The following is a 115,343-nucleotide window of genomic DNA, read 5'->3' on the forward strand; positions in this document are numbered from 1 at the left end:
GAGGGGCATCCGGGATGACCTTTTGCATCACGCGTTTTACTTTCGTGAGCTCATTCATAAGGTTCACCTTATTGTGCAAGCGACCAGCGGTATCGATAAGCACTACGTCGGCATCTTGTTTTACTGCGCTTTGCACAGTATCGAAGGCTACAGAAGCAGGATCGCTTCCCATTTTTTGTTTGATAATAGGAACATCAGTGCGATCGGCCCAGATCTGTAACTGGTCTATGGCTGCAGCCCGAAAAGTATCGGCAGCTCCAAGAACCACCTTTTTTCCAGCGCTTTTAAACTGATGTGCCAGTTTCCCGATGGTGGTCGTTTTTCCTACCCCGTTTACCCCTACCACCATAATCACATAAGGTTTAACATCGGGCAGTTGAATATTAGCAGCTTCTCCTGATTCGGATTCAGCCATAAGCGCGGCGATTTCTTCGCGGAGAATTCGATTGAGTTCCTCGGTTCCCAGGTATTTATCCCGGGCGACCCTTTCTTCTATGCGGTTAATTATTTTTATGGTAGTGGCCACACCCACATCACTGCTTACCAGCACGTCCTCCAGATCATCTAAGACCTCATCATCAACTTTGGATTTACCGGCTACCGCCTTGCTCATTTTATCAAAGAAGCTGGTTTTGGTTTTTTCCAGACCTTTGTCAAGGTTTTCTTTCTTATCCTTTGAAAATATTTTTTTGAATAAGCTCATTTTTGGTTTGGTTTAAAAAGGGAATTTCTGGGAAGGAAATTCAATAATAATAAGTGTAAATATACATAAATGGGATGGCATACCACAGCCCGGGCTTATAGAAAATAAGAACGCTCTGCCGGCACGGATTTGCTCCCACTAAGGCTTTAAATTAAGAAAGCCGCCCGGAGTTTATCCAGACGGCTTTTTATAATGTCTTGTACCTAAAGTACTAAATTACTTTTTCTTCAAAAAGTCGTTCACGTCTTCCGGAGCCATAATTGCTTCTACAAAGGTATAGGCACCGGTTTTTGGAGATTTAACCATTTTAATCGCTTTGGTCAATCTTTTAGACCCTGTTTGTATAGATGCTACTGATTTCTTTGCCATGACTCAAATTATTTTATCTCTTTGTGAACCGTCATTTTCTTAAGAATAGGATTGAATTTCTTCAACTCCATTCTATCCGGTGTATTCTTTTTATTCTTGGTAGTGATGTATCTTGAAGTTCCTGGTTGCCCAGACTCCTTATGCTCTGTACACTCTAAAATTACCTGTACTCTGTTGCCTTTCTTTGCCATTATTCTATGTTTTTATGCCCGGGATTATTTCTTAAAAAAGCCTTTTTCCCTTGCCTCTTTCATTACAGCAGAGATGCCTTTTTTATTAATATCTTTAAGTGCAGAAGTAGAAACCTTTAAAGTTACCCATCTGTCCTCTTCAGGAATGAAAAAACGTTTTTTAACCAGATTGGCGTTAAATTTACGCTTGGTTTTATTCATCGCGTGAGAAACATTGTTTCCTACCATCGCCTTTTTTCCCGTAAGTTCACAAACTCTTGACATTGTTCTATTCTTTAACTTGTTATTTCAAAACAGGCTGCAAATTAACGATTTTTTTACCTAATCGCCAACTCATTTTTTAAAAATATTTTATGTGTTTTATTTTTTATTTCACCGGAGCTTTTGCCTGCTCCGTCCCTTTGTTTTTAAGTCATCGATCGAAATGCTACCTGCTTAATTTACAAGATCTAAGCGCTTGGCTAACCAGGAGACCATAGTCTTTTTACTTCCAAAAGGGCTAATTACCAGGTAAAAGGGGAAATAAAAATTATGTATTTGCAAATTTAAGAATTTCATTTAGAATAAGCTCCAGGCTTTTATGCACGGTTTTCCCTATTACCTTTTCCCGGTGATTTCCAAAGATAAATTTTTTGGAATACACCCGCTCGGGCGTCGCAATTCCTATATACACTGTCCCGATTTCAGCATTGCTGTCTCCTTTCCCCGGACCTGCATTACCGGTGGTAGAAATCGCAAAATCCGTCTTTAAAATGGATCGGACATTCCTGGCCATAGCCTCGGCTACCTCGGCAGAAACCACGCTATGCTTCTCTATTAATTCTGACGGAATCTCCAAAAGCTCTTCCTTGATTTGGGTAGCATAACTCACTACACTCCCTTTGAAATAGACTGAAGCTCCAGGCGGGGTAGCCAGCAAATTGGCGATGCGGCCGCCGGTACAGCTTTCTGCAGTGGCTATGCTTTGTTTTGCAGTGGAAAGCAAGCGGCCTATTTGAATCTCCACCGGCTCATCATCTTCATAACCCACTATAATATCCCCGATCAACTGATGCAGGTCCGTAAGCAGGCCGGCTATAGAGTTCTGAAGCTGCTGTTCATTATCCCCGATGGCGGTAAGCCTTATTCTAACCTTTCCAAAATTAGGAAGGTAGGCACATTTAATGTTTTGTGGTAACTGATCTTCCCAATCTGCTATCTTTTCGGCAATAGCGCTTTCGCCAAGACCATAAGTAATTGCAGTTTTATGCAGTATGATAGGACGTTTAAATTCTTGCTGTAGCCTTGGCAATACTTCATTTTTCACCAGTTCCTTCATCTCAAAGGGTACCCCTGGTAAAGAAATATACATCACCCCATCCTTCCGGAATAACATCCCCGGTGCGGTACCGTATTTATTAAAAAGTACTTCGGCCTTTGAAGGCACCAGGGCCTGTCTGCGGTTCAGCTCAGAAATTGGCGTCTCTATGTATTTTTCAAAGAGCTGCTCAATATGCTGCAACACCTCTTTATTTTCAGTAAGCTCGTCTTCAAAATAAGCGCAAAGGCTGGATTTGGTCACATCATCCCTGGTGGGTCCAAGCCCTCCTGTAATGAGCACTATTTCCGCTCTTTGGGAAGCTTCCTTTAAGGCGGTAAGAATATGAGAACGCTCATCTTCGATACTGGAGATCTGATGTACAGAAATTCCAATCTTATTTAAGGCTGAGGCAAGAAAAGCTGAATTGGTATCTATAATCTGGCCTATTAAAATCTCGTCACCAATAGTGATTATCTCCGCTTTCATTCGAGTTCAAAATCTCTTTTAAGGGCGATCCCTGCCACATTGACTTTTCTGGTAATCTTGGCTGCCGCCTGCGGCACTTCATCCTTTTTCTTCCCGGCTTTAGCCCAGCTCTCTATAACCTTAACTTCATTTAAAAGCTCAAGGCCGAATAATTGCAGGTTGGGTTTCATCTTGTGAGCATACTGGTATGCCAGGGTAGGATTATTATTGGAAATAGCTTCATTCATCGCCTCTACATCAGGAGGGATTTCCTCCAAAAAAGTCTGCACCACAACTTTCATGAATTCCTTATCTCCTCCAGCCATTTCTTCTACACCTTCTAAATTATAACTGCTCATATCCCTATTTAATATTGATTGAAAACATTTTTTCCTTTTCCAGAAATCCGGTCAACCTGTCGTTGGGTTGCACCTTACCTACTCCCGCAGGAGTACCGGTAAAGATCACATCCCCGATCTTAAGGGTAAAAAACTCCGATACATAGGCTATCAGCTCATCGATCTTCCATAACATATGAGCGGTGTTGCCCTGCTGAACGCTTTCTTCATTCTTCCAAAGACTAAAGTTAATATTATTTATATCGGAAAACGATTTTTTGGATATCCATTTTTCCCCTATTACCGCTGCCCCATCAAAGGCCTTGGCTTTTTCCCAGGGCAAACCTTTCTCTTTCAGTTTTTTCTGAAGATCCCGGGCGGTAAAATCTATTCCAAGTCCTATTTCATCATAATATTTATGGGCGAATTTTGGCTGAATATATTTCCCTACCCTTTTGATTTTCACCAGGACCTCCACTTCGTAGTGCACATCTTTTGAAAAATCAGGAATGAAAAAAGGCTGTTTTTTAAGTAAAATAGCCGTATCGGGTTTCAAGAAGATTACAGGCTCCTGAGGTTTTTCATTTTCAAGCTCAGCGATATGCTGGGTATAATTTCTACCAATACAAATTATTTTCATAACAATAAAGCACTACTTTATTTTGGTGTTGAGTTTTCTGAGTTTAATGGCCGTTAGCACTCGTTTGGTGTAGAGCGGAAAATCAGCATTCTGAATCCAGCCAAAATATCCGGGCTCTTTTTCAAAAACCTCGGAAACATTCTTTCCTTTAAACTTACCAAAACCAAAAACCTCGTCCCCTTTTTTGTCGTAAACCACAAAGCCCGCAAAATCAGCAAAGCGTTTCCTGGCAGAAAAATCAGCAAGGAATTTTATGTCGTTTTCAAGGTCTTCATAACGTTCCAGCTGAGATTTCAAAACTTCGTAGGTGGCATTGGTATCCGCCTCTGCCGTATGGGCATTCTCGAGGTTTTTCCCGCAATAAAACTGATAAGCGGCAGAAAGGGTTCTTTGTTCTTTTTTATGAAAAATAGTCTGTACATCTACTGCAACCACATTTTTCATATCGAAGTCTATTCCTGCGCGAAGCAGCTCTTCCACCAGAAGCGGGATATCAAAACGGTTGGAATTATACCCGGCCAGGTCACAGCCTTTTATCATTTCATAAACCTTAGGGGACAATTCCTTAAATGTCGGTTCATCAGCTACTTTTTCATTGGTGATACCATGGATAGCTATCACTTCCTCAGGAATGGTCATCTCAGGGTTTACCAGCCAGGTTTTACTCTCTTTATTTCCGTTGGGGTAAATTTTTAATATGGCTATTTCAACGATACGATCCTTTGCCAGATTCGTTCCGGTGGCTTCGAGATCAAAAAAACAAATAGGTTTGGTTAAATTTAATTCCATGGGAAAGCTTCTTTTGGGCAAATATACCATAATTTAGTCGGTTGCTTTAGCCCAAAATAAAGAGAAGAATGAGCTTTGCCCAGGAAATGATTATCCACAAGGATTTTATATCTTTGAATAGATCTGAAACTTTTTATAGTGTTAAAGTACCTCTCATACGTTAGTCAGCAATCCCATTCGCTGACCGATTCCGCACTGAAAGAAATGCTTACAAAGGCCAGAATTAGCAATGAAGCCTTAGGAATTACGGGAATGCTCATCCTCTATGAAGGCCTGTTCATTCAGTTTTTAGAAGGAGAAGAAAAAGATATCACCAATTTATTTGAAAAAATCTCCAGGGACCACAGGCATAAGGATATTTTAATTCTGGATTACGGTTATTCTCAAAACAGAAGTTTTGCCGACTGGTCGATGGCCTTTGAAAGGATAAATCCTGAAGAAGCCGGGGAAATAACCGGCTATAAACACCTGAACCGACAGGTGCTTTTTTCACAGGCAAAGGATAAGAATCATCCCGCCTTGCAACTGCTCAAGGCCTATATTAAAAACCTATAAAAAAGCCGCAATTTTCATTGCGGCTTTTATCTCTACTATTTTCAGATAGCCCTATCGCTATCAAAACTTTCCAGGTATTGGGCTACCCGCTGAACGAACTGCCCTCCCAGGGCGCCGTTGACCACACGGTGATCATAGCTATGGGATAAGAACATTTTATGCCTTATGCCTATAAAATCGCCCTCCGGGGTTTCTATCACCGCAGGTACTTTCCTAATAGCGCCTAAGGCGAGGATTCCAACTTGCGGCTGATTGATTATAGGGGTTCCCATCACACTTCCGAAGGTACCCACATTGGTCACGGTATAGGTGCCACCCTGAATTTCATCGGGTTTTAATTTGTTCTCACGGGCGCGGTTAGCCAGGTCATTAACTGCCTTAGCCATTCCCACTAGATTAAGCCTGTCGGCATTTTTTATAACCGGCACGATCAGATTTCCATCGGGAAGGGCGGCTGCCATTCCAAGGTTGATATTTTTCTTCTTGATGATCTTATCGCCATCTACAGAAATATTGATCATCGGAAAATCACGTATAGCTTTTGCCACGGCTTCCATAAAGATTGGAGTAAAGGTCAATTTTTCTCCTTCCCGCTTTGCAAACGCTCCTTTATGTTTATTTCTCCAGTTCCAGATTTTGGTGACATCGACTTCAATAAAAGACTGCACATGCGCTGAAGTCTGGGCACTTTGAACCATATGATGGGCAATCATCTTACCCATGCGGTTCATTTCGATAATCTCATCTTCTCCGGATCGCATGGTGGTTTCTTTTCCGCCCATGGCGCCTTCAAGCTTACCGGTATCTACAGACTGTGCTTTTGACCGGGCCGGCTCGGTCTGGGCAGGCTGCTCCTTGCGGGTTTTCACATACTCCAATATATCATCCTTGGTTACCCGGCCATCTTTACCACTTCCTTCGAGCGCCTCAAGCTCCTCAAGGCTGATATCTTCCTCTTTGGCTATATTTTTCACTAAAGGAGAATAAAAACGATCAGATTCTGAGAAATCCTGACTTCCTGCTGTGGCCCTGGCGGCTTCCACGCTGGCTTCCACCTCCTCGACCTCTGAGGCGAGTTCCTGGTCGAGGTCCATTTCCAGCTCGTCCTCACTGGCTGAAACTTCAGATTCGGTTTCGATTATAGCTATAGTCTGTCCCACCTGTACCACATCATCAACATCGAAGAGCTTTTCTACTAATTTGCCTTCCACTTCACTTGGAACCTCACTATCCACTTTATCAGTTGCTATTTCCAGAACAGGTTCATCGGCATCAATGGGATCACCCACTTCCTTTAACCAACTAGTAATAGTTGCCTCGGCAACACTTTCCCCCATCTGGGGCAGCTTAAGTTCGAATTTTGCCATATCTATATTAGAACGCTAATTTTTTGATTCGTATTTGCGAATTTACCAAAATCACTCCATTTAAATATTAAAAAATCAATAAAACTTGGTTTTAATGATGATTATTTGAAGTTAATGATAAAAACAGGTTTGGGTAAATTTACAATTTCAAAGCCTCAAACTAAATTTTTATCTAAAAAAAATCCCAGGTCAAACTTCCCTTAGCCCTTCAGGGAACTTTCAAAGGGTACCCGATTGGCGATACTCCTGCCAAGGGTCACCTCATCTGCATACTCCAGTTCGTCACCCACAGAAATACCACGGGCAATAGTAGAGGTTTTTATCTTGGTGCCTTCCAGTTGCTTGAAAATGTAAAAATTTGTCGTGTCTCCTTCCAGGGTACTGCTGAGTGCAAAAATGATCTCTTCCACGGCTCCGGCCTTTATTTTTTCGACAAGAGGCTGAATGTTAAGTTGTGAAGGCCCTACCCCATCCATAGGACTGATTTTACCACCCAGTACATGATAATGCCCCCGGTATTGGCCAGTGTTTTCTATAGCCATCACATCACGGATGTCCTCTACCACGCACACCAGGGTTTTATCCCGGGCGGGATTGGCACAAATATCACATAGTTCGGTATCGCTGATATTAAAACAGTTCTTACAGCGTTTGATCTCACTGCGCAGTTTTGATAAGGAGGAGGCCAGATTCTGAGTTTGCGCCTCGGGTTGCTTGAGAAGATGCATGACCAATCTCAGGGCGGTTCGCTTTCCTATGCCGGGTAATTGCGACATTTCCTCTACAGCTTGCTCCAGTAATTTTGATGAAAAATCCATAGCGCTAAGTTAATATTTTTCCCGGACGATTTTCTTCTGAAAACCCCCAAGTTTAACCTGAATTTGTAAATTCGCCTTTCAGAAAAATATTCTATGCAACCATATCAGATCCTGCTTTTGATTGCCGCTTATTTCGGTGTCTTGTTTTTAATCTCCTTTTTTTCCAGTCGTGCTGGCACCAATGCTGAATTCTTCAGGGCAAACCGTCAATCGCCCTGGTATATTGTAGCCTTTGGGATGATAGGGGCCTCCCTGAGCGGAGTGACCTTTATTTCGCTTCCAGGAACGGTGACTACCGATAGCTTTAGTTATTTTCAGGTAGTTTTAGGCTATACCGTGGGTTATGCCGTGATAGGGTTGGTGCTCCTCCCGCTTTATTACCGCCTTAATCTCACCTCGATCTATACCTACCTGGATTCGCGTTTTGGAAAATATTCCTACAAGACCGGGGCCTCCTTCTTTCTGCTCTCCCGTATCGTCGGATCGAGTTTCAGGCTATTTTTGGTGGCCAATGTCCTGCAGCTTATTTTGTTTGATGGCCTGGGGATTCCCTATTATGTCACCGTAACGGTAACTATTTTCCTTATCTGGCTCTATACCTTCAGAAGCGGTATTAAGACCGTGGTATGGACAGACACCCTGCAAACCCTGTTTATGCTCCTGGCCCTGGGGCTGACCCTGATTGTATTATCGGATGAATTAGGCGTATCGGGCGCTGGAATGATCAATTATCTTTCCGATACCGGACTAACCCAGATCTTCTTTTTTGATGACTGGAAAAGCAGCCATCATTTTATAAAGCAATTTATCAGTGGAGCCTTTATTGCCATAGTGATGACCGGGCTTGACCAGGATATGATGCAGAAAAACCTTACCTGCAGAAACCTCGGAGATGCCCAAAAGAACATGTTCACTTTTACCATAGTACTCACCATAGTAAATATGCTGTTTCTAATCCTGGGGGTTCTTCTCACCCAGTACGCCGATCTTAACGGGATAGAGGCCATAAAAGATGATCTTTTTCCCGCCATTGCCACCAGTGGAGAACTGGGAATAGGCGTGGCCATACTCTTTGTGTTAGGGCTGATCGCCGCAGCTTATTCCAGTGCCGATGGTACCTTAACGGCCCTTACCACCTCATTTAGTATAGATATTCTTGAAATCGAAAAATATTACAACCAGGAAAAACAAATAAGGATTAGAAAACGGATCCATATTGTCATTTCCATTTTAATGATTGTTGTGATGCTGATCTTTAAATATGCGATCGCTGACAAAAGTGTGATCAACAAACTTTTTGAATTTGCCGGTTACACTTACGGTCCATTACTGGGGCTTTATACCCTTGGACTCTTCACAAGCTGGAAGATAAAAGACAAACTGGTGCCCCTGGTAGCAATCCTTGCCCCTGTACTGTCTTATTTAATAAGCGTCAACAGCCTGAACTGGTTCGGGTTTGAATTTGGATTCTTTATCCTGATATTAAACGGCGCGTTAACCTTTTTAGGGCTAGTACTGATTCGTAGAAAGCATCACTAAAGTACAGGCCGGTTCTACCTCAATATGATTTTTTTTCAGAATTTCATAGAATTCAGGGTTCTCTGTACCGGGATTAAAGATCACTCGTGCGGGATTTAAAGAAAGAATGTAATCGTAATATTCCGGTTGCCGTGGCGCACTCAGGTATAGGGTCACGGTATCTATATCTTGAAAGGAAGGCTTATCTTTTTCTATTTTAACACCTTCAACCTCTCCTTCTCGCAAACCAATGGCAACGGTAGGCTGACCATGTTGTACCAGGCGCTTTATAGCAATGTTCGAATATCGAGAGGGTTTCAGTGAAGCGCCAATAACCAAAGTTTTCTTTTTCATATAACAAAAGTATATTTTCTAATGAAGTGTAACAAGTAAATTAAGGAATTGTCTTTTTAAGTAAGAGGCTTCCCCGGAATCCCGGTTTAATGTGATGGTTAGTGTTGGGATCCGGGAAGTTTTTCTTAACCCATACCAGAATTCTGGTATGGGTTCATTTTTTTTTCAGAAAAAGTGTAACATTTTAAAATTGCCTGCGTCTTTTAGAGTGAAGGCTTTTCAAATTTTGAGAATTTCTTCGGCTTTTTATTATGCATAACAAAGTACTTTGCTATGCATTTTATATAAGCATACAAAGAAAATCAGGGAAGAACCGGGCTGTATGACAAGGCTTTTCAGAAAAAAAATTTAAAATCATTATGCATAACAAGGTATCATCTAATAAATACTAATCATCAAAATCAATCAAAAAATGAAACAGTTATTTTTAATTTTCGCTCTTTTTTCTTCTGCCATATCCCTGGCGGATAACGAACCTTTTGGAAATATTAGCGGCCAGGTAATCGATGAAGAATTAAAAGAACCCATCCCCTATGCTACGGTTGTGATCAATGATATGGATGGGAACCTCATCTCGGGAAACACCTCAGCTGGTGATGGAAGCTTCTCTATTGACAAAGTTCCTGCAGGAAAATATGTTTTCCAGGTCCAGTTTATCGGGTATAAAACATTCCAGCAGGAAGTAGAGTTCAACAGCAGGAATTCCAGCCTCAACCTTGGGAAAATTTACCTTGAACCTGATGTAGCTTTACTCGATGGGGTTACCATTGTGGCTGAAAGAACCACCATAGAACAACGCGTGGACCGAAAGGTCATTAATGTCGGGAAAGACTTGACTACCACTGGTGCCAGTGCCTCAGAGATTATGAACAATATCCCCTCAGTAAGTGTAGACCAAAATGGAAATATCGCCCTTCGAGGTAATTCCAATGTAAAAATCTTGATTGACGGGCGGCCCACCAATATGGATGCAGCGCAGCTGCTTCGACAGATACCCTCTACCTCTATTAAAAGCATTGAACTGATCACCAACCCATCGGCCAAATACAATCCTGAAGGCATGAGCGGGATCATCAATATCGTTTTGCACAAGAATGCCAATGACGGATTTAACGGCAATTTAAATGCCGGGGTAACTATTGGGGAGAATGCCCGTTATAACAGCGCTCTTGATCTGAATTACCGAAAAGGTAAATTCAACTTCTTTGGAAATTTTGGTGCCCAGTGGGGAGATCGGTCTAATTTTGGGCGTATTTTCCTTACTGAGGATAATTACCGTCAAAATTTTGATTTAGTAAACAACAGACGTTCATTATTACTTAAACTTGGCGTTGACTTTTATCTCGATCAGAGCAACACCTTTTCCTTTTATACCAATCAAAATCCTTATAAAGGAGGTCCGGTAGGTGCCCTGAGCATTATCTATCCGGACAATCCAGAGAACAATCTGACCCAGAATCTGGACCTGAACTTTGAAAACCAGAATTCCACCTATAATTTTGTTTTCGATCATAAATTTAATGACCAGGGACACAAGATCCTTTTAGAGAGTAATTACAATTATTTTGATGAGGATGAGAATTCCAGTTTTACCTTTGAGGGTAACACCGGGAATTTTGAGCCCTATAGCGACCATGTAAAGGAAAAAAGAGAGAACCTTACCTTAAACCTGGATTATGAGAACCCACTCAATGAACAAAGCAAGCTGGAGATGGGTGCTGAGGCTAGAATTCTCAATACCGATAATGCTTTTACGACCTCCAACACGCAAATGGACGATGCCACCTACCAGTATAAAAGAGATATTTTCAGCTTTTATACCACCTATGGGCAAAATTTTGAAAAATGGTCTTACCAACTTGGAGCACGCCTGGAAAGCTTTAAAGTCAATGCGATCTACAACCAGGAAGAGGTATTTTCCGATGATTACCTGAACCTATACCCTTCCGGGTTTATCACCTATACTCCGCAGGAAAAAAGCACTTATCAGCTAAGTTACAGCCGCAGGATAGACCGGCCGGGATTCTTCCAGGTAACCCCCATACGGGATGTCAGCACACCAAGGTTAACCGTATCTGGTAACCCGGATTTAAAGCCGCAGTTCACCAATTCCCTTGAATTTAATTACACCCGCAAATTCGAAGAAAAAGGTAGTATCAGCGCGGGAATATTCTTCAGGAATCTTACCGATGAGATCAGCCAGGTCTTCCTGGAGGACCCACAAGAGCCCGGATCGATCTTATTGCAATTCGCCAACTTTGAGGATAACAACTCCTATGGCCTGGAACTCTCTACCAACTATAAGTTCACCAAATGGTGGAGTACCAACACCAGCTTTGAACTTTACAGTCAAAAACTGAAAGGCCAGGTAGGCACGCAGTATTTGGAAACCGACAATACCGCATTTACCTTTAGAAGCAGCCATAATTTTAAGGCTTCGGAAAGCTTGAGCTTCCAGTTCTTCGGATTGTATCGTGGAGAAAATAAGAACCTGCAAATGGATATGGAGCCCATGTACTTTATCAATGCGGGAGGCCGGTATTCCTTTTGGGATGATAAGGCCAGTTTGAGCCTGAATTTCAATGATATTTTTAACACCCAGGAATTCCGTTTTATCAACGGCAGGCCTATGCCGCAAGAGGGCCGGTTCAAAGGTGAAACCCAAACGGTATATCTCGGTTTTTCCTATCGTTTTGGAGGTGGCAAAAACAAAGCCTTACAAAGAAAACAACGGGATGATAACCAGGCCGAAGGTGGCGGAGTTTTCTAAGATCTTAATTTGTAGTTTAGTGGTTAGCTTGAAAAGGTCGCGGGGTAAAAGCCGTGGCCTTTTTCTTTTACTGGGATCAAGCTTTCAATAGTTATCAGCCCAGGCCGGAAGTAGCCACAGTAAAAATTTCGTGTCTTTAATACACCGGAATTTTGCCTTTTGTGATCAAGGTCACATTCTTAACACCTTAAATAGCCTTATATTTGCGGCGAAATGGAAAAAAGAAGTACACTAATTGTTCTGCTTTTTATAGCGGTTATGCTCTTTAATAGCATAAAAAGTGGCTTCATGATCAGTTTTTACCTGGTGGACAATTCGAGCTTCACAGAACTATTTTGTGTTAATAAGGATAAGCCGGAAATGGAATGTAACGGCAAGTGTGAGCTGGCCAAATTAAATGAGGATTCCACAGCTGATCAAAAACCCTCCCATCTCGATTTTCTCCAGCGGCAGGTGGCCCTTTTTTTGAACCCAATCAAAAACCTGGCAATATTTCATTTTTCAGAAGGCCCTGCTCTTGTTATGACTTATTTAAATAACTACAAGTTTCAATTCTTACCAAGGATAACCCATCCCCCTTCTTTCTTAGCTTAATTTTTTTCAGATCATTTTCAAATCCATCGGTAACAATCGATGGACCCAAACAACGTATATCAATTTTTAATCAGAATTAAATGAAAATTATAAGCATATTCATTTTTCTTTTCTCAAGCCTCCTGCTCCAGGCGCAGTCCAAATTAAGCCTTATTGATCAGCTTAGTATGGCTCCTATAGCCAATGCGACCATCCAGATTAAAGGCACTCAGAAAGCGGCAGTGAGTAATGAAAAGGGAGAGGTTTTTATGGATTTCTCAAAAGAGGACAGCCTGGTGATCAGTCACTTGAAGTACAGGAAAAGGACTTTAACCAATCTAGAACCTGGGACAGTGGTCTACCTGGAGAGGTTGACCTTTAGGATTAGTGAAATCCTGCTTCGAGGAAACCCGGAAATAGATCCCGCCCAGAGCATCGTGAAAAACAATTATAGGGAGAAAGTGGTTCAGCCAAAAAATGTCGGTGAACTCTTTGGTGACATCAATGGATTCTCCCTGATCAAAAGGGGTAGTTACGCCATGGACCCCAGTATGCGCGCCAGTCAGTATGAACAGCTTAACATACAGTTCGATGGGGGCACAAAGGCCATGCATGCCTGCCCTAGCCGAATGGATCCGATCACCACCCTGGTAAACCCCGAGGAGGTCAGCCGAATAGAGATTATTAAAGGTCCCTTCAGTGTACGGTACGGAAATACCTCCGGGGGGATCATCAATATGGTCACCGAAAACCAGGTGGCAAGCCCAGACAAATTTTCGGGCAGTGTTTCCTCAGGCTACGAGAGCAACGGAAATTCCATAGTGAACATGGTTCAGCTTCAGGGAAATTTTAAGAAGCTTGATCTCTCGGGAAATTTCAGCCACCGGGATTATGGTGATTATGAAGATGGAGAAGGAAGAAGTATTCCTTCCTCCTTTCGGAGCCTTGGCTATAACCTGGAGGCCGGGTACACCTTTAATGAGAGCAATCGGTTAAAGGCCGGTTTCAGACAATCTTTTGGTCGTGATGTCAAACACGCGGGATTAATGATGGATACCGATGAGGATAACAGCAGCATTTTGAGCCTGGACTATAATTACCGGCCCGAGCAGGGAAAATTAAGAGGATTGACCGCCAAGGTGTATTATTCTTTTGTAGACCATATTATGGATAACTACCACCGCCCCTCTTTTAACCGAACTGCAGCAATTTCCCGGGTGGATGCGACCACCTATGGCGGGAAACTGGAAGCTGAATGGAAATTCAACAACCAATGGCGTCTCTTTACTGGTGTGGATGTGACCAATCTTAAACGCGACGGTCAACGAACGCGCCTGGTTAAGGTAAATATGGCCGGAGAACCTTTGGAAACGCCAATGGAATTTCAGGATAAAGTCTGGCAGGATAGCTACGTGAACGATTATGGAATATTTAGTGAAGCCAAATTCACCTTAAGCGAAAAGGATATATTCAATTTTGGAGTCCGGTTGGACCATGTGGTAGCGGAAAGCAAGGATCCGGATGCGGGATTCGCGGAATTATACCCAGATACAGGCAAAACCGATGAACAACTCTTTAGCGGTACACTGGCCTATAAACGCCTATTAAAAGACAACTATTCCCTTGAATTTTCCTATGGAAGAGGAGTAAGGCCTGCAAACATGGAAGAGCGTTATATCGCTTTTTTCAATATTGGGCGGGATCCCTACGAATATGTGGGAAATCCCAACCTGGAGGCAGAGGTCAATAACCAATTTGAAATAGGTCTGAAAGCTTCGGAAGTACTTACTGGAAAACTGAGGCGTTTGGACTTTTCAGCAAGTGCATTCTATTCTATTTACGAAAATTATATCGTGGGTTTGGTAGATGAAAGCCTGACCAGGAGAAATATGCCAAATCAACCCCCGGTGCACCCTAAAGTTTTCAGAAACCTGCGGGATGCCTATAAAACCGGGTTTGAACTCTCGGGAGCGCTGGCATTTACTTCAGGAATTAAACTGGGAACGGACCTGGCTTACACTTACACCCAAAACAAGGACCTGGGAGAATCCCTGCCACTCTCACCCCCACTGGTAAGCCGCTCTTATGTGGAATACGAGACCGGGATGTTCTGGGCCGGGCTATATTACACCATCACAGCAGACCAGGAAAATATTGCTCCGTCTTTTGGCGAGACCAGGACCCCGGGATATAGCCTGATGGATCTAAAAGCGGGTACTAGCGTGATTAAAAACCTGAATATCGGCTTTGGATTACTCAATGTCTTTGATAAATATTATCATAGCCATTTAAATTTCGCCTTTAATAATCAGGCCGATTTCACCCGGCAGCCCATTACCGAACCGGGAAGAAATTTTACGGTTTTTGTCAACTATAATTTTTAAGCCTTCCGATAACATATAAAAAGACCCCGCTGGCAGGCAGCGGGGTCTTCTATTTGAATATCTATCCTTGAAATTATGCCTTTACCGCATACATCTTTTCCCGTTGTTCTTTAATCTTCTTATCACTCATGTATTCCTCAAAGGTGGTATAACGATCAATAGCCCCACCTGGAGTTAATTCGATAACGCGATTGGCCACGGTTTGGGCAAATTCGTGATCGTGAGTGGTAAACAATACGGTACCTTTGAAATTCTTAAGAGAATTATTGAAGGCCGTAATCGATTCCAGGTCCAGGTGATTGGTAGGTTCATCGAGCATCAGTACATTGGCTCTGATCATCATCATTCGACTGAGCATACACCGCACTTTTTCACCTCCGGATAACACCCTGGAGGTCTTCAGGGCTTCTTCCCCGCTAAAAAGCATTTTTCCTAAAAATCCACGGATATAGACCTCTTCCCTTTCTTCTTCTGTCTTAGCATATTGACGCAGCCAGTCTACCAGGGTGAGATCATTGTCAAAATAGGCCGTATTATCAAGGGGAAGATAGGATTGTGAAGTGGTTACCCCCCAGGAATATTTTCCGGAAACCGCTTCCTGTTTGCCGTTGATTATTTCATAAAAAGCCGTGGTCGCTCTTGAATCTTTGGAATATACCACCACTTTATCCCCTTTGGCCAGGTTGATGTTTACATCCTTGAACAAGGTTTCCCCATCCTGACTGGCTTCCAACTTCTCAATATTAAGGATCTGATCTCCGGCCTCTCGTTCACGTTCAAAAATTATAGCAGGATATCTTCGGCTAGAAGGCCTGATGTCTTCAATATTAAGCCTGTCTATCATCTTCTTACGGGAAGTAGCCTGTTTAGATTTAGCCACGTTAGCACTGAAGCGTTGAATGAATTCCTGAAGTTCTTTTTTCTTGTCTTCCGCTTTTTTATTTTGCTGGGCACGCTGGCGGGCAGCTAGCTGAGAAGACTCATACCAGAAGGTATAATTACCGCTAAAGTGATTTATTTTTCCAAAATCAATATCGGAAATATGTGTACAGACTGCATCTAAAAAGTGCCGGTCGTGAGAAACTACGATGACGGTATTGTCATAGTTAGCCAGGAAATTTTCCAGCCAGGTAATCGTTTCATAATCCAGATCGTTGGTAGGCTCATCCATAATAAGCACATCGGGATTTCCAAATAGTGCCTGGGCAAGGAGTACCCTTACTTTTTGTTTCCCATCGAGATCCTTCATAAGGGTATAATGGTTCTCAGCTTTGATCCCCAGGTTTGATAAAAGAGAAGCGGCATCACTCTCGGCATTCCAACCATTCATTTCCTCAAATTCTACCTGCAGTACCCCGACTCTTTCTCCATCAGCATCACTAAAATCTTCCTTGGCATAGATCTCATCCATCTCTTTTTTGATGGCAAACAGCGGTTTGTTCCCTTTCATGACCGTTTCCAACACAGGATATTCATCATAAAGCGAGTGATCCTGTTCTAATACAGACATCCTTTTTCCGGGTTCCAGATGCACATGACCAGAAGTAGGTTCAGATTTTCCCGAGAGAATTTTTAAAAATGTGGATTTACCGGCCCCGTTGGCACCGATAATTCCATAACAATTTCCCTGGGTAAAGGTCGTATTCACCTCGTCAAACAGAACGCGTTTTCCAAATTGAACCGAAAGATTTGATACTGAAAGCATAAAATAGTATTTGTGTAAATTTTTTGCAAAAGTAGCCATTTAACCCCAATTATTTAAAGATTAACGATTTAAATATTCTTTTAACGACCAATTAACATTCATCGTTTTTGGCACCCATTATATTTGCCCTTGAACTACTATAATAGCTAGAAATCCGCCTTAATAATTGCATGCCCCCGATGAAATCTAAATTATTTTTAATTTTCCTGGTTAGCCTTGGCATAGTTGGGTGTGATTCTGAAGAGGGCAAAGACCAATCTACTTTTATTGGCGGGGAAATTGTTAATCCCCAATCAGAATTTTTCATCCTCTCTAAAGGCCACACTCCTATAGATACCCTGTACCTCAATCAAAACAATCGTTTCGGAAAGTCCCTGGAAGGACTGGAGGAAGGAATATACCGATTTAACCATCCACCGGAAAATCAGATTTTATACCTGGAACCAGGAGATAGCATTTTAATCTGGCTTAATACCCTGGCATTCGATGAGTCTATTAATTTTAGCGGGCCAGGTGCCAAGAAAAGTGATTTTCTACTCGATCTTTACCTGGCTAATCAGGAGGAAAGCGAAATGATACTTTCCTATTACAAATATCATCCTGATGAATTTTCCAATAAAATAGATTCGATCTACCAGGCAAAAACCCGGCAACTCGATAAGCTTATTGAGGAAAAGGATTTTTCAGAGGATTTCATCGAGATCGCAAAAGCCGGGATAGATTATCAATATTATCATTTTAAGGAACGCTATGCTTTTTTAACTCGAAAATACTTCAAAGATTTAGCCGAGGAGATTCCGGAGGACTTTCACAGTTACCGGGACGATATTAATTTTGAAAGTGAAAACCTCAACACCTATTACGTATACACCAATTTTATTGATGATTACTTCAGGAGCAAGGCTATTGAACGTTGTGACCCGCAACTTCCGCCCAGTGCGGATTGTTTCGACCTGAATTCCATTACCAATATCGGTTATAAAATCATCCTTGCTGATTCCCTTATTGAAAGTCCGGAAATAAAAAACAGCTATTACGATCGCCTGGGATCACAAGGAGTTACTTTTTCCCGGGAAGCCGAAACTATTGACTCGATCATCAACCTACTGGAAAAAACCGACTACGATAGGGAAAATCTCGACAAACTAAAGCAGATGGCCATGGTTCAGAAGAGCCTTTTACCCGGCAATAATATCGGTGACCTTTCCTTAAGCAATGTTGCTGGAGATACCATCAAGCTCAGAGAGATCTCTGATGGCCCCATGATCACTTATCACTGGTCTTTGTCCTCAAAAAACCACTTTCGCTGGCAACAGAACACTATCGAAACCTTAAGAAAAAAATACCCGGAAATAGATTTTGTGGGTATTAATATCGACAATAACACCTACGATGCCTGGGCAGAGATCGTAAAAACCCAGACCGCCAATCCGGACAGGGAGTTTCATTTAACCTTTACCCGGATTGACCGCGAATTGCTCAAGGCTTATTTAAACAAGACCTTCTTTTTAAATAATCAGGGAGAGATCATCAGGGGTAGTTCGCAAATAAATTCCAACACATTTGAACGGGAGATCCTTGAATTTCTCAACAGGTACAATTAAAGCTCTTCCATAAAAAAAGCCACTCGGGAGTGGCTTTTTGATACTCTTGTTATGAGTTAACTATTTATTCCCTTTTTTATAATCGGCAAGGAACTTTTCCAGACCAATATCGGTAAGGGGATGCTTGAGCAAGCCTTCAATGGAAGAAAGAGGACCTGTCATGACATCTGCTCCTAATTTGGCACATTCGATCACGTGCATTGTATGACGCACAGAAGCGGCAAGAATTTCGGTCTCGAAGCCGTAGTTATCATAGATCAGTCTTATTTCGGCGATCAGGTTCAATCCATCGGTAGAGATATCATCAAGCCTGCCGATAAACGGAGAAACGTAACTGGCTCCCGCTTTGGCAGCTAAAAGTGCCTGTCCTGGAGAGAAAACCAAGGTGCAGTTGGTTCTAATTCCATTGTCACTGAAGTATTTGATTGCCTTCACTCCTTCCTTGATCATAGGTACTTTAACCACGATCTGCTCGTGAAGTTCAGCAAGTTCTTCCCCCTCTTTTATCATTCCCTGGAAATCGGTAGCGATAACCTCAGCGCTCACATCCCCCTCAATCAGATCACAGATTTGCTTATAATGCTTTAAAATATTGTCCTTCCCGGTAATGCCCTCTTTGGCCATAAGGGAAGGATTGGTGGTCACGCCATCCAGAACCCCCAGGTCTCTGGCCTCCTTAATCTGATCCAGGTTCGCGGTATCAATAAAAAATTTCATAGTGGTGTTTTTAAAAGTTCAATTTCTCCGGCCTACCGGATTCTGGTTCACAAAATTACAATTTATAATGTTTCAACAACATTCTCTCATATACTTTATCAGGCAGGATACGTTTGAGACCGATGGAAAATTTTTGGAGTAACTCACCTACCTTGTAATGTCCCTTTGGTTTAGGGGTATTGATAATCTCGAAAATCGCTTTAGCCATCATTTGCGGATCTTTTCCTGAGTCCACATGCGCATTCATCAGCTTAAGGGTATTTCCGTAAGCTTCTTTATAGGGTGAATTTTCCTTCACCGGGGCGTGGTAACGTCCAGCAGCGATATTAGTGGCAAAATCCCCGGGAGCCACATTGGTCATTTCGATATTGAAGGCTTTCAATTCCATTCTGAAGGCCTCGGTAGTAAGTTCCAAAGCTCCTTTGGAAGCTGAATAAATTCCGCGATAAGGCAAGCCCATATAGCCGGCAATAGAGGTGATATTTATAATGAGACCTGAACCTTGTTTGCGCATAAAGGGCAAAACAGCTTTGATGACCTTTATAGGGCCAAAATAATTGGTTTCAAAAGCTTTCCTTATCTCCTGGTCGGGTGTTTCTTCGATAGGTCCGGTGATCCCTACTCCGGCATTATTGACAAGCACATCCAGTCTTCCTTCACTCTGGATCAATTCATCTATTGCTGAGTTAATCGTTTCGTCCCTGGTAACATCAAGGGCGAGCAATGGAAATTTACTATCGTTAATTTTTTCGGGGTTCCTGCTGGTACCATACACCTTGAAACCTTTTTCCAGTAGAAATTCGCCAATGGATTTTCCAATACCGGAAGAGGCCCCGGTTATCAATACTGTTTTTTGGGAAGAAGTATCTGTTTTCATACCCCGCAAAGATGCGATAAAATTAGGAGAATTCCAGATACAAAAAATGGCAAGCTCCCCACATCACACCGCTACGACCGCCTACCCTTGCTGCGTTCCCGCCCTGGGGGATTCAGCAGGAGCTGGTTGTGTGGGACTTGCCGGTGCAAATATACAATCTTTCCTGCTTCTGGCAAGTAATTTTTAATACGAAATAGTTAATTTAGCCAGAGAAAATTCAGCTTGGAATGATGAACAAATTTAAGTCTCTGTATCTGTTATTATTAGGTATTTCTCTTTTTTCCTGCGGGAGCAATTCCGGAAAAAAATCTTCTGATTTTAACCTAAAAATCGAGGAAAATAAAAAGGAATTTCAGCTTGGAGAAACCCTAAATCTTAGTATTGAAAACAAGAAAAAGCGAGAAATAGACTCTGTACTTTACTATTTCCAGCACCAAAAGATTAAACCAACTACCAACACAGAATTATCCTTCAGATTTGAGCATGTCAAACTAGGAAAGCATATTGTTGAGGCCGTGGTATTCTATGAAGGCAAAACAGATACGATAACCTCAGAGGTTAAGGTCTATAGTGATAAAGCCCCGGTTTCCTATACCTATGAAATCGTGAATGAATTCCCGCATGATAAGCAGGCCTACACCCAGGGACTGGAGTTTTTCAACGACACCTTGTATGAAAGTACGGGCCAGTACGGCTCTTCCAGCTTGCGAAAAACCAATTTTAAGACCGGGGAAATCCTGCAGAAAAAGCCCCTCTCAGATAAGTATTTCGGAGAAGGCCTTTCTATCCTTGAAGAGAAGATCTACCAGCTTACCTGGAATGAAGGCGAAGGCTTTATCTATAACCTGGAGAATTTTGAGCAAACGGGTAGTTTTAGTTATAATCAGAGTAAAGAAGGCTGGGGACTCTGCAATGATGGATCGCAATTCTATAAAAGCGATGGCACCGAAAAGATCTGGATCCTGGACGGGAAAACCCTGGCGGAAAAAGACTTCATCCAGGTGGTCACTCATAAAAGCATTGTCTCTCGGATGAATGAGCTCGAATGGGTCGAAGGAAAGATTTATGCCAACACTTATCAAAAAGATGGTGTGGCCATTATCAACCCAGAAAACGGGGCTATTGAAGGCCTGATCGACTTTCGGGGATTAAGGGATAAGGTCACCCAGCACGAGGAACTCGACGTGCTAAATGGCATAGCCTACAATCCAAATTCCGGCAAGCTATACGTTACGGGAAAGAACTGGGATAAACTATTTGAAGTGGAAATAAAAGAGAAATAATGGCCGCAAACCCTGAAATATTCGAGCAGAAAATAAAGGTGGAGCAATCGCATCTCGACCAACAGCAACATGTAAACAATGTGCAGTTCGTCCAATGGGTTCAGGATGTGGCTAAAGCGCACTGGGAAAGCCGTGCTCCCCAGGAATTTCAGCAGCAATACTTCTGGGTGGTGATTCGCCACGAGATCGACTACAAACAGCAGGCTTTTCTAAATGAGGAAATCCTATTACAAACCTATGTGGCTGAAACTTCCCATGTAAAATCCATTCGCCAGGTAATCATTAAAAATTCAAAGACCGGAAAGGTGCTTGTGGAGGCAAAAACCACCTGGGCCTTGATGGATAGAAATTCTGGAAAACCAGCCAAAATAGCGGAAGCCCTCAAAAAGATCTTTGAACAGTAAAGCTGCCTTAAAGAAGCAAAAAAAAGCTTTTCAAAAAATCCGGCGGCCTGCAAAGACCGGGAAATTTCAAAAAGCTTTTATAAGGCTTATGGCTATCTTAGTCCCATTTGAAAAGCGGACGACCTTTCATAAGTTCAAAAACTTCATTTTTAACTTTTTCAATACTCGCCTGGTCATTGATATTTGAGATCACGCGATCGATAAGATCTACGACCTTGGGCATATCTGCTTCGGTGAGCCCACGTGTGGTGACTGCAGCAGTACCCACTCTTATTCCGGAGGTGACAAAAGGTGATTTATCATCAAAGGGAACCATATTCTTATTCACAGTGATCTCAGCCTTTCCAAGGGCCTCTTCGGCTTCTTTTCCACTGACTCCTTTATTTCGCATATCGATAAGCATCATATGATTATCCGTCCCATCGGAAATTACCTTATAACCTTTTTCAACGAAAGCTGCGGCCATGCTAGCGGCGTTCTTTTTAACCTGGACCATATAATGCAAGAATTCATCGGTAAGCGCCTCTCCAAATGCTACTGCCTTAGCGGCGATGATATGTTCAAGCGGACCACCCTGGTTCCCGGGGAAGATGGCACTATTTAGAATGGCGGACATCTTTTTGGGTTTTCCATTTTTAAGGGTTTCTCCAAAAGGATTGTCAAAATCCTGGCCCATAAGAATAATACCTCCACGCGGGCCGCGAAGGGTTTTATGCGTAGTAGAGGTTACCACATGACAGTGAGGTAGCGGATCGCTTATAAGACCTTTGGCGATCAAACCAGCAGGGTGTGCGATATCGGCAAAAAGAATAGCCCCGACGCTGTCAGCGATCTCGCGAAAGCGCTTATAATCAATTTCCCTGGAATAGGCTGAGGCCCCAGCGATGATCATTTTTGGTTTTTCCTTTTTAGCGATGGCTTCCACCTGGTCGTAATCGATTTTCCCTGTTTCCTTATCGACACCATAAAAAACAGGCTGGTATAACTTTCCTGAAAAATTCACAGGGGAGCCATGGGTAAGATGTCCTCCGTGGGAAAGATCAAAACCAAGAAATTTATCGCCCGGCTTAAGACAGGAATGATACACTGCAGTATTGGCCTGGGATCCTGAATGAGGTTGTACATTGGCATAGGCTGCGCCAAAGAGTTCCTTCACCCGGTCTATAGCCAGTTGCTCTACCTTATCTACTACCTCACAACCGCCGTAATATCGTTTTCCAGGGTAACCTTCAGCATATTTATTGGTAAGTACAGAGCCGGCAGCTTCCATCACCTGCTCGCTTACAAAATTCTCACTGGCAATTAACTCCAACCCATTTAACTGACGCTCTTTTTCTTCTGCTATTAAATCAAAAAGTTCTGTGTCTCGTTGCATTTCAAATGTTTACGTTAAATATTCCTCAAAAGTAAGAAATACATTCGGTTAATAACAGGAAAATAATATATTTGGATGCATTAGATTTTAACAAAAAAACAAGAAATATATGCCTATTACTGCTAACGATCCTAAAAGAAAAACCTGGCTGGATACCCCTGCAGACACCGATTTTCCGATTCAAAACATCCCCTTCGGAGTATTTTTAACCCGGGATGATGTCATTACCATTGGAACCCGAATTGGCGATTACGCCATAGATCTGGGAGCACTGCACCAACTTGGTTATTTTGAAGGGATTCCGTTAACCGATGATATATTCCTCCAGGACACCTTAAACGATTTTATTTCAGATGGAAAAAAGACCTGGCGGCTTGTTCGAAACCGAATCGCAGAAATCTTTGATGCAGAAAATTCAAAATTAAGAGACCATAAAGAGCACCGCCAAACCGTACTCTTTACCCTGGATGAGATCGAAATGCAGATGCCGGTTCAGGTAGGGGATTATACCGATTTTTATTCCAGCAAAGAGCACGCAACCAATGTGGGGACCATGTTTCGTGATCCCGATAATGCTTTATTACCAAACTGGCTGCATATTCCCGTGGGTTACCACGGAAGAAGCTCATCGATCATTCCCAGTGGTATACCGGTGCACCGGCCACAAGGGCAAACCAAACCAAAGGATTCAGACAAACCGGTTTTTGGACCTTCCCAAAGGGTGGACTTCGAACTGGAAATGGCCTTTATCACCACCGATGCCAACGTACTTGGTGAACCCATTCCAATTGAAGAAGCAGAAGATTACATCTTTGGAATGGTGATTTTTAATGACTGGAGCGCAAGGGATATGCAAACCTGGGAATATGTTCCCCTTGGACCTTTTCTGGCCAAGAATTTCGCCTCCTCCATCTCGCCATGGATCGTCACTTTAGATGCATTGGATCCATTTAGAACAGAAAGTCCTGAACCGGAAATAGAGCCCCTTCCCTATTTAAAAAGCCAGGGAAAGAAAAGTTTTGACATTCACCTGGAAGTTTCCCTTCAGCCGGAAAACGGCCAGGAGAACCTTCTGGCACAATCCAATTTCAAGTATATGTACTGGAATATGAGCCAACAGCTGGCTCACCATACCGTGAACGGGTGCCCGGTAAATTCCGGTGATATGATGGCTTCCGGGACCATCTCAGGCCCTACTCCCGATTCCTATGGCTCCATGCTTGAACTAAGCTGGAAAGGGGAAAAACCAGTAAAATTAAATGATGGGAGCCAACGAAAATTCATTGAAGATAATGACACGGTTATTATGCGAGGATTCTGCAAAGGTCAGGATCGCCGCATCGGGTTTGGAGAAGTAAGAACCAAACTCCTGCCGGTCTTTCAGCCCAAAAAGAAATGATCAGATAAATAAAACGCTAAAAAAGCCCGGTTATCCCGGGCTTTTTTGTGTCCAATACTTTATTTTTTACCCTTATCCTTTTTCTGTTGTTTGAGATCCATAAACTCCTCTTTCTGCCGATCCTGGTCGGCTGCAATCTCATCAGCAGATTTTCGGGAGGCTTTCTTGTGCTTTTTATCTTTTTCCTTCTGAGAGAGGTCTCGGAATTCCTCCTTTTCCCTTTCCTTATCTTCCTTTTTTAACTGTTTCCAGTTTTCTTCCATTTTCCTGATATCTTCTTTCTTAGCCATTTCCTTAGATTTTTATAAAAAGATACAAAGCCACACGGGAATCCCAGAACAATTAATTCATTTTTAACAACATAAGCTTTTTTTAAAGGTATTCTGGAAGCTTTGCACCATCTATATCCTGGTGGGAACTATGATGACGGACCTCAGCTTCTTTGAGCAGGATCAGTTGAGGGCTTTCATGACGGACATTAAATCTATCTGCTATCTGGTTGGATAAAGGTCGATACTTTATCAGGTCCATAAAATAGAACTCCACATCCAGGCCTTCAGGCAAATCATTCTCAAATTTACGCAAGCTTACCCGACTTATTCCACAACGGGTGGAATATTTAAAAATCACCACAGGCCTATCAAATGAAGCCCTTTCCAACTCTTCAATATCCTGCGCTTCAGTGATATGCTTCCACGGGATTTTTTGGATTTCTTCCTTGACAATATCCCTTTCACTCTTAAACATTTTTTCAAATAATCCCATTGTTTTTCTTTTTTCTAATGCAATTTCTTAATAACTTTAATATCCCGCCAAATCTCAAAAATTTTTCCATAAAATTAAATTAAAATGACTTTTTGTCTGTATATTTCTAGTAATATCAGTCATTTTGTCTTAATTTTTCAGTGGTACAAGTATTGCTTTAATCCAGAAAAAAATCTTGACTATGAATTTCGATAAATTTACCATAAAATCGCAGGAGGCCATCCAGCAGGCTCAGCAGCTGGCCCAGGAAATGGGACATCAGCAAATTGAAAACGAACATTTATTTAAGGCCATCACCATGGTGGACGAAAATGTTACGCCTTTCTTACTGAAAAAACTGAATATCAATGTCAACCTTTTCAGTGATATTCTCCAAAAAACCCTGGATAGCTTTCCCAAAGTTAGCGGCGGTGATATCATGTTATCCCGAGAAGCAGGAAAAACGATCAATGAGGCTCCCATCATTGCCAAAAAAATGAATGATGAATATGTTTCCATTGAACACCTTATCCTCGCCATATTTAAATCTTCCAGCAAGGTAGCCCAGATTCTCAAAGACCAGGGGGCCACCGAGAAAAGTTTAAAAGCAGCCATTGAGGAATTGCGAAAAGGAGATCGGGTGACCTCTCAAAGCGCAGAGGAAACCTATAACGCCCTGAATAAATATGCGAAAAACCTCAATCAGATGGCCGAGGAAGGGAAACTGGACCCGGTAATCGGTCGTGACGAGGAAATACGCCGGATACTTCAAATCCTCTCCCGTCGTACCAAGAACAACCCCATGCTGGTTGGGGAGCCAGGTACTGGTAAAACTGCCATCGCTGAGGGGCTGGCCCACCGGATCATTGCGGGGGATGTCCCAGATAACCTTAAGGAAAAAGTGATCTACAACCTGGATATGGGTGCCCTTATCGCCGGGGCAAAATATAAAGGAGAATTTGAAGAAAGATTAAAGGCGGTAATAAAAGAAGTGACTTCCAGCGATGGGAATATTGTGCTGTTCATAGACGAGATTCACACCCTAGTAGGCGCGGGTGGTGGCCAGGGTGCCATGGATGCGGCAAATATATTAAAGCCGGCCCTTGCCCGTGGTGAATTAAGAGCTATAGGCGCTACTACCCTGGATGAGTACCAGAAGTACTTTGAAAAGGACAAAGCCCTGGAACGTCGTTTTCAGAAGGTCACTGTAGACGAACCCGATACCGAGAGTGCGGTTTCCATTTTGCGTGGTATAAAGGAAAAATATGAGACCCATCATAAAGTAAGGATTATGGATGAAGCCATAATTGCCGCTGTGGAGTTATCCCAGCGCTATATCACCAACCGGTTCTTGCCGGACAAGGCCATCGACCTTATGGATGAAGCAGCCTCCAAACTCCGCATGGAAATTAATTCCAAACCGGAAGAATTGGATGTACTGGATCGCAGGATCATGCAGCTTGAAATTGAAATTGAAGCGATTAAACGCGAAAAGGACGAAAATAAACTCAAGCTCCTGCGGGCTGAACTAGCTGAATTAAAAGAACAGCGCAATGAACTCAATGCGCGCTGGCAAAATGAAAAATCGGTCGTCGATAATATTCAGAATTTAAAATCGGATATTGAAGATTTCAAGCTGGAAGCCGAAAGAGCCGAACGAGACGGGGATTACGGAAAAGTAGCCGAAATACGTTATGGCAAAATCAAGGAAGCCCAGGAAAAACTGGAGAAACTTCAGCATGAAGTCGCTGAAAAACAAGAAGGCAAATCCCTGATCCAGGAGGAAGTAACCCAGGAAGATATTGCCGAGGTTGTCGCTAAATGGACGGGCATTCCGGTCACAAAAATGTTACAAAGCGATCGCGAAAAACTCCTTAAACTGGAAGAACACCTTCACAAGAGAGTGGTTGGCCAGGAGGAGGCCATCATCGCGGTAAGTGATGCCGTACGAAGAAGCCGCGCCGGGCTCCAGGATCAGAAAAGACCCATTGGCTCATTCCTATTTTTGGGAACAACCGGGGTTGGTAAAACCGAGCTTGCCAAAGCCCTGGCTGAATATCTTTTCGATGATGAAGCCTCGATGACCCGGATCGATATGAGTGAATACCAGGAGAGGCATGCGGTAAGTCGTCTTGTCGGAGCCCCTCCGGGATATGTCGGCTATGATGAAGGCGGTCAATTGACAGAGGCCGTACGCCGCAAACCTTATTCAGTAGTGCTTTTAGATGAGATCGAAAAAGCGCATCCGGATACTTTCAATATCTTACTACAGGTCCTCGATGAAGGTAGGTTAACCGATAACAAAGGCCGGCTGGCGGATTTCAAGAATACCATTATCATCATGACCTCCAATATGGGAAGTCATATCATCCAGGAGAAATTCGATACCATAAAGGATATGGATACTGCCATGGAGATGTCTAAGAATGAAGTTTTAGCACTTTTGAAACAAAGTATCCGGCCTGAGTTCTTGAACAGGATTGATGATATTGTAATGTTCAGCCCTCTTACTCAGAAGGACATCAACCAGATTGTTGCCCTTCAACTAAAAGGAGTCAGGAAAATGCTTTCTCAGCAGAACATAACCCTGGATGCCACCCCGGAGGCCATTAGTTATCTGGCCAATCGCGGATTCGATCCCCAATATGGTGCAAGACCGGTAAAACGGGTGATCCAAAGGGAAGTTTTAAATAAACTTTCAAAGGAAATTCTGGCGGGCAACATTCATACAGACAGTATTATTTTACTCGATGAATTTAATGACGAGATGGTTTTCAGGAACCAGGAAAATCTCGCAGAAAACAAACAATAATAAAAAGGGCCGCAAAAACGCGGCCCTTTCTTCTAAATAATCATCCAACTTTTATACAAAAATTACCATCGGTCAATCTCTTTTTTGAGCTCTTCTTTGTTTTTACCGGTTTTCTCCTGCATTCTTCCCAGCATTTCATCAAATTTACCTTCAGAATAAGTGGTATCATCATCGGTAAGATTCCCGTATTTCTGTTTGAATTCTCCACGAATCTGTTTCCACTTTCCTTCTAACTGATCATTATTCATAATATCTCGGTTTTAGTTATTAATACTAGGATAAATCTAAAGATTTCCTCGCCTTAAGTCTCTCAAAAAAGTCCTATTCTTATCTTAAGGATTTGTTATTTTTGGCCTTTGAAGAAGTTTCCATGAAAAAATTAAGCCTTGTCGCCCTATTGGGCATCCTCTTCTCCGGGTGTGCCACTACCAAAGACATCCAGGATAAAAATCTGAAAGTTTCCTACCTGGATGATTTTGTCCTTGCCCCAGGCCTGAAGGTGGATGGTTCCAGAGTTGGAGGCCTTTCCGGGGTGGATTTCTATGAAGGTGCGTATTATTTTGTGGCAGACCAAGCTTCAAACCCACGAATCTACAAGGTGGAGATTCCGCTGGTAAACCGAAGTATTGATACGGTGATGATCACCGAGCTAATCCAGCTCGACAAACAGGCCGGCTTTTTCAAAAAAAGCACTCCCGATCTGGAAGGGCTTCGAATTGATGAAGAAACTTCAGAAATAGTCATCAGTTCCGAGGGAGCTATACAAAACGGTAAAGACCCGGCACTGTTTCATATTTCCCTGCAAGGTGATTACTTGTTCCATTATGATTTACCGGAATATTTTAAGGCTTCTGGAAATCAAAAACCCAGAAACAATGGGGTTTTTGAAGGCTTGACAGAAAGTATTGACCAAAGCGGATACTGGGTAGCCATGGAGCTTCCTCTTGTAAAGGATGGTCCCAAACCCAAGATTTACCCCACAGAGTCCCCTGTACGAATCACCAAATTCAATAAAGCTTCCAAAAGTGCTGAAAGACAATTTGCCTATATGTTGGACGGAATCTCAAAATTCCCAATAAACTGGTTTGCTGTAAACGGGGTCACCGAAATATTAGCATATGACGAGGATAAATTCCTGGTCATGGAACGGTCCTATTCTGCCGGTTACGGAACGGGAGGGAACAGCATTAAAATCTTTGATGTTGATGCTTCCAAAGCCACTAACACCCTGCAGATGGAAGACCTTAGTAAAGACCAGTATATACCTGCCGAAAAAAATCTCGTTTTCGATTTCAAATCGATAAAGGGGTTCCTGGAGCAAGAGATCATCGATAATATTGAAGGCATGAGCTTCGGCCCGGTACTCCCTAACGGGAAGCAGTCACTACTACTGGTTTCCGACGATAATTTTAGCAGTTTTGGACCTCAGATTACTCAGATCATCCTTTTAGAAATAGAGTTTAAAAGGTAACCACTTCACCCCCAAGGCTTTTTTTGACAAATCTGTATGGCCTCAACTTTATCTCCTTCAATCACCAGAAAGTATTTCCAGGATAACCTTTGACCTTACCACCATTTTCAGGCCATTACACCTTAAGTCCACAGTTTAAAATTCTCACGGGAAAACACCCTTTATCGAAGAAAAAACCTAAGCATGAAAGAATTACAAGAAAACTACCTCATAGTTATCTTAAAAAAAATTTTATATTGGTCATCTTATTCTAAATAATTTAGAAAAAGTTACAGAACATCATAAATAATTTTCTTTATTCTTTTATTAATGCCTGTCCACATGTTTAAAATTTTCTTCCCTTTTTTATTCCTTTCCCTTATGCTGTCCAGTGCTAGTCTCTTTGCGCAAAAAGTAAATAGCGCATATCGGCTCCACATAAAAGAAACCACATCTGAGGTAAAAGTTGACGGAATAATGGATGACAAGGCCTGGTCCAAGGCAGATGTCGCTACTGATTTTTATATGATTCTGCCCACCGATACCAGTTATGCCGAGGTTCATACCGATGTAAGGATGGCCTATGACAGGGAAAATCTTTATCTTTTTGTGACTAATCATCACGGTGTTCCAGGTCCTTATATGGTGGAATCCCTAAGAAGAGATTTCTCCTTTACCAAAAACGATAACTTTCTCTTATTTATGGACCCCTTTGATGACCAAACCAATGGTTTTTCCTTTGGCGCAAATGCTGCCGGAGCGCAATGGGATGGCCTTATGTATGACGGTGGATCTGTGGACCTGAGCTGGGACAACAAATGGATCTCCGCTGTGAAAAATTATGAGGACAAATGGACCTTTGAAGCCGCTATACCCTTTAAAAGCATCCGATATAAAAAAGGAATTAAAGAGTGGGGCATTAATTTCGGCCGGAATGACCTGAAGACCACTGAAAAATCAAGCTGGGCTCCCGTGCCACGCCAGTTTCCCTCAGCCTCCCTGGCCTATACAGGTACCCTGGTCTGGGATAAGGCCCCACCTTCCACGGGATCCAATATTTCATTGATCCCTTATGTCCTGGCAGGAGGAAGTAAGGATTTTAATAGCCAGGATGGGCTAAACAAACGAAGTGAAGTTGGTTTGGATGCCAAAATCGGGCTGGGCTCCTCCTTAAACCTGGATCTGACGATAAATCCGGATTTTTCCCAGGTAGAGGTAGATCGGCAGGTCACCAACCTGGATCGATTTGAGCTATTCTTTCCCGAACGCAGACAGTTTTTCCTGGAAAATGCAGATATAGTGGCTGGTTTCGGTTATGAAAATATCAGGCCCTTCTTCTCACGGCGTATAGGCCTTAACGCACCGATTGATTTTGGGGCCCGCCTTAGCGGGAACATCGGCGAGGACTGGAGAATTAATGCCATGAGCATGCAAACTGGAAAGGTAAATGATATCGGGCTTCCAGCCCAGAACTTCAGCGTTATAGGTGTTCAAAAACGCGTGTTCTCCCGTTCCAATATCAGGGCCATTTTTGTAAATAAAGAATTGTTAAACTATACCCCCGATCCCTCATCAGATCAGCCGCCCTACAACCAATACAACAGAAACCTGGGACTGGAATACAATCTTGCTTCCGCCAATAATGTCTGGACCGGGAAAGCCATGGTCTTAAAGTCCTTTAGCCCGGATGAATCGCAACAAAATTTCATTCATGCCGCCAATTTGCAGTATAAAAGCGGGAACCTGAATTTTAACTGGCGACATGAGTATATTTCGGAAAATTACCAGGCTGAAGTAGGTTATATTCCCCGCACTGGGTATTACAAGCTCAATCCTAGTATTGGATACCTATTTTTTGAAAAGAACAAATATATCCTAAACCATGGTCCACAGTTAAGTACTTCCATATTCTTTGATAAGGACTGGGAGAAAACCGAAAACCTGACCTTGTTGGAGTATATCCTTCGTTTTCATAGCCAAAGCGTCTTACGCTTTTGGGCAGGCCACGATTATGTGGAGCTGCAGCAGCCCTTTGATCCTACTAATTTTAGTGGCATCGAACTGGCCGCTGGCACCCAGCATCAATGGTATCGTTGGGGCGCTGAATTTAATTCCAAACCTCAGAGCCTTTTCACCTATGCCTTATCCTACAGTTCAGGAGGGTATTATGCCGATGGCGCGATGACCAATTATGCTGCGGAAATGGGATATAGGTTTCAGCCCTATGTGGGCATTTCTCTTAACGCGACCTATAACGATCTGGAACTTCCGGAGCAATGGGGAGATACTAAATTTTGGTTGGTAGGACCGCGCCTGGATGTTACTCTGACCAATAAGGTATTTTTTACAGCCTTTGCCCAATATAATGAGCAAATGGACAATCTTAATTTAAATGGTCGTTTTCAATGGCGCTTCAGCCCTGCATCAGATCTATTCCTGGTGTATACCGATAATTATATCCCTTATCCGGTTCAGGTACAAAACAGGGCGCTGTTACTAAAACTCACCTATTGGTGGAATTTATAACCATACCGGGGCATCGGCGAGCCAATCTTTTTCTATGAAGAATTTTCTTGTAGGAAAAATAATTGATAATATTGATGGGAGGAAATAGGTGCTGAATTTAAAATCATGCTAATGAAACACATCCTCCTGCTTTTACTGTTACTACTATCGGGATGCCAATTTAAAAAGGAAGATGCTTCCCAGCAGAGAAAAGCCTCCCAGGTGACTACTTATTATTTTATACGTCACGCTGAAAAAGATACGCTCAATCCCCAAAATGATGACCCCGAGTTAACCCAGGCCGGAAGAGCGAGAGCCAGGCAGTGGGCCGAGGTTTTTAAAGCAGTCGATTTTGATCTTATCTTCAGTTCCAACTACCAGCGTACCCTGAACACCGCCAGACCCATAGCAGAATCTCAGGATAAAAAAATTGAATTTTTTAATACCGAGAAACTCAACGATAAGGATTTTCAGCAGAAAACCAAAGGAAAAACTGTGCTGGTGGTTGGCCACAGCAATCTGAATCCTGAATTTGTAAATTACATCATCGGACAGAACAAATATGAGGACATCGACGAGATGGAGTACGGGAGTCTTTTCATCGTGGTGATTCACCCCGAGGGAACGCGCACTTCAGAAGTGCTTTATTTCAATTAAAGCTTGACCTCTATATTTTCATTCTCTATAATGGAGAGCAATTCCAGTTCACGGGCTTCATACTTATCATCCAGCTCTTCAAGAGGAATGTCCAGGTCGTCTGCCTTGTAATTCTCGTAATCCACGAACCTGATCCCACCAACGGTTTGTGGGTTATAGGCTTTACGAAACCGAACGCCACCATCATTAATCTTAAAACTGTAAGCCATATAGTCAATAGTGAACTCATCAGTATCAATCCAGTACAGGTATACATCTTCATGGTCGGTTACTCCTTCTGCATCTTCAAAGGTCACTTGTAACTCGTAATACTCATTATCCATTATACTGTCTTTCCCGAGGAGTTTTTTATTTACGGCAGCATCGTTTAGCCCATAGGGTAGCTGCACGAAATAATGCACGGAATTCACCGAATTGCTATAGACGGTTTTCATGGAATCGCTCAGGCTTATCGCAGAATCCTTATGATACCTGGTAAAACCCTCGTTATTGATCACATCATGATATGTTGTGCCGGTAGAATCAGTGATAAAGCGTTCCAACTGGAATTTCCCATTCTTGCGGGTGCTTTTATATTCGGTTTCTCTGAATTTAAAGCTTATCTCAGCATTATTATATTTATCTCCCCCGGCTTTTTCGATGGTTTTATCGATAATTTGCTGGGCCGTTAAGTCTTTATTCTGATCACAAGAGAAGATCAGGGCGCTCACCGCCATTAAAAGGATGATTTTTTTCATGGTAAACGATATATGAGTCAAAGGTAATTAATGTCCCTTGATTTTTAATATAAAAAAATCTTTGAGAAATGGTAGCAGGTATAATTTACAATTCCCTTATACTGAATTCTAAAATAAGCTTCCTATTTTTGCTTAAGTATGAAGAAGAAGACCAACACGATCAATATAAAGAACCGAAAGGCGAAATTCGAATATGATTTCCTCGATAAATACGTGGCCGGAATTAAACTGGCCGGTACCGAGATAAAAGCAATTCGCCAGGGGAAAGCCTCTATCGCAGAAAGTTTTTGTGAATTTCAGAACCATGAACTTTTTGTGATCAATATGCATGTCGAAGAATATTCGCACGCTACCTATTTCAACCATAATCCCAAGAGCGAACGAAAGCTTTTACTGCAACGCAGGGAGCTACGGAAACTGGAAAAGGAAGTGAAAAATACGGGACTGACCATCATTCCTTTAAGGCTTTTCATCAATGACCGGGGCCTGGCCAAGATAGAGATTGCCCTGGCTAAAGGGAAAAAACTATATGATAAGCGGGAAACTATAAAAGATCGGGAAAACAAACGAAAACTAGCCAGAATCAAAAAGGAATATTCCTAATTCCAAAAAAGCTGAAAATTAAATTTTCAGCTTTTTTTTGATCTATTGAAGGCCGGAAGCTTTATTCCTCTTCGCTTTTGTCGGAGGCTTCCTCAGCATCGACAAATTCTGTATATCCATTTTTGATAAGCAGGTTATACCATTGATAAATCTTTTTCATATCACTGGCATACACACGATCTACATCATAGTCAGGGAGGATTTCAGCGAAATATTTTTCCATTTCCGCTTTAGAGGATTTAGGGCTAATGGTCTCTGCACCATCCTCTTTTTCTTTGATTTTTTCCAAAATTTCCGCCAGTGGTACCTCTTCGGTATAGGTATAAATGGCAATTTCACTTAACAAGCTCACATTATGTCGAATATTTACCGCCATCTTTTTTCCTTCAGGAATACTCTTTACAATAAAACCACCACGACTTTGGGCCGTAAGTTCATATAATCCTGGTTTTCCTGAAATCGCTAATATTTTCTCTAATCCCATAGTATGTTTTTCGAATTTGGCTGGCAAATATCACCTGCCTAATTATATTATCAAAGTCTTTACCTCCCTTTTTTCATTTCGGGAAACCGCATCTTATAATCAATTTTGATCTTACCTTTGGAGATATTGGCAAGTTTACCTTTTAAAAGCCGCTTCTTTAGGCTGGAGAGCTTATCGGTAAAAAGGATTCCTTCAATATGATCATATTCATGCTGGATCACCCTGGCAGCCAACCCAGAATAGGTTTCACGGTGGCTGTTGAAGTGTTCATCCTGGTACGCTATAGTGATCACCGGTTTTCTAAATACATCTTCCCGAATTTCAGGAATACTTAGACATCCTTCGTTAAAAGCCCACTGATCCCCTTCTTCCTCTTCAATTTTGGGATTGATAAAAACCTTTTTAAGGTTCTTGAGCTCTTCCCGCTCTTGCTCCGGCAAATCCTGGTCTTCAGCAAAAGGACTCGGATCGATCATAAAAAGTCGTATGGGCACTCCGACCTGTGGAGCGGCAAGACCTACCCCATAAGCATTATACATGGTTTCCCACATATTATCTATCAACTCCTTTAGCTTGGGATAATCTTCAGATATCGCTTTGCATTTTTTTCTTAAAACCGGATCTCCGTAGGCAACTATTGGTAAAATCATGCTATTTATTGAATAATTTAATTTTTAATTATGGATGGACTTCTAAAGAAAAACGATCAATTATATAAATAAGTTTGCAAAATAATCGTAGCACTAATTTCATCGATCATCGCCTTATCTCTGCGCTTCTTTTTCTTAAGTCCGCTATCTATCATGGTCTGGAAAGCCATCTTTGAGGTAAAAGCCTCATCAACCCTTTTCACCGGCATTGAAGGAAACTTTTCAGAAAACTTTTTTAAAAATTCCTGAATATAGGTTTCGCTCTCAGAAGCCGAACCGTCCTTTTGTTTTGGCTCTCCAACAAGGACCAGCTCTACATTCTCCTCCCTGAAATATTGTTCCAAAAAGGGCATTAGTTCCTTGGTTGAGACAGTGGTAAGCCCCGATGCGATGATCTGGAGCTCATCGGTTATCGCTATCCCAGTGCGTTTGGTTCCATAATCTATAGCCAAAATACGTGCCATTCCTCAATTTTGCGCAAAGGTAATGTTTATAATCCATTGCTGCCAAAATTTAGTCTGAAGCCCTTATATTTGCTTAAAATTTAAAGAATATGGAACAATTACAAGCGAAGATAAACGCAGCCTGGGAAAATCGAGAGCTGCTTAAAGATAAGGACACCACCGATGCGATAAGGGAAGTGATAAACCTCCTGGATGAAGGAAAACTTCGAACTGCAGAACCTACAGACAAGGGCTGGCAGGTAAATGAATGGGTTAAAAAAGCGGTGGTACTCTATTTCCCGATTCAAAAAATGGAAACCCTGGAAGCCGGGATTTTTGAATATCACGACAAAATGCCACTAAAGAGAGGTTATAAGGAAAAAGGAATCCGCGTAGTACCTAATGCAGTGGCACGTCACGGTGCATACATTTCTCAAGGGGTGATCATGATGCCTAGCTATGTCAATATCGGGGCATACGTGGATCAGGGCACCATGGTAGATACCTGGGCCACGGTAGGAAGCTGTGCTCAGATTGGGAAGAATGTTCACCTTAGCGGTGGTGTGGGCATCGGGGGTGTACTCGAGCCACTCCAGGCTTCGCCTGTAATTATTGAAGATAATGCATTTCTGGGCTCCAGGAGCATTGTGGTAGAAGGGGTTAAAGTCGAAAAGGAAGCAGTACTCGGTGCCAATGTGGTTCTAACGGCCTCTACCAAGATCATCGATGTCACCGGGGAAGAACCCAGGGAGATGAAAGGAATAGTTCCTGCACGATCTGTGGTGATACCAGGAAGTTATACCAAGGAGTTCCCGGCAGGACAATACAATGTGCCCTGCGCCCTGATTATCGGTAAACGCAAGGAAAGCACCAACAAAAAAACCTCTCTCAATGATGCGCTCAGGGAGTATGATGTAGCGGTTTAAGCAACAAATGAAAATACTGATAATACAGCAAAAAATGATTGGGGATGTCCTTACATCCTCAATCTTATTTGAGGCACTCCGGAAAAAATATCCAAAAGCCCAGCTGCATTATTTGGTATATCCGCATACCATAAAGGTTATAGAAAACAACCCGTTTATTGACCGCATCATCACCTATTCCCCGGAGGAAGATGGAAAGCCATTAGCCTTTCTGAATTTTTTAAGGCGTATCAGAAGGGAAAAATACGATATCGTGATCGATGTCTATTCCAAGATTGGTTCCGGGCTCATAAGCAAAGCATCGGGAGCTCCAAAACGTATTTCCTATCACAAATGGTATACGGCTCATTTTTACTCTTCCACTGTAAACCAGGGTAATGCCCCACAAACCAGGGCCGGGCTGGCTGTAGAGAACAGAATGCGGCTCCTCCAGGCACTAGACAAGGATTTTCCGGCACAAATCAAACCCAAGATCTACCTAAGGGAAGCGGAAAAAACCAGGGCTAAGGACCGGCTTTTAAAAGCGGGAATAACACCAGAGAAAACTCTGGTAATGGTAGGGATTCTTGGCAGTTCAGAAGAGAAAACCTACCCTCCACAATATATGGCCAAACTCCTCGATGAACTTGTCAAAAATACCAATGCTGAAATTCTTTTCAATTATATCCCCCGGCAGAAGGAGCAGGTAGAAACTTTATTTAAATTATGCAACCCGCGTACACAAAACAGAATTCATCTTGAAGTTTTCGGAAATAATCTTAGAGAATTCCTGGCCCTTACCGCACACTGTGACGCTTTGATAGGTAATGAAGGAGGCGCAATCAATATGGCAAAAGCTCTTGATATCCCAAGCTTTGCAATTTACTCCCCACAAATTAACAAAGAAGCCTGGGCCATTTACGAGGATAAAAGCAACCAAAGCGTTCATTTAAAATCCTTTAAACCGGAACTTTTTTCAGATAAAAAAGCAAGTCCGGCGCTTTACCAGGATTTCACTCCTGATCTTATTTCCCCCGTGCTCCTACACTATTTAAAAGGCATAAAACTTGCTTAGAAACAGGCTACAGATCAGCCATAAAACAATTCAATGAATCCATTTCGGAAATTCACCCTCGGTATACTTAAGAAATTTAAATTTCTGCCAGCACCAAGCTTCATGAAGTTTTACTATGAATATTATACCGGCAACAAATTAAACCTGGATAACCCCCGGGATTTCAATGAAAAGATTCAGTGGCTCAAGGTCTACTACCACCCACCTATTCTCAGTACATTAGTAGACAAGTATGCCGTAAGGGAATACGTAGAGGAAAAACTGGGCCCGGGTTACCTCAATGAACTCTATGGGGTTTATAACAGCGAAAAGGAAGTGGATTTTGATAAACTCCCCAATCGGTTTGTGCTCAAGGCTGCTCACGGTTATAATTTCAATTTGATCGTGAGAAGCAAAAAGGCACTCAATGTTTTTAAAACCCGGTTAACACTTAAAAAATGGATGAGTAGGAACCAGTATTATCGCGGGGGTAAGGAATGGGCTTATAAACATGCACCAGCCCGGATTATTGCTGAAAGATACCTCGAGGAGATCGACCAGCAGACAGCAAGTGATTATAAGTTCTTTTGCTTTAATGGTCAACCAAAATATGTGGCGGTCATGGCAGAAATCAAAGGAGTGGTTTACCGGTGCAATTATGATCTTAACTGGAACAAACTACCTTTCTACAGGGATAAGGTTCCTTATTTTAAAGGGGAAATAAAACGACCTGAAAATTTCGATCAAATGATAGAGGTAGCCACAAAACTAGCTGATAAATTTCCTTTTGTTCGCGTGGATCTCTATGACATTAATGGAAAGATCCTCTTTGGGGAACTCACCTTCTATCCCGCTGACGGGAGATGGCCCTATCTGCCAGCGCACTACAATAAAATCATAGGGGATTACATGAAACTTCCCGATATCCCAGAAGGTCAAAATGAGATCACCAAAATTTAAGCCTCGGGCTGTTTTTCAATTCCAAACGGGGTAAAGGCCTTTTCCTGCTCCCGGGTTTCTTTTCTTATCTGTTTATTAAAAGCTATGGATTCGGGGGTTTTGTAACCCCTGGGATGATCCAAATGCACACAAACTGCCGAGTAGCGAATCTGCTTGGACTTAATCCCATGATTGCTTAGACGTTCTCCCAGTTCCCTGTCCTGTCCGCCATATTGCATTCTCTCATCAAAACCATTTACTGCAAGTATATCTTTTTTCCAGCCGCTAGCATTATGCCCGTTCCAGGTGGCTGAAGTAGGGGTTAAATTATTTAATACAAATGCGCTTTTGCGCCCAGCAGAGAGTTTCATGTTTTTGATCGACGATTTTAACCCGTATTGTTTCAGGCAGGCTTTATCAAAACATTTCTGAGAAATTATATCTTCTGTAGAGATCCTTTTGGAAATATCCATAGGCAGTTTAAAATAGCCTCCCGACAGAAAGAAACCCTCTTCTCTGTATTTTAAATGAGTACTTACAAAATCCTTTCGAGGAATACAGTCCCCATCACTCATCAGGATATAGTCAGCATTGCTGGCCACAATGGCCTTATTGAGAATCTTTGATTTTTGAAAACCATTATCCTCATGCCATACATGGATGACCGCAACGGGGCTTTCTTTCTGAAATTCCTCCAGAAAATGCCTGGTTTCCTGCGAGGAGCCATCATCGGCAATTACAAGTTCAAATTCAGCAGTATCCTGGATGCGATAGCCCGTCAGGGTTTTCCTGAGCCATTCAACAGCATTATACGTACTTATTATTACAGAGATTTTTGGTTTTTTCATAAGGGGATCACTTTAGAACTATAAGCCCAATTTTTTTTTAAGGGCTTTCTTCCTTCTGAATCTATGCTGAAACTGATTGGTAAAGAACCACATTTTCTCAAAAACCTCATTCTCAGTTTTATCGATCAGTAAGGCATATTCATTAGCCATTATACGAATCATCTCCTTATTAGGGGTAAGACGAGAGAAATTCATCATTCGGCGGGTAAAATTCATTTTTCCGAAATTCATTCGGTTTAGATCAACAAGATAGAATTGGTAATCGTCCTCCTTCAATTTTATGAGGGTATTTCCTGGCGAATGGTCCAGAAACTCCACCTCATTTTCGTGTAGTCGAAAAGTAAAACGGGTAAAGGCCCTTAATATTTTTTCATGCCCTTCTAAATTGAGGTCGATTTCCCTGAAAGTAAGGTCTGCATCCAAGTGCTCGCTAATATAATAGCTATGTAGAAACTGGAAGGCCGTTGTTTCTTCGGCATAAGCTATAGGCTTTGGAGTTCCAATACCTTTTTCCAGAAGATAGTGAGCAAATATGAAGGATCGTTCTGCCTTGGATTTTCTAAAAAAACGATATGCTATCCGGTTGATCGAATTGGGGATACGAAAGGCCTTTATACTGATTTTAAGATCATCAATCAGAAAGGTTTTTATGCTATTCCGGCCCGAATACATGACTTCTCCTTCGGAATTAAAATTTCGAATACACTCAAGGATATTTTCTCTATGTAAGTTATATGCCTCGGTCCAGGTGATTTTCATATTGCAAATTTAGAATAACCCGTGGAACTGAGAATTGTTCCTTTAAATTAAATTATCTTTACACCCAATTTTTTGAATTTTTAGCATGGTTAAAAGACCAAGAATTTTTCTAGAATCTCATCATTTAAACAATACTTATACCGGCTTCGGTCAGTTTAATTACTGGCTTATAAAAAAACTTTCTGAAAGAAATACAAGTTTTGAACTTGTAGTAAACTGTGGAAAGCGGTCTATGCTAAAGGACATTAATGAGGTATCTTTTAACCGGTATTATCCCTTTACGAGGTATAAAAAATTCAGGTCTCGCAAAAAGTTTGATCTCTGGCATTCCTTGAATCAGAATACCCGAATTGAGCCTTACCACAAGCAAGATTACTTACTCACTATCCACGATGTGATTTTAATGGAACAGCAAGAGGCTTCAAAGGTTCAGGGTTTTAAAAGATTGCTGGAATCAAAAATTAAAAGGGCTAACGCAATCTCTTATATTTCGGATTATGCCAAAAAGACCACCAATAAATATTTCGAAATACCTCAGGGAGTAATTCAAAGGGTAATTTATAACGGGAATCCCGTTACGGCCTTAGAATCCTTTGATGTGATGCCAGAGGGTCCACAAACTAAACGGCCTTATCTTTTTAGTATTGGGCAGTTTATGGAAAGAAAAAACTTTCATGTGCTGGTGGCTTTAATGACTAAATTAAAAGATTATAACCTTATTATAGCCGGTAATAAAGATAAAAAGTATGGTGATTATGTAGCGCAACTAATCGAAAATTACCGATTAAAAGACAGGATTTTTCTACTGGGAAAGATCTCAGAAAAAGAAAAGCATAGTTATTTGCAGCACTGTAGTGCCTTTGTTTTTCCTTCGCTTTTTGAAGGTTTTGGTTTGCCTCCAATTGAAGCTATGGCTTATGGCAAACCGGTGTTTTTGGCCAATAAGACCTCCTTACCTGAAATTGGTGGAGATGTGGCTTTTTATTGGGAGAATTTTGATCCTGACTATATGGCTCAAAAATTTGAAGAGGGCATGCATCTTTTTGAGGTGAACCAGGAGGAATATTCTGAAAAATTAAAAAACAGAGCAGCAAGCTTTAATTGGGATCATACTGCAGACCAGTATCTTCAGCTCTATTCCGATATTTTAAGAAATTCTTAATCCAGAATTCAAATAAATGAATATTCTCCATGTTTCGGCAGTCAATTCCTGGGGCGGCGGCGAAAAGCAAATTGAGTTACTATCTCGAGCTATGGAGAAATCCTATCCCCAGGCTCGTAACCTAATTCTTTGTGCCCGGGGAGATTTATTTCACCAGCGTCTGAAAAAAACAAATTTAGCATTTCTTACTGCTCCCCTCGCCTTTAAAGTAGATCCCAGGTTTATTTGGAAATTAATCGATACCTGCAAACGAGAAAAAACAGACTTAATCCATCTGCACGACCCCACGGCCCTCAGCCTGGCCGTAATGGCTGATCATTTTTGGAGCCTACCTCCCTTTGTGTTCAGCAAAAAGACAAGTTTCCCCATAAAACAACGAAAGACGAGTCTTTATAAATACAATTATCCCAAGATCAAAAAAATTTTTTGTGTCTCTGAGGCCACCAGGAGTATTTGCGCTAAAAGCATCCGGCAGCCGGCTAAAGTCTTAACCCTTTATCACGGGATTGACCTTGGCCATCAACAATCGGCTACGGGCGAACTCGATATCAGACAGCGCTATAAAATTCCTGAAGGTAAGAAGATAATAGGGAATATTGCTAATCATATTAGAGCCAAAGACCTTCATACCCTGATAAAAACAGCCAATCGACTCATCAATATTGAAGGTAGAGACGACTTTCATTTCGTGCAGATTGGAAACTTCGCCAGGCAAGGCACGCCATTATTAAAACGTGCTGTACAACAATATGGGTTAGAAGATCATTTCAGCTTCCTTGGGTTCCGGGAAAATGCCTCAGCCCTTATTCCCCAATTCGACTTCTCGGTCATGACCTCTCAAAGCGAAGGCCTTCCGCAGTTTATCTATGAATCATTTTATCATAGAATCCCGGTAATCAGCACTGCGGTGGGCGGAGTCCCGGAAATCATACAACATCGATCCAACGGTTTACTGGCCCCGGCCCATGATGATAAAAAATTATGTGAAAACATCTTATTTTTAGCCTCTAATGAAGAATTGATCACGAAATTTGCAAGGATTTCCTATAGGAAATTAATAACGCGTCATACTTCTGATTTAATGGCGGAAAAAACCTTTACTGAATATAAAAAAATACTCAATGAGCGATTTTAAAACCGAAATGCAAAATTGTCTGGAAACCCTTAAACGCGGAGGACTCATCCTCTATCCGACCGATACGGTCTGGGGAATAGGCTGCGATGCCACTAATGCCGATGCGGTTGACAAAGTGTATGCTTTGAAGAGGCGTCATGAAAGCCAGGCCTTAATTTGCCTTGTCTCTGACTATAAAATGCTCAACCAGTTTGTGGAAGAAGTACCCGAGGTAGCCTATGACATCCTCAAATATGCCAACAAGCCCACAACCATCATCTATGATGATCCTATCAGGGTTGCCGAGAACCTGGTCGCGGATGACAATTCGCTGGCTATTAGGGTTTCCAAGGATAAATTCAGCAACGAATTGGTTAAAAGATTCCGAAAACCAATTGTTTCCACCTCAGCCAATATCAGTGGCGAAAAAACGCCACAATCCTTTGCTCAAATTAGCCCGGATATTTTAAAAGGTGTGGACTATGTAGTAAATTTGCAACGCTCAAAAAAGTCTGGAAAACCATCTGCTATCATCAAATTAACAAACGATGGGAAGGTAACAGTCATTAGAAAATAGGTTAAAAATTATAAAGGTATTCAAAGCCCCGGCAGACTGGTTCAGTTTTTTGCCAAAAGGATAAATCAGCAGCTATCCAAGGCCCAGCAATACCCTAAATATCCAACAGGTGGAGAACTATAAAAACGCCCTAACTCATAATATTTTCAAGGTAATTTCAGAAGCCTCTGAGGAACTTCAACTAGAAAGCTACGTAATAGGCGGCTTTGTCCGGGATTATATCCTAAAACGCGGTGAGCCTAAGGATATCGACATCGTTGCGGTAGGCAGTGGAATTGAACTGGCTAAAAAAGTAGCCGAAAAGCTTCCTCATAAACCCAAGGTGCAGGTTTTTAAAACCTATGGTACGGCCATGCTGCGTGCCTTCGATATGGAAATCGAATTTGTGGGAGCGCGCCGGGAAAGCTATCAGAAAAACAGCCGAAAGCCCCTTGTAGAAGACGGTAGCCTGGAAGATGATCAGAACCGGCGGGACTTTACCATCAATGCACTGGCCCTTGGACTTAACGAAAAAAATTACGGGGAACTCCTGGATCCTTTCAATGGCCTGGGCGATCTCAAGGCTAAACTGATCAAGACGCCATTAGATCCTGATATCACCTATTCGGATGATCCGCTAAGGATGCTCCGTGCTATCAGGTTTGCTACACAACTAAATTTTAAAATCGAGAAAGAATCCCTGGAAGCCATTTCCAGGAATAGAAGCAGGATCAAAATAATTTCAAAAGAAAGGATCACCGAGGAGCTTCATAAAATTATCCTGGCTGAAAAACCTTCAAAAGGATTTTCGCTGTTGCATAAAACTGGGCTTCTGCACATTATTTTACCTGAGCTTACTGCATTAGAAGGCATAGATGAGGTTGAAGGTCAGCGTCATAAAGATAATTTCTGGCACACCCTTGAGGTAGTGGATAATATCGCAAAGCATACCGATGATCTTTGGTTGCGCTGGGCAGCGCTTCTGCACGATATAGGAAAGGCTCCCACGAAAAAATTTCACAAGAAAATAGGATGGACTTTTCACGGGCATGAGTTTGTGGGAGCGAAAATGGTTTTTAAGCTGTTTAAACGCCTGCGACTCCCGCTTAATGAAAAGATGAAATATGTCCAGAAACTCGTACTGATGAGTTCCCGCCCCATCGCCATTGTGGATAACAATGTGACCGACTCAGCGGTTCGCAGACTCATTTTCGATGCAGGCGAGGATATTGAAGATTTAATGACACTTTGCGAGGCCGATATTACCACGAAAAACCCCAGACGCTTCAAAAGATATCATAACAACTTCAAATTGGTACGCACCAGGATGAAAGAGGTTGAGCAGCGTGATCAGATACGCAATTTCCAACCCCCTGTTAGTGGAGAGGAAATCATGGAAACTTTCAACATTAAACCCTCCAGGGAGATCGGGATAATCAAAGAGACCATTAAGGAGGCTATCTTGGAAGGAGAAATCCCTAATGAACATGAAGCGGCCAGGGAATTAATGCTAAAGAAAGGAAAGGAGCTTGGGTTAACGGCTACCTGAGTTTTATTGTAAATATTTATGAGCCCATTACATTCAAAAGATGAAAGACAATAAAAGAGTAATTTACTGGCTGCTTACAGGTTGTGTTTTAATTTTTATCATGGTCATTGTTGGAGGGATAACCCGCCTTACCCATTCCGGACTTTCCATCTCGGATTATAAACTGATCACCGGCACTATTCCACCCCTGAATGAACAGCAATGGACCGAAGCCTTTGAGTATTACAAACAGTTCCCGGAATACCAAAAGAAAAACTATCATTTTACCCTGGAGGAGTTTAAAGATATTTATTTCTGGGAATGGCTTCACAGGGTCCTGGGCCGCTTAATTGGGATCGTTTTTATCATACCATTTTTATATTTTCTCATTACCAAACAGCTCACCAAACCCACTATAAGAAAATCACTTATCTTACTGCTGCTGGGCGGATTCCAGGGGTTTCTGGGCTGGTATATGGTAAAGAGCGGCCTGGTTGACAGGCCGGATGTAAGTCATTACAGGCTGGCAGCGCACCTGATCACGGCTTTTTTGACTTTTGCCTACACCCTTTGGGTAGCCCTGGATCTGATCTACCCGAACCGAAGCAGTATTGACAAAGATTTCAGGAACCTGCTAAGACTGGCAATGGTCATCCTTATCCTTCAAATCATCTGGGGAGCTTTTGTGGCCGGACTCGATGCCGGGTTTATCCATAATTCATGGCCTCTGATGGCTGATGGAAAATTAATCCATGAAAGCGTCTGGATCGAGCAGGAAAGCTTATTAATGAATTTTATCGAGGGTAAAAGTGGCGTTCAATTCGTGCATAGGTACCTGGCTTATATCGTGGTGGGTGTGATCCTTTACATCTGGCATCGATCCAGGAAACTAGCCCCTAAGCACCGGCATCCAACAGCCATTAACTCCCTGCTGATCCTGCTGGGCCTTCAATTCCTTCTAGGGGTTTTGACCTTGATCCTTTATGTACCGGTTTGGTTGGGAGTCGCACACCAGGTAGGCGCTTTTTTCCTTCTGGCAGCTATGACCTATACCCTGCACAGATTTACCAAATAGCTTTCATTCTCATCTAAAAAACGTAACTTTGAAGCCTTAAAATTAATATTATGGTTTACAGATTTAGAGTAATTCTCGATGCAGAAGAAGATGTGTTCAGGGATATAGAGATACTTCAGGAAAGTACTTTGGAAGACCTTCATAATACTATCGTTCAGTCCTTTGGTTTTGACGGTAGTGAAATGGCTTCATTTTACCTGAGTGATGAAGACTGGAACCAAGGTGAAGAAATTTCACAATTCGATATGGGTGGTGAAGTTCGCCTTATGAATGAAACCAGCATAGAAAGTGTGTTGGATGAGAAAAACAGGAAAATCATCTACGTATATGACTTTTTAAATATGTGGACCTTTCTTATAGAACTTGGTGAAATTGCCGAAATTGAGGAGGGAAGAGACTATCCTAATCTTATGTTTGTTCATGGCCAGTTACCGGATTCCGCTCCCGATAAGGAGTTTATTGGCGAGGATCAGGATGTTGGCGGTGAATTCGATGATGATCTCGATATCGATGATTACGATAATTTGTCCTTCGACGAAAACTGGAATTAAGCTTTTCTCCAGCTGCCAAACATCGTACAATTTCGCTTTAAAGTTTTAAAGCTTCAGAAGAAAAATTTCACTACTATTACACCTGTATTTAAAACCGGTTCCCTGGTATTTGATTTAACTCAAATTCCACAAGCCGGCATATGGCAATGACTAAACCGATTTCCGACTACTCGGAAATGACCAAAAATAACATACGGAATGATCAACCTTTTTAATGCTCAAATCGAATCGCTTTCTATTCACAGGGTTGGAAATAAAAGCAGAAACGAGAATATCTTTTTATCAGCAGCGCCTTATCAATTGAACGATGAGATCATGCCTCTTATCAAGGAGTATTTTCTTAAATCCTTCAGGGAAAAGGAAGAGAATTATTTTCATTTTGCCCACCAGGCAGATTTAGAGTTCAACGAACTCTTTAATATGGCCAATGCTATCTTTGATAAGCCCGCTGATATACACGAGATCTCCAAGAAAATCACCACCCTGCTCTTTGAGCAATCCTCTCACCCGCATATAAAAAGCGGGGAGGTTTATGTGGTGTATTTTGACAACATGCAGCTGGATAACGAAAAGGTCTCGGCCATAGGAATTTTCAAATCAGAACTCAAACATGATTTCCTCCAGTTTGAAGAAAAAGGCAGTATTCTGGATATGATCGTTCAGCAGGGAATCAACCTTAACAAACTGGACAAAGGCGCCCTTATTTTCAATAAAAATCGGGCCGAAGGTTATAAAATATTATCGGTGGATTCCAATAAATATGATACCAAGTACTGGCTGGAAAATTTTCTGGGTGTCGATGTGATGCGGGATGAGAATTACAACACCAAAAGTTACCTGAATTTCTGTAAAAATTTTGCCAAGGATGTTGTTTTGCCTGCTGAAGACAAAAAGGAAGAGGTCATGTTTATGAACCGAAGTATGGATTATTTCGCCAAAAACGATGCCTTTGAGGAAAGTAATTTTCTCAATTCCGTAATTGACAATCCGGAGCTTTTACCCGAATTTCAGCATTATAAAACCGAAAAAGCTCCAAAATACAAAATAGAAGATCTCACCGAATTCCCTATTGCCAACAAGGCGGTAACGGATGCCCGGAAAAAGATCAAAAACATCATTAATCTCGATACCAATATCCAGATCAAGATGGACTTTGTAAATGCCGAATCAGCCGATAAATTCGTGGAAAAGGGCTGGGATGAAGAAAAACAGATGTATTATTATCTGGTGTATTTCAACAAAGAAGAAAAAAGCTAATAGTGAAAAAAGGGACCTGAAAGTCCCTTTTTTTAATCCTGTAGCAAACGTTTCATATTCACATTCTCATAATTACGCATGACAAAATCCAGGGCTGTACGAAGGATTTGCCCCATGGTATTGGCCCGTTTAAACTTCATGTCATTGGTATACCGGTAGAGATCTTTACGGAGTTGCTTGACATTCTGCTGAGTGGACACATGATCATTGATCATACACCTTATCAGCTCTTTGTAGCGCTGCCTGGTATTGATCATTCTTTTGGCCAGCAGGGAACGTTCTTCCTTTCGGTACTGCTCAATAGAAGATTCCTGCAATTTCTCCTGAACGAGTTTTACCATCGTGTAGTTTTCCTTAAAGAACTGGGGCCGGTAGACCTTTAAATTCCCTTCAAAACACTGCTGATCGAAATCTATCGCCCGGATCTGGTATTCCACGTGGTCAAAATCATGGGTCGGAATGACCACATAATTGTAGGATCTCATATCCCCCAGGAGCCTTACCGTACAGCGTTCATTGAATTTCACAAACTGTTTTGCGATTTGGGTCTGCGCACGGTTATCGCAGGCCGGCAAATGTTCTTCTATAAAGACATCGCCCGGGATCCCGGCTATATGCTCCTCAATCAGGGTGTCCTTATACACCAGAAAGTTGATACGATGCGGTGAAAGCAGGTGTTCGAATTCAAGGCCATAGATCCTGGAGGCATCCGCCTTTTTTACATAGAAATAAGTGAAACTGTCATTGAGGATATTACGCACCCTTACCCGAAAAGGTTTGGAATTACCAAAGGTGCAATAATCAATAGCATCGATATTTAAAAATTCCAGCGAATCATCACTTCCATCAGAATGCAAAATGGTGTAGACCTGTTTCAGGCTTTCATCAATTTCGGTGCGCTCGTGATCTTCATAATAACAGCGTACCCAAAAGGTATCCTGGTCATGCTGGTCATACACCACAATAGACCCGGCGAACCGTAAAAGATCATCATAAAATACGGGGATTTTCGTATTTCGATTATGTTTGGCCAGGTAACGATTAAACCTTTCATTTACAGGAAAAGAAGGCTTTTTCCTGGACATTAATTTTTCTTCCATGCTCGGCGCAGTTTTTTCAAAAATAAGCTATCTCTCCAGAACTCTGTAACAAAAGCTTACCTTAGTAGTCATATTACAAATATTTCTTTGATTTTGGAAACAATTTTAAAAATAAGCCAGCTTACCAAGAAATTTGGTTCGCTTACCGCTGTGGACCAACTCTCCTTTAGTATTCAAAAAGGAAATGTATACGGTATTCTGGGGCCCAACGGAAGTGGAAAATCGACCACCCTTGGAATGATCCTAAATGTGGTTAATAAAACCAGCGGTACTTTCTCCTGGTTTGAAGGCTTCGAATCTACCCATGAGGCACTTAAAAAAGTAGGGGCCATTATCGAACATCCCAACTTTTACCCTTATATGACTGCTGTTCAGAACCTCGAACTGGTATGTAAGATCAAAGGGGTCAGCAAGGAGAAGATCGAGGAGAAACTCGAGCTGGTTGGTTTATTGGAGAGAAAGGATAGCAAATTCAGAACTTTTTCCCTGGGGATGAAGCAACGTCTGGCCATTGCCTCGGCCCTGCTCAATGATCCTGAAATCCTTATCCTGGATGAACCCACCAATGGCCTGGATCCCGAGGGGATTCATCAGATCAGAGAGATTATCCGTAAGATCGCCGGAGGGGGCACCACGATTTTACTGGCCTCTCACTTACTCGACGAGGTGGAAAAGGTTTGCACCCACGTGGTAATCATCCGAAAAGGAAAAAAACTATACAGTGGACCCGTCGACGGAATCAATGCCAGCCACGGTTTCTTTGAACTCAAAGCCAAAAACAACGATCTTTTAATACAGATCCTCGAAGGTCATCCACATATTGCCAGGGTTTCTGAAAAGGACGGCCTGGTGACTGCTATTCTTGCTGATCCTATGGAGCCGGAAGTCATCAATGAATATATCTTTGAAAAAGGCTTATCCCTTTCTTATCTGGTTAAACGCCGCGAGAGCCTGGAAGAACAGTTTTTGGAATTAACAAAACAAATACACGCTAGCTGATTATGTTACGATTACTCGATATAGAATTTCATAAATTAAGATATAGCCGGTCAGCCAAAGTTCTGGTGTTTTCTTATTTTATTCTTTTAAGTTTTATCGCCCTTATCGCGTCCATAGAATTCAATATAGGAAGCCTTGAATTCAGGGTGGCGGATCAGGGCATTTTTGATTTCCCTTTTATCTGGCATTTCAATACTTATATCGCATCCTTTTTGAAATTATTCCTGGCCATTGTCCTTGTCTCGATGATTTCCAATGAATACAGTAACCGGACTTTAAAACAAAACCTCATCGATGGTCTTAGTAAAAAGGAATTCATAAGTTCCAAATTTCTTACCGTGCTCGTTTTAGCAGTAGCCTCCACCCTTTTTCTTTTTTTCCTTTCGCTTATCCTGGGATTGTCCTTCTCGGAAAACACGGAAGTTTCGATCATCTTTACCGATATTGAATACCTCCTGGGATACTTTATCAACCTCACGGGCTTTTTTGCTTTCTGTATGTTCGCAGGAATGTTAATCAAACGATCAGCATTTGCCCTTGGGTTTATCTTTATCTGGTGGGTCCTGGAAAATATCGCTTTCGGAATCATGAAATGGCGGTTGTTTCCAGGAACCGAAATTGCCGATACCATCGCCGGTTTATTCCCTTTGGAGGCCATGAGTAAACTACTGGTAGAGCCCTTCAGCCGACTTGGAGCCGTACAATTAGCTGCCACTCAAATTGGCTCTGAAATCGACAAGGATTACAGCCTGCATTTCACCAATATCCTAGTTGTGGTAATTTGGACGGTTATTTTTGTCTTTCTATCGTATAAATTATTAAAGAAGCGGGATTTATAATACATTGGGGAACACAATTGTAAAATGAAGCCCTCCTTATTCTTGCTCATTATTTTTTCCCTTGCTCTTTCCCAGCCGTTAAAGGCTCAAAGGGAAGCGGCAAACTGGTATTTTGGTGACAGTGCCGGACTTGATTTTAACACGGGCGTGCCTGTGCCTCAAATTGGTAAGTTACAAACCGTAGAGGGATGTGCCACCATATCAGATCGTTTTGGAAACCTGTTGTTCTATACCGATGGCATGCAGGTCTATGATAGAGGACATAACAGGATGCCTAACGGTTTTGGTCTAAAAGGCAACGTCTCCAGTACCCAATCGGCCATTATTGTTCCCAAACCTTCCAACCCGGGTAGGTATTATATCTTCACAGTAGATAAACCCGATTATTACCAGATCGAAGATGATCCTATAGAAGGGGTAAACTACACGGAAATTGATATGTCTTTAAACAACGGGCTAGGTGATGTGGTGCCCGGCAGGAAAAACATACATCTTATCACCTATGATCCCAACGATGCCGTAGAAAATGAATTCAAGAATTCAGAAAAAATTTCCGCGGTCAATCACGCTGATGGCAGTTCCTTCTGGGTCGTCACCCAGTTCATAGACCGCTTTCTTGCCTTTAAGGTCAGTGCCCAGGGAGTAAGTACGGCCCCGGTAGTATCGACTACCCCGAATTCGGTTCCTCCCAGGCTAAATCAATACAACATAAATGTTACGGCAATAGGGTATATGAAAATTTCTCCCGATGGCACGATGATCGCATCGGCAATGAGCTCTACCGCCCTGGGCAGTCCCAGGACAGGAACCAAAAAGTCGGGAAAAGTATTTTTGTACGACTTTGATAATTTAACCGGAAAAGTCAGCAATGAAAGGGTAATACTGTCAGCCTCCTACCCTTATGGGGTAGAATTCTCCCCCAAGTCCACCAAACTTTACGTTACGGCCAATATCTATAATGAGGAGGATGTTTTATTAAACAGCGATCTCTACCAATTCGACCTGGAGAGTAGTCAGATCCTGAATTCCCGAAAGACCATTTCCAGTAGCAATAACGTTGCCGGGGCGCTTCAACTGGCCATCGACGGAAGGATTTACCGGGCCGGTTACCCCATATTTGAACAAAGGCATCGATTTATGTCTGTCATTAAAAATCCGGAAGCCTCCTTTAATGCCGTGAGTTATGACCATAACAGTATAGGATTAAGACCCGGAGTGGTTAAACTTGGGCTCCCTCCATTTATACAGTCTTTATTTCTTACCAATTTTGATGCTAAACATCTCTGTCTAGGGGATGAAACGGAATTTTTTATAACCAGCGATGAACCTTTCGACTCGGTGCGTTGGGATTTTGGTGACGGAAATTCTTCCGATGCCGAATCACCCAGGCATACCTATGCGGCTCCCGGAAGTTATGTGGTAAGCCTGACAAAATACATTGACGGAGAAGCCCTGGATCCTATCCGTAAAGAGATCTATATCTCAGAAGTGCCGCCTATAAAGGACAGCTATGAACTTATTCAATGTGATACCGGAGAGGATACCAGCGACGGAATTGCCGTTTTCAACCTTCAGCTGGCTAAAGACCCTATCACTTACGATAATCCCAATACCCAGGCCATTTTTTATGATGATTATCAAACCGCGGTAAATGACAGCCTGAATCAACATAGCATTGAGGATTTATACACCAATCAATACCCTGGACAAGTGGTTTACGCCAAGATCAATCAATTCAACTCCGAATGTTTTGATATTGCCAAGGTTAGCTTAAGGACCAAACCCACCATCACCCTTACCCCTGCCCCTGCCCAGGGTTGCGACCTTGGGGATGGTACCGCAGAATTCAACCTGGGAAGAATCCGTCAAAATATCCTCACTGATCTTAAGCTTCCGCCGGGAACCGAGATAAGTTTTTACCAGGACCAGGACATGGCGGCTATCGGTCAGAATCCTTTACCTGACCTCCATATTGCTCCGGCCGGAACCCTGTACCTGCGTGCTGATCATGAGAATATTTGTTATGGCTTTGGCAGTATAGCTATGGAGGTCAACCCATTTCCGGAAGTGGAGGAAACAATGCAGTTGGAAGTTTGCCTTTCAGCATTTCCCATAGAAATTTCACCGAATATCACCCTGGCTAGTACCAGTGATTTCAGCTTTTTCTGGGCCGATGGAAACCTTGGCAGGAGTCTTTCGATAAACCAGCCCGGTCATTATTCCGTGGAGATTATTGATAACAAGATTGGCTGTGGAAGGACGGTCTCTTTCGAAGTAACTGCACTCTCCAGTCCCACGATCCAGGGTATAAGCATTGATAACCAGGGGGAACGAAGCACCCTTAGGGTTAATTACACCTCCGACACTCCTGCCTCTTTCTCCCTGGATAATATTGACGGGCCTTTCCAGCAGAGCCCGGTTTTTCGGAATGTCCCCGGTGGGCCCCATAGGGTCTATGCCAGAAATACCAATAATTGCGAAATTGTGGAAAAAGCCGTCCTGGTGTTTGGTTTTCCCCCGTTTTTCACCCCTAACGCTGATGGTTACCATGATCGATGGAAACCGTACCAAATTCAGGATCCTGCCTATCGCATTAAAAATATTCATATTTTTGATCGTTACGGAAAACTGCTCAAAGAACTTGATCCCGATGGAGCCGGCTGGGACGGTACTTTTGACGGGAATCCTATGCCTTCCGATGATTACTGGTTTAAGATCAGCCTTGAGAACAGCCGTGAAATCAAGGGTCATTTTAGCTTAAAGCGGGAGCGAAAATAGCTTTTCCTGATTTGAAAAGGTATGATAATTGCTTGTGTGGGAAGGGCCATAGTAAAAAAACTGTATGAAATTTAATTTAGAATCTGATTACAAACCAACCGGGGACCAACCCGAAGCCATACGTCAGCTTGTAGAGGGTCTTGGAAATAATGATCGTTACCAGACCCTGCTGGGGGTTACCGGATCAGGGAAGACCTTCAGTATGGCTAATGTGATCCAGGAGGTTCAAAAACCTACCCTGGTACTTGCCCACAATAAGACACTTGCTGCCCAGCTTTATTCCGAATTCAAGCAATTTTTCCCCAATAATGCGGTGGAGTATTTTGTGAGTTATTATGATTATTACCAGCCCGAAGCCTTTATTCCGTCTTCGGGTACTTATATAGAAAAGGACCTTTCCATTAATGAGGAGATTGAGAAACTTCGCCTTAGTACAACTTCTTCCCTTTTAAGCGGCAGAAGGGATGTGCTGGTAGTGGCTTCGGTTTCCTGTTTGTATGGGATTGGAAATCCCGTAGAATTCCGTAAAAACGTGGTTTCCATAGAAAGGGATATGAACATCTCCCGGACCAAGTTACTTCATCAGCTTGTTCAGAGTCTATATTCCCGCACGGAAGCGGAATTTTCCCATGGAAATTTCAGGATAAAGGGGGATACGGTAGATGTCTATCCAAGTTATGCTGATAACGCCTTTCGAATCCATTTTTTTGGGGATGAAATTGAGGAAATAGAAGCCTTTGATCCCGGCACCAATGATGTGATCGAGAAGTATGAACGGCTTAATATATATCCGGCCAATATGTTTGTGACTTCCCCTGATGTGCTACAAGGCGCGATTCATCAGATCCAGGATGACCTGGTCAAACAAGTAGATTACTTCCGGGATATCGGGAAACACCTGGAGGCCAAACGACTGGATGAAAGAACCAATTTTGACTTAGAGATGATCCGGGAACTGGGGTATTGCTCCGGGATAGAGAATTATTCCAGGTATCTCGATGGCAGACAGCCCGGAACGCGCCCCTTCTGTTTGTTGGATTATTTCCCCGATGATTACCTGATGGTAGTCGACGAAAGCCACGTGACCATCCCTCAGGTGCACGCGATGTACGGGGGGGACCGTTCAAGAAAAGAAACCCTTGTAGATTATGGGTTCAGACTGCCAGCGGCCATGGATAACAGGCCATTGAAATTTGAAGAGTTTGAAGCCCTGCAAAACCAGGTGGTTTATGTCAGCGCCACGCCTGCTGATTACGAGCTGCAAAAATCAGAAGGAGTTTATGTAGAACAGGTCATACGTCCAACCGGTTTGCTGGACCCGGTAATCGAGGTCCGACCGAGTTTAAACCAGATCGATGATCTGGTCGAAGAAATTCACGTGAGAGTAGAGAAAGATGAGCGCGTTTTGGTAACTACCCTTACCAAGCGGATGGCCGAAGAACTCACCAAATATTTAACCCGAATAAATATCCGTTGTAGGTATATACACTCTGATGTGGATACCTTAGAACGAGTGGAAATAATGCAGGATCTTAGAAAGGGGCTTTTTGATGTCCTCATTGGGGTAAACCTGCTTAGAGAAGGCCTGGACCTCCCGGAGGTTTCCCTGGTTGCAGTCATTGATGCGGATAAAGAAGGTTTTCTGCGAAGTAACCGGTCCCTGACCCAGACCATTGGGCGTGCCGCCCGCCATGTGGAGGGTAAGGCGATTCTTTATGCGGACAAGATTACCGACAGTATGCAAAAGACCATAGACCAGACTACCTACCGTCGTGAAAAGCAAATTGCCTACAACAAGGAAAATAATATCACCCCTACCCCGCTGGTGAAAAAGATCGACAGCGCGCTGATAAAACAAAAGCTGGATGTCTATGATCATGAAAAACCGATTACTTCTAAAGTGGCAGAAGCGGAATTAGCAATGCTCTCCAAGGCAGAAATAGACAAAAGAATAAAAGAGAATCGCAAGGCAATGGAAGCCGCTGCCAAAGATCTCGATTTTATGGAAGCTGCAAGATTACGGGATCAGATAAAAGCCTTACAGGAAAAAGCGAAGGAAAAGGCCTGATTCAAAGGTGCTACCCGAAACCTCAGGAAATACCTTAACTCATAAAAGCACTCTTTGCATGTTCCAGGAACCCACCGGATCCTTTTCGCCTAGGCTCTGTGGCCCGGCAACATATAAAAAAACCTCACAGGGTTGATGTGAGGTTTTTTACTTTTGAGCACTCCCTAATTACTGGATCTCAATCATTCGTTTAGCCTGAACCTTAGCTTCTTCGCGTTTAGGAAGCCCGATGAATAAAACCCCATCTTTATAGGAAGCAGAGATTCTTTCTGTGTCAACGGATTCTGGCAGACTAAAGGCACGCTTGAAATTGCTATAGCTAAATTCCCTTCTGGTGTATCTTCCATTTTTTTCTGAAGATTCCTTTTCCTTCTTCTCTTCTGAGGAAATGGTCAGCACATCATTTTCAAGCTCGATATTAAAGTCGGCTTTGGTCTTTCCAGGCGCAGCAACCTCAACGGTAAAGGCCTCTTCATCTTCCTGGATATTTACCGCGGGAATGCTTGTACCAATACTGTTTACATTAGTAGTGCCTCCTAACCAGTCGGTTTTAAACATATCGTCAAAAACCGAGGGCAACCAATTGGTCTGATCTCTTTTAATTAAACTCATAGCTGTATATTTTTTAGTTGAACATTTATTTTTTTAAAAGTATTAGCAATTTAAAGTCCAAATAAAAAAATAATGACTATTTGTCTGATTTGAAGTTAGTTATACTGTCTTTTTGACGTATATATTTGGATTTACTATCCTCTTATCTCTGGAAATACCTACCTTAGAGCAAACTTCCGATTAATGAAAAAGCTTTCCGCGAATCTATTAGGGGCCTTTCATGCCATCAAAAGCAAGATCGCCTTTTACCCTAGTTTATTTGCTTTCATTGGCTTTTTATTAGCCTTCCTCTTGATTTATGCTGAAAACCGAGGTATTTCAGCATACCTGATGAATAATATCCCGAGCCTGGTGGTCAACGATGGAGATACCGCACTAACTATTTTAAGTGCCTGCATTACCGGATTGATCTCGATGATGGTCTTTAGCTTCTCCATGGTGATGGTCCTGCTCAACCAGGCATCGACCAATTATTCGCCCCGACTATTGCCGGGGCTGATCTCCGATAAAAAACACCAGGTCATTCTGGGGATCTACCTGGCCACCATACTCTATTGCATATTTATCGCTGTTTCCATCCAACCTGAAGGGGAAGATTACCAGGTTCCGGGGTTCTCGGTATTAGTGGGCATCATCTTTACGGTGATCTGCATTTGGGCCTTCATTTATTTCATCCATACCATCTCACAGAGTATACAGATTAATAACATCCTGGATAGCATATACAGGTCGGCAAAGAAAAGGCTTAAATTCCTTATTGAGGACCCGGCAGATACCACACGAACTTTTCCCAGCAGCAAAGACTGGCAGGAATGTTATGCCGAAAAAAGCGGATATTTTCAGCACCTGAACCTGGAGAACCTCAAGACCATATGTGACAAGGAAGAGATTGACCTGCATATTCTCCCGGTCAAGGGGGTCTTCGTGCTAAAAGGCATCCCTTTACTCAAAACATCCAGGAAAATAAATGAAGAATCAGTTCAGCAGATCCGGGATGCGATTGTTTTTTCCAGGGGAGAACTGGTCTCGAGAAACTATGCCCTGGCATTTAAGCAGATAACCGAAATCATTGTTAAAGCAATGTCCCCGGGGATCAATGATCCTGGAACGGCAATGAATGCCATCGATTATCTCACTGAACTCTGGGCCCTGAGGATGCAAAAAAACGATTTCAGTGTCCATACCACCGATAAACATCAACGTATTAAGGTAAATGTGATAAGTTTTGATGAACTCATGTACAATGTAATGGCATCCCTGCGTACCTATTGCAAACAGGATATTATTATTGTTCAGAAACTCGGGGTCATGTTCCGGTATTTGCAATCCCAGGACAGTATAGATTCCGGGTATTACAAGGTCATAGACCGGGAGGCCCGGGCGCTACTTATAGATGCCTATAATGAAATCACCAATCCCGAGGACCAGGAGATTCTCAATAGAATTTCTGAAAAATTGCATTTGAATATTGACCGCTGAAATAAGAAAGATTATTTTTGCCCAATGGGATTAACAAATAACGATATTTTCAAGAAATTAAGAGTGGCTCATAAATTACGCGATGACGATATCGTGAAAATTTGTGCCCTCGTGGACTTTAAAGTCACTAAAAGTGAAATCGGTGCGATTTTCCGGAGTGAGGATCACCCTAAATATATGGAGTGTGGGGACCAGTTCCTTCGGAATTTTCTCAATGGCCTTATCATTCATCTTAGGGGGCCAATGCCCAAAAAGAAACAGGAATAAAAAGCAAAGACCCCTTTCGGTGAAAGGGGTCTTTTAGTTATTAGTTAAAAGAAGCCTGGTTTATCGGACCAGCTTTTTATACTTAATTCGCTTAGGCATTACATCACCTCCTAAACGCTTCTTTTTGTTTTCTTCGTAATCCGAGAAGCTTCCTTCAAAGAAATAAACCTGTGAATCACCTTCAAAGGCCAGGATATGGGTACAAACCCTATCCAGGAACCACCTGTCGTGAGAGATGACCACGGCACATCCTGCGAAATTCTCCAGACCTTCTTCCAAAGCACGAAGGGTATTGACATCCAGGTCATTGGTAGGCTCATCGAGCAACAACACGTTACCTTCCTCTTTCAGGGTCATTGCCAGATGCAGTCGGTTCCGTTCCCCGCCCGATAACATGTTAACCTTTTTATTCTGTTCGCTTCCGCTAAAGTTGAACCTGCTTAAATAAGCCCTGGAGTTCACCTGGCGGCCACCCATCATAACAAGTTCCTGCTCATCGCTAAAGTTTTGCCAGATTGTTTTTTCCGGGTCTATATTGGAATGAGCCTGATCTACATAGGCGATCTTGGCAGTCTCACCTACTTCAAAACTTCCCTTATCTGGTTGTTCCTCTCCCATGATCATTTTGAAGATCGTGGTTTTACCTGCGCCGTTAGGCCCGATAATCCCCACAATTCCCGCCTGGGGTAATTTGAAATTCAGATCCTCATAGAGGAGTTTGTCCCCAAAAGCTTTGCTCACGCCTTTTGCCTCGATCACATTGGTACCGAGACGGGGTCCGTTTGGAATGTATATCTCCAGTTTCTCATCGACCTGTTTTTGATCCTGGCTAAGGAGTTTATCGTAATTATTAAGCCTGGCTTTTTGCTTAGCTTGCCTTCCCTTGGGATTCATCTTGGCCCACTCTAATTCGCGTTCCAGTGTTTTCTGACGTTTGCTCGCCTGTTTTTGCTCCTGGGCCATGCGTTTTGATTTCTGATCCAACCAGGAAGAATAGTTTCCTTTCCAGGGGATTCCCTCTCCCCTATCCAGTTCCAGTATCCAACCTGCCACATTATCAAGAAAATACCTATCGTGTGTCACGGCGATGACCGTACCTTTATATTGGGCCAGGTGATGTTCCAACCAGTGAACCGATTCGGCGTCCAGGTGGTTGGTAGGTTCATCTAACAGCAGAATATCGGGTTCCTGAAGTAAAAGCCGGCATAAAGCTACTCTTCTTCGCTCCCCTCCTGAAAGCACACTAATAGGCTTATCGGGTTCCGGGGTACGCAGGGCATCCATGGCAATTTCAAGTTTGGTATCGAGTTCCCAGGCATTGCTGGCATCAATCCTATCCTGAAGCGCAGCCTGCTTATCCATAAGTTTTTGCATCTTATCTGCATCCTCGTACACCTCAGGCAGACCAAACATATCATTGATCTTATTATATTCATCAAGGACCTCCACGGTTTCAGCTACCCCTTCCTTGACCACCTCTAGAACGGTCTTATCCTCATCGAGTTTAGGTTCCTGTTCCAGGTATCCCACGGAGTATCCCGGGGAGAATACCACGTCTCCCTGGTAATTTTTGTCTTCTCCGGCAATGATGCGCAACAAGGTGGATTTTCCAGAGCCGTTAAGACCCAGAATTCCGATTTTTGCACCGTAGAAGAAACTTAAATATATATTTTTCAATACCGGAGTGTTCGCATTTTTATACGTTTTAGTCACTCCAGACATGGAAAAAATCACTTTTTTATCGTCTGACATATTTCTCTTTTTTAATATTTTGACCCTTAAAAACTTAATTCCTGATACCCTGCAAATATCATAAAATTAACTCAGAAATTTAGGGGTTCTTGGCTGAATAAACACCCAGCAGTCTTGAAATGATCACAAGTTGGCCCAGATGGTAAGCCGTATGTGTTATCACAAGCATTACCTCATGCAGCAAAATTTGATCTTCAGCATGCTTAACAGGCAATAACAGCGCATTGGTTTGATCCTCAATGAACCTAATGAACTCTTGACGTTCCTTTAGATAATCAGATTTGAGAGCCTCCCAGGCATGGCTGCTTTTAGGAGCCGGTGAATCAGGCCAGTAAGCTTCAGGCCATTTGGGAGTCTGATAACTGCCGGCCATACAAAAGTCCATTATATCCTTCTGAGCAATCCTTATGTGAAAGAAGAGTTCATAAAAGGAATATGGTAACCCGGCCGGTCGCACCCCTAAGCTTTCAAAGGGGACCCTATCGATCTGTTCATCAATGGGCAAGAATGCTCCGCCTCCAAGAAGGTGATCCACGAGTTGTTTTCGAAACTGACTTGATTCCAAATTTAAACCCTTCCTTTTAGCGCGTTAAAAACCCAGGAAATGGCAAAAAATCCTATCCCTACCACCGAGAAACCGATGGCGTATTCCAAATATTTAAGCACCCCAAGTAATACCAGGGCCGTCCCGATGATAAACATAATGAAGGACGCCCATCCGAAGATGGTATTTTTATTCATTCCCATAATATATTCTTTACTACAAATATCGGGTTTTTGAATATAATTTAGCATTTAAAAATACCACCTATTTTGTATTTTAGCCAAAATAGGGCCTGGATTTAAAATAAAATCTGAAATTTTACTAAGGAATAATCCATTTACTTCAGAAAAAAAGATAATATGAATATGACTTTTAATAAGAATGAGGACCATAATAAACTTCTGGTTTCTTCCTTAAACCATAAACTTAAACGTACCAAGCTTGGAGGTGGAGAAAAACGCATCGAGAAGCACCATGCCAAGGGAAAAATGACTGCCAGGGAACGGATAGATTTCCTGTTGGATGATCCTGAAAATTCTATTGAAATAGGGGCATTGGCAGGAGATGGAATGTATGAGGAACACGGCGGCTGCCCTTCGGGAGGAGTGGTTGTAAAAATCGGGTATATCTCCAAAAAGCAATGTATTATCGTGGCCAATGATGCCACGGTAAAAGCAGGAGCCTGGTTCCCCATTACCGGAAAAAAGAACCTTCGTGCGCAGGAGATCGCCATAGAGAATCGCCTTCCAATAATTTACCTTGTCGATAGTGCCGGGGTTTACCTGCCCATGCAGGATGAAATATTTCCCGATAAAGAACATTTCGGGAGAATCTTCAGAAATAACGCGGTAATGAGCGCTATGGGAATTACCCAGATCGCTGCGGTGATGGGTAGCTGTGTAGCAGGTGGTGCCTATTTACCTATTATGAGCGACGAAGCTCTTATCGTGGAGAAAACCGGAAGTATCTTCCTGGCCGGAAGCTACCTGGTCAAAGCGGCTATCGGGGAAAGCGTGGATAACGAAACCCTGGGCGGAGCTACTACACATTCCGAAATAAGCGGGGTTACCGACTATAAAGCTAAGGACGACAAGGATGCCCTGACCCGGATTAAAAATATTATGGATAAGATGGGGGATTTCGACAAGGCGGGCTTCAGCCATAAAAAAGCGGTAAAGCCAAAGGAGAAACCTGAAGAGATCTATGGGATCCTTCCCAAGAAACGCAGCGATCAGTACGATGCGATGGAAATCATAAAACGCCTGGTAGATGGTTCGGAATTTGAAGAGTATAAGGCCGGGTACGGACAAACCATCATTACCGGCTATGCCAGAATTGATGGATGGGCTGTAGGCATTGTCGCCAATCAACGCAAGATCGTCAAGACCAAAAAAGGAGAAATGCAGTTTGGTGGTGTGATCTATTCTGATTCGGCCGATAAAGCCACCCGATTTATTGCCAATTGTAATCAGAAAAAGATTCCTTTGGTTTTTCTCCAGGATGTTACCGGATTTATGGTGGGCAGTAAAAGCGAACACGGTGGTATTATCAAAGACGGAGCGAAGATGGTCAATGCGGTCAGCAACTCGGTAGTACCTAAATTTACCGTGATTATGGGGAATTCCTATGGTGCTGGTAATTATGCCATGTGCGGAAAGGCCTATGATCCCAGGTTGATTGTGGCCTGGCCAAGTGCCGAGCTTGCCGTTATGGGGGGAACCCAGGCCGCAAAAGTCCTTGCCCAGATTGAAACGGCTGCCCTGGAGAAAAAAGGCGAGAAAGTAGATCAGGAAAAGGAGAAAGAGGTTTTCAACAAAATTAAATCCAGGTACGATGCCCAGACCTCCCCTTATTATGCAGCGGCTCGCTTATGGACCGATGCCGTCATAGATCCCATGGATACCCGGAAATGGATCGCTATGGGAATTGAAGCGGCCAACCACGCCCCGATTAAAAAGGACTTTAATATGGGAGTCATTCAAACCTAATTAAGCTTTAAAAATTGTTATGAAAAATTTATTCTTACTTGCCTTGGCCCTTTTTACCACCTCCCTATCGGCACAAGTGCTGAGCAACAAAGAAGGGAAATATACCCAGGCAGATAGCCTTCGAGGCTCCCTTCGTCCTGAACGGGCTTATGATGTCCAGCGATATCATCTTAAACTCAGGGTTGAACCACAAAAAAAGTATATCTCGGGCTCGAATACCATCAGTTTCCGGGCAGAAAGAGACTTGGCTGAAATTCAGATCGATCTCTTCGAAAACATGAAGGTAGATTCCATCATGTACCAGGGTCATAAGCTTCCGTATTCAAGAAAATACAACGCGGTTTTTGTGGAGTTTGAAGATCCGGTCAGGGAAAATGCTTTAGACTCTATTGAATTCCATTATTCCGGACATCCGGTAGTGGCCAAGAATGCCCCCTGGGATGGCGGTTTTGTATGGGATAAGGATAAGGATGGCAATCCCTGGATCGGGGTAGCCGTGCAGGGGACCGGTGCCAGCCTGTGGTACCCCAATAAAGATCATCAAAGCGATGAACCGGAAGGAGTCCGGCTCGATATTGCAGTACCCAATGGATTAATGAATGTATCCAATGGGCAGTTTATTGGTAAAAAGAATCTTGGTGACGGTTTTACCAGGTGGAGCTGGAAAACTGTCAATCCCATCAACAACTACAACGTAATGATCAATATTGCCAATTATGTGCATTTCTCAGATTCCTATAAAGACCTGCAACTCGACTATTATGTATTACCCTATAACCTGGAAAAAGCCAAAAAACAATTTAAAGAGGTTAAACCAATGATGGATTGTTTCTATGAAAAGTTCGGAGAGTATCCTTTTGTGGAAGACGGCTTTAAGCTAGTGGAAACGCCCTATTTAGGCATGGAACACCAAAGCGCCGTGGCCTATGGAAACCAATATATGATGGGCTACCTGGGCAATGATCTCTCGGGAACCGGAATAGGTTTGAAGTGGGATTTCATCATTATCCATGAATCGGGGCACGAATGGTATGGCAACAGTATCACGGCCAACGATATTGCCGATATGTGGATCCACGAGGGTTTCACTTCCTATTCCGAAGCCGTGTATATTGAATGTCGCTGGGGCAAAAAGCAGGCTCTGGAGTACCTTAAAGGGACAAGGCGTGGCATTGGAAACTCCAAACCGATCATTGGGGATTACGGGGTCAACAGCGAAGGTTCCGGGGATATGTATCCTAAGGGAGCCAATTTACTAAATACCCTAAGGAGTATTTATGACGATGATAAGCTCTGGTGGAAAACCCTGAAAGAATACACTCAAACCTACAAACACCAGACTATAGATACCGAGCAGACCGAAGCATTTTTTGACCAGACCGTGGAGGTAGATCTCCAGCCGGTTTTTGATCAATACTTAAGGTATTCTAAATTACCTCAACTTCAGTTTAAAGAGGAAAATGGAAAAATCGCCTATCGCTGGCAGGCCGATGTGGATAGCTTTGAAATGCCGGTAGACATTCTTATTAAAGACTCGGAAAAAAGGATCTTCCCAAGCGAAAACTGGCAGTATTTGGATCCAGATATTGAAGATCTGGATGATATTAAGGTAAACGAGCTTGAATTTTACATAGATGCCGCTTTCATGGAATAAGAGAAAATACTAAGCCTAAGACCGACCTGCATTTTTAATAAATCTGCAGGTTTTTTTTGTTTCAAAGCCAGGTATCATTTTCCGTTATTCCACTGCAAATCAATGCCCCCTTGCTCGTTAAATTTATTCTAATCCTCTAAGATTCCCTATATGTTCTGGAAATTATTAGTACCTTAAATTAAGGGTATTTTAGGTAGTCCTTCCTAAAAACCACCTCGTCAATTGATCCATAAAACTAAATCAAAAAATGTCAGGAATTAAAAATCTGAAGTTTAGCGCCGTAATTTTAGACATGGATGGAGTAATTACCCAAACTGCAAAAGTTCATGCCAGGGCCTGGAAAAAAATGTTTGATGAATTTTTAGCCGAAAAAGAAGGAGCTAATTTCCAGCCCCTGGACATCAAGAATGACTACAGCAAATACATTGATGGGATCCCACGCCTTGACGGGATCCGTACTTTCCTAAAGTCACGTCATATCGACATTCCGGAAGGGACCCCTGATGATCCCCCGGAGCGCACTAGCGTTCACGGCCTTGGAAAAAGAAAGAACCAGATCTTTCGGGAGGTTATACAAAAAGATGGGGTGCAGGTTTATGATGATGCCGCGAAAATGATTGAAAGGTGGAAAAAGCAAAATATCAGGCTTGCCGTAATCTCTTCCAGCCGCAACTGTAAATACATCCTGGAAAAAACTGGTCTTGAAGAAAAATTTGAGGTAAGGATCGATGGCAATACCTTAAAAGAAGAGGCTTTAAAAGGCAAGCCGGAACCTGACATATTCTTAAAGGCAGCTCATGATCTGGGTGTAAGGCCTGAAGAAACCATCATTATAGAAGATGCCATCCAGGGAATACAGGCAGGAAAAAAAGCAAGCTTTGCCGGTGTGATTGGTGTGGCAAGAAATGGTAACAGGAAATCGCTAAAGGAGGCCGGAGCAGATATCGTAGTAAAAAAACTCACGGCACTATTTGCACCTGATAAAAAAGATCCCGACTCACTTCCCGATGCCCTGGAAACTATGGAGACACTATTTAAAAGAATAGGCAACAGAAAGACGATCATTTTTCTTGATTATGATGGTACATTAACCCCAATAATTTCCGATCCTGATGCTGCCCAATTGCCCGATGATAACCGCAAGGTAATTACCGAGCTCTCCAGGATCACCCCTGTAGCGATCATCAGTGGGCGTGACCTTCAGGATCTAAAATCAAAAGTGCAAATAGGCACTGTGATTCATGCCGGGAGCCATGGTTTTGATATTACAGGGCCTGATGGCCTGGAAATGGTACACCAGTCGGAAAATGAGGTTTCACAGGCCCTCGATGAAGCTGAAAAACGACTCAAAGAGCGGCTAAGAGGTATTGAGGGGGTAAACATCGAAAGAAAAAAATTCGCCATTGCCAATCATTACAGGAATGTAAACCCCAGGGAGGTTCAAAAGGTAAAAGATGCAGTGCATAAGGAAGCAGATCGTCAGGATATTTTGAAAACGGGCAGCGGAAAGAAAATCCTGGAACTCAAACCCAATATTGACTGGAATAAAGGCTATGCCCTGGATTGGCTAACCCAAAAAATGGACTGGAATAGCAAAGCGTATTTCCGGATATATATAGGTGATGATATTACGGATGAAGATGGTTTTGAGGCCCTTCAGGAGGATGGGATTGGAATTCTGGTCGGCACCCATGGGGAGAAGACTGCAGCATCTTTGGCTCTTGGCAGTACAGCAGAAGTAACCAGGTTTCTTCAGCAATTAAAAGATCGCTTAACCCAGGAGGAAGAAAAAAATGAATTATGACAGCATTTCGAATATCCTATAATGACTGGAAGCCTGAACAGCAGAAACTCAGAGAGGCCCTTTGTACTTTAGGTAACGGTTATATGGGTACCCGTGGCGCCGCTGAGGAAAATTCCAATGACCAATTCAATTACCCGGGAACCTACCTGGCTGGAGGTTACAATCGGGCCAAAACAAATATTGCAGGAAGGGATATTGAAAATGAGGATCTGGTTAATTTCCCAAACTGGCTATGCCTTAGTTTCCGGCCTCAGGGCGGAGAATGGTTAGACCTTGAAAAAGTAGAAATTATTGAGTACCAGCAAGTCCTGGAGATGAAAAAAGGCAGCCTGGAACGAATTTTCAAAATAAAAGATCCCAAGGGCCGAATAACTTCCATTGTCAGTAGCCGCCTGGTTAGCATGAGAGACCTGCATCTTGCCGGTATCCAATGGCAAATAACACCCCTGAACTGGAGTGGAAATATAGAAATTCGCAGCGCCCTGGACGGTACGGTGGTCAACGATAACGTAGCGCGGTACCGTGAACTCGAAAAGCACCATTTAGAACCTATCAACAGCGAGGTTATCGATGAGAACAGCATGCTATTACAGGTACAGACAAACCAATCGAAAATCGCCATGGCCCAGGCGGCCAGAACCCGGATCTATGCCGGGCCAAAATTGGTGAAAACCCAAAGTAGTCCTACACAAAAAGAGGGCTATATAGAACAGGTATTTCGCTTTCCGGCAAAAGAGGGGCAAAAATACGTAGTGGAAAAGATCGTGGCCATTTATACCAACCGTGACAGAGCTATCGCAGCGCCATCGATTGAAGCCTGTAAGGATATTAAACGGATAGGAAGGTTCAGAGAAATGCTTTATAGACAAAAGGAGGTCTATAGGTTTTTGTGGCACCGGTTTGACATAGGCATTATTGGTAGTAAAAAAATTCAGCAATTAACCCGGCTGCATATTTTTCATAGCCTGCAGACCATTTCCCCCAATACCATGAGCCTTGATGTAGGGGTTCCCTCAAGAGGCTTGCACGGGGAGGCCTACAGAGGTCATATTTTTTGGGATGAACTTTATATTTATCCGTTTCTCAACCTGAGGTTTCCTGAAATTACCAGAAGTTTATTGATGTATCGTTATTACAGATTGGATGAAGCACGTCATGCCGCCACCCAGGAAGGTTACCGGGGGGCAATGTTTCCCTGGCAAAGTGGAAGCAACGGAAGAGAAGAAAGCCAGGTTTTACATTTGAATCCGGAATCGGGAAACTGGATCCCGGACCAGACGCATCTGCAACGCCATGTGAATTCGGCAATTGCCTTTAATATCTGGAATTATTTTGTAGCTACCGATGACAAGCTCTTTCTTTCCTATTTCGGAGCTGAACTCTTCCTTAGTATCGCTTTATTCTGGTCAAGTAAAGTCACCTATAATAAGGAGCGGGAACGATACGAGATCCATGGGGTTGTTGGACCCGATGAGTATCACACCTCCTATCCCGATTCAAAAGAACAAGGTCTTAAAAACAATGCCTACACAAACATCATGGCAGCCTGGGTACTTCAAAAAGCTCTGCACATCCTTGAACTCATTGAAAAAAGCAGAAAACGAGAACTGCTCCGAGTCCTGGACATCGATGATGCCGAATTATCTTTATGGCAGGACATCAGTAAAAGAATGTATGTGCCTTTTATCGAAGAACAGATAATCAATCAATTCGAGGGATATGAGAAGTTGCAGGAGTTCCCCTGGAAGGAATACCAGGATAAATACGGGAATATCCAGCGTCTTGACAGGATCCTGGAAAAGGAAGAAGATAGTCCCAATAATTATAAGGCCAGTAAACAGGCTGATGTCCTGATGCTTTTTTACCTGTTCACCCAGGATGAATTAAAAAATATTCTTGAAAACCTGGGCTATGAGTTTACCCCGGAGATGATTCATAAGAACATTGAATTTTACAGTGAGCGCACCTCTCATGGATCTACCCTTAGCCGGTTGGTGTTTTCATGGATCCAGTCAAAGTATGATAAGGCAAAAGCCTGGAAAAATTTTGAAACCCTGATCATCAGTGATTTCGAGGACATCCAGGGAGGAACAACTCCGGAGGGGATTCACCTGGGAGCCATGGCTGGATCTCTGGACCTTATACAACGAAATTTTGCGGGACTTGCCGTATGTGATGACGCCTTATGGATAAACCCTAGAATCCCCGAAAGTATCAAAAAGATTTCCATGCGCATCAATTATAAAAAGCACTGGATCTATGTCTCTGTTAATCATAAAAAATTAAAGATATCCTTTGAAGAAGGCTGGAGCAATGAAGTAAATATCGGGGTACTCGACCAGGTATATCAATTTAAAATTGGAGAAGTAAGGGAATTTTCACTGATCCCGCAATCATAAACTATCAATGCAACTATCAGGATATGGAAAATGGATCGAAAGAAATCATGGAAAATGCTTCTCTTAAGTCTTCAGAAGAGATCCTTAAGGCATTCGATGTAGATAAGGAAAAAGGTCTTTCAAAAGAAGAGGTAAAAGAAGGTTTAAAAAAATACGGGAAAAATATTCTCAAGGAGCAATCTCAGAAAAGCTGGTGGCAAATACTCTTTTCTCAAATCAATAATCCAATCATTTACCTTTTAACGGCTGCCGCCGTTTTAGCCTTCTCCTTTGATGATATTGCGGAAGGTATTGCTATTGTTGTTGTCCTGGTGATAAATACGATTATAGGATTCTGGATGGAGTATAAAGCCCAAAAATCAATGGAATCCTTAAAGGATATGGATAAAATACGGGCCAGGGTCATCCGCCAAGGTAAAAAAGAAAAGATAGATGCGGAGCATCTTGTCCCCGGGGATATCTTAATGGTGGAATCCGGTGACTTAATTCCAGCAGACGCGAGAATAATAGAGGCCACGGAATTACAAGTTGATGAATCTCCTTTAACAGGAGAATCGGTTCCTATAAGTAAATCCGTGGACGCTTTAAAAGAGGAAAAACCTGTAGCCGATCGAACCAATATCCTTTACAAAGGAACAGCGGTAAGTGGCGGAACGGCAAAAGCCGTGGTCTTTGCCACTGGTATGCAAACCGAATTGGGAAGCATTTCTGCCCTGGTTGGAGAAGAGAAAAAAGATGAGATACCGCTCAATCAAAAATTAAATAAGCTTACGAAAAACCTGATTTTCGTAACAATAGGCCTTGCCGTTGCTTTTCTTGTCTTTGGCTGGATAGCCGGGAAAGAAATATACTTACTTATCCAGACCGCTATTGCCTGGACCATCGCTGCCATCCCTGAAGGATTGCCTATAGTAGCCAGTATAGCCCTTGCAAGAGGCATGCTGCGCCTGGCAAAAAAGAATGTCATTGTTAAAAAACTGGAAGCCGTAGAGACTCTTGGAGAAACCACGGTCATCTTCACGGATAAAACCGGAACGCTGACCAGGAATAAGCTTACGGTAAACACCTTGTTTTTTCCGGACGATATCAGGATGAAGGCGGAGTGGGATGGCGCTAAACCCAATATTTCAGAAGCACAAAAACCAGAGGAAAACCAGAATTTCCTCCAGGTATTCAAAATAGCGGTACTGGCCAATGATGCAACTTTAGAAAACGAGGAGCATGAGGAAAAAGAAGCTGAAGACGGGGTGGATGAAAGTGGAATGGGAGATGGAGATCCCCTGGAGATCGCTTTATTACACTTTACCAAAAATTTAAATAAAGAGCTTTATCAGAAAAATCGCGAATTAGAAAGGAAATTACACGATCCTTTCGACTCTGAATCTATGGTTATGGGCGCTGTTTATAAGGATGATGAGGCATTCTATGTGGCGGGAAAAGGTGCTGCCAATGCTATTTTGGACCGCTCAAACAAGATTTTGGTCGGAGATGATCTCAGGGAATTATCGGATCAGGACAAGGATTACTGGCGTCAAAAAAACGATGAACTATCCCAGGAAGGATTGCGGGTCCTGGCCTTTTCCTATAAAAAAACAGACCGGCTCCCTGAAGGAAAAGCAGCGGAAGACTTTATCCAGGAAATGAATTTTGCCGGATTAATCGGCTTTCTTGACCCTCCCAGGAATGAGGTTTCCGATGCCATTGAAACCTGCAAAGAGGCCGGCATTAAAGTTATCATGATAACCGGGGATCACCCCGGTACGGCTAAAAATGTAGGTAAGCAGGTCAATTTATTGGAGCAGGAAGAAAATAAGGAAAACGGGGTGCTTTCGGGAGACCAACTTCAGGAAGAACTTGAAAAAGAAGATGACTCCAGGCTGCTCAATACCAAAATATTCTCCAGGGTAGACCCAGCTCAGAAATTATCCGTGATCAAACATTTCCAGGATCACGGAGAAATCGTAGGCATGACCGGGGATGGCATCAATGATGCGCCCGCCCTGAAAAGAGCTAATATTGGTATTGCCATGGGCAAACGCGGGACTCAGGTGGCCCAGGAAGTCTCTGATATGGTGCTAAAAGATGATTCTTTTAATGCTATTGTCACGGCCATTGAACAGGGGCGAATCATTTTTGGAAACATAAGGAAATTCATCATTTATCAACTCTCCTATCATCTGGGGGAAATTCTGATCATCGCACTGATTAGTTTTAGCCTTTTTACCCTGCCTCTGCTTCCCTTACAGCTACTTTTCCTTAATTTATTGTCGGATGTCTTTCCTGCACTGGCTTTGGGAATTGGAAAAGGCAATCCGGGTATTATGAAAAAACCTCCAAAAGACCCTCAGGAACCCATTCTCACCAAAAAGAACTGGTTACAAATAGCCTTATACGGGGGGATACTCACTATTTGTATTTCAGGAGCTTATTTATTTGCGCATTTTGTATGGGAGCAACCTAAAGAGATAACCAATAATGTGGCCTTTTTCAGCCTTGCCATTGCCCAATTACTCCATGTGTTTAATATGAGGGATAGCCAGGAAAAAACCTTTAATAACCAGGTGACCCGCAATAAATATATATGGATGGCACTGGCTTTTTGTTTTACGGTACTCTTTGCCGCCTATTTCATTCCCGGGGTTTCCCAAATTCTTTCATTTCATCAACTTGAATTAAGAATTTGGGGCCTTATCCTTATCACAAGTTTACTGCCTTTAATCATCATCCAACTCATTAAAATATTTAGCAACAACGCAAAAAACTCAACGCCCCGTTAAAAACACGATGCAATAAAAATAGAAGAATAGCTATTTTTTAACCACTAAATACAGGCTTATGAAAATCGTCACCTTAACACTAAATCCGGCACTTGATAAAAGCACTTCTATAGAAAGGCTGCAGCCACAGAAGAAACTCCGATGTGAAGAACCCCATTACCACCCAGGCGGTGGTGGCATAAACGTGTCCAGGGCCATTAATATCCTTGGCGGTAAATCCCTTGCAATTTATGCCGCAGGAGGGCCCGCGGGCGGAAAAATAGAAGAATTGCTTAAAAAGGAAGAAGTTGCTCAGCAGCGTATTGCTATCCAAAATAATACCCGGGAGAATTTAATGGTACTGGAAACTTCAACCGGAGATCAATACCGGTTTGGAATGCCCGGAGCAATGCTTGGCCAGGGAGCCCTGCAGCAATGTTTGGACATCATAAAGAATCTTCCCGGTCAGGTGGAATACCTTGTGGCCAGTGGCAGTTTACCTCCGGATGCACCAGATGATTTCTACGGGACTCTAGCGGAGATTGCCAAAAGTAAAAATATAAAATGCCTGGTGGACACCTCGGGAAAGGCATTAATAAAAGCCGCGGAAAAGGGAGTTTGCATTATGAAGCCTAACTTAGGCGAGCTTAGTACCCTGGCGGGAAAAGAGGAGATTTCAGGCCTGGAACAGGAAGAGATCGCGAAAGAAATTATAAGCCAAGGCAAAGCAGACATGCTCATAGTTTCCCTGGGCGCACGGGGCGCCATGATCGTAACAGAAGATACTACGGACTATGTGGTACCTCCCACGGTAAAGCAGGACAGTACTGTGGGTGCCGGGGATTCCATGGTGGGAGGCTTGATTTTATCCCTTTCCCGGGGAGATCAGTTAAGGGATGCTGTTAAATGGGGAGTAGCTGCAGGTACCGCCGCAACCATAACTCCCGGAACAGAATTATGTCGCAAAAAAGACGTCGAACGCATATTCGACTGGCTTAGTGAAAAAGAGCGTACCCAAACCGGGAAAGGATAAGCTTGGCTAGTGAAACCCCTGTAATTTTAAAGCAAAGAATAGAATAGCAATTAAATGATGAAGCGGAACCTCCTTAAGGACAAGCAAAGAAAAACCTGATTACAGAATACAAAAGACAATACCTATGGAGATTGATCAAAAATACCCCTATCATAGCATAAGTATTGAAGAAACCTTGGAAAAAGTTTCAGGCAAAAAAGAAGGCCTTTCTTCTAAAGAGGCTCACAAAAGACAGGAGCAATTCGGAAAAAACAAACTTCCGGAAAAAGGAGGAATGAATCCTCTATTGCTTTTTCTAAAACAATTCAAGGATTTTCTAATCCTCATATTGTTCCTGGCAGCAGGAATTGCCTGGTGGGCTGACCAAATGGCTGATGTTTATATAATTTTGGCTGTAATATTATTCAACGCAATAATGGGCTTTGTCCAGGAGTATAAAGCCGAAAAGGCCATTGAGGCCATAAAAAGTCTGGTTAAGAAAAAAGCTTATGTGCTACGTGATGGGAAGCAGGAAGAAATTCCTTCGGAGGAGGTTGTACCAGGAGATATCATCATATTGAAAGAAGGGGCGACAGTTCCGGCAGATGGGCGATTGATAGAGAAAAAAGATTTAAGGGCGACCGAGGCTTCGCTCACCGGGGAATCCATGCCTGTAAAAAAGGAACCAGATCCTGTTGAGGAAGATACTGCCGTAGGTGATCGTTCAAACATGGTGTGGAAAGGAACCAATATTGCCCGGGGAGAAGGAAAGGCAGTAGTTACGGCCATTGGTAAAAAAACTGAAATTGGGAAGATTGCCTCATCGATGGGAAGCATGAAAATGCGGGATTCCAATTTCAAAAAGAAAACCGGTAAGTTAGGTAAGCAGATGGCTATTATTGCCATATTCACTGCAATGATCGTATTTGCTATTGGCTACTGGTATCGCGCCTTCGATTTTCAGGAAATCCTGCTCGTGACCATTGCCACATTAGTATCATCGATTCCCGAAGGTTTACCTGTAGTGATCTCTATAGTTCTTGCCATTGGAGCCAATCGTATGGCTAAAAAGAACGCGATTATCAGGGAGTTTACCGCCACCGAAATGATGGGATCTGTATCGACGATTCTATCTGATAAAACAGGGACCATTACCCAAAGTATTTTAACGGTCAAGAAAATATTTACTGGTAGTGGACAAGAGTTATCGGTTTCGGGAAGCGGTTACCAGTTACATGGTGATTTTAAAAAAGAAGAGGAAAACATCGACCTTAAAAAAAATCCCGTTGAAAGAAAGTTGTTCGCTATTGCCGCTTTCTCTAATAATGCCTCCATTACAGAGGAAAAGGAAAAAAACCAACAAGAGCCGAAAAACAAAGAAACAGTCGCAGGAAAGAACAAAGGCGAAAACAGCAATAAAGGACCAAAAATTACGGGGGATCCCACGGAGGTGGCCATGCTTGTGATGAGTCGAAAGGCACAAGTTGAACAGGAAGAACCTTATAAGAATTATAAACTTCTCGATGACCTGCCCTTTAATTCAGAACAAAAATTTCGCGCCAGCCTTATAGAAACTGAAGAAGGCGCGGAGTTATTTGTCCTTGGAGCCCCGGAAAGAATACTTGAACTAAGTACTCAATGGCTTAGCCCTGATGGTCCTGAAGAGATGACCGATAAAAAAGCAGAAGAGATTCGTGATAAAATAGATCAATGGACCGGGGAGGCTATGCGTGTTCTAGCCCAGGGGTATAAAAAAGCACCCGACAAGGAAAAAGTGGACCCCGAGGATATAAGAGAATTGATTTGGGTTGGTATTACCGGCATCATAGATCCTCCAAGAAAGGGGGTAAAAGAATCGATTCAAGAATGTAAGGCCGCCGGGGTACGCGTGATCATGGTTACTGGAGATCATAAAAAAACAGCAGCGGCCATTGCCCAGGAGGTGGGTATTGTGGAGGCTAAAGATTTAGAGGAAGATGGCCCGTACCCGGTCTCACTCACCGCCAAAGAATTGGATGTGGACGATGAGAAATTTGATGATTATTTAGCACATGTAAATGTATATGCAAGGGTTGATCCTCAGACCAAGCTTCGCATTGCCAAAAGACTTCAAGCCAAAGATACCCTGGTGGCTATGACCGGCGACGGGGTCAATGATGCACCAGCATTAAAACGGGCTGATGTAGGCATTGCAATGGGACAGCGAGGTACCGATGTGGCAAAGGATGCTTCTCAAATTGTGCTGCAAGACGATAACTTTAGTAGTATAGTCAATGCGATCAGGGAAGGCAGGATCGTGTTTGAAAATGTAAAAAAAACGAGTTATTTTCTACTTACCACTAATTTTGCTTCCACCTCAGTGCTTATTGTAGGCCTTTCCCTTGGTTTTCCGATTCCATTGACTGCAGCTATGATCTTGTTTGTGAACCTGGTGACAGATGGGGTTATGGACGTTGCCCTGGCTACAGAACCTGGCCATGGGGAAATCATGCATCAGCCCCCGATTGACAAAAACGCCAATATCCTGCACTGGGATATAGCGCCTTACCTGTTAATGATGGCTGCTATTATGGTTACCTTATCCATACTGGTTTTAGATTATTACATGCCCCAGGGTGAAACTATGGCCAGAACAGGCACCTTTTTAACCGTGGCAATGACCCAGCTTTACAACGTATTTAATATGCGTTCGCTCCGGCAATCAATTTTCGAGATAGGTATGTTCACCAACAAATGGATTAACATTGCATTTGTGGCCTCATTAGCAGGGCAGATAGCCGTAATAAAAGTACCTTTTCTCCGTGAACTCTTTGGCTTTGAAGATCTTCCCTATCTTCATTTTCTGATTATTTTCCTCCTATCATCCCTGGTGCTTTTTGGAGGCGAACTCTTTAAATATTTAAAATTCAAAAAGAAAATTATTTAAAATATGAAGTGAAAATGTCAGGGAGCAAAGTCACGAATTACCTTATTTTCCGGTAAAGGGCAGGGAGATGAATCCAAAATATTTGATCTTGATTTCATCAGCAAAGGCAGCAGCTTCCAAAGCAAGAATAATTTTATTCCGGCGGGATTAACAATAACTTCTTCTGTCTTCCCTGAATATAACTAAAGCCATCTGGGCCCCAAAACCCAGCTTCCTCCAGCATAATTCGTACCTCCTGCTCCCACTCCCTAATATAAACGCGGGTATTGAGTTCAATTGCATAGACCGTATTCTCCTTTAAAGGATACTCCCCTATTCCTGGTACCCCATCCTGTGCATCCCACATCCCGATAGTAGTGCCCGCAGAATGCCCATATAAACCCAAAGGATGCGTGTAGATCATCGCTTTTAGATTTTCCTTTTCGGCCTGGTTTAAACTCGCTGAAAGAATTTGATTTCCCGTTTTCCCCGATTCGAAATTTCCGGTTAAGATATCCTGAAGCCTGTTCCCCTTCTCCAGGGCCTTCTGCAAAAATACAGGGGCTTGGGTTTCTCCGGGTTTTAGGATATAAGCCATTTGCTGGCAATCGGTATTGAGACCTAAATAAGTGATCCCGAAATCACAGTGCAGTAAATCTCCCTGGAAAATAGTTTTTCCCTCTTTATTGGAAGAGAAAGCGGAAATATGATCCTCCAGGGCCTGCTCATTGCGCTGGATGGAAACACTTGGATGAAACCAGGTTTCAAGGCCAAGGTCAGTAACTTTTTGACGCATCCACCAGACCAGATCATCAGTGGTGGTCTGGCCAGGGGTGATCACCTTTTCACTGAAGGCTTCCTCAATAATCGCTTTAGTGACCTTTACCAGCTCTGGGTAAAGCCTCATCTCCATTTCACTCCTGGTCTCGAGCCAACCTACAGCTAAAGTCTCTGCCGAAACCAGGCGAACCTTATAAGATGCTGGAAGGTATTTCTGGAATTCTTTAAAATCAGTGCTGACCAGGCCATCAGCCAGGCCATAATCACTGGAAAAGTTTAAGGCTATTTTTTGAGGATCTCTTGTTTTTATGATTTCCATCAGGGCTTGCCACTGGTTGGGCTGTTGCTCAGGATCCCAGGCTCCCTTAATGTTTTCCCCCACCTGGTAACGGGCAACGGCAAGTCGCTCTATGCTATCGGCTTCTTTATCCCTGTAAAATACCAGAATGGTGCGTCTGCGGGCATTGAGCCAGGTGGCAGGTAGCATGGTGCGCAAGACAGGGTCTTCATTATATTCCCTGGCCATCACTACCCACATATCAATGGCTGCCCTGTCCATCAGCCCAGGTAACAGATTTTCAAATTTATCCTTTAAAATCTCATCTTTTAGCGCTGCCTGTTCACGCTCAGAGAGAATTTGACCTGAGCAGAGCAAACCACTCAGCAGACTGAACCATAAAAAGAGTTTCTGCATATTTGGAATTAATTCACTTTGCTTTTAACCGTATTCTCCCTGTGAATCTTCCCGTTGGGGGTTTCTTCAAATTTTTCAATAAGATAGATCTTTTTAGGGGCTTCGTATTTATCAAGGCTTTTCAGGGCCTTAATGCGCTTTTGCAAATCGGATAGCATTTCCTCTGAAAAATCACTTTCCACAAAAAGGACAAGTTTTTCTCCCAGGGCATCATCAGGCATGGATGTTACAAATAAACGCTGATCGATGATCTTTTCGAGTTTTCGTTCTATTTCTTCTGGGAACAACTTAATCCCCCCTGAATTAACCATATTATCTATTCGTCCCTTCCAGATGAATTTTTTATAGGTAAGAATTTCGACTATATCATTGGTAACAATAGGTTTATCAGCCAGTTTAGGGGCTTTAATGACCAGGCATCCCCGCTCATCCTGGGATATATTGATATTAGGCAGCACCTTAAAGGGTCTGGGGTGCTTTTTTTTGTTCCTGGGATTTAAGCGTTTCGCAGCGATATGGGTAACGGTTTCGGTCATCCCATAGGTTTCATACACCTTGGTTTCCAAATCCCTGACCATTTTCTGAAGACGGGTTGACACCGCGCCACCTCCTACGATAAGTTTTTTGATAAGATGCAGCCTGCCAATGGAATTATCCAGTTGAAAGGGGGTCATGGCACAAAAATCATAACGCTTAAAGACCTGATCCAGGGGATTAGAGGATGGGGGTACAAGGTCAAGATGCCATCCCAGGACCATTGCCCGCACCAACATCATTTTTCCCGCTATAAAATCAGCGGGCAGACACATAAGCGCAGTAGTATGCTCCGGTAGATTAAAAAACCTGGAAGTAGCATGCGCTGAATTGATCATGTGTTCCTTTTTAATCTTGATCTTTTTAGGGGTTCCGGTAGAGCCGGAAGTCTGGACCTCTATCGTACTTCCAGGTTTGATCCAGTCCAGAAGAAAACTACCAATTCTTTCTTCAAAGGGCTCTCCTTCTTTTATAAAACTATAGGCAACCTGATAAAGTTCAGCATTGGAAAAGTAGCGCTTGTTAAGCTTAAAACCCAGATGCGTTTCCGGTACTTTGTATTTATCTGCCATCTGTTTAACCAAGGTAGGAAATTTACTAATTACCTAAAGTTACCAAATACTTATGAAAATTTTAAGCTTCTTTTGAAAGATTTAAGGTTTCAGGCTCCTCCACCTTTCCAAAAAGTTTGTGTCTCCACCCCTTCCAGCCATATTTTCTGGCCATGATATATAGAAGTGCTGGATAAATTATAAATACAGGTACCAAAACGTCCCAGCCTGCTGTAGGTTCAGAGATATCTTTTAAAATTGAATGACTCTGGAATGCGGTCCATTCCGCAGTAACCAGAAGTACAGCAACCAGGTTATTAGCCGCGTGAAAACCCAGAGCCAGTTCCAACCCCTCATCCATTAAGGTCATGATGCCCAGCATAAAACCCGTTCCTATATAGTAGGTCATAATAATATTACCCAGTTGGGTTACCTCAGGATTAAAGAAATGAAGCCCGCCAAAAACCACAGAGGTAATGATAAGGGGAAGCCACCTGTTGCCAGCCAGGATTCCAATGCCCTGCATCAGGTAACCCCGGAAAAAATATTCCTCAAAACTGGTCTGTAGTGGAATCATAACGATCGCTATCAAAGTGAGAATCAGAAAAGGGACAGGTTTAAAATTCACCACAAAATCTTCCGGGTTGGCATAATAATCAGCAAGACTCAAAAGCACAGTCAGCAGGGCCACAAGTCCAAAGGCGAAGAAAACCCGGCTCCAGTCTATTTTCTTTCTACTGGTGGTCAGGGAATTCAGGCTTTGCCCGTGAAGAAATTTCACTACAACAAAAACGGCAACAAGACCCACGGCAAAGGTTAACAGCATTAGAAAAAGATTAAGGTTGGGGTCGAGCACCTGCATGATCTCAGATTCTCCCATCCCCATTACTTCCATACCTCCGGCCAGGAAAATTGCCACAGCAAGAGGAATTTGACCAATGATCACTCCGGCGATTACGATAAGGGTTCCCAGAATATACCGCCAGAATTCATGGCGGAATTTAAAAGCTTGAGCTATATACATATGTTAAAAGTTAAAATCCCATTTCTCCTCTGGATTATAGTGAATTTCACCGCGTTTGACCTCCAGCGGACTTGTAAAGTTATTGGTGTAAAGACTTCCGGTACCAAGGCCTTGCGGCATTAGCGTATTTTTTATATAGGTCCATTGCGCAATGGCGTTAAGACCAATATTGCTCTCCAGGGCACTGGTTATCCACCAGCCAATCTGATGTTTTTCAGCCTGATCGATCCATTCCTGGGTTCCTTTATAACCACCGATTAAACTGGGTTTAAATATAAGGTACTGCGGTTGAATTTTACCAAGCATCTCCTCCTTTTCCTTTTTATCGAAAATGCCAATAAGCTCTTCATCCAAGGCTATAGGAAGAGGAGTTTTTTCGCATAATTCAGCCATAGCCACCCATTGTCCTTTCCTGATCGGCTGCTCGATACTATGGAGCTCAAAGGCGCTAAGCCGTTTTAATTTTTCCAGGGCGTCCTCCCTGGAAAAAGCCCCGTTAGCGTCTACCCGCAATTCGATCTCTTCCGGGGAAAATTCTCGTCTAATATACTTGAGAAGTCCTAGTTCCGTTTCAAAATCAATAGCGCCTATCTTCATTTTGATACAGTCAAAACCTGCCTCTATCTTTTGAGCGATCTGTCGTTTCATATCCGTTTTATCCCCCATCCAAATCAGTCCGTTGATAGGGATGGACGCCTCTCCACGGGTGAATTCTGAAGGAAAAAGCAAAAATGGATGATCTGATTTTAAAGACCTGAAGGCCATTTCCACCCCAAACTGAAGGCTTGGAAATTCCTTTAATTCCTCCCAAAGAAAGTCGGGCCCTGCATCAATGTGCTTACAGACCCATTCTAATCGTTGTTGATAATCCGGACGATCGTCTATGCTCAAACCACGAAGAATACCACATTCTCCAATTCCTGAGCGTTTTCCATCGGTGATTTGGAGAAACCAGGTTTCTTTGGTAGTAAGAACGCCCCGGGAAGTTCCGCTGGGGCGTTTGAAATTTAAAATATACTTTTTGTAATTTGCCTGCATCTACAGGGGCTTTATAGTTATAATTCTATGCTTTCTCCAATATCGAGTAACATAAGGTCCTTGCCTTTTTCGTAAAATTTTCGCTTGGCTTCCTCATGATCAATTTCAATATAGCCAAAGGTATCGAAATGACAGCCTAACACCTTATCACATTCCACAAAATCACTGGCTATAATGGCATCGTCTATACCCATTGTGAAATTATCGCCAATAGGCAAAATAGCGAGATCCAGGCTGGTTTGCATCGGGATAAGTTTCATATCCATGGTCAAAGCCGTATCTCCGGCAATATAAATATTTTTATGTTCTCCTTCAATAACAAAACCTCCTGGTTGACCACCATAAGAGCCATCAGGGAATGAACTGGAGTGAATAGCATTTACATACTTGAGCATTCCAAAATCAAAATCCCAGCTTCCTCCGTGATTCATAGGATGTACCTCGATGCCTTTGTCTTCGTAATGACTGGCGATTTCAAAGTTGCTTACGATGACAGCGCCGGTTCTTTTAGCAATGGCTTCGGCATCCAGGCTGTGATCCTGGTGGGCGTGAGTAAGCAAAATATAATCAGCCTTAAGGGCCTCGATATCGATTTTGTCTTTTGCCAGTGGATTTCCTGAGATAAAAGGATCAACCAAAATATGGGTTTGACCTATCTCCAACCCAAGGCAGCTTTGTCCGTAAAAACTTATTTTCATCCTGATATTTTTTTGATTAAATAATAAGGCTAAGTCTAAATATAGCTTTAAATGTAAAATTAAGCATTAGGCATTTTCTTAATATCCCCTGCGCTATATAATTTTGTTAAAAACTCAGATGATCTGTCCAATTCCAAAGAGGATTGCCAGGGCAAAAGTAGAAAGGGCCAGGATTTTCAATTCCGGATCCAACAAGATGGGGTTTTCATTTTCCACCACTCTTTTCAGATGAAGCAGTAATGGCACCAGGGCTGGTAGATAAAGAAAATCACTTGCACCATCATAACAGAGCACGGTATAAAGAACCAGGCAAAAAATGGCAAAAAGGATCAGGATATAATGATAGTTCTTGGCTTTCTTATCCCCAAGGATTACCGCCAGGGTATTTTTACCGGCCTTTTCATCGGAACTGCGGTCCCGCATATTATTGAGGTTTAATACTCCCATACTAAGAAGGCCAATGGTAAAGGCAGGAAGTAAAACTTCCCATCTAAATTCATGAGCATATAGGAAATAGGAGCCATATACCGCCACTAATCCGAAAAAGACAAAAACGAAAACATCCCCTAAACCCCGATATCCATAGGCCGAATCTCCTACGGTGTATTTTATGGCTGCGGCGATGGCCGCAATGCCCAGGAGAAAAAACATCAGCGCAAAAAGAAGGTTTTCTTTCCCAAAAGCAGCATAAATCAGCAGAATGGCCAGTAATAGGGTCCCAATCGCAGTAATGATGATGGCCTGTTTCATTTCCCCTCTGGTAATCATTCCACTTTGCAGGGCGCGCTGAGGCCCTACCCGGTCTTCATTATCGGTTCCTTTTACTCCATCTCCATAATCATTGGCAAAATTGGAAAGTACCTGAAGACCCAGGGTGGTCCCAAGGGCCAGGCTGAAAATAGCAATATTAAAATAGCCGTGTTGCACGGCAATGGTTGTCCCTACTATAATCCCTGAAACCGATAGCGGAAGCGTTCTTAACCGGGCAGCATTTATCCAGGAGTATAATTTTTTCATTTATTCATTATTTTAACCAGTAATTCTTTTAACAGGTCGCCCTGGGAAACATTGGCCGCTCCAACTCCCTTACCCTTTGCATCGGTTTGATGCAAAAGATCTATAGCCCGGCTCACTTTTTTCATCGGATAATTCTTTGCCGCTTCGACATAATCGCTTACAAAATAAGGATTAACCTTTAGTTGCTTGGCTACATTTGCCTTTGATTTATCCGACAACCCGTGATATTGTAAGACCTGGGAGAAATAAGAAAACAACAAGGAAATAGTTACTACTAGTGGGTTGTCTTTGGGATTTTGTGCGAAATAATTAATAATGCGATGTGCCTTTACCACATCCCGAGATCCTATTGCCTTGCGAAGTTCAAAATTGTTAAAATCCTTACTAATACCTATATTCTCTTCAATGAGCTCCGGAGTTATCTGAACCTCCTTTGGGGTAATCAGCTGAAGCTTCTCGAGTTCATTATCGATCTTACCCAGGTCTGTCCCCAGGAACTCCACCAACATCTGGGCTGCTTTGGGAGAAATGGTATAGCCTCTGGATTTAAGTGTGGTCTGGATCCATGGACCAACCTGGTTATCATAAAGGCGTTTGCTTTCAAAGATAATTCCAGACTTATTAATCGATTTATACAGTTTCTTCCGCTTATCTATCTTCTTGTATTTATAACACATCACAAGGACTGTGGTGGGCTGAGGATTATCGCAGTAGGCACTTAAACTCTCCATGCTCCTGGAAAGATCCTGGGCTTCCTTTACAATGAGCACCTGGCGCTCGGCCATCATTGGATAGCGTCGGGCATTACTGGAAATTTCATCAATAGTAGTATCCCGCCCATACATCACCATCTGGTTGAAACCCCTTTCTTCCTCGGAAAGGATATTTTCTGCGATAAAATCAGCGATCTTATCTATATAATAAGGTTCTTCCCCCATCAGGAAATAGACTGGAGCGATCTTTCCCTGGCGGATGTTATTCACAATTTGTTTTGCTTCTTCCATGTAAAGATTTGGTTCGGCTGGTAAGTTTGGAATTTAATTAGTGGCCTGCTACAGAAATATCTTCTGACTTTGCTATTTTTGGACTTATGCTTGACCTTAATTTCCCCCAGTACCGGTTTCGGTTCAAAAATAATCAAAATAAAATAGCCGTTTTTGATGAGCTTCGTAAAAAATTTGTGGTGCTTACTCCTGAGGAATGGGTAAGACAACATTGTATTCGCTTTTTAATTGAAAACAAAAACTATCCAAAAAGCCTTATCAATGCTGAAAAGCAATTGAAACTGGGAAAACTGGTAAAAAGATATGACCTGATCGTTTACAATTCCGATGGCAGCATCTTTCTTATTGTAGAATGCAAAGCTCCCGGGGTAAAAATAACCCAGGATACTTTCGATCAGATCGCCAGGTATAATTTGAGTCTTCAGGCCGAATATTTAATGCTCAGTAATGGCCTTGAACACTATTACTGCCAGATGGATTATGAGCAGGAAACCTATATTTTTTTAAAAGAACTTCCCCAATGGAAAAACAAAAATAAATGAGCATGACCAATGAAGTCGGAACGAACGAATCGCTAAGTATAGCGGTGGTGATCCTAAATTGGAATGGCCGAGATCTTCTTAGAGAATTTCTGCCCTCTGTCCTGCTCCATTCCCAAAAGGCTCAAATATATGTCGCTGATAATGCTTCTACCGATGACTCGGTTGTAGTGGTAAGAGAGGAATTCCCGGGAGTTAAGCTCCTTGAGAATCATAAGAATTATGGGTATGCCAAAGGATACAACCAGGCCCTGAAGGCTCTTAAGGAAGATGTATTTATCCTGTTGAACTCCGATGTTGAAGTTACAGAAAACTGGCTTGACCCTATTATCGAAATATTTCAAAGGGAACCGGATACTGCGGCAGTACAACCTAAATTACTCGATTACAAAAACAAAGATCACTTTGAATATGCCGGGGCCGCCGGAGGTTTTATCGATATGCTGGGTTATCCTTACTGCAGGGGGCGGATATTTGACACCCTGGAAGAGGATCACGGACAATATAACGAGGATAGCTACATTTTTTGGGCAAGTGGTGCCTGCCTGGCCATTAGGAGTTCGGCATTTTACCAGGCCGGTGCCCTGGATGAGACTTATTTCGCTCACCAGGAAGAAATCGATCTTTGCTGGCGACTGCATAACCTGGGATACAAAATTAAATATACAGGAGCCTCCCGGGTTTATCACCTTGGCGGGGCTACCCTGGATTCCATGAATCCGCGCAAGACCTTTTTCAATTTCAGAAACAGTTTATTTTCACTTTTAAAGAACGCCCCGGGACACTCGGCTTTTTTCTTGATTCTTTTAAGGATGAGCCTGGACTTTTTGGCGGCCATAAAGTTCATTGCGGCAGGAAAATTTGCACACTTTTTCGCGATTTTCCAGGCACATCTTAGTTTTTACAGCCATATCTCCCACTTTTTGGAAAAGCGTAGAATTCTACCCAAAAAGAAAGATTATTACACTCAGAAATCCATTGTTATCGCTTATTTTATCAACGGTAAGCGGAAATACTCTGATTTATAGCAAAACATTTAAAAACTAATGTTAAAGCTTCTTTTCCCCTTTATATTTTTTTGATACTTTTGGGACATCTAACATTAATAATAATTACAAGTTATGAAACGAATCATGCTTTTATCGGCTACTGTTGCTGTTTTACTTTCTTCCTGCGTTTCACAGAAGAAATATGCAGAATTGGAAGCCAAGCAACAAGAAACCCAGGACCAGTTAAACACGGCCACAGTTAAATTAAATTCTTGTTTAGACGAGAAAGAAGGCCTAAACAGGCAAATTAAAACGCTAAACAACACCAATGCTGCCCTGCTAAATAACGTAGGGGACCTAGCAACCCTTTCTAAAAAAGAAGCTGAAAACCTCGAGCGTTCTTTAGAAAGCATAAAAGAAAAAGATTTAGCCATCAGTAGAATGCGTGATGCAATCAACAAAAAAGACTCCGTTACCCTTGCGCTTGTGACAAGCTTAAAAGGAGCTCTTGGAAACATGAGCGACGAAGACATCGAGATCAATGTTGAAAAAGGTGTGGTTTACGTATCTATTTCTGATAAATTGTTATTCGATAGCGGACGTTACAATGTAACTGCTCGTGCTAAGGAAGTTCTTGGAAAGGTAGCCACCGTTGTAAAGAACCGTCCGGAAATAGAATTTATGGTTGAAGGTCACACTGATGACAAGCCAATCAAAACTTCCATGTTCGAAGACAACTGGGATCTTTCTGTAAAACGTGCAACTTCTGTAGTGCGTATTCTTCAGGATGAATTTGGTGTAGAACCAGCGAGAATGACTGCAGCAGGTAGAAGTTACTACATTCCTGTAGCCACCAATGAAACTGCTGAAGGTCGTGCGAAAAACCGCAGAACCCGTATCGTAGTACTTCCAAAGCTAGACCAATTCTACGGAATGATCGAAGAAGGAATGAAGGCAGCCGAATAATTTGGAACCCAATATATCATTTCAAAAAACCCTCGCCATTGCGAGGGTTTTTTTATGGATATCCATATTACTTTTTACCTACATAATCTCAATACTACCCTTTCCTTCTCTTATCACTTCAGGTTCTCCAGATGTAAGATCGATCACTGTGGAAGGAATATTATCTCCATAACCTCCATCTATTACTATATCGACCAGGTTATCCCACTTCTCCTTGATCAACTCGGGATCAGTGGTATATTCCAGGACTTCATCATCATCCCTAATGGAGGTGGAAACTATAGGATTGCCCAAAGCAGCAACCAGGGCTCTGCAAATATTATTATCGGGCACTCGTATACCAACTGTATCCTTCTTTTTAAATACATTGGGCAGGTTATTGTTTCCCGGTAAGATATAAGTATAAGGTCCAGGAAGCGTCCTTTTAAGAATTTTAAAGGTTGCCGTATCAATTTGCTTTACATAATCTGACAAATTGCTCAGATCCTCACAAATAAAGGAAAAATTGGCTTTTTCCAGTTTAACCCCTTTAATCTGCGCGATCTTTTCCAGGGCAGAAGTATTGGTAATATCACATCCCAGACCGTAAACGGTATCTGTAGGATAAATTACCAAACCACCATCTCTGAGGACTTCAACTACTTTATTGATAAGTTTGGGACTCGGATTCTCTTGGTAAATTCTTATTAGTTCAGCCATAATTACATATTTAAAACATCCTAAAAATTACAAAATTCCGGATATTTTCAAATGATTAATTGCACTTAATTTAAATTGAATTTTTCTTCCTGGCCCTGGATAATTATGAAGTTCAGGAAAAATAAAACAGGAATAATTTAGCCTTAAGATAAAAATAAAGCCGCTTTTCGCGGCTTTAAATAACAGAAGTTTAACGGCTTAGCTAAGCAATTTTAATTTAGCGAAACGCAATAAAAGTTTCTTAATGCCACCGTTTTCAAAATCGATTTCTGCTTTTTTATCTTGTCCGGCTCCCTCTATACTTAATACTTTTCCTTTTCCGAAGCGCATATGCTCCACCATATTACCAGCTTCCAGTTTTATCGAGGGGGATGCCTTGGGAGGCTCCTTGGAAGCAGGTTTGAGTTTGCGAAGTTTCCTTAATTGGGATTCAGAAGGTTTATGCGCGGGTGGCGGGGTGCCGTTTTTAGGCTTGGTCTGCCTAAGTTTTGACTTATCCACATCCCCAAAAATATCAGTGTCTATAAGAGGCTTGTATTTATAATCATCCTGCGGTATCATATAGTCTTTAAAGGAATCGTCTATTTCCTCTATAAATCTACTGGGTTCGGCATCTACTAATTTTCCCCAACGGTAACGCGACTGGGTATAGGTTAAATAGGCTTGTTTTTCAGCCCTGGTCAGGGCGACATAGAAAAGTCGCCGTTCTTCTTCCAATTCGGTCCTGGTATTCATACTCATTGCCGAGGGAAATAAATCTTCTTCCAGTCCAACGATATATACATAAGGAAATTCCAGGCCTTTGGCCAGGTGGATGGTCATAAGAGCTACCCTGTCATCATCGGAGGTATCCTTGTCCATATCGGTGGCCAGGGCGACATCTTCAAGAAACTCCGCCAGGGAACCATGGGCATCGGCAAGTTCTTTTTGTTCTTCCACGAAATCCCGGATCCCATTTAGTAATTCCTCAATATTTTCTATACGTGCGATCCCCTCCGGGGTACCATCTTTCTTGAATTCCTGCACCAGGCCGGATTTCTTTGTCACTGTATCAGCAACGCTAAAGGCATCGGCGTTTTCAGCAAGGATGGTGAAGCTCTTGATCATATTGACAAAGTTCTTCAGCTTTGTGCGGGTTCCGCTGTTGATCCCCAGATTAAGCTGGTCAATATTTTCGATCACCTCAAAGATGGAGCGACCATACTGATTGGCAGCAATAGTTAATTTATCCATTGTCGTCTGCCCAATACCTCGGGCAGGATAATTTATCACCCGTTTTATGGCTTCTTCGTCCCTGGGATTGATCAGCAAGCGAAGATAAGCCAGCACATCCTTGATCTCCTTGCGCTGGTAAAAAGAAAGCCCGCCGTAAATTCTGTAAGGAATCTCTTTTTTTCGCAAGGCATCCTCCATCGCCCTACTCTGGGCATTGGTACGGTATAAAATGGCAAAATCACTGTTTTTAAGCTGATGCTGCATTCTGTTTTCAAAGATGGATCCTGCCACAAAACGTCCTTCCTCACCATCGGTAAGCAAACGGTTGACCACAATTTTTGGTCCGTCTTCATTTTCGGTCCAGACCACTTTTTCAAGTTTGGTCTTATTTTTCTCGATGATCGAATTGGCCGCATTTACAATATTTTTTGTGGAGCGGTAATTCTGTTCCAACCTGTAGAGCTGTACATCGGGATAATCTTTCTGGAAGTTCAGAATATTATTGATATTGGCACCACGGAAGGCATAAATACTCTGCGCATCATCACCAACCACACATATATTCTGAAATTTATCCGACAGGGCTTTTACAATCAGATACTGTGAGTGATTGGTATCCTGGTACTCATCCACCAGGATATACCTGAACCGATTCTGATATTTCTGAAGCACCTCGGGAAACCGGTTTAAGAGTTCATTGGTCTTGAGCAGTAAATCATCAAAATCCATTGCCCCTGCTTTAAAGCAGCGATCTACATATTCTTTATAGATATCTCCCAGGCGCGGCTTTTTAGCCATCGCATCGGCCTCTTTGAGTTCAGGATTCTGAAAATAGGCTTTCACCGTGATCAGGCTGTTCTTATATGAGGAAATCCGGTTATATACCTGTTTGTATTTATACACGTCCTTATCCAAACGCATATCTTTTATAATGGCCCTGATCACACTTTGGGAATCCTGGGTATCATAAATGGTGAAATTAGAAGGATAGCCTAGTTTATCGGCTTCAAAGCGCAGGATCTTGGCAAAGATCGAATGGAAAGTTCCCATCCAAAGGTTCTTAGCTTCGGAATTCCCTACGATCCTGGCGATCCGGCTTTTCATTTCCCGGGCCGCTTTATTGGTAAAGGTCAAGGATAAGATATTAAAAGGATCCACCCCCTGGCTCATCAGGTAAGCGATCCTGTATGTAAGTACCCGGGTTTTTCCTGATCCCGCTCCTGCAATTACGATCATGGCACCGTCCTTCTGCAGGACCGGAGCTCGCTGAGCCTCATTTAATTCGGCTAAATAATTTTCCAAATTTCCTTCCGTTTTTTAAAGGGGTGAATTTAACCAAAATGCCCTAAAAATTAAACCCACAGGCCTATTCTTTTTAAACAAATACCTACAGGGCAATGGCAAAAACCTATAAATTAAATATATTTAAAGCGCAATGCTCATTAAACTATTATGAAAAAACTTAGCCTTGTCTTCTTTGCCCTTTTCGGCATCGGCATGACAGCCCAGCAAATCGATCCTGAAATCAACATTACTGCAGAAAACCTTGAGGAACAGGTAATCTCCTGGCGAAGGGATTTTCACCAGCACCCGGAACTTTCCAACAGGGAGTTTAAAACAGCCGAAAAAGTCGCGGCCCACCTTAATAAGCTGGGGATAACAACACAAACCGGAATAGCCAAAACCGGGGTGGTCGGTATCTTAAAAGGAGCACATCCTGGAAAAACGGTAGCCCTGCGCGCCGACATGGACGCCCTCCCGGTCACCGAACGCAATGATCTTCCATTTAAATCCGAGGTCACCACGGAATTCCTGGGCGCTAAAACCGGAGTGATGCATGCCTGTGGACATGACACCCACGTGGCTATACTAATGGGGGTTGCCGAAGTACTGGCCCAACATAAAGACAAGATTCATGGTACGGTGAAATTCATATTTCAACCCGCAGAGGAAGGTCCGCCTCCTGGCGAAGAAGGAGGAGCAGGCCTGATGATCAAAGAAGGTGTTTTGAAAAACCCGGATGTCGATGCCATTTTTGGCCTTCACATCAATTCGGAAACTCCGGTAGGTACCATTCGCTATAAACCTGAAGGGACCATGGCAGCCGTGGAGCGTTTTGTAATAAAGGTAAAAGGAAAACAGACCCACGGTTCAGCACCCTGGAGCGGCACCGATCCAATTCTCATTTCAGCAAAGATCATCGATGGCCTTCAATCCATTATCAGTCGTAATGCTAAACTGGTCGATGGCGCTGCGGTAATTACCGTTGGTAAGATCTCCAGCGGAGTACGGTTTAATATCATTCCTGAATCTGCAGAGATGATAGGCACTGTGCGTAGCCTCGATCCCGACATGAAAGCACTTATCCTAAAGAGAATGCGCGAAATGGTTCCGGCACTTGCCAAGGCCTACGGAGGGGAGGCTTCCATTGAAATTCAGAATAATACAGCAATCACCTATAACGATCCGGAGCTTACCCAACAGATGTTGCCTACCCTTGAAAAAGTCGCCGGGAAGGATCAGGTAGAACTAGTAAAAGCCACAACGGGAGGAGAAGATTTTTCTTTCTTCCAGGAAAAGGTACCCGGATTCTATTTTTTCCTTGGAGGAAAACCCCAGGATGCCACAGAGGCTGCTCCGCATCACACCCCCGACTTTTTTATCGATGAAAGCGGATTACTTTTAGGTGTAAAAACTTTGTCACAAATAGCTATAGATTATTTAAATCAGTAATTATGAGTGCGTTTTTGGATTTCCTTGCAGCTATAAGTTGGTGGGGATGGCTCCTTATTTTTCTTTTGCTCTTGGCCTTAAAAGATATTTTCTTGAACCGGGAGCATACCATCAAACATAATTTTCCCATAGTGGGGCATTTAAGGTATTTTCTTGAAGGAATCGGTCCTGAACTCAGGCAGTACATCGTGGCCAGTAATCGCGAAGAGTTACCCTTCAACAGAATTGAAAGAGGCTGGATTTACGCTTCTGCCAAAAACCAGAACAATTATGAAGGCTTCGGAACCGATCAGGATATCTATTCCAACCATTATATCTTTATCAATAATGCCATGCTGCCTTTTAAGATGGGAGAAGATCATCCCAACCGCGAAGATCCCGATTTTATGGCCTGTGCCAAGGTAATGGGGGCATTCAATAAGAGAAAGCGCCCTTTTCGCCCCGCCTCGGTGATCAATGTTTCGGCCATGAGTTTTGGTTCGCTCTCGGCCCGGGCCATTGAAGCCCTGAACAGGGGATGCATGGAAGCAGCGGCGTATCACAATACTGGAGAAGGTGGCTTATCGCAATATCATCAAAAAGGAGCCGATGTCATCTTTCATTTCGGTACCGGGTATTTTGGAGTAAGAGATGAAAAGGGAAATTTTTCCATGGAAAAAATGGTGAAACTAGTCAGGGAGAACCCCCAGATCAGAGCCATAGAGATCAAACTATCCCAGGGCGCTAAACCGGGAAAAGGCGGAGTTTTACCAGCCTCCAAGATCACCCGGGAAATTTCTGAAATACGCCATGTCCCTATAGGGAAGGATGTACTCTCTCCTCCTGATCATTCCGCCTTCAGCACAATAACAGAATTGGTAGATTTCATTGAAGAAATTGCAGAAGCTACCGGCCTGCCGGTTGGCATTAAATCAGCGGTTGGAAAATTGGATCAATGGGAAGAACTGGCCTCCATTATGGCCAGCACCCAAAGAGGTCCGGATTTTATCACCATAGATGGCGGGGAAGGTGGCACCGGTGCAGCACCCCCGAGTTTTGCCGATCATGTTTCCCTACCCTGGATCTATGCCTTTTCTGAAGTCTATAAAATATTTCTCAATGAAGGGATCACCAATCGAATCGTTTTCGTAGCCAGCGGGAAACTCGGTTTTCCCGCCAAAGCCGCTATGGCATTCGCCCTGGGAGCAGACTGTATTAACGTGGCCAGGGAGGCCATGATGAGCATTGGCTGCATTCAGGCCCAGTCCTGTCATAACAATACCTGTCCAACCGGTATAGCTACGCAAAATAAATGGCTCCAGTCTGGCCTGAAGGTCAAGGATAAAGCCAGACGGGTGAATTATTACTTTACCAAATTCAGAAAAGAACTCCTGGAAATCACCCATGCCTGCGGTTATGAACACCCAAGCCAGTTTACCATGTATGATGTGGAGATCAACCTGAGTGACAAGAACCTGGCAGAAAATCTGGCTTCAACTTTTACGTATCACAAAGAAAAAGTACCTTTCGGCGGTATAAAAGAACATTTAGAATGCCCTTATCTGGGTGGAAAATATAAAGAGAAAGAAGTTAAAACCAAAGAAGCAGAAACTGAGGACACCTCAGTTTACGATAAAAAAGAATGAATCAGATCGAAATTTCACAGTTACTCCTGGCCCTTTTACCTGCACTCATTGTTGGTCTTCTGGCCTATTATTTCTTTAAATCTTTTCTAAAAAGCGAAGCGGGGCGTCGCCGTTTCCTCCTGGTAAAAGACAATCAGAAAACAGCGCTACCCATGCGTTTGCAGGCCTACGAGCGAATGACCCTATTTTTAGAAAGGATCTCACCGGGGAACCTCTTATTCCGGGTAAAACCAAATTCGGAAGACCCGGATCGCTATGAGCAATTGCTGGTTATGACCATAGAACAGGAATTTGAACATAACCTGGCCCAGCAGATATACCTTAGCGGTGATTGCTGGGATTACATCAAAACCGCAAAGAACGCCACCATTGGGCTGATTAGAAAAGCAAATGGTTTGGATGATGTAACCACGGCCGATGCCTTACGCGAAACTATCCTGAAGAACCTCATCGAAAAACCAGCCCCTACTGATGCGGCACTGGCTTTTATAAAAAAGGAAGTAAAATCCTTTATTTAAAAGAATCCGAAAAAGTTTTTCTTACGCTGTTCGAGATATTGCATATGTCTTTCCCGGGCGTGGTCAAATCCCTGTTGCCACCATTGAGACATTAAGTGTTTATTGAACACCAGGGAATTTTCGGTAAGTTTTGTCGGGGTAAAGTAGGTGTTGAGTTTCACCTTTTTATTCAGGGCGGCTAGCTTACCTTCCACAATGTCGTGATATTCCACCTGATCCTGCAAAAAACCAAACAAATTGATCATTAAGGAGAAGGGGTTTTTTCCCAGTACCTTATTGTATTCCATATTTTCTGCTTCAAGAATGATAGCATCCACCTCCTTTGCCCCTCGTTTGATAGCTTCTCGAATGGGAACCACACATCCCAATCCACCATCGGCATATTCATAACCGTCTTTATTGGCAAGACTCATAAAGGGAATGTAATTGCAACTTATCCATATCCAGTCACAAAAATCATCATAAGTAAAATCATGTATCGATTTATATTCCACCCGGTTTTTGGAAAGGTTGGACACGGTCACAACAACATCTTTTACCGAGGTTTGCAACAGCTCAAATTCCTCCGGGGAAAAATTGCGCTTTATATGTTTTCTTAGGTTATGGCTTTCTCCAAAGGTTCTTTTCTTTCGAATAAATTGCCAAAAAGTATTGAGATAATTAATGGTTACATATTCCCGACCTTCTTTTTTCTTAACAATAAAGGGGTTCACACTGAAAATCTTGCGTTGATTCACATTGGTGTATATATCATATACCTTTTCGATGTTATCTGCAGCAATATGAGGAATGAGCAGGCTCCCGGTAGATGTTCCAAGGAACATATCGTACTTTTTACCTTCTTCCTGGATTAAATACTGGGCTACTCCCCCGGCAAAAGCACCTTTACTTCCACCTCCAGATATTACCAATGCTCGCATTACCTGATATTCTTTTTAAATTCTAGCAAAAAATTCCTCCGGCCAAAATAAGTAAATGATTTAGAACGAGGATACAAGTTCAACTTTTAACTGTTTAATTTATCCAACAAAAAAAGCCTTTCCTTCTCAGGCAGGTTTTCTGTAAGGCTTTGCAACTGTTCCCGGTACTCCGGATCTTTGATTAATACAGAAAGCAATTCCCGGCTAAAATTCCTGAACTGGCTTGTATGGTGCTGGGTGGCCTCCAATAAATTTTTAAGGTTATCCACGCTCAAAGCCTGGATTTGATAAAGATAACTAAAGGCATTTTTGCGAACCTCTAATGGCAAATGTGGAGCGGTATACCCTGAAAGCTCTGCGTAATAAGCCTGTTGTTTTGCAGGCTCAAGGCTTGGAGTAGCCAGGTTCAGGGTGATCCAGAGAATCCTTAAATTTTTATCCGGAAAGCCTACCAGACCTCTTGTTTGGTCTAGGTACCGGGTTTTTTCTTGCGGGAATTGTATCCAAAGGTTGGTCAGTGCTGCTTCTATCGTTAACCAGGATTCATCCTTTAGAAGAGACTCATATTCAGGTTTCAGGTCTTGCGGAATTTCATCCATACTCAGGGCAATGGCCTGGCGAACAAAAACATTTTCACTATTAAAAGCCAGTTTATAAAGCTGCAGGGCTTCCCTTGAGGATTCTCCGGCCAGCTGAAAGACCACTTCCTGGCCTATGTAATCATTTACAGGCTTCTCAAGGGCATTTCTTAGAAGAGAAGACTTCTCCTCCAAGGGCATCGATCTTAATGCAGCTATTTCGAGATAATTCTGCATAAATTCAGAATGCTTCAGGGAATTCAGTGCCTGTGCTCCCTGGAATGCCGTCTGTTTCAGCCACTGGGCTATAAACTCTGAAAGATCCTCTCCCGAGGCCTTTTCCACTTCGGCCAGGAAATCCTCGCTTTGTACGTTTTGATAAGCATGGCCCTTGAGGTATTCCCGCACCGCTGTTTTAAAGGCTTCATCCCCTACTTTTTCTCTCAGAATATGCAGGGCCCAGGCTCCTTTTTGGTAGTAGGTCAGGGAACTTCCGCCCTTTCTCATCAAAGCTTCTCCCTTCCCTGAGTCACTTAATTCCTTTAATCGCTCTGCTGATTCATACAACTTCCAGTAGTAATATTCATCCCCAAAAATCTCCCTTTCCGCAAGCAGGGCATAATAGGTAGCAAAACCCTCATGTAACCAATGGTGTGCTTCTGCTTTTTGAGTAACAAGGTTCCCAAACCACTGATGGGCCAATTCATGGGCATTCACATTGACATAGTTGCGGTCCTTAAAGCCCACTTCATTGGTTAGCAAAGCCCTGGAAAAAATAGTTGTACCGGTATTTTCCATTCCGGCATAGAGAAAATCCTGTACGGGTACCTGTTTGTAGTTCTGCCAGGGATATGGCACGCCGATTTCTTCTTCTAAAAAATCAAATATTTTCTTGCTGTACCGATATGTGGGTTCCCAAAGAGCGTCCTCAGCCTTTTCAAGATATAATTCCATACTAATACCTGACTGGGCGGTCAACTCTTCCTTTTCAAACTTTCCAGCTGCAAAGGCAAGCAGGTAGCTGCTCATGGGTTTTTCCATTTGAAAATTCCAGCGGGACAGTGAGTCATTGATGGACTGTTGGGAGATCAGCTCCCCGTTTGAAATCACCTGATAACCCTTCTTAAAATCAAAGCTCAGATCGTAAACAGCCTTTTCATTCTGGTTATCGATAACCGGTATCCAGTGCGAGGAATCCTTTCCCTGCCCTTGTGTCCAAACCTGCCTGGAGGCTGAAATGGTTCCAGGGATATTCCAGTTGATAAAATACATAGCCTGTTTTGGCCTGGCTGAATACCTTAACCTGATTTCATAAATTTTAGAAGGTTTCAGAGATGCTTTCAGCCAAAGCATTTCACCGGTATTGCGGGTTGGGATAGTCCTCCCGTTTAGCTTCACCTCAGAGAAGGACATTTCCTGCGCATCGAGATAGATACTATCCACCTGGCCCGTAACTTTTATTTGGTAAACCACCTCTCCTTTTATCTGGCCGGATTCCGGAGTAACCTCCATACGGGCTTCGATATTTTTAAAGTCGATATTACTGAGCTGGTAAGTCGTATAATCCTGGGAGAAGCCCCTGGCAAAAGTCAGTATCAAAAAGCTTAACAAAAGATATTTCATACAGAAGCAATAGGATTTGCAAAATACGAAAAACCTACCCCGTGTACAACGAGATTATTTTTTAAGAAAATCAAAGCCAAAAAACCGGATTTTAATATCTTCGTTTCCATGAATGCCAATATGCTTCAAACCCCTATAGATTACCTTAAAGGTGTTGGTCCTAATCGCGCAAAGGTCCTTAAATCGGAATTGGGCATTCAAACCTATGGCGACCTGCTGAACTTTTTTCCAAATCGTTATTTAGATAAAACCCGTTTTTATAAGATCAACCAGTTGCAGGGTAATACTGCCGAGGTGCAGGTGGTTGGAAAGATCACCCATATCAAAAGCGTGGAACAAAAACGTGGCAAACGTCTTGTTGCTGATTTCGTGGATAATACCGGCAGAATGGAATTGGTGTGGTTTCGGGGTCAGAAATGGATAAAGGAAAATCTTAAACTCAATACCCCTTATGTGATCTTTGGGAAAACCAATTTGTTCAATGGAATCTTTAGTATGCCCCATCCCGAGATGGAACTGGTCGAGGATTTTAAAAAACAGTTGCGTACGGCAATGCAACCGGTCTACCCTTCCACGGAAAAGCTCGCAAAAGCCGGGATCACCAACAGGGTGATCAATAAGATTATGCAGCAGCTTTTTTTGGAAACCAAGGGCCAATTTTTGGAAAGTCTCTCCCAGGAAATTCTACAGGAGTATAAACTCATTTCAAAATCAGAAGCTCTATTTAACATCCATTTCCCCAAAAGCCAGGAGCTGCTCACCAAGGCACAATTTCGTCTGAAATTTGAGGAACTTTTTTACATTCAACTCCAGCTTATCCGAAAGAATTTACTTCATAAAAAAAAGATCAGGGGCTATGTTTTTGAAAACGTGGGGGAGAATTTCACCAATTTTTACAACGAGCATTTACCCTTCGATTTAACAGGGGCACAAAAGCGTGTGATCAAAGAAATAAGAAATGATATAGGCAGCGGCGCCCAAATGAACAGGCTGTTACAGGGGGATGTGGGATCCGGTAAGACCATTGTGGCCTTAATGTCAATGTTTATAGCCCTTGACAACGATTTTCAGGCCTGTCTCATGGCTCCTACTGAAATTTTGTCAGTACAGCACTACAATGGCTTAATGGAATTATGTAAAGACCTAAATACCAGTATAGAAATACTTACAGGCTCAACTAAAACTTCAAAAAGAAGAGAGATTCACGAAAAATTGGAAAATGGCGAAATAGATATCCTGATTGGCACGCATGCCCTGCTGGAAGATAAGGTCCAATTCAAGAATTTAGGCCTGGCCGTAATAGATGAACAACATCGGTTCGGGGTGGCTCAAAGAGCAAAATTATGGAAGAAGAACGAGCTCCCTCCTCATATTTTGGTCATGACCGCTACCCCTATTCCAAGGACCCTTGCGATGAGTCTTTATGGGGACCTGGATATTTCAGTGATCGATGAACTACCTCCCGGTAGAAAACCGATAAAAACCGTGCACCGCTATGATGCCAACCGCCTAAAAGTTTTCGCTTTTCTAAGGGAAGAAATCAAAAAGGGCCGGCAGGTATACATTGTCTACCCTCTCATTCAGGAATCGGAAACGATGGATTACAAGGACCTGATGGATGGTTATGAAAGCATCGCTCGGGAATTTCCGGAATTCCAGATTTCTATTGTGCATGGCCAGATGAAACCGGAGGCCAAGGATTACGAGATGGATCGATTTGTTCGCGGGGAAACTCAAATTATGGTGGCCACCACCGTAATTGAGGTGGGGGTTAATGTTCCCAATGCCAGTGTGATGATTATTGAAAGCGCGGAACGTTTTGGACTCTCACAGTTGCATCAGTTGCGCGGAAGAGTTGGTCGTGGCGCAGCACAGAGCTTCTGTATTCTAATGACCGGGCATAAGCTATCCCAAGACAGTAAAACCCGCCTACAAACCATGACTGGTACTAATGATGGATTTGAGATCGCAGAAGTTGACCTTAAACTTCGCGGTCCCGGGGATCTTATGGGAACTCAGCAAAGCGGGGTTTTGAATCTCCAGATAGCCGATATCGTTAAGGACAACGATATTCTTAAAGCGGCCAGGCATCTTGCCAGCAAAGTCCTAAAAGAAGATCCAAATCTCCAGTTGAAAAAAAACAGCATTCTCCACCACACTTTCACCCAGATCTCCAGGAATAAAACACTCTGGAATTATATCAGCTAGTGCATCCCATCGAGAGAATGACCTCACACATCGAAAAGTTATATTACCAATAAGGGTTTTCCCCTAATGTTCGTATTTTCAACAGGTTAATCTTAAATTCTTATTATTATGAAAAAATTATTTTACTTAATAATTCTTGGGGCGGGAATTATAGGATGCAGTACGGACACTGAATCGCTCACAGATTCCAATAATATTCAGGAATTGGATTTCACCATTGAAAACAGTGGATTTCCCATTACAACCTATGATTATTACAACAATGGTGGAAAACTAAAGGGAAGCCTGCTGGTTACACAAGACTGCGATAATCTTTATGTTCAGATAACCGGAGATCCGGATGAGGTATACCTTGGAGTCTTTGATGAGAATGACAATCCGCAGGTAAACCAGAATAACGATAAAGTCAAATATGCCACTTTACCCGATGATCTCAGTACAGCAGACCAATACCAATGGACTTTCCCTCTTTCGGGTTTTAGTACAGAAACAGTTAAAATTTTTGCACGAAGTTGGGGCAATTGGGTAGGAGATTTATCCTACTATGATGCTTCCTACTTCACCTATACCCTTGAAACCTGTGAAGTAGAATGTGAATCCGGATATATGATTGGGAGTAAAAACTTCTCTGAAATCGGCCACAGCAATAACTGGGGCTGGGCCCATTATTTTGAATTTGAGGATGGCCAAAGCCAGACCCGCGAAATTCATCATAAAAATGGATCTTTAGGCGGGGAAGTCACCTTTACTTATTCCGACGACCAAATCAGCGTAGAGGAAGGCAATGGAGTCAAGATAACCCATCTTTACATTTCCGATACCGAACCGGAAACTACCAATGCCCCTGGACAATTTGACAAAGATCAGACTTATGAAGATGAGGATGGTGCATTCTGGGTCATGGTCAAGGCTGAAGTCTGTCAATAATCCTCATTATACCAATACTATTTAAAGGGCTTTCGGGCCCTTTTTTTATGCATAACAATTTCTCTGGTTTTTTTGCGGGGTTTCCCTTATTTTCTGGCTTTCAGACAAATAGGCTTATTAATTCCGTGGTAAAAACATTTACACAGCAGAACCCTGCAATACAAAGACTTAAAGCTATATGCTCAATGGATGAAATTAGATTTTTATGCCTTAAAAGTCCTGTCTAAGGGTCGGAAGCCATCCCCAAAAAGTTAAGATAATTCGTACTTTTATTAGGTTAACCATTAAATCTGGAGATTATGAAAACAAAATTATTGATGTTAACCGGGATCTTTTTTATAAGCCTGGTTACAAGCGCAATTGCTCAGGACGAGAAAGAAAAAAGTTCCATTGGAGATGCGGTATTTGAAGTGTATCAGGAAAACGGAATTGACGCCGCACTCGCCCATTATGAAAAATTAAAGAAAGAGGAAAAGGAAAACTACAACTGGGACGAATGGGAATTAAACAACATTGGGTATAAGCTTATGTTGGAAGAAAAGGATATGGCAGCAGCAGAAAAGGTCTTCAAATATAACATGGAAGAGTACCCTGAAGCAGCCAATCCGAACGATTCCTATGCCGATTACCTTATCGAAAAAGGGGAGACCGAGGAAGCTAAAAAGTATTTAAAGAAATCCATTGAGATTGCCCAAAACAGCTCCAATGAAGATGAAAGAACCCGGATTCTTACCGGTTCCAAGGCTAAACTCTCAAAACTGGAAAACAAACACCGTATCCTGGATTTCTTAGCCGGAGAATGGACTATGGAACAAACCGGATACCGCGATGGGAATGCTCTTGAGATTCCAGCCAGCTCCCATAGCATTACCTATTTGCCGGGAGATGCCGTATTGCGCGTCAAACATACCAATGCGCAAAAAAACCCCTGCTGCGAGCGTTTAATCGCCTATGATGCCCTCGAAGAAAGATACGAGATGGCCTATTTCAATGCCACGGACCCAACCGGAATTGAAATTTCCAATCTCGAAATTAAGGATCTCGGAGAAAACCGTATTGAAATGATGGAGGAATATCTTCAGGACAATGAAAAAAAATTGGCCCGGCACGAGATTACACGTAGCGACCAGGATAACATCCAGTGGAATGTATTTGTCCAGAATGACGACAGTAAGCAATGGGAAAAGGCCACGGAAATGAGGTTTAAAAGGAAGATCTAAGTCTGGAATTTTAAGCATTTTTAAAAAGAGAAGCCTCATGCTTCTCTTTTTAATTGGTCATAAGCTCAAAATTAAAATTTCAAATTATGCCAAAACCGTTCGTAATACTATCTTTGCTGCCTGAAAAAATAATTCGATGAAGATTTCATATAACTGGTTAAAGCAATTTATCAAACTCCCCGAACAGCCTAAGGAAACAGGCGAATTACTTACGGATCTTGGGCTGGAGGTGGAAGGCATTCAGGAATTTCAAAGCGTAAAAGGCGGATTAGAGGGTATTGTGGTAGGACATGTGCTGAGTTGTGAGGATCATCCCAACGCCGATAAATTAAAGTTGACCAATGTAGCTCTGGGCAATGGAGAAGAGGTGCAAATTGTTTGTGGCGCACCGAATATCGCTACAGGACAGAAGGTGCCGGTCGCAACCATAGGCACCACACTCTACAATGAAAAAGGAGAAGCCTGGCCTATTAAGAAAGGAAAAATACGAGGAGAGGCCAGCTATGGGATGATTTGCTCTGAAAAAGAGCTTGGAATAAGTGAAGATCACCAGGGTATAATGGTAATGAAGGAGGATCTTGAGCCTGGAAAACCCGTTGCTGAAATCTTTGAGATAGAAAACGACCAGGTTTTCGAAATAGGTTTAACTCCCAATCGGGCTGATGCTATGAGCCACTGGGGGGTAGCCCGGGATCTCAAAGCCGGTTACCAGCAACAGGGTAAAACCCTGGAATTGATCACTCCATCGGTAAGCAGTTTTCATGTAGACAGTCGTAGCCTGAAAATTCCAATTCATGTAGAAGATTCAAACCTGGCCCCAAGATATTGCGGCCTTACTATTTCAGATATTAAGGTAGAGGATTCTCCAAAATGGCTTCAAAACAGGCTTAAAGCTATTGGGATCACTCCTAAAAACAATGTGGTAGATGTTACCAATTTTGTGATGCACGAACTCGGACAGCCTTTGCACGCTTTTGATGCAGGTAAGATCACCGGAAACCAGATCCATGTTAAAACCTTAAAGACAGGCACCAAATTCATTACTTTAGACGAAGTAGAACGTGAACTCGACCAGGAAGATCTTATGATCTGCGATGGCGAAAAACCACTTTGTATAGCAGGTGTTTTTGGTGGGATTACAAGCGGGGTTACCAAAAATACGACCGCAATATTTCTTGAAAGCGCGTACTTTAATCCGGTTAGCGTACGAAAAACAGCCAAAAGACACGGGTTAAATACCGATGCTTCTTTCCGGTTTGAGCGTGGTATTGATATCAATTCAGTAGAGTATGCTTTAAAAAGAGCAGCCCTGCTTATAAAGGAAATCGCAGGCGGAGAGGTTACCAGTGACATCGATGACCTTTATTTCAAAAAAATAGAAGACTTCCAGGTCTTTCTCACCTTCGATAAGGTCAATAAACTCATCGGTGAAAACCTGGAACAGGAAACTATAAAATCAATCCTTGCCAGTCTTGAAATTCGCGTGAATAATGTGACCGAAACAGGGATGGGCTTAACGATTCCTTCCTACCGCGTAGATGTTCGTCGCGAGGCTGATGTGATCGAAGAGATCCTAAGAGTCTATGGATATAATAATATTAAGTTCAGCGATAAGCTTAATGCTTCTGTGGCTATCTCTTCGAAATTTGAAGATTATAAGCTACAAAACCTGATCTCCAATCAATTGATAGGACAGGGTTTTTATGAGAGTATGGCCAATTCACTTACCACTCCAGCATATACCAATCTCAGTGAACAAATTAAGAAAGAGTATAATGTGGAAATGCTCAACCCTCTTAGTCAGGACCTGTCCGTTATGAGGCAGTCTATGCTTTTTTCGGCACTGGAAGCCGCCAGTTATAACATTAACCGAAAACAGAATCGCCTTAAATTATTCGAATTCGGTAAGACATACCACAGCTTTGTCAGTGGCAGAAGCGAGACCAAACATCTTGCCCTTACCCTTACTGGAAATAGAAACGCAGCGCACTGGAATATCACTAACCCCGGTAATGGAAATTTCTTCTATCTCAAGGGAATTATTGTGGCTATCCTGGAACGGCTTGGCATCAATAGCAGCAAAACCTCCCCTTCTAAAAGTGATTTGTTTTCCGAAGGGCTTAGCATAAGCTCAAAAAAAGCAAAACTTGTAGAGTTCGGAGTCGTAAAAAAATCCATTCTAAAGCATTTCGATATTGGGCAAGAGGTCCTTTTTGCGGATTTCAACTGGGACGCTCTTGTGGAAGAAGCCTCTGGAGATAAGAAGAAATTTAGCCCTATTCCAAAATATCCCGCAGTAAAACGTGATTTCGCACTTTTACTGGATGAATCGGTATCTTACCAGGAGGTTGAGAGTATTGCCCTGCAAACGGGTAAAAAAATGCTTAAGCAGGTGAACCTCTTTGATGTCTACCAGGGCAGCAATCTTCCGGAAGGTAAAAAGAGCTATGCAGTGAGCTTCCTGTTTCAGGATGAGAATAAAACCCTGACCGATAAACAGGTTGACAAAATGATGAGCAAACTTCAACAAAGGTTCGAAAGCGAGTTAAAGGCTGAATTGAGATAAGCCTTATTTCCTTAATGATATAAGATCCGTGGTTTCTAAATAAGAGACCACGGATTTTCTTTTTTATTGAAGCCTAGGAATTATGGGAAATTCTTAAAGATATCATCGACATAATCCCTAATGTCCCTATCCATACGACGGGTTCCGATCTCAGCTTCCGAAGTTGCACGCCAGATGATTTCATTGGTCCTTCGGTTTATAAAATCCAGCACGATACTCCCCTTTTGATAGGGCACTTGCTTCACGCTGGGGCCAGTTAAACGCTGAATGGTAAAGTAATCTTCATAGACGTAATCTTCTACATAAGGCCCGATATAAAGTCCGGGGCGGTAATAACTGTAATTGGTATATACGGGATTCGCATTGACATCAGCCTTCTCATCAAACATAGCGTGAACATATACAAGGACATCCGGCTGATTTTTATCAAGCACATAACCCTCATCCTTCATATTCGCATTGATGGTAGCGACGATAACCTCTTTAATCTCCCTGTTATCATAGTTCCGGTCCATAATCGTATCGTTATTCGGTAAAAAGGCATAGGAGTCGTAATTTCTTAAAGTTTTGGCCTGATCAGTGAGTTTATTTCCTGAGCCACAGGCTGCCAACAAGAAAATACCTATTACTCCCAGGATTGTAAAGTGTAATTTTTTCATAGATTTTTTGCTTTTATTTTAGTTTGAATATAGCCTGAAAGCCTTAATCTCAAAAGGATTTCAGGCCCTTTTAATATTATTTAACAAGCTGTTTTCTCCTTTAACTTTTAATTATCTATTGTTTTAATCAAATTATTTATTTTTAGATTTATTCTAAAGAAGAAAAGAAGATGTTGAAGTTACCGCGCACAGACATTGAAATCCAGTTGCAAAAAGTAAGGAATCGAAGAATCGCAGAAAAAAATATCCTGGCTCAGGTTCAGGAAATTTTTGCGCAGAATCAGCAAATTCTGGAAAAGCTTAACCACGGCAGCGGAGAGCACGACAATACTTTCGAATTCGACCTTCTGGAACGCGAGAGAATTTATCACCTCTCTGACATTGAAAAGATCTGCATCGATTATCGGCTGAGGTTTTTGGACTCTAGCTTTTTTAAGGCCGAAATCCCCACCGAAGCTATTTCAGAAATAAAGAAGCTTGAAAAAAAACATCAAACCAGCCTGAGGGGCTTTAAAATTATTGCCCCTTCAAAACTGCTCAAACTTGACAATGCTGATGACCCCCTGCTTTTTGCACCGATGGGGAATGATTATTTTTACCTGATCCACAAATGGGGCAATGACCTTCATCCCCTGCGCAAAATCCTTATGTGGCCATTTAAGTATATCGAGAATTTCGCGCTGGTTTTGCTGGCCCTTAGCTTTTTGCTGGCTCTTATGGTGCCCGATGGATTGTTCTCCCCTAAGCAAACCACCACCCAGTTTTTTATAATTTTCTTTTTTGTATTTAAATGGATCGCGGGGCTCTCCATTTTTTACGGCGTAAAGTTCGGTAAGAATTTCAATTCGGCTATCTGGCAAAGCCGATTTTACAATGCCTAGAACGTTAAACTCAGTATAAAACCTATGCCGTAAGCAGGGGAATTCGTAATTTGGTTATTACCAAAAACCAATCAATCATGAGTAGTGAAGACACTTACGAACGGGTATATACGGGTTCCGAACCCAATGTCCAATACCTGCAGGAAATCTTTGAGAAAGCTGGTATTTCATCCCGGGTAAGAAATGATTTCGATTCCGGTCTCAGAGCGGGATTCGGAGGCGGTCTCCCCGGCCAGGTACAGCTCTTTGTAATCAAAAGCCATTATGAAGAAGCCCTGAAAATCGCAAAATCAACCTTTCCGAAAGATTACACCGATGACCAATAATGAAAACCAAACTCCCAAACGAAATATCTGGAACCTCATCTTGGGAATCGCCTTTACAGGTTATGGTTCCTACCGGTTATACTACCATTTAACCAGTGTGGAAACCGACAACTTTGGCCTTATTCTGGCCATAGCATTTGTAGGCCTGGGCATTTACGATTTATATAAATATTTTGCCGTGAAATAAGCAAAGCCGGAGATCCCGGCTTTACTTATTCTTTAGGATGATTTACCAGCTAATAATTGCACTGGCCCAGGTAAAACCACTTCCGAAGGCTGCAAGCACTACAACATCTTCATCTTTGATCTTGCCTTTTTCCCAGGCTTCGGTTAAAGCGATTGGGATCGAGGCCGCCGTGGTATTACCATATTTCTGGATATTATTATACACCTGATCATCGCTTAGTTTAAATTTATGCTGAATAAATTGGGATATCCTCAAGTTCGCCTGATGGGGAATTAACATATCAATATCCTTTACCTCCAAACCGTTGGCATTAAGCCCTTCCATAATGACTTCCGAGAAACGCTGTACGGCATGTTTAAAAACAAATTGTCCGTTCATATAAGGATAATAGGGAATATCGTCGCCCTGTGGATTTTCAGCAATAATCTCCGGTACCCAGTGCATCGTACTTGGCCCTTCTAGAGAAAGTTCCTTTGCGTGCTTTCCTTCGGAATGCAAATGGGTGGAAAGAATCCCCTCTCCATTATGATCGCTTCGGGTAAGCACAGCAGCTCCCGCTCCATCCCCAAAAATGACTGAAACCGAACGTCCACGGGTGGTGAAATCCAAACCACCGCTATGATTCTCACTTCCGATAACAAGTACATTTTTATACATCCCGGTCTTTATATACTGGTCTGCCACAGAGAGTGCATAGACAAAACCACTGCATTGATTCCTGACATCCAGGGCCGGACAGGTATTGATATCCAGCATTTCCTGGACCTGCACCCCACAACCCGGGAAGTAATAATCGGGACTTAAGGTTGCAAAGACAATAAGGTCTATCTCATCCTTGGAAATAGCCGCTCTTTCCAATGCGATTTTTGCCGCCTTCACCCCCATGGTAGCCGTGGTATTACCATCTCCTTTTTTAATATGACGGCGTTCTTTAATACCGGTACGCTCCTGGATCCATTCATCATTAGTATCCATGAGCTTGGCCAGATCATCGTTGGTGACCACATTTTCTGGCACATAACTTCCCAGACCGGCAATTTTAGATTGAAACATAATTAAACTTTTTAGAATCTTTTCAACTGGAATTTAAGCATTCCTTAAAATATGAGCTAGCAAGATAGTAAAGATTAACAATCCTTATTCTATGGCAGGGAAATTATTTGTTGGTCAAAAAATGATCCTCAACCTCCACCAGGTCCGAAATCTTCCCTTTTATTTTTTACCGGGAAAGCAGTTTTGCCATGGAAAAAAGAAAGTCTGATTGCTCCAATGACAATCAGACTTTCTACAACCTAACCAATAAATAAAACCTACAATTATGACAGATAATCGTGGAACTTATTAATCTTCACTTTTGCTCTCAGATCGTGAAGCAAATTGTATAATCCAAAAAAGGTACGGTTAATATAAAGGAAGTGCTTACTTCCCCTGTTACCGTTCATTTTTCTTAATTCTGTGTCCTTACTATATTTTTCGCTTAAATCCGTAATAGCGCTCCAAAAGGATTCATCGGCAAAGTCGAAGCTCTCTGCATGAAATGGACTGGTAAATAAATTCAGCATCTGGTAGAACAACTCCGAAAAATAAGCTATCTCCCGGGATGAATCATCCTTTCTAAGAATTTCAAGCTCAAATAATTTAGCCCTAAAAAATTCGGGGTCGTTGATATTTTCCTTTTTAGCCAGCTCAAAATAAGGTACATAAAAATCTTCAGGCACCTCTTTAATACAACCAAAGTCAATAGCAATAAGATTGGCTTGCTCATCGATAAGGAAGTTTCCCGGATGTGGATCGGCATGCACGGCTTTCAGCCTATGCATCTGGAACATATAAAAATCCCAGAGGGCCTGACCAATTTTGTTTGCCTTTTCCTGATCCTGGTTGGTTTTTGTCCATTCACTAAGATGAACACCGGTCATCCAATCCATGGTAATAATGCGTTCACTGGATAGATCCTCATAATACCTGGGAAATTTAAGGTTGGGTATATGGGCGCAGGCCTTTGAAATATCCTTGCTTTGCTGCACTTCCAGTAAATAATCGGTTTCCTCCAGAAGCTTCCCTTCTACTTCCCTGAAGTATTTTTCGGAATCTTTTCCCTGAAGATTGAACATCCTGGTCGCGATGGGTCTAACCATCGCGAGATCAGAACTGATACTATCTGCCACACCTGGATATTGAATTTTCACAGCAAGTTTTTTCCCATCTTTTTCAGCGCGGTGCACCTGGCCAATACTGGCGGCATTCACGCTCTGGCTGGTGAAGGTATCATAGAGTTCTTCAGGATATTTTCCGTTGTATTTTTTAAAAGTCTTTCTGACCAGAGGAGCCGAAAGCGGTGGCACACTAAACTGGGCAAGGCTGAACTTCTCCACATAGGCCCCCGGCAATAAACTCTTTTCCATGGAAAGCATTTGAGCTACCTTCAGGGCACTTCCTTTCAGGCTTTTCAACCCGTCATAGATATCATCGGCATTACTTTGATCGAGTTCCGCGCGGGTAAGTTCAGCATTAAAAGCCTTTTTACTGTAATATTTTAAGTAATTACCGCCAACTTTTACCCCGGTGGTCACCATCTTCGAGGTCCTCCCCAGCTTGCCGGTAGGTATTTTATCTATAGTCTTCATTTATGCCATCTTTTCTTTCCAAAGGAACTTTCCAAAATCAATAACCCGCTCCAGAGGGGTATTATCGAAAACATCAAAAACGGTGTTCACAGATTTTTCAATGGCTACATCGGTACTTTCGAATTTAGCCGAATTATCATCCATCCAGAAATTCAACAGGAACATCAATTGAATCCAGGCTGCTTCGGAAAAGATAGCTTCTGATTGCTTAAGGACCTTTAGGTTCTTGGTTTGATTTTCCTCCTTGATTAAATCCTGGGCAAAACCTTTCACGCGTTTTCTCAAGCCTTTTAACTGTTCCAGGTTCTTGAGCTTATTATCATACTGTTTTAAGGCAAATAAGACAAAACTCCTGTTGGCTGAAAGCATTTCAAAAAAGGTATAATAAAAGGTCAGCATCTTTTCCCGGTTGGTAAAATCATGGTATTCCGGGCTTCCTTCCAATACCTTCAGGGTATGTTCATAGAACTGTACCCAGATTCCCTTTTGCAGGCTTTCAAAGCTTCCGAAGAAATCATAGAATTCCTCTTCCTTTAATTTGTTCTCCTTGCAGAATTTATAGACACTTTGTGGTGTTTTTTCATTCTCAAGAACATATTGCATATAAAGCGCTATCAGCTTATCGCTGGTTAGTTTCTTTTTTGCAGTGGTATTTTTCTTTGTGGTACTCATAGCTAATTTTCTTTTTCAAAGATAAACTTTGTTTAACTTTAAATACATAAAATTAAACAAAAGCTTTGTTAAAAATTTCCATAGAAATATTGGAAACAATTCATTAGACGAAAAAGCGCTCTGAGAATTACATCCGCTGTCAGTTTGTCAGCAGGGCGTTAATGGTATTTTTTTTGACTAATGAAGTCCAAACAAAGATTAATTTAAACACTAAGCATATATGGCAACCGGAAACATTAATGTATCTGTTGAGAATATTTTTCCGCTGATTAAGAAATTCCTATACAGCGATCATGAGATCTTTTTACGCGAGCTCATCTCCAATGCAACCGACGCAACCCTGAAATTAAAACACCTTACCGATATAGGTGAAGCCGGGGGCGTCGAATATGGCCAACCCAGAATTGAAGTGAAAATCGATAAGGAGGGTAAAACCCTACACGTTATCGACCAGGGAGTGGGTATGACCAAAGAGGAAGTTGAGAAATACATCAATGAAGTTGCTTTCTCTGGCGCCGAAGAATTCCTGGAAAAATATAAAGATTCAGCTAAGGACAGTGGCATCATCGGGCACTTTGGTCTTGGTTTTTACTCCGCTTTTATGGTGGCAAACAAAGTAGAAATCATTACCAAGTCTTATAAAGATGAACCTGCAGCCCATTGGGTATGTGAAGGTACCACCGAATTCACCCTTGAAGACGCTGACAAAAAAGAGCGTGGAACAGAGATCATTCTGCACATCAATGAGGATGACAAGGAGTTTTTGGAAGAAGCTCGTATTCGGGAGTTGTTAACCAAGTATAACAAGTTCATGCCGATTCCAATCAAATTTGGAACAAAGGAGGAAACCCTACCCCTTCCTGAGGATGCCCCGGAAGACGCCAAACCAGAAACCAAAACCGTTGATGACATTATCAACAATCCGAACCCGGCCTGGACCAAGCAACCTACAGAGCTGGAAGATAAAGACTATAAGGAATTCTATCGCGAATTGTATCCTATGCAGTTCGAGGAACCCTTATTCCATATTCACCTCAATGTAGATTATCCATTTAATCTTACTGGAATCCTTTATTTCCCAAAACTAACCGGGAATATGGATATTCAGCGTGATAAGATCCAGTTGTATCAAAACCAGGTCTTTGTGACCGATAATGTGGAAGGTATCGTTCCCGAGTTTCTGACTATGCTTCGCGGTGTTATCGATTCTCCCGATATTCCTTTAAATGTATCGCGTTCCTATCTTCAAGCTGACAGTAATGTTAAGAAGATCGCAAGCTACATCTCAAGAAAGGTAGCTGACAAACTGAAATCGCTTTTCAACAACAACCGTGAGGATTTTGAACAGAAATGGAATGATATTAAGGTCGTGATCGAATACGGAATGCTTTCCGAGGATAAATTCTTCGATAAAGCACAGAAATTTGCCCTCTACCCAACTGTTGACGACAAGTACCTGACCTACGAGGAGTTAGAGGAGAAGATTAAAGATAATCAAACGGATAAGGACGGGAATTTAGTTATCCTTTACGCCTCCAGCCAGGATGCGCAACACAGCTACATAGATGCTGCCAAGGCAAAGGGCTATGAGGTATTGTTACTGGATTCACCAATTGTTTCTCATTTGCTGCAAAAGCTGGAAAGCAAGAAAGAAAAGATCTCTTTTGTACGGGTTGATGCCGATCATGTGGATAACCTGATCAAAAAAGATGAGGAAAAAATCTCAAAGCTTTCCGATGAGGAAAAAGAAAAGCTTAAAGCTGATTTTGAAAACGTTGTTCCTAAAGAAAAGTATACCGTTCAGTTAGAAGCTATGGACAGCGATGCAGCTCCTCTTCTTATCACTCAGCCTGAGTTTATGAGAAGGATGAAAGAGATGCAGCAAACCGGCGGTGGTGGAATGTTTGGAATGGGAAATATGCCAGAAATGTATAACCTGGTGGTCAATACCAATCACCCACTTATCTCAGAAATACTTAACACTAAAACGGCCAAAAAACAGGAGCGATTGATCAAACAATCCCTGGATCTGGCAAAACTATCTCAGAACCTTTTAAAAGGCGAAGAACTTACCGCCTTTATCAAACGCAGTTTTGATATGGTTAAATAGAAAATCAGTGCACTTCACTATATTAAGACAGGCTGCCTTTAAAAGACAGCCTGTTTTTTTATGTATAGCCCTCAATTTTAAGAATTGACTTCCTTGAGGTCCCTCCGCTTTAGATTTCGGTAGACGATCTGATAGAATTGCTGGACATCATAAGGCTTGACAATGATGTCATTCATCCCGGCTTCAAAGATTTGGTTTCTTATCTCCTCGATTTCTACAGCGGTAAGCGCTACTATGGGAACATTGCTGTCAAATACACGGATTCTTCTGGTAGCTTCCAAACCACTAATGCCGGGCATATTGACGTCCATAAGGACCATGTTATAGGTGTGATTTTTGATTTTCTTTATCGCTTCTTCCCCACTGGCGGCAACTTCACAAATAAAGTTCTTTTTTTCCAGGATACGCTGGGTCACTACCTGGTTTATACGGTTATCATCAACGATCAGCACCTTCTTTTCTCCTTTATATTCCTCTTCAAGGATCTCCTTTGATACTGCCTCCGGACCAGATTCCGAAACAACATCAAAATCAATGACAAAACTAAAGACAGCCCCTTTTCCCTCTTCACTCTCAAGGGCAATGGAAGAACCAAAGAGTATAAGTAATTTTTTCACGATGGGAAGACCCAGCCCGGTACCCTGGTAATTGTAATTGGTGTTTTTCAACTGGGCAAATTCCTCGAAGATGAGCTTTTGTTTACTACGCGGAATACCGATCCCATTATCCTTTACTTCAAAATACACTTTGGCCGTAGTGTCCTTTTTTTCTTCCAGCCAGGCCGAAATATAAATATCACCTCTCTCGGTGAACTTCATCGCGTTCCCTACCAGGTTCATCAGGATTTGAGATAATCGAACGGGGTCGCTTTTTAAAGTTTTCGGGATCTTCTGGTCAATTTCAAAATGTATGCTATTATGGTTTTGAAGTCGGGTAAATTCAAAACTATTTACAATGCTTAGCATCAGTTCCTCCAGGTTAAAGGGAATATGTTCCAGAGAGACCAGATTCGATTCCATTTTGTTCATCTGGAGTACATCATTAATGAGGGCCAAAAGATAATCTGCTGAGAATTTCAGAGATTTAATGTCATTATGATGCTTGCGGAGACCTTTTTCTTCCAGCAATAAGGAGGTAAGCCCCACCACGCCGTACAGGGGGGTTCTCAATTCATGGCTAACGGTAGAGAAAAACTGCGTCTTTTGCAAAGTGAGTCTTTCCGCTTTTTCCTTGGCATCCTGAAGCTGTCGGTTTTTTGACTGGAGTTCATTGATCAGGCCTTTCCTGTCCTGGTTGATCTTATTGAGAATTAAAAGAATAATCATTAACACAAATGAGGATATCACCGTGACCATGACCTTCTCATTGGATTTGCTAATGATTTGTTCCTGGAAAATCTGTTCTTTTTTGGCAAGCTCAAGATTCTTCTGGTATTGGTTTACATCATACCTGGCAACAGCCGCTTCAACCTGTTGAAGCTTTTCCTTTTCGAAAATTTTTGCTTTATACTGGTCATGAGCAAAAAGCTGAAGATAAGCTTCCTTAAAACGCTCTTCTTCAAATAGAAAGTCGGCGTATTCCCTGGCTATCTCAGAGGCTGGCAACAACAATGAATCCTTCTCTGCAAGGGCCAGGGCTTCTTCTAGATAAACCTGTGCTGAATCCGGTTGCGAGATAGCACGATGATACCTTCCCATCAACATATACAGTTGTGAGCGCACCTCATTATCCTGGCTATCCTTTATCATATCCATGGATTCCCTTAGATAAGCAAGAGCCTCATGAGGTTTATTCAAATCAAGGTAGGTCCAGGCAATATTCACCTTGGAAGCCAGTCCTTCCTCAGGCATGGCTGTCTCGTTGGAAAGGCGGATAACCTTCTCATACATCGCTATCCCCTTGTCAACCGTAAGCGGATTATCCGAATATATATTCCCCAGGTTATTATGTGCCCAGAGAATCAGCGTATCATTTTGGGACTTTTGAGCGAACTCCAGGGCCTGTTCATAATTTTTCTTTGCTCTTATCGTATCATGAAGTTCCGTATAGGCATGACCAAGGAAGTTATGGGCGTGAAATTGATAATAGTCGCTTTTAAAATCCTTTGAGGTATTCAAAAGCTTCAGTGCTCCTTCAATACCTTCATGGTATTTGTATTTATTCAAAAACTGCTGGGCTTGTTCAAGAAGCCTTTCCAGGCTATCCTGCCTTACTTCTTTTTGTTCCTGTCCGAATGCAAAGCCCAGGGCGCCGAAGAAAATTGTAAGCAATAGAATTTTTCTCAAGATAGCAGGTTTGGTTAGTCAGGTTAAGGCCTTCGAAAATTAGTGGTTTTGCGGTTAAATTCCAATACAATTGTTAAACCTAGCTTAAATTTTACTGATTTCCTTTCCAGGACGTTAGTTTTATGATCAATCAAAAAAAACGAATGAACTATCCCTGGCATCTATACGCAATGGGTCTTATGTATATTTTTGCAGGCTCTTTGCATTTTATCAAACCAAAAATGTACATGCGCATAATGCCTGCTTACCTACCAAGGCATAAACTGCTGGTATTTTTAAGCGGGTTTGTCGAGATTATATTAGGTCTGGCCCTCTTTTTCCCCGTGGCAAAGGATTTTGCTATTTATGGGCTAATAGCAATGTTACTCTTATTTTTAAGCGTTCATTTTTATATGCTTAGCTCCCCCAAAGCCGGTGCAGGAATACCCAGCTGGGCTTTATGGCTCAGAATTCCGCTTCAGTTTTTCCTCATTTGGTGGGCCTGGTTCTACCTAAAATTCTAAGAATGGAAATCCAAATTTTTGACTTAAAGGACGCCCGGCTGAGATACCTCCCTGAATTCTTTGCCCCTGAGATGGCCAATTATTATTATGAAAGTCTCCAGGAGAGCATCCCCTGGAAACAGGATAGTATTAAACTCTTTGGAAAAGAACATCCCCAGCCCCGCTTAAGTGCTTTTTTTGCGGACCCCGATGTGAATTATGCCTACTCAGGACTTAAGTTAAAACCGAAGGAATTTTCAAAAGAAATCCTGGAGATTAAAAAAAACGTAGAGACCTTCTGCAAATGTACTTTTAATTCCTGTCTGGCCAACTTCTACCGCACTGGCCAGGATAGTATGGGATGGCATTCCGATGATGAAAGAGAATTGGGTAAAAATCCAGTCATTGCTTCTGTAAGTTTTGGCGCAGAAAGGATCTTTCATCTAAAAAACAAGCACGACAAAAACCTTAAACAGCAAATTCTACTGGGTCACGGCAGCCTTCTCATTATGGAGGGAGCCACTCAGCATCACTGGAAACATCAGTTGCCTAAAACCAAAAAGAATTTAGCGCCCCGTCTTAATCTTACCTTTAGAAAAATTTACTAGGAAGGCATGTTATATTGAGACCTTTGCTGTAACGACAAAAATGGTTTAACGGTAAATTTCGTTTAAGACCTTGGCTAAACGGATTCCGCCCTTTTGTAATTGCACTCTCACTGTAGGGAACCATTTGTACATATACTCATACCCGAGTTTTTCTCCAATTTCTACAGAGTCATATAAAACATCCGCCAGGGCCCGGGACTCGTAAACCCAGTCCAAAAGCTGACCTGATTGCATCTGCTTTAATTCCTCCCGGCTTAATTCTTTTCTATTCTCGCTCAATTCGGTATAGCTCATTTGAAAGGAATCAATCATTTGACTGTCCCAGACCCGGTGAATATTTGTTCCCTCATTGAACCATCTGACCTGGATCGTATTCCCTCCTTTATCAGCACTACGGCCAACGTGGAACGGCTGATGGAGATCTCCCATAAAGTGAACCAGCATTTTAAGGTAAAACTGCTTGTCCTCGCGGGAGGCTTCCTTATCCTTCAATACTTCGATACTTTTTTCAATAGCCTGGAGGAGATCCCCTTTTTTATTGGCTTTCTCTGGCTCATAGTGTTCATCTTCAGGATCAATATTAACGTAATGCCAGGGCCCGTACTGACGAAAATCTGGATCGCTTTTTATATCATCAGCATAATTGGCCACAAAAGCAAGACTCTGTCCTTCCAGAAGTTCGGCAATAGCCTTTTGAGCCTTTACACTTAAATGTTTTTCGGCAATTTCTCCTGTGGTGCGATGGCCGGTTTTTCCCCAGTCATTTTCGGCTAGGCCTATGCTGGTGTAAAATATCGCTGATAAAATTAAAATTAATTTTTTCATGTATTCTTTAATTTTAGGCAAAGATAAACAAGGCTATAAAAAATAAATAGTTAATTCTGCTTTGTTATTAAATTTAAAGGAATATATTTATGATATCATTTTAATATCAATTAATTCAACCAAATCATGACACAGGAAAAAGATCTTAAACCTTCTAACGGCTATATCATGCTGTTTGCTTTCTTTATTATATTTTTAGGGAGTATTATTGCCTTTATAAGCCTTGAAAATACCTGGTTTCTGGTAGTAGCCTTTTTCTCCCTCTTTATACTCCCAGGACTTATCCTTGTAAATCCAAATGGCTCCAGGGTCCTACTTTTATTTGGTGATTACAAAGGCACGGTAAAGAAAAACGGGCTTTTCTGGGTGAATCCCTTTTATACGAAAAAGAAGGTTTCCCTGAGGGCACGGAATTTCGACAGTGAACGGTTAAAAGTGAATGATAAACTAGGGAACCCGGTCATGATCAGTACCATTCTCGTGTGGCGGGTAAGAGATACCTTCAAAGCTTCCTTTGATGTGGACAATTTTGAGAATTTTGTGGTCGTACAAACCGATGCTGCCGTAAGAAAACTTGCAAGTCTCTATCCCTATGATAATTTTGCGGATGAAGGCCTGGATGAAGATATCACGCTGCGCTCCAGTGTCAATGAAGTAAGTGAGGCCTTAGAACAGGAACTTGAAGAACGACTACAGATTGCCGGAATAGAAGTTCTGGAAGCAAGGATCGGATACCTTGCCTATGCCAATGAAATAGCTAGTGCTATGCTTAAACGCCAGCAGGCTACTGCAATTGTTGCAGCCCGGCATAAGATCGTGGAAGGTGCCGTAAGTATGGTGGAAATGGCTCTACATCAATTGAACGAAAAAGAACTTGTGGATCTTGATGCTGAGAGAAGAGCCGCTATGGTCAGCAATCTAATGGTGGTGCTTTGCAGTGATAAAGATGCCACCCCGGTGGTCAACGCAGGGACTTTAAATCATTAAAATGAAAATTTTCGAAGAAAGGCAATCTTTCAACCAATGGTGGATCATTCTCCTTCTGGGAGTGGTATTCCTGCTGGTATTGATACCGGTCTTTGGCGCAGAAAATACTTTTTCAGCACAGGAGTCCATTATCGGCTCAGTCTTTGCTTTGGCCCTGGTAATGCTGGTGGGCTTATTGATTTTCTCACTGCGTTTGAACACTCGCATAGATTCCTCTGGAATATGGGTTTACTGGAAGCCCTTTACATTTTTACATCGACAATATTCCTGGCAGGAAATCAACCAGTGTTATGTAAGAACCTACAAGCCCATACAGGAATATGGAGGTTGGGGACTGCGAGGCGTTGGAAGGAATAAGGCCTGGAATATATCGGGTAACTCCGGAATCCAGATTGTGGAAAAATCAGGAAAAAAATTCCTTATTGGCACCCAGCAGCCAGAAAAAGCCAGGCAGATTATCAACCGGTTTTTTAACCATAAAACCAATGAACAATGAAAAAACTTCTGTTTATTTTTTATTTATGCTCCACTTGGTTACAAGCCCAGGAGCCTCTTTTTGAGCAAGAAGACCTGAGCATTAACCAATTTATTGACGGGACCCTAACCAAACCCATGGCAGAAGAAAACCCGCCCCTGGTAATTTTTATCCAGGGATCCGGACCTACGGATCGAAATGGAAATCAAACTATGGCAAAGAGTGATTTTGCTAAAAAGATCGCCCATCGATTAGCCGAAGAAGGCATTGCCAGCTTCAGGTTTGATAAACGCATCTTTAAAATGAAGGCTCTCAACATCAAAGAAGAAGACTTGCGCTTTGAGGATTTTGTAACCGATGTAGAGTCCATTATTACGTATTTCCAGAAAGAAGACGACTTCAGCAAGATTATTCTGGCGGGCCATAGTGAAGGCTCCCTTATAGGAATGTTGGCAGCAAATGACCATACCGATGCCTTAATTTCTCTTGCCGGGGCAGGACGTAGTATCGATCACATCATTGTCGATCAAATCGGGAAGCAAGCCCCGGGGCTTAAACAAAATACACGGGAGGCCTTCGATGAAATAATCGAGAAGGGAAGCACAAAAAGCTATCATCCTGTTCTGGCCTCCATTTTCAGGCCCAGTGCACAACCTTATTTGGGCTCCTGGATAAAATATGATCCTGCGCAAGAAATTGCCAGGCTCGAAATACCAGTGCTTATCATCCAGGGAACCTCGGATATCCAGGTGGAAACTTCAGAAGCCCAGTTGTTACACAAGGCCGCTCCTCAATCGGAACTGGTGCTCCTTGAGAATATGAATCACGTTTTTAGAGAGATGAAGGAAAAGGATCCCCTGGTAAACACCAAATCATATAATGAGCCCAGGCGTCCTTTACATCCTGACCTTATTCCGGCACTTGTGGAGTTCGTAAAAAAAATTGATTGATAATGTTATGGGCAAAAAGAAAGCATTCGCGCTAAGGGTAGATGAAGAGATGTTGAAAGCCATCGAAAAGTGGGCCGCTGATGAATTCAGGAGCACCAACGGCCAGATAGAATGGATGCTGAATAAATCCCTAAAAGAGGCTAAAAGACATCCCAAAAACAAAAAATAGATTTATATCTTGCGCCTCAGAATTACAAAATAGATTTCATAAGATTTTCCATGCAGTACAAAATTATCTTTTCCGATATTGATGGCACTTTACTCAACACAGACCGTGTGCTTTCACCATCGACGATCGAAACCTTAAAACTAATAA

104 protein-coding genes and 1 other RNA gene (2 of these 105 cut by a window edge) are annotated in these 115,343 nt (G+C 42.4%); 58 read left to right on the top strand and 47 right to left on the bottom strand.

The genetic code is table 11. From position 1 onward, the window contains the following. The 8 genes from ftsY to ACW6NC_RS07310 all read right to left on the bottom strand — a co-directional run. Nucleotides 1-703, bottom strand: the 5' portion of a protein-coding gene (ftsY, locus tag ACW6NC_RS07275) for a signal recognition particle-docking protein FtsY (RefSeq protein ID WP_457864811.1). Its footprint begins 251 nt before the window's first position; 703 of the gene's 954 nt are visible here — the first part of the coding sequence; the start codon lies at nucleotides 701-703; its stop codon lies off the left edge, out of view. A 216-nt stretch (nucleotides 704-919) separates the two neighbouring features. Beyond that, on the bottom strand, nucleotides 920-1,072 hold the full coding sequence (locus ACW6NC_RS07280; RefSeq protein WP_081211514.1) for a DUF4295 domain-containing protein: 153 nt from the start codon (nucleotides 1,070-1,072) through the stop codon (nucleotides 920-922). A gap of 8 nt (nucleotides 1,073-1,080) precedes the next feature. Further along, a complete protein-coding gene (rpmG, locus tag ACW6NC_RS07285) occupies nucleotides 1,081-1,263 on the bottom strand; it encodes a 50S ribosomal protein L33 (protein WP_081211513.1) in 183 nt (60 codons plus the stop codon). Between the two features lie 24 nt (nucleotides 1,264-1,287). Then, on the bottom strand, nucleotides 1,288-1,527 hold the full coding sequence (rpmB, locus tag ACW6NC_RS07290) for a 50S ribosomal protein L28 (protein WP_081211512.1): 240 nt from the start codon (nucleotides 1,525-1,527) through the stop codon (nucleotides 1,288-1,290). Nucleotides 1,528-1,792: 265 nt separating this feature from the next. Continuing rightward, the gene (locus tag ACW6NC_RS07295) at nucleotides 1,793-3,049 is read right to left on the bottom strand and encodes a competence/damage-inducible protein A (RefSeq protein WP_457864813.1); all 1,257 of its coding nucleotides are present in this window, start codon (nucleotides 3,047-3,049) and stop codon (nucleotides 1,793-1,795) included. Further along, nucleotides 3,046-3,387 (bottom strand): Hpt domain-containing protein, encoded by a 342-nt coding sequence (locus ACW6NC_RS07300; RefSeq protein WP_457864815.1) that lies wholly within the window; start codon nucleotides 3,385-3,387, stop codon nucleotides 3,046-3,048. The genes ACW6NC_RS07295 and ACW6NC_RS07300 overlap by 4 nt, the downstream gene beginning before the upstream one ends. Nucleotides 3,388-3,391: 4 nt before the next feature. Continuing rightward, nucleotides 3,392-4,006, bottom strand: coding sequence for a fumarylacetoacetate hydrolase family protein (locus ACW6NC_RS07305; protein WP_457864817.1), 615 nt, complete (start codon nucleotides 4,004-4,006; stop codon nucleotides 3,392-3,394). 12 nt (nucleotides 4,007-4,018) lie between these two features. Beyond that, nucleotides 4,019-4,795: an exonuclease domain-containing protein gene (locus ACW6NC_RS07310; RefSeq protein ID WP_457864819.1), complete on the bottom strand. Its 777-nt coding sequence runs from the start codon at nucleotides 4,793-4,795 to the stop codon at nucleotides 4,019-4,021. 138 nt (nucleotides 4,796-4,933) lie between these two features. On the opposite strand from ACW6NC_RS07310, the gene ACW6NC_RS07315 reads away from it, so the two are divergent. Further along, complete coding sequence (locus ACW6NC_RS07315) at nucleotides 4,934-5,350, top strand: BLUF domain-containing protein (protein ID WP_457864821.1); 417 nt, start codon at nucleotides 4,934-4,936, stop codon at nucleotides 5,348-5,350. 41 nt (nucleotides 5,351-5,391) lie between these two features. Here ACW6NC_RS07315 and ACW6NC_RS07320 read toward each other — a convergent pair whose 3' ends face one another. Then, the gene (locus ACW6NC_RS07320) at nucleotides 5,392-6,717 is read right to left on the bottom strand and encodes a dihydrolipoamide acetyltransferase family protein (RefSeq protein WP_457864823.1); all 1,326 of its coding nucleotides are present in this window, start codon (nucleotides 6,715-6,717) and stop codon (nucleotides 5,392-5,394) included. 200 nt (nucleotides 6,718-6,917) lie between these two features. Then, the gene (gene recR / locus ACW6NC_RS07325; RefSeq protein WP_457864825.1) at nucleotides 6,918-7,535 is read right to left on the bottom strand and encodes a recombination mediator RecR; all 618 of its coding nucleotides are present in this window, start codon (nucleotides 7,533-7,535) and stop codon (nucleotides 6,918-6,920) included. Between the two features lie 93 nt (nucleotides 7,536-7,628). Here recR and ACW6NC_RS07330 point away from each other — a divergent pair, with 93 nt between their 5' ends. Beyond that, nucleotides 7,629-9,074, top strand: a complete 1,446-nt coding sequence (locus ACW6NC_RS07330; protein ID WP_457864827.1) for a sodium:solute symporter — start codon at nucleotides 7,629-7,631, stop codon at nucleotides 9,072-9,074. On the opposite strand, the gene ACW6NC_RS07335 is transcribed toward ACW6NC_RS07330, so the two are convergent. Further along, nucleotides 9,045-9,407 (bottom strand): CoA-binding protein, encoded by a 363-nt coding sequence (locus ACW6NC_RS07335; protein WP_457864829.1) that lies wholly within the window; start codon nucleotides 9,405-9,407, stop codon nucleotides 9,045-9,047. The two genes, ACW6NC_RS07330 and ACW6NC_RS07335, sit on opposite strands and share 30 nt — an antisense overlap. A 412-nt stretch (nucleotides 9,408-9,819) precedes the next feature. On the opposite strand from ACW6NC_RS07335, the gene ACW6NC_RS07340 reads away from it, so the two are divergent. From ACW6NC_RS07340 to ACW6NC_RS07350, 3 genes are all read left to right on the top strand, one after another. After that, nucleotides 9,820-12,177 carry a TonB-dependent receptor domain-containing protein gene (locus tag ACW6NC_RS07340; protein ID WP_457864832.1) on the top strand — a complete coding sequence of 786 codons (2,358 nt, stop codon included), beginning with the start codon at nucleotides 9,820-9,822 and terminating at the stop codon, nucleotides 12,175-12,177. 288 nt (nucleotides 12,178-12,465) lie between these two features. Next, nucleotides 12,466-12,771, top strand: a complete 306-nt coding sequence (locus tag ACW6NC_RS07345) for a hypothetical protein (protein WP_457864834.1) — start codon at nucleotides 12,466-12,468, stop codon at nucleotides 12,769-12,771. A gap of 80 nt (nucleotides 12,772-12,851) precedes the next feature. Then, on the top strand, nucleotides 12,852-15,134 hold the full coding sequence (locus ACW6NC_RS07350) for a TonB-dependent receptor domain-containing protein (RefSeq protein WP_457864836.1): 2,283 nt from the start codon (nucleotides 12,852-12,854) through the stop codon (nucleotides 15,132-15,134). A gap of 73 nt (nucleotides 15,135-15,207) precedes the next feature. Here ACW6NC_RS07350 and ACW6NC_RS07355 read toward each other — a convergent pair whose 3' ends face one another. Continuing rightward, nucleotides 15,208-16,839 (bottom strand): ABC-F family ATP-binding cassette domain-containing protein, encoded by a 1,632-nt coding sequence (locus ACW6NC_RS07355; RefSeq protein WP_457864838.1) that lies wholly within the window; start codon nucleotides 16,837-16,839, stop codon nucleotides 15,208-15,210. 179 nt (nucleotides 16,840-17,018) lie between these two features. On the opposite strand from ACW6NC_RS07355, the gene ACW6NC_RS07360 reads away from it, so the two are divergent. Further along, entirely contained in the window at nucleotides 17,019-18,443 is a 1,425-nt protein-coding gene (locus tag ACW6NC_RS07360) for a TlpA family protein disulfide reductase (protein ID WP_457864840.1), read from the top strand. A 60-nt stretch (nucleotides 18,444-18,503) separates the two neighbouring features. Here ACW6NC_RS07360 and fsa read toward each other — a convergent pair whose 3' ends face one another. The 3 genes from fsa to ffs all read right to left on the bottom strand — a co-directional run bounded on the left by fsa (nucleotide 18,504) and on the right by ffs (nucleotide 20,180). Beyond that, nucleotides 18,504-19,160 carry a fructose-6-phosphate aldolase gene (gene fsa / locus ACW6NC_RS07365; protein WP_457864842.1) on the bottom strand — a complete coding sequence of 219 codons (657 nt, stop codon included), beginning with the start codon at nucleotides 19,158-19,160 and terminating at the stop codon, nucleotides 18,504-18,506. Nucleotides 19,161-19,215: 55 nt separating this feature from the next. Next, nucleotides 19,216-20,037 (bottom strand): SDR family oxidoreductase, encoded by an 822-nt coding sequence (locus tag ACW6NC_RS07370; RefSeq protein WP_457864844.1) that lies wholly within the window; start codon nucleotides 20,035-20,037, stop codon nucleotides 19,216-19,218. 44 nt (nucleotides 20,038-20,081) lie between these two features. Then, an RNA gene (gene ffs / locus ACW6NC_RS07375) (signal recognition particle sRNA small type) lies at nucleotides 20,082-20,180 on the bottom strand. An 84-nt stretch (nucleotides 20,181-20,264) separates the two neighbouring features. Between ffs and ACW6NC_RS07380 the strand changes: the two genes are divergently transcribed. Continuing rightward, a complete protein-coding gene (locus ACW6NC_RS07380; protein ID WP_457864846.1) occupies nucleotides 20,265-21,320 on the top strand; it encodes a glutaminyl-peptide cyclotransferase in 1,056 nt (351 codons plus the stop codon). Beyond that, a complete protein-coding gene (locus tag ACW6NC_RS07385; RefSeq protein ID WP_457864849.1) occupies nucleotides 21,320-21,724 on the top strand; it encodes an acyl-CoA thioesterase in 405 nt (134 codons plus the stop codon). The genes ACW6NC_RS07380 and ACW6NC_RS07385 overlap by 1 nt, the downstream gene beginning before the upstream one ends. A gap of 97 nt (nucleotides 21,725-21,821) precedes the next feature. Here ACW6NC_RS07385 and glyA read toward each other — a convergent pair whose 3' ends face one another. Beyond that, complete coding sequence (glyA, locus tag ACW6NC_RS07390; protein ID WP_457864851.1) at nucleotides 21,822-23,099, bottom strand: serine hydroxymethyltransferase; 1,278 nt, start codon at nucleotides 23,097-23,099, stop codon at nucleotides 21,822-21,824. A 109-nt stretch (nucleotides 23,100-23,208) separates the two neighbouring features. Here glyA and fahA point away from each other — a divergent pair, with 109 nt between their 5' ends. Then, nucleotides 23,209-24,498 (top strand): fumarylacetoacetase, encoded by a 1,290-nt coding sequence (gene fahA / locus ACW6NC_RS07395; protein ID WP_457864853.1) that lies wholly within the window; start codon nucleotides 23,209-23,211, stop codon nucleotides 24,496-24,498. A 59-nt stretch (nucleotides 24,499-24,557) separates the two neighbouring features. Here the strand turns inward: fahA and ACW6NC_RS07400 are convergent, their stop codons facing one another. Both ACW6NC_RS07400 and ytxJ read right to left on the bottom strand, forming a co-directional pair. Continuing rightward, nucleotides 24,558-24,788 carry a hypothetical protein gene (locus ACW6NC_RS07400; RefSeq protein WP_457864855.1) on the bottom strand — a complete coding sequence of 77 codons (231 nt, stop codon included), beginning with the start codon at nucleotides 24,786-24,788 and terminating at the stop codon, nucleotides 24,558-24,560. Nucleotides 24,789-24,870: 82 nt separating this feature from the next. Continuing rightward, nucleotides 24,871-25,263 carry a bacillithiol system redox-active protein YtxJ gene (gene ytxJ / locus ACW6NC_RS07405; protein ID WP_457864857.1) on the bottom strand — a complete coding sequence of 131 codons (393 nt, stop codon included), beginning with the start codon at nucleotides 25,261-25,263 and terminating at the stop codon, nucleotides 24,871-24,873. Nucleotides 25,264-25,444: 181 nt separating this feature from the next. On the opposite strand from ytxJ, the gene clpB reads away from it, so the two are divergent. After that, on the top strand, nucleotides 25,445-28,054 hold the full coding sequence (gene clpB / locus ACW6NC_RS07410; protein WP_457864859.1) for an ATP-dependent chaperone ClpB: 2,610 nt from the start codon (nucleotides 25,445-25,447) through the stop codon (nucleotides 28,052-28,054). 62 nt (nucleotides 28,055-28,116) lie between these two features. Here the strand turns inward: clpB and ACW6NC_RS07415 are convergent, their stop codons facing one another. After that, on the bottom strand, nucleotides 28,117-28,302 hold the full coding sequence (locus ACW6NC_RS07415) for a CsbD family protein (RefSeq protein WP_457864861.1): 186 nt from the start codon (nucleotides 28,300-28,302) through the stop codon (nucleotides 28,117-28,119). A 122-nt stretch (nucleotides 28,303-28,424) separates the two neighbouring features. Here ACW6NC_RS07415 and ACW6NC_RS07420 point away from each other — a divergent pair, with 122 nt between their 5' ends. The 3 genes from ACW6NC_RS07420 to ACW6NC_RS07430 all read left to right on the top strand — a co-directional run bounded on the left by ACW6NC_RS07420 (nucleotide 28,425) and on the right by ACW6NC_RS07430 (nucleotide 32,666). Further along, entirely contained in the window at nucleotides 28,425-29,525 is a 1,101-nt protein-coding gene (locus tag ACW6NC_RS07420; RefSeq protein ID WP_457864863.1) for an esterase-like activity of phytase family protein, read from the top strand. Nucleotides 29,526-29,846: 321 nt separating this feature from the next. Beyond that, nucleotides 29,847-32,030: a DUF5916 domain-containing protein gene (locus ACW6NC_RS07425; RefSeq protein WP_457864865.1), complete on the top strand. Its 2,184-nt coding sequence runs from the start codon at nucleotides 29,847-29,849 to the stop codon at nucleotides 32,028-32,030. Between the two features lie 111 nt (nucleotides 32,031-32,141). Next, nucleotides 32,142-32,666 carry a SixA phosphatase family protein gene (locus tag ACW6NC_RS07430; RefSeq protein ID WP_457864867.1) on the top strand — a complete coding sequence of 175 codons (525 nt, stop codon included), beginning with the start codon at nucleotides 32,142-32,144 and terminating at the stop codon, nucleotides 32,664-32,666. On the opposite strand, the gene ACW6NC_RS07435 is transcribed toward ACW6NC_RS07430, so the two are convergent. Then, on the bottom strand, nucleotides 32,663-33,403 hold the full coding sequence (locus ACW6NC_RS07435; protein ID WP_457864869.1) for a DUF6503 family protein: 741 nt from the start codon (nucleotides 33,401-33,403) through the stop codon (nucleotides 32,663-32,665). The two genes, ACW6NC_RS07430 and ACW6NC_RS07435, sit on opposite strands and share 4 nt — an antisense overlap. Nucleotides 33,404-33,541: 138 nt before the next feature. Here ACW6NC_RS07435 and smpB point away from each other — a divergent pair, with 138 nt between their 5' ends. Further along, nucleotides 33,542-34,006 (top strand): SsrA-binding protein SmpB, encoded by a 465-nt coding sequence (smpB, locus tag ACW6NC_RS07440; protein WP_457864871.1) that lies wholly within the window; start codon nucleotides 33,542-33,544, stop codon nucleotides 34,004-34,006. Nucleotides 34,007-34,067: 61 nt separating this feature from the next. Here smpB and ACW6NC_RS07445 read toward each other — a convergent pair whose 3' ends face one another. The 3 genes from ACW6NC_RS07445 to ruvX are packed head-to-tail and all read right to left on the bottom strand — an operon-like array spanning nucleotide 34,068 to nucleotide 35,604. Continuing rightward, a complete protein-coding gene (locus ACW6NC_RS07445) occupies nucleotides 34,068-34,490 on the bottom strand; it encodes a DUF5606 family protein (RefSeq protein ID WP_457864873.1) in 423 nt (140 codons plus the stop codon). Between the two features lie 59 nt (nucleotides 34,491-34,549). Continuing rightward, entirely contained in the window at nucleotides 34,550-35,140 is a 591-nt protein-coding gene (gene def / locus ACW6NC_RS07450) for a peptide deformylase (RefSeq protein ID WP_457864875.1), read from the bottom strand. 56 nt (nucleotides 35,141-35,196) lie between these two features. Next, a complete protein-coding gene (gene ruvX, locus ACW6NC_RS07455) occupies nucleotides 35,197-35,604 on the bottom strand; it encodes a Holliday junction resolvase RuvX (protein WP_457864877.1) in 408 nt (135 codons plus the stop codon). Nucleotides 35,605-35,693: 89 nt separating this feature from the next. On the opposite strand from ruvX, the gene ACW6NC_RS07460 reads away from it, so the two are divergent. The 3 genes from ACW6NC_RS07460 (at nucleotide 35,694) to ACW6NC_RS07470 (ending at nucleotide 38,502) form a co-directional block, all read left to right on the top strand. After that, complete coding sequence (locus ACW6NC_RS07460; RefSeq protein ID WP_457864879.1) at nucleotides 35,694-36,509, top strand: 2,3,4,5-tetrahydropyridine-2,6-dicarboxylate N-succinyltransferase; 816 nt, start codon at nucleotides 35,694-35,696, stop codon at nucleotides 36,507-36,509. A gap of 7 nt (nucleotides 36,510-36,516) precedes the next feature. Then, entirely contained in the window at nucleotides 36,517-37,563 is a 1,047-nt protein-coding gene (locus ACW6NC_RS07465; protein WP_457864881.1) for a glycosyltransferase family 9 protein, read from the top strand. Between the two features lie 102 nt (nucleotides 37,564-37,665). Next, nucleotides 37,666-38,502, top strand: a complete 837-nt coding sequence (locus ACW6NC_RS07470) for an ATP-grasp fold amidoligase family protein (protein WP_457864883.1) — start codon at nucleotides 37,666-37,668, stop codon at nucleotides 38,500-38,502. Here the strand turns inward: ACW6NC_RS07470 and ACW6NC_RS07475 are convergent. Together ACW6NC_RS07475 and ACW6NC_RS07480 are read right to left on the bottom strand one after the other, a co-directional pair. Next, nucleotides 38,499-39,329 carry a glycosyltransferase family 2 protein gene (locus tag ACW6NC_RS07475; RefSeq protein ID WP_457864885.1) on the bottom strand — a complete coding sequence of 277 codons (831 nt, stop codon included), beginning with the start codon at nucleotides 39,327-39,329 and terminating at the stop codon, nucleotides 38,499-38,501. The genes ACW6NC_RS07470 and ACW6NC_RS07475 overlap by 4 nt on opposite strands. An 18-nt stretch (nucleotides 39,330-39,347) precedes the next feature. Then, a complete protein-coding gene (locus ACW6NC_RS07480; RefSeq protein WP_457864887.1) occupies nucleotides 39,348-40,088 on the bottom strand; it encodes a lipopolysaccharide kinase InaA family protein in 741 nt (246 codons plus the stop codon). Between the two features lie 85 nt (nucleotides 40,089-40,173). Here ACW6NC_RS07480 and ACW6NC_RS07485 point away from each other — a divergent pair, with 85 nt between their 5' ends. The 7 genes from ACW6NC_RS07485 (at nucleotide 40,174) to ACW6NC_RS07515 (ending at nucleotide 47,331) form a co-directional block, all read left to right on the top strand. Further along, the gene (locus ACW6NC_RS07485; protein ID WP_457864889.1) at nucleotides 40,174-41,250 is read left to right on the top strand and encodes a glycosyltransferase family 4 protein; all 1,077 of its coding nucleotides are present in this window, start codon (nucleotides 40,174-40,176) and stop codon (nucleotides 41,248-41,250) included. Between the two features lie 16 nt (nucleotides 41,251-41,266). Next, entirely contained in the window at nucleotides 41,267-42,385 is a 1,119-nt protein-coding gene (locus tag ACW6NC_RS07490) for a glycosyltransferase family 4 protein (RefSeq protein WP_457864891.1), read from the top strand. Continuing rightward, nucleotides 42,372-42,941, top strand: coding sequence for an L-threonylcarbamoyladenylate synthase (locus ACW6NC_RS07495; protein ID WP_457864893.1), 570 nt, complete (start codon nucleotides 42,372-42,374; stop codon nucleotides 42,939-42,941). The genes ACW6NC_RS07490 and ACW6NC_RS07495 overlap by 14 nt, the downstream gene beginning before the upstream one ends. Before the next feature lie 109 nt (nucleotides 42,942-43,050). Further along, on the top strand, nucleotides 43,051-44,469 hold the full coding sequence (locus ACW6NC_RS07500; RefSeq protein WP_457864895.1) for a CCA tRNA nucleotidyltransferase: 1,419 nt from the start codon (nucleotides 43,051-43,053) through the stop codon (nucleotides 44,467-44,469). Between the two features lie 40 nt (nucleotides 44,470-44,509). Next, nucleotides 44,510-45,523 carry a COX15/CtaA family protein gene (locus ACW6NC_RS07505; RefSeq protein ID WP_457864897.1) on the top strand — a complete coding sequence of 338 codons (1,014 nt, stop codon included), beginning with the start codon at nucleotides 44,510-44,512 and terminating at the stop codon, nucleotides 45,521-45,523. 50 nt (nucleotides 45,524-45,573) lie between these two features. Beyond that, on the top strand, nucleotides 45,574-46,074 hold the full coding sequence (locus ACW6NC_RS07510) for an IS1096 element passenger TnpR family protein (protein ID WP_457864898.1): 501 nt from the start codon (nucleotides 45,574-45,576) through the stop codon (nucleotides 46,072-46,074). A gap of 198 nt (nucleotides 46,075-46,272) precedes the next feature. After that, complete coding sequence (locus ACW6NC_RS07515; RefSeq protein WP_457864900.1) at nucleotides 46,273-47,331, top strand: nucleoid-associated protein; 1,059 nt, start codon at nucleotides 46,273-46,275, stop codon at nucleotides 47,329-47,331. Nucleotides 47,332-47,363: 32 nt separating this feature from the next. Here ACW6NC_RS07515 and ACW6NC_RS07520 read toward each other — a convergent pair whose 3' ends face one another. After that, nucleotides 47,364-48,431 carry a hypothetical protein gene (locus ACW6NC_RS07520; RefSeq protein ID WP_457864902.1) on the bottom strand — a complete coding sequence of 356 codons (1,068 nt, stop codon included), beginning with the start codon at nucleotides 48,429-48,431 and terminating at the stop codon, nucleotides 47,364-47,366. 93 nt (nucleotides 48,432-48,524) lie between these two features. On the opposite strand from ACW6NC_RS07520, the gene ACW6NC_RS07525 reads away from it, so the two are divergent. The 4 genes from ACW6NC_RS07525 to uvrB all read left to right on the top strand — a co-directional run bounded on the left by ACW6NC_RS07525 (nucleotide 48,525) and on the right by uvrB (nucleotide 55,115). After that, nucleotides 48,525-49,430: an ABC transporter ATP-binding protein gene (locus tag ACW6NC_RS07525; protein ID WP_457864903.1), complete on the top strand. Its 906-nt coding sequence runs from the start codon at nucleotides 48,525-48,527 to the stop codon at nucleotides 49,428-49,430. Between the two features lie 2 nt (nucleotides 49,431-49,432). Beyond that, nucleotides 49,433-50,269, top strand: coding sequence for an ABC transporter permease (locus ACW6NC_RS07530; RefSeq protein WP_457864905.1), 837 nt, complete (start codon nucleotides 49,433-49,435; stop codon nucleotides 50,267-50,269). A gap of 24 nt (nucleotides 50,270-50,293) precedes the next feature. Continuing rightward, the gene (locus ACW6NC_RS07535; RefSeq protein ID WP_457864907.1) at nucleotides 50,294-53,047 is read left to right on the top strand and encodes a T9SS type B sorting domain-containing protein; all 2,754 of its coding nucleotides are present in this window, start codon (nucleotides 50,294-50,296) and stop codon (nucleotides 53,045-53,047) included. A 64-nt stretch (nucleotides 53,048-53,111) separates the two neighbouring features. Further along, on the top strand, nucleotides 53,112-55,115 hold the full coding sequence (gene uvrB, locus ACW6NC_RS07540; protein WP_457864909.1) for an excinuclease ABC subunit UvrB: 2,004 nt from the start codon (nucleotides 53,112-53,114) through the stop codon (nucleotides 55,113-55,115). 168 nt (nucleotides 55,116-55,283) lie between these two features. Here the strand turns inward: uvrB and ACW6NC_RS07545 are convergent, their stop codons facing one another. Continuing rightward, entirely contained in the window at nucleotides 55,284-55,727 is a 444-nt protein-coding gene (locus ACW6NC_RS07545) for an Hsp20/alpha crystallin family protein (RefSeq protein WP_457864911.1), read from the bottom strand. 183 nt (nucleotides 55,728-55,910) lie between these two features. Between ACW6NC_RS07545 and ACW6NC_RS07550 the strand changes: the two genes are divergently transcribed. Together ACW6NC_RS07550 and ACW6NC_RS07555 are read left to right on the top strand one after the other, a co-directional pair. Continuing rightward, entirely contained in the window at nucleotides 55,911-57,206 is a 1,296-nt protein-coding gene (locus ACW6NC_RS07550) for a DUF2254 domain-containing protein (RefSeq protein ID WP_457864913.1), read from the top strand. 24 nt (nucleotides 57,207-57,230) lie between these two features. Then, the gene (locus tag ACW6NC_RS07555; RefSeq protein ID WP_457864914.1) at nucleotides 57,231-57,473 is read left to right on the top strand and encodes a DUF1456 family protein; all 243 of its coding nucleotides are present in this window, start codon (nucleotides 57,231-57,233) and stop codon (nucleotides 57,471-57,473) included. Between the two features lie 60 nt (nucleotides 57,474-57,533). Here the strand turns inward: ACW6NC_RS07555 and ettA are convergent, their stop codons facing one another. The 3 genes from ettA to ACW6NC_RS07570 all read right to left on the bottom strand — a co-directional run bounded on the left by ettA (nucleotide 57,534) and on the right by ACW6NC_RS07570 (nucleotide 59,972). Then, the gene (ettA, locus tag ACW6NC_RS07560) at nucleotides 57,534-59,225 is read right to left on the bottom strand and encodes an energy-dependent translational throttle protein EttA (RefSeq protein ID WP_457864916.1); all 1,692 of its coding nucleotides are present in this window, start codon (nucleotides 59,223-59,225) and stop codon (nucleotides 57,534-57,536) included. Between the two features lie 79 nt (nucleotides 59,226-59,304). Beyond that, nucleotides 59,305-59,790: a DinB family protein gene (locus ACW6NC_RS07565; RefSeq protein ID WP_457864917.1), complete on the bottom strand. Its 486-nt coding sequence runs from the start codon at nucleotides 59,788-59,790 to the stop codon at nucleotides 59,305-59,307. A 2-nt stretch (nucleotides 59,791-59,792) separates the two neighbouring features. Further along, nucleotides 59,793-59,972 (bottom strand): CAL67264 family membrane protein, encoded by a 180-nt coding sequence (locus ACW6NC_RS07570; protein WP_457864919.1) that lies wholly within the window; start codon nucleotides 59,970-59,972, stop codon nucleotides 59,793-59,795. Between the two features lie 156 nt (nucleotides 59,973-60,128). Here ACW6NC_RS07570 and ACW6NC_RS07575 point away from each other — a divergent pair, with 156 nt between their 5' ends. The 7 genes from ACW6NC_RS07575 (at nucleotide 60,129) to ACW6NC_RS07605 (ending at nucleotide 74,308) form a co-directional block, all read left to right on the top strand. Beyond that, nucleotides 60,129-61,757 (top strand): acyl-CoA carboxylase subunit beta, encoded by a 1,629-nt coding sequence (locus ACW6NC_RS07575; protein ID WP_457864921.1) that lies wholly within the window; start codon nucleotides 60,129-60,131, stop codon nucleotides 61,755-61,757. Between the two features lie 19 nt (nucleotides 61,758-61,776). Beyond that, entirely contained in the window at nucleotides 61,777-63,411 is a 1,635-nt protein-coding gene (locus ACW6NC_RS07580; protein ID WP_457864923.1) for a M1 family metallopeptidase, read from the top strand. Between the two features lie 247 nt (nucleotides 63,412-63,658). After that, complete coding sequence (otsB, locus tag ACW6NC_RS07585; RefSeq protein WP_457864925.1) at nucleotides 63,659-65,215, top strand: trehalose-phosphatase; 1,557 nt, start codon at nucleotides 63,659-63,661, stop codon at nucleotides 65,213-65,215. Further along, the gene (locus ACW6NC_RS07590) at nucleotides 65,212-67,614 is read left to right on the top strand and encodes a glycoside hydrolase family 65 protein (RefSeq protein ID WP_457864927.1); all 2,403 of its coding nucleotides are present in this window, start codon (nucleotides 65,212-65,214) and stop codon (nucleotides 67,612-67,614) included. The genes otsB and ACW6NC_RS07590 overlap by 4 nt, the downstream gene beginning before the upstream one ends. A gap of 23 nt (nucleotides 67,615-67,637) precedes the next feature. After that, nucleotides 67,638-70,391, top strand: coding sequence for a cation-translocating P-type ATPase (locus ACW6NC_RS07595; protein WP_457864929.1), 2,754 nt, complete (start codon nucleotides 67,638-67,640; stop codon nucleotides 70,389-70,391). A gap of 58 nt (nucleotides 70,392-70,449) precedes the next feature. After that, nucleotides 70,450-71,403 carry a 1-phosphofructokinase family hexose kinase gene (locus ACW6NC_RS07600; RefSeq protein ID WP_457864931.1) on the top strand — a complete coding sequence of 318 codons (954 nt, stop codon included), beginning with the start codon at nucleotides 70,450-70,452 and terminating at the stop codon, nucleotides 71,401-71,403. A 124-nt stretch (nucleotides 71,404-71,527) separates the two neighbouring features. Further along, entirely contained in the window at nucleotides 71,528-74,308 is a 2,781-nt protein-coding gene (locus tag ACW6NC_RS07605; protein WP_457864933.1) for a cation-translocating P-type ATPase, read from the top strand. Nucleotides 74,309-74,441: 133 nt separating this feature from the next. Here the strand turns inward: ACW6NC_RS07605 and ACW6NC_RS07610 are convergent, their stop codons facing one another. From ACW6NC_RS07610 to holA, 7 genes are all read right to left on the bottom strand, one after another. Next, nucleotides 74,442-75,761 carry a M24 family metallopeptidase gene (locus tag ACW6NC_RS07610; protein WP_457864935.1) on the bottom strand — a complete coding sequence of 440 codons (1,320 nt, stop codon included), beginning with the start codon at nucleotides 75,759-75,761 and terminating at the stop codon, nucleotides 74,442-74,444. A gap of 8 nt (nucleotides 75,762-75,769) precedes the next feature. Continuing rightward, nucleotides 75,770-76,867 carry an AMP-binding protein gene (locus ACW6NC_RS07615; protein WP_457864937.1) on the bottom strand — a complete coding sequence of 366 codons (1,098 nt, stop codon included), beginning with the start codon at nucleotides 76,865-76,867 and terminating at the stop codon, nucleotides 75,770-75,772. A 61-nt stretch (nucleotides 76,868-76,928) separates the two neighbouring features. Then, nucleotides 76,929-77,870 carry a CPBP family intramembrane glutamic endopeptidase gene (locus ACW6NC_RS07620; protein WP_457864938.1) on the bottom strand — a complete coding sequence of 314 codons (942 nt, stop codon included), beginning with the start codon at nucleotides 77,868-77,870 and terminating at the stop codon, nucleotides 76,929-76,931. Nucleotides 77,871-77,873: 3 nt separating this feature from the next. Beyond that, complete coding sequence (locus ACW6NC_RS07625) at nucleotides 77,874-78,908, bottom strand: o-succinylbenzoate synthase (protein ID WP_457864939.1); 1,035 nt, start codon at nucleotides 78,906-78,908, stop codon at nucleotides 77,874-77,876. A gap of 17 nt (nucleotides 78,909-78,925) precedes the next feature. Beyond that, on the bottom strand, nucleotides 78,926-79,606 hold the full coding sequence (locus ACW6NC_RS07630; RefSeq protein ID WP_457864940.1) for a metal-dependent hydrolase: 681 nt from the start codon (nucleotides 79,604-79,606) through the stop codon (nucleotides 78,926-78,928). Between the two features lie 114 nt (nucleotides 79,607-79,720). Beyond that, nucleotides 79,721-80,623 carry a 1,4-dihydroxy-2-naphthoate octaprenyltransferase gene (gene menA, locus ACW6NC_RS07635; protein ID WP_457864941.1) on the bottom strand — a complete coding sequence of 301 codons (903 nt, stop codon included), beginning with the start codon at nucleotides 80,621-80,623 and terminating at the stop codon, nucleotides 79,721-79,723. Next, entirely contained in the window at nucleotides 80,620-81,627 is a 1,008-nt protein-coding gene (gene holA, locus ACW6NC_RS07640) for a DNA polymerase III subunit delta (protein ID WP_457864942.1), read from the bottom strand. Before holA ends, menA begins: the two co-directional genes overlap by 4 nt. Before the next feature lie 86 nt (nucleotides 81,628-81,713). Between holA and ACW6NC_RS07645 the strand changes: the two genes are divergently transcribed. The 3 genes from ACW6NC_RS07645 to ACW6NC_RS07655 all read left to right on the top strand — a co-directional run bounded on the left by ACW6NC_RS07645 (nucleotide 81,714) and on the right by ACW6NC_RS07655 (nucleotide 84,121). Then, a complete protein-coding gene (locus ACW6NC_RS07645) occupies nucleotides 81,714-82,169 on the top strand; it encodes a type I restriction enzyme HsdR N-terminal domain-containing protein (protein WP_457864944.1) in 456 nt (151 codons plus the stop codon). After that, nucleotides 82,166-83,194: a glycosyltransferase family 2 protein gene (locus tag ACW6NC_RS07650; protein ID WP_457864946.1), complete on the top strand. Its 1,029-nt coding sequence runs from the start codon at nucleotides 82,166-82,168 to the stop codon at nucleotides 83,192-83,194. The genes ACW6NC_RS07645 and ACW6NC_RS07650 overlap by 4 nt, the downstream gene beginning before the upstream one ends. Nucleotides 83,195-83,287: 93 nt before the next feature. Further along, on the top strand, nucleotides 83,288-84,121 hold the full coding sequence (locus tag ACW6NC_RS07655) for an OmpA/MotB family protein (RefSeq protein ID WP_457864947.1): 834 nt from the start codon (nucleotides 83,288-83,290) through the stop codon (nucleotides 84,119-84,121). Nucleotides 84,122-84,199: 78 nt separating this feature from the next. On the opposite strand, the gene ACW6NC_RS07660 is transcribed toward ACW6NC_RS07655, so the two are convergent. Both ACW6NC_RS07660 and ACW6NC_RS07665 read right to left on the bottom strand, forming a co-directional pair. Further along, nucleotides 84,200-84,820, bottom strand: coding sequence for an L-threonylcarbamoyladenylate synthase (locus ACW6NC_RS07660; RefSeq protein WP_457864949.1), 621 nt, complete (start codon nucleotides 84,818-84,820; stop codon nucleotides 84,200-84,202). A 198-nt stretch (nucleotides 84,821-85,018) separates the two neighbouring features. Next, the gene (locus ACW6NC_RS07665; protein ID WP_457864951.1) at nucleotides 85,019-87,337 is read right to left on the bottom strand and encodes an ATP-dependent helicase; all 2,319 of its coding nucleotides are present in this window, start codon (nucleotides 87,335-87,337) and stop codon (nucleotides 85,019-85,021) included. A gap of 150 nt (nucleotides 87,338-87,487) precedes the next feature. On the opposite strand from ACW6NC_RS07665, the gene ACW6NC_RS07670 reads away from it, so the two are divergent. The 3 genes from ACW6NC_RS07670 to ACW6NC_RS07680 are packed head-to-tail and all read left to right on the top strand — an operon-like array spanning nucleotide 87,488 to nucleotide 90,911. Beyond that, complete coding sequence (locus ACW6NC_RS07670) at nucleotides 87,488-88,768, top strand: amidohydrolase (protein ID WP_457864952.1); 1,281 nt, start codon at nucleotides 87,488-87,490, stop codon at nucleotides 88,766-88,768. A gap of 2 nt (nucleotides 88,769-88,770) precedes the next feature. Further along, on the top strand, nucleotides 88,771-90,393 hold the full coding sequence (locus tag ACW6NC_RS07675) for an FMN-binding glutamate synthase family protein (RefSeq protein WP_457864953.1): 1,623 nt from the start codon (nucleotides 88,771-88,773) through the stop codon (nucleotides 90,391-90,393). Next, on the top strand, nucleotides 90,390-90,911 hold the full coding sequence (locus tag ACW6NC_RS07680; protein WP_457864954.1) for a DUF7935 family protein: 522 nt from the start codon (nucleotides 90,390-90,392) through the stop codon (nucleotides 90,909-90,911). The genes ACW6NC_RS07675 and ACW6NC_RS07680 overlap by 4 nt, the downstream gene beginning before the upstream one ends. Here ACW6NC_RS07680 and ACW6NC_RS07685 read toward each other — a convergent pair. Further along, complete coding sequence (locus ACW6NC_RS07685; protein ID WP_457864955.1) at nucleotides 90,908-91,831, bottom strand: patatin-like phospholipase family protein; 924 nt, start codon at nucleotides 91,829-91,831, stop codon at nucleotides 90,908-90,910. The two genes, ACW6NC_RS07680 and ACW6NC_RS07685, sit on opposite strands and share 4 nt — an antisense overlap. 86 nt (nucleotides 91,832-91,917) lie before the next feature. Next, nucleotides 91,918-94,032 (bottom strand): M1 family metallopeptidase, encoded by a 2,115-nt coding sequence (locus ACW6NC_RS07690; RefSeq protein WP_457864956.1) that lies wholly within the window; start codon nucleotides 94,030-94,032, stop codon nucleotides 91,918-91,920. 108 nt (nucleotides 94,033-94,140) lie between these two features. On the opposite strand from ACW6NC_RS07690, the gene recG reads away from it, so the two are divergent. From recG to pheT, 4 genes are all read left to right on the top strand, one after another. Further along, entirely contained in the window at nucleotides 94,141-96,240 is a 2,100-nt protein-coding gene (recG, locus tag ACW6NC_RS07695) for an ATP-dependent DNA helicase RecG (RefSeq protein ID WP_457864957.1), read from the top strand. A 108-nt stretch (nucleotides 96,241-96,348) separates the two neighbouring features. Continuing rightward, a complete protein-coding gene (locus ACW6NC_RS07700) occupies nucleotides 96,349-97,167 on the top strand; it encodes a hypothetical protein (RefSeq protein WP_457864959.1) in 819 nt (272 codons plus the stop codon). A gap of 299 nt (nucleotides 97,168-97,466) precedes the next feature. Further along, nucleotides 97,467-98,387 (top strand): hypothetical protein, encoded by a 921-nt coding sequence (locus tag ACW6NC_RS07705; protein WP_457864961.1) that lies wholly within the window; start codon nucleotides 97,467-97,469, stop codon nucleotides 98,385-98,387. A 136-nt stretch (nucleotides 98,388-98,523) separates the two neighbouring features. Then, nucleotides 98,524-100,953 carry a phenylalanine--tRNA ligase subunit beta gene (pheT, locus tag ACW6NC_RS07710; protein WP_457864963.1) on the top strand — a complete coding sequence of 810 codons (2,430 nt, stop codon included), beginning with the start codon at nucleotides 98,524-98,526 and terminating at the stop codon, nucleotides 100,951-100,953. Between the two features lie 80 nt (nucleotides 100,954-101,033). Here the strand turns inward: pheT and ACW6NC_RS07715 are convergent, their stop codons facing one another. Continuing rightward, complete coding sequence (locus ACW6NC_RS07715) at nucleotides 101,034-101,612, bottom strand: DUF4136 domain-containing protein (protein WP_457864965.1); 579 nt, start codon at nucleotides 101,610-101,612, stop codon at nucleotides 101,034-101,036. 170 nt (nucleotides 101,613-101,782) lie between these two features. Between ACW6NC_RS07715 and ACW6NC_RS07720 the strand changes: the two genes are divergently transcribed. The 3 genes from ACW6NC_RS07720 (at nucleotide 101,783) to ACW6NC_RS07730 (ending at nucleotide 103,006) form a co-directional block, all read left to right on the top strand. After that, nucleotides 101,783-102,493, top strand: coding sequence for a hypothetical protein (locus ACW6NC_RS07720; RefSeq protein ID WP_457864967.1), 711 nt, complete (start codon nucleotides 101,783-101,785; stop codon nucleotides 102,491-102,493). Nucleotides 102,494-102,570: 77 nt separating this feature from the next. Then, a complete protein-coding gene (locus ACW6NC_RS07725; RefSeq protein ID WP_457864968.1) occupies nucleotides 102,571-102,819 on the top strand; it encodes a putative signal transducing protein in 249 nt (82 codons plus the stop codon). After that, nucleotides 102,809-103,006, top strand: coding sequence for a hypothetical protein (locus ACW6NC_RS07730; RefSeq protein ID WP_457864969.1), 198 nt, complete (start codon nucleotides 102,809-102,811; stop codon nucleotides 103,004-103,006). Before ACW6NC_RS07725 ends, ACW6NC_RS07730 begins: the two co-directional genes overlap by 11 nt. A 42-nt stretch (nucleotides 103,007-103,048) precedes the next feature. Here ACW6NC_RS07730 and ACW6NC_RS07735 read toward each other — a convergent pair whose 3' ends face one another. The 3 genes from ACW6NC_RS07735 to ACW6NC_RS07745 form a co-directional block, all read right to left on the bottom strand. Further along, nucleotides 103,049-104,059: a 3-oxoacyl-ACP synthase III family protein gene (locus tag ACW6NC_RS07735; RefSeq protein ID WP_457864971.1), complete on the bottom strand. Its 1,011-nt coding sequence runs from the start codon at nucleotides 104,057-104,059 to the stop codon at nucleotides 103,049-103,051. A gap of 263 nt (nucleotides 104,060-104,322) precedes the next feature. Next, a complete protein-coding gene (locus tag ACW6NC_RS07740) occupies nucleotides 104,323-105,633 on the bottom strand; it encodes an ABC1 kinase family protein (RefSeq protein WP_457864973.1) in 1,311 nt (436 codons plus the stop codon). Next, nucleotides 105,634-106,305, bottom strand: a complete 672-nt coding sequence (locus ACW6NC_RS07745; RefSeq protein WP_457864975.1) for a TetR family transcriptional regulator C-terminal domain-containing protein — start codon at nucleotides 106,303-106,305, stop codon at nucleotides 105,634-105,636. Between the two features lie 220 nt (nucleotides 106,306-106,525). Between ACW6NC_RS07745 and htpG the strand changes: the two genes are divergently transcribed. Beyond that, nucleotides 106,526-108,415, top strand: a complete 1,890-nt coding sequence (htpG, locus tag ACW6NC_RS07750; protein ID WP_457864977.1) for a molecular chaperone HtpG — start codon at nucleotides 106,526-106,528, stop codon at nucleotides 108,413-108,415. A 77-nt stretch (nucleotides 108,416-108,492) separates the two neighbouring features. Here htpG and ACW6NC_RS07755 read toward each other — a convergent pair whose 3' ends face one another. Continuing rightward, nucleotides 108,493-110,700, bottom strand: a complete 2,208-nt coding sequence (locus ACW6NC_RS07755; RefSeq protein ID WP_457864978.1) for a response regulator — start codon at nucleotides 110,698-110,700, stop codon at nucleotides 108,493-108,495. A gap of 143 nt (nucleotides 110,701-110,843) precedes the next feature. On the opposite strand from ACW6NC_RS07755, the gene ACW6NC_RS07760 reads away from it, so the two are divergent. Beyond that, nucleotides 110,844-111,203 (top strand): DoxX family protein, encoded by a 360-nt coding sequence (locus ACW6NC_RS07760; RefSeq protein ID WP_457864979.1) that lies wholly within the window; start codon nucleotides 110,844-110,846, stop codon nucleotides 111,201-111,203. 2 nt (nucleotides 111,204-111,205) lie between these two features. After that, entirely contained in the window at nucleotides 111,206-111,790 is a 585-nt protein-coding gene (locus tag ACW6NC_RS07765; RefSeq protein WP_457864981.1) for an alpha-ketoglutarate-dependent dioxygenase AlkB family protein, read from the top strand. Nucleotides 111,791-111,835: 45 nt separating this feature from the next. Here the strand turns inward: ACW6NC_RS07765 and ACW6NC_RS07770 are convergent, their stop codons facing one another. Then, on the bottom strand, nucleotides 111,836-112,615 hold the full coding sequence (locus ACW6NC_RS07770; RefSeq protein ID WP_457864983.1) for a S1/P1 nuclease: 780 nt from the start codon (nucleotides 112,613-112,615) through the stop codon (nucleotides 111,836-111,838). 126 nt (nucleotides 112,616-112,741) lie between these two features. On the opposite strand from ACW6NC_RS07770, the gene ACW6NC_RS07775 reads away from it, so the two are divergent. The 5 genes in view from ACW6NC_RS07775 to ACW6NC_RS07795 are tightly spaced (at most 50 nt apart) and all read left to right on the top strand, a layout consistent with a single transcriptional unit that may run on beyond the window. After that, nucleotides 112,742-113,602 (top strand): SPFH domain-containing protein, encoded by an 861-nt coding sequence (locus ACW6NC_RS07775; protein WP_457864984.1) that lies wholly within the window; start codon nucleotides 112,742-112,744, stop codon nucleotides 113,600-113,602. Between the two features lies 1 nt (nucleotide 113,603). After that, on the top strand, nucleotides 113,604-114,098 hold the full coding sequence (locus ACW6NC_RS07780) for a hypothetical protein (protein ID WP_457864985.1): 495 nt from the start codon (nucleotides 113,604-113,606) through the stop codon (nucleotides 114,096-114,098). Continuing rightward, nucleotides 114,095-115,027 carry an alpha/beta hydrolase family protein gene (locus ACW6NC_RS07785; protein WP_457864986.1) on the top strand — a complete coding sequence of 311 codons (933 nt, stop codon included), beginning with the start codon at nucleotides 114,095-114,097 and terminating at the stop codon, nucleotides 115,025-115,027. Before ACW6NC_RS07780 ends, ACW6NC_RS07785 begins: the two co-directional genes overlap by 4 nt. Nucleotides 115,028-115,034: 7 nt before the next feature. Further along, the gene (locus ACW6NC_RS07790) at nucleotides 115,035-115,196 is read left to right on the top strand and encodes an Arc family DNA binding domain-containing protein (protein WP_457864987.1); all 162 of its coding nucleotides are present in this window, start codon (nucleotides 115,035-115,037) and stop codon (nucleotides 115,194-115,196) included. Between the two features lie 50 nt (nucleotides 115,197-115,246). Then, nucleotides 115,247-115,343, top strand: partial view of an HAD family hydrolase gene (locus ACW6NC_RS07795; protein WP_457864989.1) — the 5' end (the start) only. The gene runs 713 nt beyond the window's last position; 97 of the gene's 810 nt are visible here — the first part of the coding sequence; it begins with the start codon at nucleotides 115,247-115,249; its stop codon lies beyond the right edge, outside the window.

Source organism: Salegentibacter profundi, assembly GCF_054121475.1.

Bases quoted from the DNA above. Each gene is read 5' to 3' on its own strand.
- rpmB (WP_081211512.1), bottom strand. From the start codon at position 1,527: ATGTCAAGAGTTTGTGAACTTACGGGAAAAAAGGCGATGGTAGGAAAC.
- ACW6NC_RS07345 (WP_457864834.1), top strand. From the start codon at position 12,466: ATGATCAGTTTTTACCTGGTGGACAATTCGAGCTTCACAGAACTATTT.
- ACW6NC_RS07705 (WP_457864961.1), top strand. From the start codon at position 97,467: ATGAAAACAAAATTATTGATGTTAACCGGGATCTTTTTTATAAGCCTG.
- ACW6NC_RS07280 (WP_081211514.1), bottom strand. From the start codon at position 1,072: ATGGCAAAGAAATCAGTAGCATCTATACAAACAGGGTCTAAAAGATTG.
- ACW6NC_RS07745 (WP_457864975.1), bottom strand. From the start codon at position 106,305: ATGAGTACCACAAAGAAAAATACCACTGCAAAAAAGAAACTAACCAGC.
- ACW6NC_RS07520 (WP_457864902.1), bottom strand. From the start codon at position 48,431: ATGGAAGAAAAATTAATGTCCAGGAAAAAGCCTTCTTTTCCTGTAAAT.
- ACW6NC_RS07340 (WP_457864832.1), top strand. From the start codon at position 9,820: ATGAAACAGTTATTTTTAATTTTCGCTCTTTTTTCTTCTGCCATATCC.
- ettA (WP_457864916.1), bottom strand. From the start codon at position 59,225: ATGTCAGACGATAAAAAAGTGATTTTTTCCATGTCTGGAGTGACTAAA.
- ACW6NC_RS07650 (WP_457864946.1), top strand. From the start codon at position 82,166: ATGAGCATGACCAATGAAGTCGGAACGAACGAATCGCTAAGTATAGCG.
- ACW6NC_RS07675 (WP_457864953.1), top strand. From the start codon at position 88,771: ATGAGTGCGTTTTTGGATTTCCTTGCAGCTATAAGTTGGTGGGGATGG.
- fsa (WP_457864842.1), bottom strand. From the start codon at position 19,160: ATGAAATTTTTTATTGATACCGCGAACCTGGATCAGATTAAGGAGGCC.
- ACW6NC_RS07495 (WP_457864893.1), top strand. From the start codon at position 42,372: ATGAGCGATTTTAAAACCGAAATGCAAAATTGTCTGGAAACCCTTAAA.
- ACW6NC_RS07505 (WP_457864897.1), top strand. From the start codon at position 44,510: ATGAAAGACAATAAAAGAGTAATTTACTGGCTGCTTACAGGTTGTGTT.
- ACW6NC_RS07610 (WP_457864935.1), bottom strand. From the start codon at position 75,761: ATGCAGAAACTCTTTTTATGGTTCAGTCTGCTGAGTGGTTTGCTCTGC.
- ACW6NC_RS07490 (WP_457864891.1), top strand. From the start codon at position 41,267: ATGAATATTCTCCATGTTTCGGCAGTCAATTCCTGGGGCGGCGGCGAA.
- htpG (WP_457864977.1), top strand. From the start codon at position 106,526: ATGGCAACCGGAAACATTAATGTATCTGTTGAGAATATTTTTCCGCTG.
- ACW6NC_RS07530 (WP_457864905.1), top strand. From the start codon at position 49,433: ATGTTACGATTACTCGATATAGAATTTCATAAATTAAGATATAGCCGG.
- uvrB (WP_457864909.1), top strand. From the start codon at position 53,112: ATGAAATTTAATTTAGAATCTGATTACAAACCAACCGGGGACCAACCC.
- recG (WP_457864957.1), top strand. From the start codon at position 94,141: ATGAATGCCAATATGCTTCAAACCCCTATAGATTACCTTAAAGGTGTT.
- ACW6NC_RS07415 (WP_457864861.1), bottom strand. From the start codon at position 28,302: ATGAATAATGATCAGTTAGAAGGAAAGTGGAAACAGATTCGTGGAGAA.
- ACW6NC_RS07310 (WP_457864819.1), bottom strand. From the start codon at position 4,795: ATGGAATTAAATTTAACCAAACCTATTTGTTTTTTTGATCTCGAAGCC.
- ACW6NC_RS07475 (WP_457864885.1), bottom strand. From the start codon at position 39,329: ATGAAAAAACCAAAAATCTCTGTAATAATAAGTACGTATAATGCTGTT.
- ACW6NC_RS07400 (WP_457864855.1), bottom strand. From the start codon at position 24,788: ATGGCTAAGAAAGAAGATATCAGGAAAATGGAAGAAAACTGGAAACAG.
- ACW6NC_RS07480 (WP_457864887.1), bottom strand. From the start codon at position 40,088: ATGAAAATCACCTGGACCGAGGCATATAACTTACATAGAGAAAATATC.
- ACW6NC_RS07605 (WP_457864933.1), top strand. From the start codon at position 71,528: ATGGAGATTGATCAAAAATACCCCTATCATAGCATAAGTATTGAAGAA.
- ACW6NC_RS07670 (WP_457864952.1), top strand. From the start codon at position 87,488: ATGAAAAAACTTAGCCTTGTCTTCTTTGCCCTTTTCGGCATCGGCATG.
- ACW6NC_RS07445 (WP_457864873.1), bottom strand. From the start codon at position 34,490: ATGGGATTAGAGAAAATATTAGCGATTTCAGGAAAACCAGGATTATAT.
- menA (WP_457864941.1), bottom strand. From the start codon at position 80,623: ATGAAAAAATTATACTCCTGGATAAATGCTGCCCGGTTAAGAACGCTT.
- ACW6NC_RS07765 (WP_457864981.1), top strand. From the start codon at position 111,206: ATGGAAATCCAAATTTTTGACTTAAAGGACGCCCGGCTGAGATACCTC.
- ACW6NC_RS07435 (WP_457864869.1), bottom strand. From the start codon at position 33,403: ATGAAAAAAATCATCCTTTTAATGGCGGTGAGCGCCCTGATCTTCTCT.
- ACW6NC_RS07485 (WP_457864889.1), top strand. From the start codon at position 40,174: ATGGTTAAAAGACCAAGAATTTTTCTAGAATCTCATCATTTAAACAAT.
- ACW6NC_RS07760 (WP_457864979.1), top strand. From the start codon at position 110,844: ATGAACTATCCCTGGCATCTATACGCAATGGGTCTTATGTATATTTTT.
- glyA (WP_457864851.1), bottom strand. From the start codon at position 23,099: ATGCAACGAGACACAGAACTTTTTGATTTAATAGCAGAAGAAAAAGAG.
- otsB (WP_457864925.1), top strand. From the start codon at position 63,659: ATGTCAGGAATTAAAAATCTGAAGTTTAGCGCCGTAATTTTAGACATG.
- ACW6NC_RS07420 (WP_457864863.1), top strand. From the start codon at position 28,425: ATGAAAAAATTAAGCCTTGTCGCCCTATTGGGCATCCTCTTCTCCGGG.
- ytxJ (WP_457864857.1), bottom strand. From the start codon at position 25,263: ATGGGATTATTTGAAAAAATGTTTAAGAGTGAAAGGGATATTGTCAAG.
- ACW6NC_RS07510 (WP_457864898.1), top strand. From the start codon at position 45,574: ATGGTTTACAGATTTAGAGTAATTCTCGATGCAGAAGAAGATGTGTTC.
- ACW6NC_RS07385 (WP_457864849.1), top strand. From the start codon at position 21,320: ATGGCCGCAAACCCTGAAATATTCGAGCAGAAAATAAAGGTGGAGCAA.
- ACW6NC_RS07460 (WP_457864879.1), top strand. From the start codon at position 35,694: ATGGAACAATTACAAGCGAAGATAAACGCAGCCTGGGAAAATCGAGAG.
- ACW6NC_RS07680 (WP_457864954.1), top strand. From the start codon at position 90,390: ATGAATCAGATCGAAATTTCACAGTTACTCCTGGCCCTTTTACCTGCA.
- ACW6NC_RS07570 (WP_457864919.1), bottom strand. From the start codon at position 59,972: ATGGGAATGAATAAAAATACCATCTTCGGATGGGCGTCCTTCATTATG.
- fahA (WP_457864853.1), top strand. From the start codon at position 23,209: ATGCCTATTACTGCTAACGATCCTAAAAGAAAAACCTGGCTGGATACC.
- pheT (WP_457864963.1), top strand. From the start codon at position 98,524: ATGAAGATTTCATATAACTGGTTAAAGCAATTTATCAAACTCCCCGAA.
- ACW6NC_RS07620 (WP_457864938.1), bottom strand. From the start codon at position 77,870: ATGTATATAGCTCAAGCTTTTAAATTCCGCCATGAATTCTGGCGGTAT.
- ruvX (WP_457864877.1), bottom strand. From the start codon at position 35,604: ATGGCACGTATTTTGGCTATAGATTATGGAACCAAACGCACTGGGATA.
- ACW6NC_RS07555 (WP_457864914.1), top strand. From the start codon at position 57,231: ATGGGATTAACAAATAACGATATTTTCAAGAAATTAAGAGTGGCTCAT.
- rpmG (WP_081211513.1), bottom strand. From the start codon at position 1,263: ATGGCAAAGAAAGGCAACAGAGTACAGGTAATTTTAGAGTGTACAGAG.
- ACW6NC_RS07470 (WP_457864883.1), top strand. From the start codon at position 37,666: ATGAAGTTTTACTATGAATATTATACCGGCAACAAATTAAACCTGGAT.
- ACW6NC_RS07380 (WP_457864846.1), top strand. From the start codon at position 20,265: ATGATGAACAAATTTAAGTCTCTGTATCTGTTATTATTAGGTATTTCT.
- ACW6NC_RS07735 (WP_457864971.1), bottom strand. From the start codon at position 104,059: ATGTTTCAATCTAAAATTGCCGGTCTGGGAAGTTATGTGCCAGAAAAT.
- ACW6NC_RS07320 (WP_457864823.1), bottom strand. From the start codon at position 6,717: ATGGCAAAATTCGAACTTAAGCTGCCCCAGATGGGGGAAAGTGTTGCC.
- ACW6NC_RS07730 (WP_457864969.1), top strand. From the start codon at position 102,809: ATGACCAATAATGAAAACCAAACTCCCAAACGAAATATCTGGAACCTC.
- ACW6NC_RS07535 (WP_457864907.1), top strand. From the start codon at position 50,294: ATGAAGCCCTCCTTATTCTTGCTCATTATTTTTTCCCTTGCTCTTTCC.
- ACW6NC_RS07580 (WP_457864923.1), top strand. From the start codon at position 61,777: ATGAAAAATTTATTCTTACTTGCCTTGGCCCTTTTTACCACCTCCCTA.
- ACW6NC_RS07715 (WP_457864965.1), bottom strand. From the start codon at position 101,612: ATGAAAAAATTACACTTTACAATCCTGGGAGTAATAGGTATTTTCTTG.
- ACW6NC_RS07645 (WP_457864944.1), top strand. From the start codon at position 81,714: ATGCTTGACCTTAATTTCCCCCAGTACCGGTTTCGGTTCAAAAATAAT.
- ACW6NC_RS07370 (WP_457864844.1), bottom strand. From the start codon at position 20,037: ATGAAAACAGATACTTCTTCCCAAAAAACAGTATTGATAACCGGGGCC.
- ACW6NC_RS07725 (WP_457864968.1), top strand. From the start codon at position 102,571: ATGAGTAGTGAAGACACTTACGAACGGGTATATACGGGTTCCGAACCC.
- ACW6NC_RS07465 (WP_457864881.1), top strand. From the start codon at position 36,517: ATGAAAATACTGATAATACAGCAAAAAATGATTGGGGATGTCCTTACA.
- ACW6NC_RS07615 (WP_457864937.1), bottom strand. From the start codon at position 76,867: ATGGCAGATAAATACAAAGTACCGGAAACGCATCTGGGTTTTAAGCTT.
- ACW6NC_RS07430 (WP_457864867.1), top strand. From the start codon at position 32,142: ATGAAACACATCCTCCTGCTTTTACTGTTACTACTATCGGGATGCCAA.
- ACW6NC_RS07655 (WP_457864947.1), top strand. From the start codon at position 83,288: ATGAAACGAATCATGCTTTTATCGGCTACTGTTGCTGTTTTACTTTCT.
- ACW6NC_RS07350 (WP_457864836.1), top strand. From the start codon at position 12,852: ATGAAAATTATAAGCATATTCATTTTTCTTTTCTCAAGCCTCCTGCTC.
- ACW6NC_RS07305 (WP_457864817.1), bottom strand. From the start codon at position 4,006: ATGAAAATAATTTGTATTGGTAGAAATTATACCCAGCATATCGCTGAG.
- ACW6NC_RS07550 (WP_457864913.1), top strand. From the start codon at position 55,911: ATGAAAAAGCTTTCCGCGAATCTATTAGGGGCCTTTCATGCCATCAAA.
- ACW6NC_RS07790 (WP_457864987.1), top strand. From the start codon at position 115,035: ATGGGCAAAAAGAAAGCATTCGCGCTAAGGGTAGATGAAGAGATGTTG.
- holA (WP_457864942.1), bottom strand. From the start codon at position 81,627: ATGGAAGAAGCAAAACAAATTGTGAATAACATCCGCCAGGGAAAGATC.
- ACW6NC_RS07690 (WP_457864956.1), bottom strand. From the start codon at position 94,032: ATGAAATATCTTTTGTTAAGCTTTTTGATACTGACTTTTGCCAGGGGC.
- ACW6NC_RS07545 (WP_457864911.1), bottom strand. From the start codon at position 55,727: ATGAGTTTAATTAAAAGAGATCAGACCAATTGGTTGCCCTCGGTTTTT.
- ACW6NC_RS07590 (WP_457864927.1), top strand. From the start codon at position 65,212: ATGACAGCATTTCGAATATCCTATAATGACTGGAAGCCTGAACAGCAG.
- ACW6NC_RS07700 (WP_457864959.1), top strand. From the start codon at position 96,349: ATGAAAAAATTATTTTACTTAATAATTCTTGGGGCGGGAATTATAGGA.
- ACW6NC_RS07720 (WP_457864967.1), top strand. From the start codon at position 101,783: ATGTTGAAGTTACCGCGCACAGACATTGAAATCCAGTTGCAAAAAGTA.
- ACW6NC_RS07355 (WP_457864838.1), bottom strand. From the start codon at position 16,839: ATGCTTTCAGTATCAAATCTTTCGGTTCAATTTGGAAAACGCGTTCTG.
- ACW6NC_RS07600 (WP_457864931.1), top strand. From the start codon at position 70,450: ATGAAAATCGTCACCTTAACACTAAATCCGGCACTTGATAAAAGCACT.
- ACW6NC_RS07575 (WP_457864921.1), top strand. From the start codon at position 60,129: ATGAATATGACTTTTAATAAGAATGAGGACCATAATAAACTTCTGGTT.
- smpB (WP_457864871.1), top strand. From the start codon at position 33,542: ATGAAGAAGAAGACCAACACGATCAATATAAAGAACCGAAAGGCGAAA.
- ACW6NC_RS07625 (WP_457864939.1), bottom strand. From the start codon at position 78,908: ATGCAGGCAAATTACAAAAAGTATATTTTAAATTTCAAACGCCCCAGC.
- ACW6NC_RS07740 (WP_457864973.1), bottom strand. From the start codon at position 105,633: ATGAAGACTATAGATAAAATACCTACCGGCAAGCTGGGGAGGACCTCG.
- ACW6NC_RS07335 (WP_457864829.1), bottom strand. From the start codon at position 9,407: ATGAAAAAGAAAACTTTGGTTATTGGCGCTTCACTGAAACCCTCTCGA.
- ACW6NC_RS07660 (WP_457864949.1), bottom strand. From the start codon at position 84,820: ATGGCTGAACTAATAAGAATTTACCAAGAGAATCCGAGTCCCAAACTT.
- ACW6NC_RS07515 (WP_457864900.1), top strand. From the start codon at position 46,273: ATGATCAACCTTTTTAATGCTCAAATCGAATCGCTTTCTATTCACAGG.
- ACW6NC_RS07770 (WP_457864983.1), bottom strand. From the start codon at position 112,615: ATGAAAAAATTAATTTTAATTTTATCAGCGATATTTTACACCAGCATA.
- ACW6NC_RS07425 (WP_457864865.1), top strand. From the start codon at position 29,847: ATGTTTAAAATTTTCTTCCCTTTTTTATTCCTTTCCCTTATGCTGTCC.
- ACW6NC_RS07595 (WP_457864929.1), top strand. From the start codon at position 67,638: ATGGAAAATGGATCGAAAGAAATCATGGAAAATGCTTCTCTTAAGTCT.
- recR (WP_457864825.1), bottom strand. From the start codon at position 7,535: ATGGATTTTTCATCAAAATTACTGGAGCAAGCTGTAGAGGAAATGTCG.
- ACW6NC_RS07330 (WP_457864827.1), top strand. From the start codon at position 7,629: ATGCAACCATATCAGATCCTGCTTTTGATTGCCGCTTATTTCGGTGTC.
- ACW6NC_RS07295 (WP_457864813.1), bottom strand. From the start codon at position 3,049: ATGAAAGCGGAGATAATCACTATTGGTGACGAGATTTTAATAGGCCAG.
- def (WP_457864875.1), bottom strand. From the start codon at position 35,140: ATGATTTTACCAATAGTTGCCTACGGAGATCCGGTTTTAAGAAAAAAA.
- ACW6NC_RS07300 (WP_457864815.1), bottom strand. From the start codon at position 3,387: ATGAGCAGTTATAATTTAGAAGGTGTAGAAGAAATGGCTGGAGGAGAT.
- ACW6NC_RS07780 (WP_457864985.1), top strand. From the start codon at position 113,604: ATGAAAATTTTCGAAGAAAGGCAATCTTTCAACCAATGGTGGATCATT.
- ACW6NC_RS07685 (WP_457864955.1), bottom strand. From the start codon at position 91,831: ATGCGAGCATTGGTAATATCTGGAGGTGGAAGTAAAGGTGCTTTTGCC.
- ACW6NC_RS07785 (WP_457864986.1), top strand. From the start codon at position 114,095: ATGAAAAAACTTCTGTTTATTTTTTATTTATGCTCCACTTGGTTACAA.
- ACW6NC_RS07775 (WP_457864984.1), top strand. From the start codon at position 112,742: ATGACACAGGAAAAAGATCTTAAACCTTCTAACGGCTATATCATGCTG.
- clpB (WP_457864859.1), top strand. From the start codon at position 25,445: ATGAATTTCGATAAATTTACCATAAAATCGCAGGAGGCCATCCAGCAG.
- ACW6NC_RS07630 (WP_457864940.1), bottom strand. From the start codon at position 79,606: ATGAAAATAAGTTTTTACGGACAAAGCTGCCTTGGGTTGGAGATAGGT.
- ACW6NC_RS07360 (WP_457864840.1), top strand. From the start codon at position 17,019: ATGAAATCTAAATTATTTTTAATTTTCCTGGTTAGCCTTGGCATAGTT.